Here is an 88,949-nt window from a genome sequence, read left to right as displayed (position 1 = left end):
GGCGGCGCCGCCGGCTCGACCGCCGCCTGCGGCGCGGTGGCCGGCACCGACAGGCCGAGCGGCACCTGCTGCGTCTGCTGGGCAACGGCGGCGGCCTGCGCCGGCTCCATCGGCATGGCGACCGAGGTCGGCTGGGCGACCGCCACGGCCGCGGCGGCCGTCATGCCGCCGAGCGCGGTCTGCGGCGGGCGCTGCGGCGTGACCAAACGGAGATGGCCCGGCGCATTGCGGCCCGAGGCGCCCTGCTGGGCGGAGACCTCGATCCCGGTCGCCACCACGGCGACGCGCACGCGGCCCATCATCTGGTCGTCGAAGGTGGAGCCGACGATGATGTTGGCCTCGGGGTCGACCTCGTTGCGGATGCGGTTGGCCGCCTCGTCGACCTCGAACAGGGTCAGGTCCGGCCCGCCGGTGATGTTGATCAGCACGCCCTTGGCGCCCTTGAGCGACACCTCGTCCAGCAGCGGGTTGGCGATGGCGGCTTCGGCCGCTTCCAGCGCCCGGCTCTGCCCTTCCGCCTCGCCGGTGCCCATCATCGCCTTGCCCATCTCACCCATCACGGTGCGGACATCGGCGAAGTCGAGATTGATCAGGCCGGGCATCACCATCAGGTCGGTGATGCCGCGCACCGCCGAGTAGAGGACGTTGTCCGCCATGCGGAAGGCTTCGGCGAAAGTCGTGCGCTCGGTCGCCACCCGGAACAGGTTCTGGTTCGGGATGATGACCAGGGTATCGACATATTGCTGCAGCTCCTCGATGCCCTGGTCGGCGGAGCGCATGCGCTTGGTGCCCTCGAAGTGGAAGGGCTTGGTCACCACGCCGACGGTCAGGATACCGAGATCGCGCGCCACCTTGGCGATCACCGGCCCGGCGCCGGTGCCGGTGCCGCCGCCCATGCCGGCGGTGACGAAGGCCATGTGGCAGCCCTGCAGGTGCTCCAGGATCTGGTCGTTCGCCTCCTCGGCGGCGAGGCGGCCGACATCCGGACGCGCGCCGGCGCCGAGGCCCTGGGTCACGCTGGCGCCGAGCTGGATGCGGCGCTCGGTCAGCGAGTGGGTCAGCGCCTGTGCATCGGTATTGGCAACGATGAACTCCACGCCCTCAAGCGAGGAGTTGATCATGTTGTTGACCGCGTTGCCGCCGGCCCCGCCGACGCCGATCACTGCGATCCGCGGCTTCAGTTCCCGCGCCATCGGCACGCTCAAATTGATCCCCATGGCATCGTCCTCCGACAAGCCGGTACATATCCCCAGACGTTCGTCACCGCGTCGTTGCCGCGGCCGCATCGGTCGCCCATGCCGATGCACTTCACAAGTTCGCCTTCAGCCAGCGGCCGAGCCGCTTGAGCCCGAGCCCCGACTTCTCCGCCGACGCCGCCGTCTCGCGCGGTCCCTGCTCGCGCATCAGCTTGGCGTACGACAGGAGTCCGGCGCAGGTGGCGAAAGCGGGACCGCCGGTCGCCTCCGCGAGGCCCGCGACCCGGATCGGCCGCGCGATGCGCGCTTGCCGATCGAGCACCCGCTGGGCCAGCTCGCGAACGCCCTGCAACTGACTCGCTCCGCCGCATAGCACGATTCGCCTGCCCGCGAGCCGATCGAATTGCGATGCCCTGAGTTTGTCGCGCACCAGCTCTAAAGTTTCCTCGATGCGCGGCCGGATGATGCCGACCAGCAGCGAGCGCGGCATGTGGTTCGCGCTCTCCTCCTCGTTCTCACCGACCTGTGGCACGTCGATCATCTCCGCCTCGTCGGCCGTGCTCGGCATGGCATTGCCGTAGAGCGTCTTCAGTCGCTCGGCATCGGTCAGCGAGGTGCCGAGCCCGCGCGCCACGTCCCGCGTCACATGCGCACCGCCGATCGGCACGTGGTCGGTATGCACGAGATTGCCGTCGTAGAAGATGCCGATGGAGGTGGAGCCGCCGCCCATGTCGATCAGGGTGACGCCGAGATCCATCTCGTCTTCCACCAGCGCGGCCAGCCCGTCGGCATAAGGGGCCGCGACCACGCCGGCGACCCGAAGGTGGCCGCGCTCCACGCAGGCCGCGAGGTTGCGCAAGGCCGCGCTCGACACCGTCACCACATGCATGTTGACGCCGAGCCGGTCGGCGAACAGCCCGCGCGGATCGCGGATCGAGGGCGTGCCGTCGATCGTGTAGCCCACCGGCAGGGCATGGATGACACGCCGTTCGCCCGGCTCGTCGCGGTGCCGGCCCTGCTCCAGCACGCGCCGCACATCCGGCTCGCTGACCTCGTGGCCACCGATCGAGACTTCGACCCCTACGGTGTGCGAATGCGGCTGGCCGCCGGAAATCGAGACGTAGACCTCCTCGACGGTGGTCTCCGCCATGCGCTCGGCGGCGTCGACGGCGGCGCGGACCGACTGCTCCACCCCTTCCATGTCCACGACGGCCCCGGCGCGCATGCCGCGGCTGACCTGATGCCCGATGCCCACGACGCGCATCACCTGGCCCTCGATGCGAGCGATGAAGCAGACGACTTTCGTCGTCCCGACATCCAGCCCCGCGATCAGACCGTGCCTGCCCGCCGCCATCGCGTCCTCACGCGTTCTTGCCGCCAGCCTTGCGCGGCGGAGCGGGCGCGGCCGGAGGTTGGGGCACCGAATCGGACAACATCTTCACCACCAGCTTCTCGGGCAAACGCAGATCGACTGCAACGATTGCCTTGCTGAGCAATCCCTTCTCGCGGTCGAGCGTGGCGAGATGGCGCCAGGCGAAGTCGGCGCCTTCCTCCGGCAGCATGACGATGACGCCGTTGTCGAAGGCGAGATCCCAGCGGCGCCCGCGCACGCGCACGGCGTCCTTGACGCGGGCGAACAGCTGCGGCTCCACCGCCAGCAGGTCGAACAGCTCGCCGGCCTTGTCGGCCGCGCCGGGGCCGACGACACGCTTCAGATGCTGATAGGCGCTGATGTCGGGGCCGCGCAGCAGCTTGCCTTCGCGGTCGATCAGCAAGGTCTGGCCGTCGATCTGCCAACGCGCGGCCGGCACCCGCTCGGAGAGTTCGATCAGCACCGTATCGGGCAGCATGCGCCGCACCGCCGCGGCGCGAACCCACGAGATCCGCTCGATCTTCGCCCTTGCCTCGTCGACATCGAAGAACAGGATCGGATCGCCGCGCCCCACGCCGATGGCGGCGAGCAGCTCGTCGCGCGGCGTCGATTCCCGGCCGACCACATTGACATGGGCGATAGCGAAGCCGGCAGTTACCGTTGCCTGACGGGCCGAGCGGCCCATCTCGGCCGCGAGGTCGGCGGCCCATCCGCTAAGCCAGGCGACGGCTCCGGTCCCGATCAGCAGCACCGCGCCCGCGGCGCCCGCGATCAACGAGGGACGGCGATACCAGGTGCGCTGGGCGCCGCGCCGGCCATCGCGCCGCTTGAGCCGGATCAGCGGCTCGCGCCGGGCCGGCGGGTTGGGCGCCGGGCGCGCCTCGCGATCCGCGGTCAGCGGTCGCATCCGGCGTCCTCCAGCATCCATTCGACCAGCTCGCCGAAGCTGATTCCATGATAGGCGGCGATCTCGGGCACCAACGACAGCGGCGTCATGCCGGGCTGGGTGTTGACTTCCAGCACGTAGAAGCGCGCCCGCGTGCCGGTGTCGTCGTAGCGCAGGTCGGTGCGCGAGACGCCGCGGCAGCCGAGCGCCCGATGCGCCGCCAGCGCGAGCCGCAGCGCCTCCTGATAGTCCTCCGCCGGCAGCGGCGCCGGCATCAGATGATCGGCACGGCCTTCGGTGTACTTGGCCTCGTAATCGTAGAAGCGGCCCTTGGGCCGGATCTCGACCGCGCCGAGCGCGCGCTCGCCCATCACGGCGACGTGGACTTCGCGGCCCGGAATGTAGCGTTCGATCAGCACTTCCGCTCCGAGGCCGGCGAGATCCGCGGCGGGATCGAAATTGTCGCCCTGGAAGACCAGGCGCACGCCGACCGAGGAACCTTCGTTGATCGGCTTCACCACATAGGGGCGCGGCATCGGGTCGCCTGAGGTGAGCTTGTCGCGGCGCACCACCATGCCGTCGGCGACGGGCAGGCCAGCCTCGACGAAGAGCCGGCGCGCGGTCGGCTTGTGCATGCCGAGCGCGGAAGCGAGCACGCCCGAATGGGTATAGGGAATGCGCAGGATCTCCAGCATGCCCTGTACCGTGCCGTCCTCGCCCCAGCGGCCGTGCAGCGCGTTGAAGCAGATGGTGGGCGCCTCCTTGCGCAGCCGTTCGCAGAGATCGGCGCCGACATCGATGCCGAAAGCGTCGTGGCCGCGCGCGTGCAATGCTTCGAGCACCGCGCGACCGGTCACCAGCGACACCTCGCGCTCGGCCGACAGCCCTCCCATCAGAACGGCGATGCGACGCGTCACATTCGCCCTCCCGGAAGACCGATGCGACGGATCTCCCATTCCAGCTCGACGCCCGACATCTCCCTGACACGGCGGCGGACCTCTTCGCCGAGCGCCTCGATATCGGACGCGGTAGCGGTGCCCTCGTTGATCAGGAAATTGCAGTGCAGCTCCGAGATGCGCGCGCCGCCTATGGCAAGGCCACGGCAGCCGGCGGCATCGATCAGCTCCCAGGCCTTGCGGCCCTTGGCCTGCGGGTCGGTCGGATTGGCGAAGGTGGAGCCGCCGGTGCGGCTTCGCACCGGCTGGGTCGCCTCGCGCGCCTGGGTGATCTCGGCGATCTTGCCGGCGATGGCCGCCCGGTCGCCGGGTTCGCCCACCAGGACCGCGCGGGTGACCAGCGAATCCGGCGGCAGCTCGGAATGGCGATAGCTGAGGCCGAGCTCGGCCGCGGTCAGGATCAGGCGGTTGCCGGCACGATCGACGACTTCCGCCTCGCGCAGCACATCCTTGATCTCGCGGCCATAGGCGCCCGCGTTCATGCGAACCGCCCCGCCGATCGTGCCCGGCACGCCGCGCAGGAATTCGAGGCCCGCGATCCCCGCCTGCTGGCAGGTGAGGGCGACATTCACGTCGAGCGTGGCGCCGCCGACATGGATCTCGTGGCCGCGGATCTCGATATCCGCATGCGCCCGGCCGAGCCGCACCACCACGCCCCGCACGCCGCCATCGCGCACCAGCAGGTTGGAGCCGACCCCGACCGGGGTGACCGCGATCTCCGGCGGGCAGTGCCGGAGAAACTGCGCGAGGTCTTCGGTATCCGCCGGGCGGAACATCACCTCCGCAGGCCCGCCGACGCGGAACCAGGTGATGCCGGAGAGCAGCGTCTCCGCCGTGATCCGGCCCCGTACGGCCGGCAATCTGTCGATCAAGGTCACCGGAAGAATCTCGGCCGCATTCATGCCCGCCCCCCCTTGGTAGCCGGATGCCGCCTTTTGGCAAGCTGCTCCGGCAGGGCATGCGCCCAATTGGTGATCGAGCCGGCGCCCAGGCAGACGACGAGGTCGCCCGGCTGCGCCAGCCCGTCGATGAGCTCCGGCAGCGCTTCCGCCGAGGCCAGCGCATCGACATGCCGGTGGCCGCGGGCCTGCAGGCCTTCGACCAGCGCATCGCGATCGATGCCCTCGATCGGCGTCTCGCCGGCCGCGTAGACATCGGCGACGATTACCGTATCGGCGAGGTTGAAGCAGGTGCAGAAACCTTCGAACAGGTCGCGCAGGCGGGTGTAGCGATGCGGCTGCACGACAGCGATGACGCGGCCCGAATAGGCCTGGCGCGCCGCCGCGAGCACCGCCTGGATCTCGACCGGGTGATGGCCGTAATCGTCGATCACCACGATGCCGTCGCATTCGCCGGTCTTGGTGAAGCGCCGCTTCACGCCCTTGAAGGCGGCGAGTCCGCGCCGGATGGTCGGCGCGTCGAAGCCCATCTCGCGCGCGACCAGCACCGCCGCCAGCGCATTCTGCACGTTGTGCTTGCCCGGCATCGGCAGGCGGAGATCGGCGAGCTCCCGCTCGGTCCCGTGCATGCGGTCGCTCAGCGCGACGTCGAAACGCGAATCGCCCTCGGCGAAGCGGATGTTGGTGGCGCGGACATCGGCCTGCGGGGTGAAGCCGTAGGTCAGCACGCGGCGGTCGGCGACCCGGCCGATCAGCGCCTGCACTTCCGGATGGTCGATGCAAAGCGCGGCGAAGCCGTAGAACGGGATGTTCTGCACGAAGGCGCGGTAGGCGTCGCGGGCGGCGTCGAACGTGCCGTAGAAGTCGAGATGCTCGGGGTCGATGTTGGTGACCACCGCGATGGTCGCCGGCAGCTTGATGAAGGTGCCGTCGCTCTCGTCGGCCTCGACCACCATCCACTCGCCGGCGCCGAGCCGCGCGTTGGTGCCGTAGGCATTGATGATGCCACCGTTGATGACGGTCGGATCGACGCCCGCCGTTTCCAGCATGGTGGCGATCAGGGTGGTCGTCGTGGTCTTGCCGTGCGTGCCGCCGATGGCAACGGCCCAGCGCAGGCGCATCAGCTCGGCCAGCATCTCGGCCCGCCGCACCACCGGCAGCAACCGGGCGCGCGCGGCGCGGATCTCCGGATTGTCGGCCTTCACCGCCGAGGAATAGACCACCACCTGCGCGCTCTCGACATTCTCGGCCGCGTGGCCTTCGAACACCTTGATGCCGAGGCCCTGCAGCCGCTTGGCGGTCGGGTTGATCGACTGGTCGGAGCCCTGCACCTGGTAGCCCAGATTGTGCATCACCTCGGCGATGCCGCTCATGCCGATGCCGCCGATGCCGACGAAGTGGATGACGCCGATATCGAGCGGGATCTGCCTCATGCCGCCCTCCTGAGGTCGCCGGCATCGCCGTTGCGCCCGGCCATCGCCTCGATCAGGTCGGCGAGACGCTCCGCCGCGTCGGGCCGGCCGGCACCGCGCGCGGCGGCGGCCATCCGGGCCAGCCGGTCCGGATCGCCGAGCAGCCGGGTCAGCAGCGCCGCCAGGCTTTGCGGCGTCAAGGTCACCTGCTGGGCAATCTCCGCCGCGCCGATGCGGGCCAGCGCCTCGGCATTGGCGGTCTGGTGGTCGTCGGTGGCATGCGGATAGGGCACCAGGATCGCGGGCCGCCCGGCGACGGCAAGCTCGGCCACCGTCGAGGCGCCGGAGCGCATCAGGCAGAGATGCGCCAGGCCAAGCTGCTCCGGCATGTCGTCGATGAACGGCGCCAGCCGCGGCGCCAGCCCGATGGCGGCATAGGCCGCCCGGGCCGCTTCCAGATCCTCGGCGCGGCATTGCTGCACGATCTCCAGCCGCGCGCGCAAGGCACTGTCCAGAAGGGCGATTGCGGCCGGCACCAGTTCGCCGAAGACGCGCGCGCCCTGGCTGCCGCCGGTGACCAGCAGCCGCAGCGGACCCTCGCCCTGCGGCCGCATGAACGGGCGGTCGCGCACCGGAACGATGGCCGGCCGCACCGGGTTGCCGACAAGATCCACCAGGCTGCTTTCGGCGACGCCGCGGGTCGGCTGCAACGACAGCGCGATGCGGCTGACCCGGCCGGCGACCAGGCGATTGACCCGGCCGAGCACGGCGTTCTGTTCGTGGATCAGGCTCGGCAGGCCGAGCTGCACCGCGGCCAGCATGGTGGGCAGCGCGGGATAGCCGCCGAAGCCCGCCACCACGGCCGTGCCGAGACGCTTCAGATGTCCGCGGGCGCCGATCGCGCCGGCCGCGATCTCGCCGAACACGACGATGCGGCCGAGCGGCCCGCGCCCCGACGGCGTGCCGGACCGCACCTGCACCACCTCGGCGCCGGCGAAGCGGTCGGCATAGGCGCCGCCGCGCGTATCGGTGAACAGCACCACCTTGCGCCCGCGCTGCATCAGCACGCGCCCCGTCGCCTCCGCCGGGAACAGGTGGCCGCCGGTGCCGCCGGCCGCGATGACGATCGGGCCGGCCATCACTCGGCTTCCCCCACTCTGGGCCGCCGTCGCGTCAATGCGAGCAGCATGCCCATGCCGAGCGCGAGTGCCAGCAACGACGAACCGCCATAGGAGATGAACGGCAAAGTCATGCCCTTGGTCGGCATCAGGCGCAGGTTGACGCCCATGTTGATCACCGCCTGCAGGCCGAACTGGGTGATCAACCCGGTGCCCGCCAGCATGACGAAGAGGTTGCTTTCGGCCAGCACGCGGCCGAGGCCGCGGAACACGATAAAGGCGAACAACGCCAGGATCAGCAGGCAGGCGGCGAAGCCGTATTCCTCGCCGGCCACCGCGAAGACGAAATCGGTATGGGCATCGGGCAGGATCGACTTCACCGCGCCGTCGCCCGGCCCGCGCCCGAACAGACCGCCGGCCTGGAACGCCTCCATGGCGCGCTCGATCTGATAATTGTCGCCGCCACCCGAGGGATCGAGGAAACGGTCGACCCGGCTCGCCACATGCGGCAGCAGCGAATAGGCGGCAGCGCCGCCCAGCACCGCGAGGCAGAGGGCGGCGCCGACCAGCAGCATCGGCAGGCCGGCGATGAAGAGCTGCGCGCCGAAGACGGCGGTCACCACCACGGCCATGCCGACATCCGGCTGCAGGAACAGCACGCCGATGATCGCGGTCCAGATCAGGGCGGCGATCGGATAGCCGAGCCAGAAGGCGCCGCGCCGCGCCTCGGCCAGCAGCCAGCCGGCCACCACGGCAAAGCATGGCTTGACGAATTCCGACGGCTGGATGCTGAGCCCGAGCATGTAGAGCCAGCGATGCGCGCCCTTGATCTCCTGGCCGGAGAACAGCGTCATCACCATGAGCACGAAGGCGGCGGCGAGGCCCGCCAGCGCGAGGCGACGTATCCCGGCGAGCGGCGCGAGCGACACCGCGAAGACGACCACCAGCGCCGGCAACAGGAAGACCAGCTGGCGGCGGAAGAAGTGGAACTGGTCCTGGTTCAGCCGGGTGGCGACCGGGGGACTGGCGGCGAGCGTCAGCACGAAGCCCACCACGATCAGCATCATGAGCGCGAACAGGGTGACGCGGTCGATGGTCCACCACCAGCGGCCGACCAGGCTGCGATCGGTGCGCGGCAGCCACATCACGCGGCCCTCCCGGCAATCCGATGGACCAGGGCGCGGAAGGCCTCACCGCGGGCCTCGAAATCGGCGAACTGATCGTAGGAGGCGCAGGCCGGCGACAGCAGCACGACCGGCTTGGCGCCGGCCCGGGCAGCCTGCTCCGCCGCGACCCGCGCCGCCGCGACCGCACGGTCCAAGCTGCCCGAGACTTCGTGCTCGACCCTGCCCTGCAAGGTCGCGGTGAATTCGGCTGCCGCCTCGCCGATCAGGAAGGCATGGGCGACATGCGGGAACAGGTCGGCCAGCGGCTCGATCCCGCCGGCTTTCGGCTTGCCGCCGGCAATCCAGAAGATCCGGTCGAACGCCGCCAGCGCCTTGGCGGCGGCGTCGGCATTGGTCGCCTTCGAATCGTTGATGTAGTCGACGCCGTTCACCGTCGCGATGCGCTCCAGCCGATGCGCGAGGCCCGGGAAGGTGGCCAGGCCGTGCGCGATGGCAGCCTCGTCGAGGCCGAGCGCGAGGGCCGCGGCGATGGCGGCGGCGGCGTTCTGGTGATTGTGCCGGCCGATCAGCGCCGGCGCCTGCTTCAGATCGATCGCGGCAACAGGCCGGCCGTCGATCGCAACTTTGCCGTCGAGGATCGAGATGCCGCGGTCGAGCGGCCGTTCGACCGAGATGGGCACCACGCGCGACCGGCCCGCCGCGTCGAGCTCCGCGGCGATCTTCCGCCCCCAATCATCGTCGACGCCGATCACCGCCGTGCCCTTCACGCGGTCGAAGATGCGGCGCTTCACCGCCACATAGCCCGCCATGTCGCCATGCCGGTCGAGATGGTCGGGAGTGATGTTGAGCAGGATGGCGACGTCGCAGGCGAGCGACGGCGTGAGATCGATCTGGAACGATGAGAGCTCGACGACATAGATGCCACCGGCATCCAGCGGGTCGAGATCCAGAACCGGCGCACCGATATTGCCGCCGACCTGCACCCGGCGCCCGGCGGCGGCCAGCACATGGCCGATCAGCGCTGTCGTGGTGGACTTGCCGTTGGTGCCGGTGACGCCGACCAGCGCGGCGCCTAGCGCCTCGCGCAGCAGCAGCTCGATATCGCCGATCACCTCGACATGCGCCGCGGCGGCGCGCTGCACCACCGGGTGCGGCGCCGGATGGGTGAGCGGAATGCCGGGGCTGAGCACCACCGCTGCGAGGCGCTGCCAGTCGGCCGTCATCGGATCGATCGGGGCAAGGCCGACGGAATTGCGCCTGGCCGCCGAATCGTCCCAGGCCGCGACCTTGGCGCCGCCGGCCTCGAGTGCACGTGCCGCCGCCAGACCGCTGCGCGCGAGGCCGACCACGGCAACCTCGCGTCCGCGGAAGGCGGTGATCGGAATCATCGCCGTCACCGGAGCTTCAAGGTGGCGAGGCCGGCCAGCGCCAGGATCACGGCGATGATCCAGAACCGGATCACCACCGTCGGCTCGGCCCAGCCCTTCTGCTCGTAATGGTGATGCAGCGGCGCCATCTTGAACACCCGCTTGCCGGTCAGCTTGAACGAGGCGACCTGGACGATGACCGACACCGTCTCCAGCACGAACAGCCCGCCGATGATCGCCAGCACGATCTCGTGCTTTGTCATCACGCTGACGGCGCCGAGGGCACCGCCGATCGACAGCGAACCGGTATCGCCCATGAAGACCATGGCGGGGGGCGCGTTGAACCACAGGAATCCCAGCCCCGCGCCGACCATCGCACCACAAAATATCGCCAATTCCCCCGTCCCGGCCACAAAATGGATCTGCAAGTAGTTGGCGAAGACTATATTACCCACAAGATATGCGATCAAAGCAAAACTGGCCGAAGCGATCATCACCGGCACGATGGCAAGGCCGTCGAGCCCGTCGGTGAGGTTCACGGCGTTGGATGCGCCGACGATGACGAAGACGCCGATGACGACGAAGAACACGCCCATGTCGAGCAGCACGTCCTTGAAGAACGGCACCGTGAGCGAGCTGCCGAGCGGGCTCTTCGTCACCATCTGGAAGGCGATGACCGCGATGGCGGCGATCAGCGCCTCGACGACGAGCTTCAATTTCCCCGGCACGCCGCGGACGTTGTAGCGAGTCACTTTCAGGAAATCGTCGGCAAAGCCGATCAGACCAAATCCGATGGTGACGAACAGCACGATCCAGACATAGCGGTTGGTCAGGTCGGCCCAGAGCAGCGTCGCCACTGACACGCCGAGCAGGATGAGGACACCGCCCATGGTCGGCGTGCCCTTCTTGGTCACGAGGTGCGATTGCGGCCCGTCGGAGCGGATCGGCTGCCCCTTGCCCTGCTTCACCCGGAGCCAGTCGATCAGCCAGGGGCCGAACAGGAAGCTGACCAGCAGCGCGGTCACGACCGCCGCGCCGGTGCGGAAGGTGATGTAGCGGAACAGGTTGAAGAAACCGATTTCCTCGGTCAGCGGATAGAGCAGGTGATACAGCATGGCGGGGTCAGGCGACGCGGCCGCGGCGGGCGGCCGCGGGGCGCGAGAGGATGGGCGGCGGGAGCTTCGCGGCCGAGTGTGGCGGAAGCGCGGCGGGCTGGGCGTTCATGGCGGCGGTGTCGCCGCCGGCCGGGCCAGCAGCGCCTCGATGATCGGGCCCATGCGGCTGCCCAGCGATCCCTTGACCAGGACCACGTCGCCCGCCTGCAGCTCCGCTTTCAATGGCCCGATCAGTTCGGCGGAGGTCGCATGGTGCAGGTGGCGGCACCTCGCCGGCAGGGCATCGAACAGATGGCGCATCAGAGGGCCGGCGGCATAGACGAGGTCGACCGAGGCGGCGGCGACGTCCGGCGCGAGGCCCGCATGCAGATCCGGCCCCCGCTCACCCAGCTCGCGCATGTCGCCGAGCACGGCGATGCGCCGCCCCCGGCCCTGCGGCCTGGCAGCGCCGAGCACGGCGAGGGCCGCGCGCATCGATGCGGGATTGGCGTTGTAGCTGTCGTCGATCAGCTCGGCGCTGCCGCCGCGCACCGCGATCCGGTGCCGCTCACCCCGCCCTTTCGGCGCCGCCATTTCGGCGAGCGCGAGCGCGGCGAGCCCGAGATCGGCGCCCACCGCCCGCACGGCCAGCAGCACCGCCAGACTGTTCATCGCCCAGTGTTCGCCCGCAGCGCCGATCTTGTAGCAGACCGGATCGCCCGCGATGGTCGCCTTGATGCAGGAGCCGCCGGGATGGCCGACGAGCTTTTCGAGCCTGGCCGTCGCGTCGGGGTGCCGGCCGAAGCTTTCGATGTGATCGACGCCCGACATGAAGGCGCAATCGATCAGCCGGGCGAAGTGCGGACTGTCGCGGTTCAGGATGGCGAGCCCGCCCGGCTCGATGCCGCCGAAAATCTCCGCCTTGGCATCGGCGATCTCGACCACCGAATTGAAGAATTCGAGATGCGCCGCCTCGATCGTGGTGATGATGGCGACATGCGGCCGTGCCAGCCGGCTGAGCGGGCCGATCTCGCCGGCATGGTTCATGCCGATCTCGATCACCGCGTAGACGGTGTCGAGCGGCATGCGCGCCAGCGTCAGCGGCACGCCCCATTGGTTGTTGTAGCTGCCGACGGCGGAATGCGTGATGTTCTGCCTGCCGAGGACGAGGCGCAGCATCTCCTTGGTGGAGGTCTTGCCGACGCTGCCGGTCACCCCGATGAAGCGCGCGCCGGAGCGCTGACGCGCCGCGGCGCCGAGAGCATTCAGCGCCGCCATGGTGTCGCCGGCGACCAGAAGCGGAAATCCCGCCGGCAGGCCTTCCGGGACGCGACGGACGATGGCGGCCGCGGCGCCCGCACGGGCGGCGGCGGCGACGAAGTCGTGGCCGTCGCGCTCGCCTTCGATGGCGACGAAGAGATCGCCCTCCTCCAGGGACCGGCTGTCGATCGAAACTCCGGTCGCCGCCCAGACGGCAGTCGAATCGCCGCCGGTGGCGGCATCGGCGTCGGCCGAGGTCCAGAGAACGCCGCGCCCGCTCACAGTGCCGCCACTGCCGCGCGCACTTCGGCGGCGTCGTCGAACGGGCGGATTTCGGCGCCGACGATCTGACCTTGCTCGTGCCCCTTGCCCGCCACCACCAGCAGATCGTCGGGTTGCAGCCCGGCGGCGGCGACACGAATTGCCTCGCGCCGGTCGCCGATCTCGGTCGCATCGGGACAGCCGGCCATCACCTCCGCCCGGATCGCGGCCGGCACCTCGGTACGGGGATTGTCATCGGTGACGATGACCCGGTCGGCAAGCCGCCTGGCGATATCGCCCATCATCGGCCGCTTGGCGCGGTCGCGGTCGCCGCCGCAGCCGAACACGATATGCAGCCGCCCGGCGACATGCGGGCGGAGCGCGGTGAGCACCGCCTCCAGCGCGTCGGGCTTGTGCGCATAATCGACGAAGACCGGCGCGCCGTTCGGATGCGCGGCAACTTTCTGCAGACGCCCCGGCACGCCCTCGAGCCCGGCGACCACCGCGAGAGCCGCGTCGACGGGCGTCCCGGTGGCCACGACGAGGCCGAGCGCCGCCATCACGTTGCCGGCCTGGAACGTGCCGTAGAGCGCGAGCGGCACGGTGTGCCGGTGTCCAAAGATTTCTGCGGTGACCTGCTGCCCCGACGGCGTCGCAGCCGCATCGATGATGCGCAGATCGAGGCCGCCGCGGCCATAGGTGAAGACCCGCAGCGAGCGGCGGTCGCAGACCGCGCGGACTTCCGCGAAGACCGGCGTGTCCGCGTTCAGCACTGCCGCGCCGTCGGCCGGCAGCAAGGCGTCGAACAGGCGCAGCTTGGCGGCGAGATAGTCCTGCGGCGTCGGATGGTAGTCGCCGTGATCGATGCCGAAGGTGGTGAAGGCCGCGGCGGCGATGCGGACGCCGTCGAGCCGCGCCTGGTCAAGACCGTGGCTCGATGCCTCGATGGCCAGGTGGTCGATGCCCGATCCGGCGAGGCGGTCGAGCGCCTGATGCAGCACGATCGGATCGGGCGTGGTGTGGTCGAGCTTCTCGGTGGCGGCTGTAGTGCGCACGCCGAGCGTGCCTAGGGAAGCAGCGGGGCGGCCGGTCGCCTGCCACAGCTGTCGGGTGAAGTCGGCGACCGAGGTCTTGCCGCTGGTGCCGGTGACGGCGGCGATGGTGCGCGGCTGGCGCGCATAGAACCGCGCGGCGATCAGGGCGATCTGGCGCCGGGGATTGGCGTCGGCGATCCAGGCCGTATCCGGACAGGGCTTCACGTCGCTGCGGGCCAGCACCGCCACGGCGCCGGCCCCGACGGCCTGCTTGATGAAAGTGGCCCCGTCGACACGCGTCCCCGGCAGAGCCGCAAACAGATAGCCCGGCCGCACCGTGCGGCTGTCGGTGGCGATTCCGGCAATCTCCGGATCGCTGCCGCCTGGGGGCTTGCCGCCGATCAGCTCAGAAAGACGCAACCTTGCGCTCCTGTGAGGCCGGGACCGGGGGTGGCAACATCAGCGCCTCGCGCACGCCGGGAGCGTCCGACGCCACGGGCACCACGCCCAGAATCGGCGCGATGCGCGGGATGATCTTCCCGACCGTCGGCGCCGCGTTCCAGCCCGCCGTGGCGAAACCGTGGGTCTCCTTGGTGCCCTTCGGCTCGTCAAGGATGGCAATCACCACATAGCGCGGGTCATGCATCGGGAAAGCCGAGACGAAGGACGTCAGCAGCGACTTGCGCTTGTAGCCGCCGGCCCCCGCCTTCTCTGCCGTCCCGGTCTTGCCCCCGACCATGTAGCCCTGGGCATCGGCCCGGGTGCCGGTGCCCTCGGCTACGACGAGGCGCATCAGGCGGCGCATGATGTCGGAGGTGCGCGGCTTCAGCACGCGCTGGACCGGCACCGGCTCGCCCGCCTCGCGGCGGAGCAGCGTGGCCGGCATCAGCAGGCCGCCGTTCACGACGGCGGCAATGCCGCTCGCCGTCTGCAGCGGGCTGACCGAAATGCCATGGCCGTAGGCGATGGTCATGGTCTCGATCGTGCCCCAGCGCCTGGGATAGAGCGGCGCGCCGATCTCGGGCAGCTCGATCGCCGCCCGCCGCAACATGCCCATGCGGTCCATGAAGGCGCGCTGGCCGGCCGGCCCGACATCGACCGCCATCTTCGCGGCCCCGATATTCGACGAGTACTGATAGATCTCCGCGGTCGAGAGCCAGCGGTTCTTCGGGTGGTCGTCCGAGATGGTGAAGCGCGAGATCTTGATCGGGTGGCTGGCGTCGTAGCCGCCGTTCAGCCCGACGGTGCCGGCGTCGAGCGCCATCGCCAGCGCGAAGGTCTTGAAGGTCGAGCCCATCTCGTAGACGCCGAGCGTCATCCGGTTGAAGCGGGAATCGGCGGGCGCCGTGCCGCGCTCGAGCGGCTCGAAATCCGGCAGCGAGACCAGCGCGGCCACTTCGCCCGTACGCACGTCGAGCACGATGCCGGCCCCGCCGATCGCGGAATAGGTCTTCATCGCCTGGGCGATCTCGTCGCGCAGCGCATGCTGCACGCGAATGTCGATCGACAGCCGGACCGGTTCCTGCATCCGCGCCGGATCGCGCAGGCGCTGGTCCAGGGCCTGCTCGGCCCCGGCGATGCCCTTCCCGTCGATATCCGTGTAGCCGACGGCGTGGACGGCGAGCGAGCCTTGCGGATAAACCCGCTTCTCCTCGGGATGGAAGCTCAGGCCCGGGATGCCGAGCCGGTTGACGGCCTGCTGTTCGGCCGGAGCGAGGTTGCGCCGGACATAGACGAAGCCCTTGTCGCTGCGCAGCTCCTCTTCGAGCCTGGCGCGATTGAGCTCGGGAAACAGGCGCGCGAGCTTGGTCGCCGCCTCGCGCGGATCCATTAGCTTGCGCGGATCGGCGGCAAGGGCGACGCTGCGCAGATTGACGGCGAGCAGAACGCCGTTGCGGTCGACGATCGGCGCCCGTTTGACCGCGGGCAGCTGTTCGACCGCCGCCGAAAGCCCCGCCGTCCGGGTCGGGCTCGATTCGATGCCGCCGCGGAACAGCATGAGATCCGCGAGCCGCCCGGCAAGCGCCAGGAAGCAGAGACCAAACACCGCGGCGGCGATCACCACGCGATTGCGGCCGGTCTCCACCGCATGCTTGACCGCGCCGTCGAGCTGCACGAACGGTTCCGCCGCGCGAAGATCCGCCGGCGTGCACGGACGCGCCCGCGAGCGCGGCTTACGGAACAGCACCTTCATCGCGGATCTCCATGCAGGGCGACCGAACGCGATGTCCGGTCCCGCTCCACCGTCGGCACGGCGATGTTCGGAACGGCTGGAACAGGAGCGGACTCCGGCGCCGGCTTGGCCAGCGGCAGCGGCGGCGCATTGGGATCGGGCACCACGATCACGCCCCATCCATCGGCCATGGCGCCGACGGGGCGCGCCGGAAGGTCCTCGATGCGCTGCAGGCGGTGCAGCGGCGTCGCCTCGAGCTGCAAGTGGCGCGCCGCGCTGGCCTGCAGGCGATCGGGGCGCGAGAGATAGCTCCACTCGGCCTGCAGGAAGTCGATCGCCTCCCGCTCGCGGAGCAGCGCGCGGTTGTAGGCAATCAGCTCGTCCTCCAGGCGCTTCACCTCGTAGGCGAGGTGGTACATGCCGAAGGCGACGCAGCCGAAGAACAGGATGCCGACGAGAGGCACGACGCGCTTCATGCCGCCGTCTCCATCGCGGGTGCGTCGGTGCGTTCCGCAACGCGGAGCTTGGCCGAGCGGGCGCGCGGGTTGCCGGCAATCTCCGCCTCGGTCGGCGTCACCACGCCGCGCCGGGGCAGCACGAAGCTTGCCCGGCGGCCCTGATCCGCCGGGACCGGGGCGTGGCGCGAGGGGCGCGCGGCGCGCCCCGTGCGCTCCTCCAGGAAGCGCTTCACGATCCGATCCTCGAGCGAATGGAAGCTCACGACGGCAAGGCGGCCGGCCGGACGCAGGACGCGCTCGGCTGCGCGCAGGCCGCGAGCGAGCTCGCCGAGCTCGTCGTTCACGTGGATGCGCAATGCCTGGAAGGTGCGCGTCGCGGGATGGATGCCGGGCGTGCGATGCGCGGCGGAGGCCACGATCTGGGCCAGCTGCAGCGTGCGGGTGATCGGCGTCTCGCGGCGCGCCGCTACGATGGCGCGCGCCACCTGGCGGGCCCGCCGCTCCTCGCCGAGCCGGAACAGAATGTCGGCCAGCGCCGCCTCCGGCATCCCGTTCACCACGTCGGCGGCCGTCGGCCCATCCGAGCCCATGCGCATGTCGAGCGGGCCGTCGGCACGGAAGGAGAAGCCGCGCGCCGCCTCGTCGAGCTGCATCGAGGAAACGCCGATATCAAGCGTGACACCGTCGGCGCCATCGATGCCGCGCTCGGCGAGCAAGCGGTCCATGTCGCCAAATCGCCCCTCGATGACGATCAGCCGGTCGCCCAGCTCGGCCGCCAGCGCCTGCGCGCGCGCCACCGCGGCGGGGTCGCGATCGACGGCGCAGACCCGGCATGCGGCCGCGCCCAACAGGGCCCGGGTATAGCCGCCGGCGCCGAACGTGCCGTCGACGATGATGGCGCCGTCACGCGGCGCCAGCGCCGCGACCACTTCCGCCAGGAGAACCGGAAGATGGGGCGCCGTCATGCGGCACCTGCCGGGCGCCGACGCGTCTGCTGGCGGTTGCGGGCCTCCGCCTGACGCGCCTCGAACAGGGACGGATTCCAGATGGCGAAGCTGTCGCCGCGGCCGACAAAGGCGGCCATGTCGCCAAGCTGCGCGTGGGCAATCAGGGGATCCGGAAGGACAACTCTCCCCTCCCCGTCCCAGTTCAGCGGCAGGATGGCCGCGGCCGTCGTATCCAAGTAATCATCCTGCTCGTCGGAATCATACTCCATTTCTCGTATGCGCTTCATCATAGAGTCGACGTAATCCTCACCGAATGCATCCACACATGGGTAACGCACGGATTTATAGGCAAAGAGCCGACTGGAGCCACGCCGAGTCAAGATCGCGCGGAATTCGGCCGGGACGGAGATCCGCCCTTTCTTGTCGATCCGATTGGTGAAGGTCGACAGAAAATATTCCACGTCAGGCCCCAATCCGGCAGACCGCCGCTGGGCACAATCAGGGCGCGACCGGATGGATATGGGATATCATGGGCTATGATGGGGGTCAATGGTCTAAAACAGAAAAACCACCTAAATGTCCTGAAAAAAGAGCGCTTTGACGCATTGGCGCGCCATGTCGGAGTGTCCAGCCCCCAGTCGTTTGGCCGACCTGCCAAGACCTAGTGTCTCCTGCTCTACAGGTTGATTTTTGTTCTACTTATGTTCACGGCGTACTTGCCCGCCGGGCGGACGAGGGTTAGCCTTCCGTAAATCCCGCAAGGCACCCGGAGGATACCCTCATGATGCGCAAGGTCCTGATCGGCGTCGGCATCGTGGTCGTCGTCCTGATCGCCGTGGTGATTGCGGTCCCCTATCTGGTGCCCGCGGAAGCCATCAAGGATCGGGTCGTTGCCGAGGTTAAGTCGGCAACAGGCCGCGACCTCGTGATCAAAGGACCCGTCAAGGTTACCGTCATTCCGGCCCTCGCCGTCGACGTGCAGGACGTCGCCTTTTCCAACGCCCCCGGCGCCAAGCACAAGGAAATGGCGACGCTGAAATCGCTCCAGGTCGAGCTGAAATGGCTGCCGTTGATCGGCATGCGCGCCGAGGTCGACCGCTTCGTCCTGGTCGACCCGGTCATTCATCTGGAAGTCGACCGGCAAGGCAAGGGCAATTGGGAGTTCGGCACCGCCAAAGCAGCCGCCTCCGCGCCCGCCGCGAGCTCCGGCGGGGGAGCTACTGTCAGCGAGATCAATCTCGGCGATGTGCGACTGGTGAACGGCCTCTTTACCTATGACGACGCGCAGAGCGGCGCGAGCTACAAGATCGAAAAGGCCAACCTTCGGGTCGATCTGCCCAGCCTCGATGCCAAGTTCGCCGCCAAGGGCGACCTCGTCTACAACAGCAAGAAGATCGATATCGCCATCGATGCCGGCAAGCTGCGCGACCTGATGGAAGGCCGGCTGACGCCGGTGAACCTCGCGATCGGCGGCGATCCGCTGAAGCTCGCCTTCAAAGGGCAGGCGGCGACCGGCAAGCAGCTCAAGGTCGACGGGGATGTCGACCTCGCAGTCCCGTCGGTCAAGGAACTGGCGGCCTGGGCCGGATCGCCGATCGAGGCACGCGAGAAGACCATGGGTCCGCTCTCGATCAAGGGCAAGGTCGGCGTCGCCGGCCCGCGCTACAGCTTCACCAACGCGCAGATCGCGCTGGACGAGATCAAGTCGACCGGCGAAGTCTCGGTCGACACCACCGGCGCCCGCCCCTCGCTCAAGGGCAAGCTCGACATCGCGGCTCTGGACGTCAATCCGTATCTGCCGCCCGAGGCACCGCCGGCGAAAGACCAGCAGGCGGGCCCGACCGAATGGAGCAGCGATCCGATCGACGTCGCGCCGTTGAAGGCGGCCGACGCGCAGTTCGACCTCTCGGTCGGCTCGCTCAAGGTACGGAAGATCGAAGTCGGCAAGAGTGTGATCGCCGCGCTGCTGCGCAACGGCCGGCTGCAGGTCGACCTCAAGGAGATGGCGCTTTATGACGGCAAGGGCCAGGGCCGCGTGGTGCTGGACGGCTCCGGCCCCGTGCCCGCTATCGAGCAATCGTTCGACCTGCAGGGCATTCAGGTCGGTCCGCTGCTCAAAGCGGCCACCGACAGCGAACGCCTTACCGGCAAGGGCGCGCTCGACTACGCCGTGAACGGCCGCGGCAAGTCGCAGAAGGAAATCGTCTCGAGCCTGGCGGGTCAGGGCAAGATCGATTTCCGCGACGGCGCCATCAAGGGCTTCGACCTGGCGGAGATCGTGCAGGCGGCCCGCGACGTGAAAAGCGCGGTGACCGGCGGCCTGACGGGCTCGACGAAGCAAACCGACTTCTCGGAGCTCACCGGCACGTTCAAGATCGTCAACGGCATCGTCAGCAACGACGATCTGCAGATGAAATCGCCGCTGCTGCGCGTCACCGGCAAGGGCACGGTCGAGATGCCGCCGAAGACGGTGAACTATCGCCTGGAGCCGAAGCTCGCCGCGACCACCAAGGGCCAGGGCGGCAAGGAGGATGCAACCGGGATTACCGTGCCGGTGATCGTCACCGGGCCATGGCACAATATCAGCTATCGGCCCGATCTCGGCGCCATGCTGAAGGATGCCGCGACCGGCAAGGCGATGGATGCGCTGAAGGGTGCCGTACCGATTCCGGGCGGCACTTCGGACGGCACCACCACGCCGAGCGCACCCAGCCTGCCCAATCCGCTGAAGGGCATTCTCGGCAAATGAGCGCCGGCGCGGGCCAGGAGCAGGAGGTCGATAGCGGTCGATGACGGAAACGCGCGGCGACGCCGCGACCGGCCTCTGGGTCGCCACGCCGTGCTACGGCAACATGGTGACGCATCACTACTTGAAATCGGTGCTGGCGCTGCAGAAGGCGTGCTTCGAGCGCAACCTGCCGCTCTGGGTCGACACGCTCGGCAACGAGAGCCTGATCACCCGCGCCCGCAATACGCTGGTTTCCACTTTTCTCGACCGACCGCAATACAGCCACTTTCTGTTCATCGACAGCGACATCGCCTTCGATCCGGAGCAGGTGTTCCGGATGCTCGATAGCGGGCATGAAGTCGTCGGCGGCGTCTATCCGATCAAATGGCTGGACTGGCAGCGCATCGGCGGCGCGATCCGATCCGGGCATCCGGAACCGGAGCCGGTCTCGCTGCACTACGCCGTCGAATTCGATGGCCAGGAAATCAAGGGGAAGGATGGCTTCGCGAAAGCACGCTATGTGGCGACCGGCTTCCTGATGCTGCGCCGGTCGGCGCTGGAGCGCATGCGCGAGCGCTATCCCGAGCTCAAGATCAACGTGCCGCATGTCGCCGGCCTGCCGCGCTCCGACAACCACTACGCCTTCTTCGACACCATGGTGGATCCGGAAACCCGCAACTATCTGAGCGAGGATTATGCCTTCTGCCGCCGCTGGCAGGCCGCCGGCGGCGAGATCTGGGTCGATCTGCGCAGCAAGCTCACCCATGTCGGGTCGAACGCCTTCCGCGGCGACCTCACCCAGGTGCTGCAGCGGCGGTGAGCCTCGCCTGGCGGCCGATGCGCGCCGCGGACCTGCCGGCGGTCAGCGTATTGGCTGATCGCATCCACGCCGCGCATCCGGAAGCGCCGGCGGTGTTCGCCGAGCGGCTGCGCCTGTTTCCGCAGGGCTGTCTCGCTCTGACGGATGATTCGACGCTGGTCGGCTACGCCATCGCACATCCCGGCCGGCTCGGCGCGCCGCCCCCGTTGAACACCCTGCTGGAAGAGCTGCCCGGGCGCGCCGATTGCCTGTACCTGCACGACATCGCCCTGGCGCCATCCGTGGCTGGTCGAGGACACGGCTCCAGCCTGGTCGCCCGCATGGTCGAGCTCGCGATCGATATGCGCCTGCCCTGTCTTGCGCTGGTGGCAGTGGGCGGATCGGCGCCCTTCTGGAAGCGCCTTGGCTTCCGGGCTGCCGGCGACGCCACGCCCGGCGCCAAGCTGGCGAGCTATGGCGCCGACGCCGCCTATATGGTCCGCGACGTCGGACCGATGAAAGTGCCAGACGGCCTGTAAGCCGGGTTCTGTGCCCGGCTCGCGCCGGGTGATGACCATTCCTCTGGGACGCCCGTTACCGGACGCCTCGCGCGACCGACCCGGACGGCTCGGCCGGATGAGCCTGCCGGCGTTGCCGCCGGCGCGCCGCCCCTATTTGGTCTTGCTCCCGGTGGGGTTTGCCGTGCCGGTCCCGTTGCCGGTCCCGCGGTGCGCTCTTACCGCACCGTTTCACCCTTGCCCGCGGCCCAGGCACGAGGCCTGGAAGCGCGGGCGGTCTGTTCTCTGTGGCACTGTCCCTGGGGTCGCCCCCGCCGGGCGTTACCCGGCACCGTCCATCCGTGGAGCCCGGACTTTCCTCGCGCACCGCCGGGCAAGCCCGTAGCACGCGCGGTCATCCAGCCGTCTGGCCTGCGCCAGATAGGTGGCTGCCCGCGCCGCGTCAAGCTGCGGCGATCTCAGCCAGGTGGAAGGCGAGCCCCTGGGTCTCGGCATCGGCGATGCCGTCCACTCGACGCGGACGGAAGTGTCGCTGCAGGGCGGTCACGGCCGCTTCCGTCAGCGGGTCGAACAGGCCGGTGCCTTCGACCCAATAGCCGACGGTGTCGAGCGCGATCTGCAGATCGAGCACCGCGGGTCCGCGCTGACCGGCCATCACCGCCGGCACGTCGGATGGTGGCACGAAATCAGGGCGCGGCCACAGGCCGAGCCCGGCCCGGGCAAGCCTCGCCCAGTCGAACAACTCGCCGGGATCCTGCTTGCGCGTCGGCGCCACGTCGGAATGGCCGAGCACGCGCCTCGGCGGAATCGCTTGCCGCGACACGATATCCAGCGCCAGCGCTTCGAGAGCCGCCATCTGCGCCTCGGGAAACGGCCGATAGCCCCATTCGTGGCCCGGATTGACCAGCTCTATGCCGATCGAGCGGGCGTTGATGTCCTCGGCCCCCTGCCAGCGCGCCTTGCCGGCATGCCAGGCACGTCGATCCTCCGGCACCAGGCGATGGATCGTGCCATCCTCGTCGATCAGGTAGTGGGCGCTGACCTCTGCCGCCGGATCGCACAGACGGGCGAGCGCCGCCGCCGCGCTCTGCATGCCGGTGTAGTGCAGCAGCAGAATATCGATGGGGACGCCGGGCAGCCTGGCGTCGCAATTGGGGGACGGCGACTCGCGCACCGGAATCATCGCCTGAACTCTAATGGCGCGTAACCTTGGTGACCAAATCTCTCCGGGCCGGATGGCTTGTCGGTTATTCTAACGTTAAAGAAATCTCAGCATGTTGCGCCACTTGAGGCGCCGGGCGCGGAGACGGGTATCGAATGCGCAGAGTAGCTATCGTCGGAGCGGGTTATATCTCCGCCATCCATGCAGATGCGCTTGCTGCCCTTCCCGGCGTGGAACTGAGCGCGGTGGTCGATCGGAACCGACCGGCGGCGGAACGGCTCGCGAAACGGCATCGCGTGGCCAACATCTTCAGCGATGTGCAGGAGCTGATCGACAGCCGGGTCGCGCAATCGGCGCACGTCGCCGTCCCGCCCCCTCTCCACCGCGCCGTCGCCGAGCCTTTGTTGCAGGCGGGGATCGATGTCCTGCTCGAGAAGCCGATGGCCGCGCATGGTTCGGACGCGGAAGCGCTGGCCGCCCTCCCCACACCCGGCCGCCTGGGCGTGAATCAGAATTTCGTCTGCCATCCGGCCTTTCTGAAGCTCATGGCGGCAGTGCCGAAGATCGGCCGCATCGAGCACGTCCACGTCCTGTACAACGTGCCGTTGCGCCAGCTGGTGGCCCGGCAGTTCGGTCACTGGATGTTCGCCGAGCCGAAGAACATTCTTCTGGAACAGGCGGTGCACCCGCTTTCGCAGGTTCTGGCCTTGCTCGGCGACGCCTTGGACGTGTCGGCAACGGCGGGAAGGCCGCTGCCCATCAATGAACAGCATTCGTTCTATCCGGTCTGGCACGTCTCGCTTCGGTGCGAGAAGGCGAGCGCCGATCTGCAATTCGCCGTCGGGCGCGACTTCCCCTGCTGGCAAGTCAGCGTCGTCGGCACCGATGGCGTGGTATGCGCGGACATCCTCAACAATCGGACCGTCGCGCAGCTGAGAAGCCGCTATCCGGACTTCACCGATGTGGCAATCGGCGGAATCTCGATGGCGACGCAATTCGCCACGCAGGGCGCTGGCAGCATTGCCCGCTACGCCGGTTCGCTCCTCAAGCTGTTGCCGCGCAACGATCCGTTCTTCCTGAGCATGAAGAACTCGATCGCAGCTTTCCATTTCCCCGGAAGCTCCGTGCCTTCGCTCGACGGCAGGTTCGGGGCGAAGCTCGTAACCCTGTGCGAGAAGATTGCCGCCGATGTGGGCGCTCCGAGCGGCGCCCCGGCGACCGCCACCGCCACTCAAGCTGCCCGTCCGGAGACGGCAAGCGACGTCGCCATTCTGGGCGGGACCGGATTCATCGGCACGCATCTGGTCCGCGCCCTGCTCCGGGAAGGCAAGCGCCTTTCCATCCTGGCGCGCGGCATCGACGCCCTGCCGTCGGAGTTTCGCGATTCCAGGGTGCAGATGGTGCGCGGCGACGTGCATGATCCGGAGGCGGTGGCCCGCTGCATCGGCTCGGCGCGGCATGTCGTCAACCTGGCGCAAGGTGCCGCCGGAGCGACCGATAGCGAAATCATCGAAAGCATGGTCACGGGCGCCCGGCTGGTCGCGGAAGCTTGCGTCGCTCGCGGCGTGGACCGGCTGGTTCACTTCAGCACCATTGCCGCCCTCTATCTCGGCGATGCGGGCGCCGCCGTTACCGCCGAGACCCCGACCGACCCGAAATTGCCCCAGCGGGCGGTCTACGCTCGCGGCAAGGCGCTCGCCGAGCGCGCCGCCATGGAGGTTGCACGGGGATCTTCGCTCGCCGTCGTCATCCTGCGCCCCGGCGTCGTCGTCGGAGACGGCGGGCTTCCGTTCCATTCCGGCGTCGGCTTCTTCAACAACGAACAGCATTTCATGGGCTGGGACGACGGACGCCATCCGTTGCCCTTCGTCCTGGTCGAAGACGTGGCGCGCGCAACGGTTCAGGCGCTCACGGCACCCGAAGCCGCCGGCAAGACGCTGAATCTGATCGGCGATGTTCGATTGACCGCGCGCGAATACGTTCGCCTGCTCGGGAACGCGATGGAACGCCCGCTGCAATTCCACGGCAATGCCCCTTGGAAGCTGACGGTGCTGGAGGCGGCAAAGTGGGCTTTGAAGCGAGCGGCCGGACGGGGCGATGCCGTGCGACCAACCCATTGGGACATCAAGTCGCGCGGCCTGTCGGCCCAGTTCGATACCAGCCAGGAGAAACGGATCCTCGGGTGGAAGCCCGTCGCGGATCACGGCGCGTTCGTTGCCGCTGCCATCAAGCCTTTCGCGCCGAAGGCGTAGTCAATTGCCAGCTGTTCGGCTGCTCCATGTCTTCTCCACATTGGCGATCGGCGGCCCGCAGCGGCGCTTCGCGCAGATCGCCAACGCATTGGGACGAAAATATCACCACCTGCTGATCGCCATGGACAGCGACTATGCGGCGCTGTCGCTGCTGGCGCCGGAAGTGCCGTTCGAGACGATCGATCTCATGGCGGGGCGCAGAAAGTCCGCCGGGAACATCCCGGCCTTTCGACGCGCCCTCGCCGATCTCAAGCCCGAAGCACTGATCACCTATAATTGGGGCGCCATCGAGTGGGCGATGGCGAACCGGTTCCGCCCGCTCTCGCGCCATATCCACATCGAGGATGGATTCGGCCCGGAAGAGGTCGACCGCCAGATATGGCGCCGAGTCATGTTTCGGCGCCTGGCCTTGGGCGGTTCGCACACGACCGTCGTGCTGCCCTCCCTGACGCTCTACAAGATCGCGACCGATCGTTGGAAGCTCCCGGCCACCAAGCTGCTGCTGGTGCCCAACGGCGTCGACGTCGAGCGCTTCGCCGGGGCAGACCGTGCCCTTGCGGCCGAGCGGATCGGCAAGCGCGCCGGCGAGCGCCTGATCGGGACAGTGGCGCGATTGCGGCCGGAGAAGAATGTAGGCCGTCTGGTCGAGGCCTTCGCCGGGCTAGCCGCGCGGCGGCCCGATTGCCGGCTGCTTATCGTGGGGGACGGGCCGCAACGCGAGGCGATCGAAGCCCTCGCACATGACCGCGGCGTGGCCGGGCGCACAATTTTCGTCGGCCCCACGCCAGCGCCCGAGGACTACCTCGCCGCGATGGACGTCTTCGCGGTGTCGTCGGATACCGAACAGATGCCGCTCGGCGTGCTGGAGGCGATGGCCGCGGGTCTACCGGTGGCGTCGGTGGACGTCGGCGACATCGCCCAGATGGTGGATCAGTCGAACCGGCCGTTCATCGTCGCCGCGGGCGATGCTTCGGCGCTGGGGCAGGCCATCGAGGCGCTCATCGTCGAACCCGAGCTCGGACAGCGTATCGGCGCCGCGAACCTCGATCGTGCACGGTCAGTCTATACGCTGCAGGCGATGACCTCGATCTACGACCAGATCTATGCCGGCGGGCCGGCGTAGCCGGGCGGCGCTGTTTGCCAGGGTTATTTGCCGCCGGCCGGCGCAATCTTCTCCAGCGCATTGACGTCCTGAGCGATGTCAGGCTGCGCGACCAGGTCGAGAACCACCAGGGTCGTATAGATCGCTCCGAACACGCCCGCCCATCCGATCAAGGCGGCAAGGACGAAGAAAAGTAACGTCCGCCGCCACGAATACATCCGCCGCGGCGTCTCCGGACCGCGATCGAGTAGGGTCATCGCCTCAATCCCCCGCCCCCGTCGCCCGTTCCCCCCGGCCCGGGCGTATTCGACTTCACTCTCGACGACCGAACGCATCGCGCTGCGCGTCTTTCGCCCGACACCGGACGTTGTCTCGCTACCGGTAACCATAGACGCCGACGTGCAAAGCCCATACCACCTACATATCCAATTGAATCTCCAGCGCCTTTACTAGACCGTCGCCAATTGTCAAAAGTCGGTTGTAAGAATTTCTGACAACTGTTCGCAACGGCCAATCGAAGATTGCACCGCCTTTTGCGGGCCCGGTCAGCGCACACCTTCCGGCACCAGCACCACCCGAATAGTCTGCAGCAAGATCAGTACGTCGAGGAACAGACTGAAATTCTTGGTGTAGTAGAGGTCGTAGGAGAGCTTCTCCTTGGCGTCCGCGATCGAGGCGCCGTAGGGATAGTTGACCTGGGCCCAGCCGGTGATACCCGGCTTCATGCGGTGCCGCTCGCTGTAATAGGGCACGTGCTGGATCAGTGATTCCACGAAAAACGGCCGCTCCGGACGCGGGCCGATGAAGCTCATGTCACCGCGCAGGACGCAGAACACTTGCGGCAGCTCGTCGATCCGCGTCTTGCGGATGAAGGTGCCGATGCGCGTCACTCGATTGTCGCTGAGGGCGGCCCATTGCGGGCCGTCGCGCTCGGCATCGACCCGCATGCTGCGGAACTTGAAGAGTGTGAACGGCTCGCCGTTCAGCCCGGTCCTGACCTGGCGATAGAAGACCGGCCCCCGACTGTCGAGGCGGATGAGCACCGCCGCCATCAGCATGACGGGCAGCGCAAAGGCGAGCACCGCCGCGCTCACCAGGATGTCGAAACTGCGCTTGGCGGCATGGTGAAACGCGCCACTCGCGAAGCCATCCGAGTAAATGAACCAGCTCGGACTCAGCGCATCGAGGTCGATACGTCGCGCCTCCCGCTCGTAGAAGTCGAGATAGTCGGTAATCATGATGCCCGACAGCTTGGCGTCCAGCAGCTCTGCCGTCGGAAGGCCGCGACGGTCGTCCGTCGCCACCACCAGTTCGTCGATGCCCGTCTCGTCCACCAGGGTGCGCAGCGGCTTGTTGTGCTGCGCGAGTGGGGTCAGCGTGTTCACCGCCTCGGTCAGCACCGGCTCGTCGACGACGGGCAGGAATGTGATGCGGGCGAACGCGCGGTTTTCGGCCTTTTGCATGAACGACTGGATGCGCTCGGCCTTCTGGCCGGTTCCCAGCACGAGAATCCGGCGCTTCAGGACTTCGAGATCGACGACTCGAAGGAACAGGTACCGCCCGAGAGTCGTGAGGAGGAACGCCGTGCCGACATAGAGCACGACGAAGCGGAATTGCACCGCGAGCGGAAACTCCACGCTGCCGATCTTCGAGCGCAGATAGAAATATGCGCCGAGAATGAAGAAAACCGCCGATGCGGTGAGCAGGCTCGCCAGGCCGTGCCGGATGAAGCCGCGCAACGGGTCGGCGATCGCTTCCTTGCCGTAGAGGCCGAGCGCATAGCTGAAGACAAAGGTAAGGACCGGGGGGAGGAATTGCAGGATCAGCGGATGCTGCGCGACCTCCGGATAGCCCGTCCTCAGATACGACGTCGTCAGGATGACGGCGACGATCAGCAGAATCAGCTCGAACAGCGCAAGCCGAAACGACGCGACATGGATATTGTGCTTGAAGATCCGCATCGTCAGACAGCTCTATGCCCGTCGCTGATCGCGGCGAGCCCGGCCTATCCCCCTCGTTTCGCGGCGCTCAGTTGGCGAGCTTCCGGCGCAGCGCCTCGGCGTCGGCCCGTTCGTCGAACGACGCGTTCGCGGCAAGCACCTCGTCCAGAATGCGCCGTGCCTCGTCCTTGCGCCCGGCACCCGCCAACGCCGCCGCAAGGTGATAGCGGACCGGTGCCGGCGCGTTCGGAATCGACGCAGCCTTCTGCAGCGGCTCGATCGCCTTGGCCGGCTCGTTCCGGAGCACGAGCAGCCAGCCATAGGTGTCGAGAACCTCCGCCGCATTCGGCGCCAGCTCCGCCGCGCGCGCCGCCAGCGTCACCGCCCTGGCGCCGTCGCGTTCCCGCAATGACCAGGCCAGGTTGTTCAGCGCCAGCACGTTGTTCGGTGCCGCGGCGAGCACCGCCTCATACTGGGTGATCGCCGCCGGCTCGTTCTTGGCCTGCAGATGCATACCGGCGAGCGCGAGGCGCACGGCCTGGTCGCCGGCATTATCCTTCAGCCAGCCTTCCAGCAGATTGCGCGCCTCCGCCCCCTTCTTGTCGGCGTTCAGCGCCTCGGCCTCGCGAATGAGGATGGCGTTCGAAGGCTTCTCCGTGCGGATCTGCCGGAACACGGCAACAGCCTCGCCGTACTTCTTCGCCTGCACATAGCTTTCGCCGAGCAGCACGGGTGCCACCGCCGAGCTCGGCGCGTTCTCCTTCAGCTCCTTAGCCGCCGCAATCGCGGCATCCGCCCCGCCCTCGCGCGCCGCCAGTCGCACATAGTCCTGCTGCGCGGGCGCGAAGGCAGGGTCGACGCGTGCCGCCTGAAGCAGCGCCTGCTTGGCGCCCGCCACATCGTCGTTCAACAGCAGCGCGCCGGCGAGGCGCTGCAGAGCGGCGCCCGATTGGGGCAATTGCGCGACAATCTGCCGATAGGTCCCGATGGCCGAGGCCTTGTCGCCAACCGCCGACTGCGCCCGGCCCAGCGCATCGAGCGCCTGCGGCGTGCCACCGGTCATCGTCGCGGTCTCACGGGCCACAACCAGCGCCCGCTCGCCCTCCTTCTTGGCCAGGTAGGCATCGACCAGCTTGAGGCGGACGTTCACCGTCTTGGCGTCGGCACGCCGTGCCTTGTCGAGCGTCGCAATGGCGTCGTCCAGCTTGCCGCCGGATGCCTGCAGCTCCGCCATGTCCAGGATGGCCCGCTCGTTGCCCGGATCCGCTTCCAGGACCTTGGCGATCTGCCCGACGGCCTTGTCGCGGTCGCCTTCGGCAACGTAAACCCGGGCCAGCGCGAACCGGGCCGCATGGAATTTCGGATCCTTCTTCAGCGCCGCCTCGAATGCCTGGCGGCCGCCGGCCAGGTCGCGCTTGGCAACCAGGACGGCGCCTTCGTAGTAGTCTGGCAGCGGCGCATCCGGCGTGCGCTTGCGCAGATCGGCCACCTCTGCCATCGCCTTGTCGTAAGCGCCGCCGCGGATATGCGCGGCCAGCAGAGCCGAGGTCGCACGAACCGCGCCCGGGTTCTTGTCGACTACGCCCTCCAGCGCCTCGATCGCCTCATCGGTTTGGCCAGTGCGCAGCTTGCCGAGGGCAAGCTGGGTCTGCAGGCCTGCGTCCTCCGGATCTTGCTCCGTCGCACGCTCGAAATAGGCGACCGCGTCGTTGGACTTGCCGAGCCGTTCCGAAGCGGTGCCGAGCAGTCCCAGCAACCGCGGATCGTTCGGTGCTGTCTTCAGGGCCGGCTCGAGCATGGCCAGCGCCTTGGTCGCGTCGCCCTTGCGCAGATAGATCGAGCCCAGGATCTTTCGCGCGGCGACGTTCGATGGAATCTTGTTCACGTAGCTGCGCAAACGCCCTTCGGCAACGTCGAGCTGGCCCTTTGAATAGGAGGTCACGCCGCTGAGGAACAATGCCGGCGGGTAGTTGTCGATGAATTCCGGCGACAGGCCCTGCAAGATCTGCTGCGCGCCATCGAGGTTGTTGGCCCTGGCCGCCAGAAGAGCCTTGAAGTACGTGGCCAGCGGCTGGTCCTTGACCTTGCCCAGCACGGCGTTCACATCGGCCGTCGCGCGGTCGTCCTTGCCCTGGCGGATGTAGAGGGGAATGCGTGCCAGACGCGCCGGCACTTCGAGCCGCGGCGACGCTGCCGCCTGATCGGCGAACGGCAAGGCTTCGTCGAACTTGCCCGCATCGCGCAGCAGCTCGGCCTTGGCGAGTGCCGCTTCCGGGCTCTTCGGATCGATTGCCAGCGCCTTGTCGATCTCGGCGCCTGCCCGCTCGATGCCCTGCGTCCGGCGCAGTACAAGCGCGTAGCCGAGATGTGCGCGCACGGTCGGCTGAAGCTTCAGAGATTCGTCGAATGCCTGGATTGCCTGATCGGTGCGGCCGGTCGCCGCCAGGGCATGGCCGCGCAGAGCGAGCACCTGCGCATCGATGTCCTTCGGGCGCCCTTTGGGCTCCAGGCGCGCGATCACGTCGTCGTACCGGCGCAGCTGCAGCATGGCTTCGCCGTAGGGCACTATCGCCGACGCGTCGTCAGGCGCCTTTTCGACAAAGATGCCGAGCTCCTTCTCGGCGCTCAGCAGGTCGCCGACGGCAAGCTGCGCCATGCCGAGCGCCCGGCGCGCCTCGAGGTTGTTGCCGTCGGCTCGAACGGCGTTCTTCAGCTGGATGATCGCCGAGCGAAAATCGCCCTTCTCGATCTGCTTGCGCCCTTCGCTCAGGTACTTGTCGGATTCGGCGCGATCGGCCCAGGCCGGCGCACCGGCCAGTGCGCAGCCGACAACGAGGGCACGAAGCGAGATGAGAATCGCGGAGCGTTCGAGCTTCATGGTGTGCCTCCTCGTATGCCGCCGAGACCATGTTTCCAAGGCCCGGACGGCCTTTCTGGTCAGATTTTCACGTCGAGGGTCTTTATCAGATAGTAGAGTGTGGGCCGTGTGACGCCCAGCACTTTGGCCGCCTTCGATATGTTGCCCTGGGCATGCATCAGCGCGCGCTGGATGGTTAACCGGTCCGTCCGGTCGCGCGCCTCTTTGAGATCCAGCACCTCTTCCTGGTCCGATGCCGGCGCCGCGAGGTCAAGATCGGCAGCCGTGATCAGCTTGCCCTCGCACATGATCACCGCGCGCTTCATCCGGTTTTCCAGCTCGCGCACGTTGCCGGGCCAAGGGTGGCTGCCGATAGCGGTGATCGCATCGGGCGCGAAGCCTCGGACGGCCCGCTTATAGGCTCGATTGAAGCCGCCGAGAAAGAAATTGGCGAGCAACAGCGGATCGCCGGGCCGGGCGCGTAGCGGCGGCATATCGACGCGTACCTCGTTGAGGCGGTAGTAGAGGTCCTCCCGGAACCTGCCGGTACCGATCATCGTCGCCAAGTCCTGGTTGGTGGCCGACACGATCCGCACATCGACGGGAATGGGTTGGCGGCCGCCTATCCTCTCGACCCGCCGCTCCTGCAGGAAGCGCAGCAGCTTCGCCTGCAGCGACAGCGGCAGGTCGCCGATCTCGTCGAGGAACAGCGTCCCGGTATTCGCGACCTCCACTTTGCCGGGCGTGGTCTTGACAGCGCCGGTGAACGAACCCTTCTCGTAGCCGAACAGCTCGCTCTCGAGCAGCGTTTCCGGGATCGATGCGCAGTTGATCGCAACGAAGGGCTTGCCGCGCCGGTTGCCGAGATCGTGAATGCCGCGGGCGATCAGCTCCTTGCCGGTGCCGCTTTCGCCGATGATGAGCACGTTGACGTCGGTATTGGCGAAGCGCTCGACCGAACGGCATACCCGCAGCACATCGGGATCCGCCGTGACCAACCCCGCCAACGGAGAATCCGCCTTCTGGTGCAGCGAGCGGTTCTCGGCCTCGAGATCGTACAGATGGATGGCGCGCCGGATGATCAGCCCCAGCACGTCGATATCGACCGGCTTGCCGTAGAAATCATAGGCGCCGATGCTGATTGCCTTTACCGCGTTGGCGCGCTCCTCGTTGCCGCTCGCCACGATGACCTTGGTGGCGGGCGCGTGGGCCAGAATTTCCTGCAGGAGGGCGAGGCCCTCGGTCGCCCCGTTCTCGTCGGGCGGCAGGCCCAGGTCGAGCACGGCGACCGGAAAGCCCTCGTCGCGCCCCTTCACCATTTCCATCGCCGCGGCACGGCTGCCGGCGACCGACACGTCGAACTCGTCGCCCAGCGCCCAGGTCATCTGGCGCTGCAGGCCGACATCATCCTCGACGAGAAGCAACGGGCGACGTTCCGTCATTGCCTGGACACCACCTTATGCCGGAACGACGCGGGGCGCGACGGCGAGCGGCAGCGCAATCCGCATCGTGGTGCCGTGGCCCTCGGCGCTGTCGACCTCGAGCGCACCGCCGAGCTGGCGCACGGTTTCTCGCGCCTGGTAGGCGCCAATGCCGAACCCCGATCCCTTCGTCGATCGAAACGGACGAAACAACTCATTGCGAACGAACTCCGCATCCATGCCAGGCCCTTGGTCGGTGACCTCGATCAACCCTCGGCCGCCCTTGTCCGATACCGTGATCGTCACCACGCCGCCGGCCGGCGTCGCCTCAATGGCGTTCTGGACTAACTGTTCCAAAACATTGGTTAATTTCTCCGTACTGGGCAGCTGGACCGGAACGCTGTCCGCCCGGGCGGAGACGACGATGCGATGCTCGCCGGCAGACCAGCCGCCGGTGAAGTCGCGGACAAGCCGTACCAGATCTTCATGCCGGACGGGCGCCTTGTTCTCGGCCTTCATCTCGGCTTTGGCCAGACGCTTCGCGCTCAACTGTTCGAGAAGCGCCCGCATCTTGTCGACCGAATTGCGCAATGTCGCGGACAGATCGGCTCTGAAGGCCGGGTCGTCGCCGAACTTTTCCATGTTGCGAACGAGAAGCGACAGCTGTCCGGTCAGGTTCTTGATGTCGTGGATCACGAACGCGAAGCGCTTGTTGAACTCCTCCAGCTGGCGTGCCTCCATCAGCGCCCGATAGGTCATTTCCTCGGCGATGTAGCCGGCAATCTGGCCGCCGATCAGCCGGAACAGCTGATAATCCTCCTCACCCAGGTCGCGCGGCACCCGCGGGCGCGACAAGGCCAGAATACCGATCAGACGGTCTCGATGCGTCAGCGGCACGATCAGCCAGAGATCGGGGACCGCCGATCGCCAGCCGGCCAGCGCATCCGCCCCGGTCAGTTCACCCAATGTCGCCGGGTCGGCCAGATTGAGGACCGCCGGCTGCGATTCGAGCGCGGCGACGACCGGATCGCTCTCCGGCAGCACGGTGACACCGGTCCGGAAATGCCAGCCGGCCGAATATGAAAGCCCGCCGTGATCGGCGCTCCTGAGCCACAGGCTGCCGGCATGGCTGTCCAGCAGCTCCGCCGCGGCTTTGACCACCCGCGCATGCAGGTCGACCACCTCGTTGTCGGACGCGATCGTGTTGGTCAGCCGGCTCCACTCCATCCGGTAGTCGTAGCGATAGCTGAAGAAATTCTGGCTGATGAACAGCTTGATCGCCGATCGCACGGTGCGGGACAGGAGCGCCAGCACCAGCCCGATCAGCGCCAGCGCCACCACGACAAGCGACAGCGCTGTCGCCGCCTGGCCGCCGATCGTCCGCACATAGGTACCCACCAGCGCGGTCACGATCAGATAGGCGCCGCTGGCGATCAGCGTCGCCGAATAGAACACCACGCCGCGCGAGGCGTGAATGTTGACGGCGATGACGGGGTTGCGAATGGCGCTGACCAGGATCAACGGGATCAACGCCGTGGTCACGATGCCGCGCGCGGCGACGAAAGCGTCGTTTTCCTGGCGGAACAGGAACACGACCGAGTGCACGACGAAGTCGAGGATGAACAGCGCGAGCAGCGCGACCAGGAGATATTTGAGGGCCCAAAGCTGGCTCTGCGACAGATTGCGCAGCACGTTCTCGATCGTCATCAGGCCGATCACGGCCAGGCCGATGGCCAGCAGATAGCCGGCAGCGGCGACGATCTCGCCGTTGGGCGCGGCCGCCAAGGCTGCCTGAGCCGCGAGGAGCGCCACGGCCGCCACGCCCAAATATCGCCAGAGCGCCGGCGTCCGTCCGATGAAGCTGCTGGCCACGGCGATCAGCAATGCGATCCAGCCGAACGAACGCGCCGCTTCGGCGATGCGGGCGGCGTCCTCCGCCACCGCGCCCCCGCTGGCATCGGCGAACGCCGCGAGGCCGGCCCAGGCTGCCGTCGTCAAGGCGGCAAGGGACAACGCCCGCGGGCCGCTCCCCTGGCCGCCGCGCCAGAAGACCAGCACGGCCGTCAGCAGATAGGCGACAGCGGCAACCGCGTGAACCCAGCCGACCAGCGACATGCCCGCCTCTCGCTCAGCGAGCTCGAAGAGAAAGCCGCCACATCAGCGTGCCTCCCGCGCATAGTGGCGCGCCAGCCATGCGCCCGCCGCATCACGGTGAAGCTTGTTGGCAGAGTTCGCCATGACCTGCGCCTGTTCGAAACAGGTCACCTCGGCACCGTCGAGGCGATCGACCAGTTGCTCGATGAACCGGGGAAACACGTCGCAGAACTCTTGGAAGTCGACGAACTCGTCGCGAAGCTGGTCGTGCAGCTCCATCAATGCCGAGAGACGGGCGGGCCAGCCCATGGGGGCGAGCAGGCCATAGCACCGATCGACCAGTTCCGAGGCGAGGTTGTCTGCCGGCACGCTCGTCAACCCCGATCCGTGGGGAATTGCACGCGATCGATAGTAGAGATCAGGCGCTCGCCGGCGCAAGCCGCACCCATATCCGTCACCGCACTACGCCCGCGCCCCTGTGTTGCGCAGGAATCCCTCGAACATCCACAGATTCCATAGCAGGGCCGCATGGTCGCGCCGGCCGGCGGCATGATCCTCCAGGCGACGCGCGATCTCGGTCATGTCGAACAAGCCGGAACCGCCGAGCGCCGGGCCGAGCAACGCGGCGCGGATGCGCTCGCGCAGCGGCCCCCGGAACCAGCGCGCCAGGGGCGTCGAGAAGCCCTGCTTCGGTCGATACAGAAGATCGTCCGGCACCTTCGGCTCCAGCGCCCGCTTCAGAATGAACTTGCGTTCCTGGCCATTGAGCTTGAGCCCCGACGGCAGGCTGGCCGCCCATTCCACAAAGGTGTGGTCGAGCATTGGTACGCGAACCTCGAGTGAAACCGCCATGCTGGCACGATCCACCTTCACCAGCATGCGCCCGGAAAGCCATGTCTTCAGGTCGGCGTATTGCACCGCAGCAAGCGGGTCGTCGGTGCCGGCGGCGGCGATATGGCCGGCCAGCACCTCGACCGCTCGATGGCGCTGCAGATCCGCCTTGAGGCGCGAGGAGAAGATGGCGGCGCGCTCGGGATCGGTCGTCTCCGACACGCTGATCATGTAGGCCTCGACCGGGTCGGAGGCGAGCTCCTGGAACGTGGTCTTGGCGCGCAGGAAGCGCGGCGCCCAGTCGAGCTTGGGGTAGACCGCCCCCAGCATGCCGAACAGGCCGCGGCGGATGCCGTCGGGGACGCTGGCGCGGATCTGCTGCTCGCGCACATGCCAGAGATACCGCCGATAGCCGGCGAACACCTCGTCGCCGCCGTCTCCCGACAGCGCGACCGTCACCTTCTTCCGTGCCAGTTCGCACACCTTAAGCGTCGGCAAGGCCGAGCTGTCGCCGAACGGCTCGTCGTAGATCTGGGCCAGGCGGTCGATCGGGCCGATCGCGTCGGCATCCACCGTCTCCACGACGTGATTCGTCCGGTACCGCTCAGCGATTTTTGCCGCGTAGCCCGATTCGTCAAAATCCGGCTGCTGGAACGCGATGCAGAATGTGTTGACCGGCACGGGCGAGAGCTCCGCCATCATCGCGACGATGGCGCTGGAATCGACGCCGCCGGACAGAAACGCGCCGAGCGGCACATCCGAGATCATGCGCATGCGGACCGATGCGCTCAAACGTTCGATCAGTTCGTGGCGCAGATCGGCCTCCGTGCCGGCCGGCCCCTGGGTGAAGCGAACGTCCCAGTAGCGCTTCGGACGCACCGTCTCCTGGCCCTGCTCCAATGTGATGCTGTGTCCGGGCTCGAGCTTGAACACGCCGCGCAGGATGGTCAGCGGCTCCGGCACGTAGCCATAGGCGAAGTACTGCTCGACCGCGCGCGGCTCGATCCGCCGCTCCAGGCCGGGCAGGGTCAGCAGCGCCTTCAACTCGGAGGCGAAGGCGAACATGCCGTCCGGCAGAACCGTCCAATAGAGCGGCTTCTCGCCCAGCCGGTCGCGGGCCAGGAACAGGCGACGCTTCGCCCGGTCCCAGATCGCGAAGGCGAACATCCCGTTGAAGCGCTCGACGCAGGCCTCGCCCCATTCCTCCCAGGCATGCACCACCACTTCCGTATCGCAGACGGTCCGGAAGCCGTGTCCTTTGGCCTGCAGCTCGGGCGTCAGCGACTGGAAGTTGTAGATCTGACCGTTGTAGACGACACCGACCGAACCGTCCTCGTTGTAGAGCGGCTGGTTGCCGCCGGACAGGTCGATGATGGCGAGACGGCGCATCGCGAGGCCCACGCCCGGTTCCAGGTGAAAGCCGTCCGAATCCGGCCCGCGATGCAGGATGGCGTCGTTCATGCGCTCGAGCATCGCGCGGTCGATTGCCCGCTGACCGCGCAGATCGAACAATCCGACAATACCGCACATGCTCCGATACCTTCCGTCAGCGCCCGGCCGCCGCCGCCGCGGCCGCGGCCGCGGCCATGCCGGCCAGCGCCGTCCGCAAGCTGTCAAGCTTGCCGCCGAAGTTTGACAAGAGTTGCTCCGCCTGGCCCACGCTCGGCCGCGCCTCGGTGGTCAGCACGAGCACCGCCGCATCCCGCCGGCCGCCGAGCAACTCGCCCTTGAGCTGCTCGATCTTGGCCTGCAGCAGGCTGGCGGTGAACCGGCCATTGACCCAGTAGAGCGCCCAGACCAGGCGCTCGCCGCCGCGACCGACCAGCCGCTCCGTCGCCACTTTCACTTTCTCGCCGCCGATGTCGATCGTGGCGGTGCCGCTGCCGGCCCGGCGCCAGGCACTTTCCTCCGCCAGCCCGATCAGGCTGCGGGGCAGCTTGCGCGTGGAGGATTGCCGCGCGAAGTAGCCGACGAACACATCCACCTCTCCGCCCGCGGCCGTATAGCGCTTGGCCACCTCGGCATGCGGGCGGCCGAATTCCGGCCGAAAATCGGTCGTCGGCGCCGCGTCGGCCCAGCCCGCGATGTCGGGCAGCGCGATCTGCGCCACCGTTATCGCCTCGGCGTCCCGATCGCCCCAGGCGAGATATGCCGGCGCCAGGGCGGCGATCACGATCGCGGCGGCGGCGGTGACGGCAAACCGGCGCGGCGCGGCGCGGCGATCCGACCGACCCGGCGGTGCCGGCGGCGTGAAATCCTCCCGGAAGCGCACCCCGACGACGGTCAGCAGCAGGGTAACGGCGGCGAAGAAACCCCAGCCATAGACGATGTGGTCGGCGTCGACCGCGGCCTGGTCGTCGATCAGCTGCGCCAGGACAATCAGGCCATAGGCGCGGAACCCGTTGGCGATTACCGGCACGACGATCGAGGCCGCGACGAAAACCAGCCGCTTGCGCCAGGAGCCGTACATCAAGCCTGCGAACAGCACGCCGTAGGCGACCGAGGCGACCAGAAAGCGAAGGCCGGCGCAGGCTTCGGCGACGACGAAGGTGCCGGCGGGCACCTCGATGATGATGCCGTCGGAATAGACCGGCACGCCGGTCAGCTTCAGCATGCCGACGGCGAAGGCGGCGGTGAAATCCTGCAGCGGGCGTACCAGAAAATCGCCGCTCGGTATCAGGAACAGCGCGTAGAGCAGCGGGAACATGGCGGCGCGATAGGCGCGCAGCCCCAGGATCGCCAGCAATGCCACCTGCGCCATGCCCATCAGCGCGAATTGCTGCGCCTCCAGCACGCTGACGAAGCGGGCGAGCAGCCACGCCATGGCGAACGGCAGGATGGCGATCAGCGCCAGAGGAAATGGCGACGGCTCGACCTTGCGCAGGACGTCGCGCCGCTCCCAGGCCAGGTAGGCGCAGATCGGCAGGATCAGGAAACAGTGGTTATAGGTCTTGGAGCCCGACCAGACATCGACAGCACGGATCACCGCTTCGGCGTCGAGTGCGAAGATCGCCGCCACGGCCAGCAGCCCGGCGCCGCCGGCCATCAACCATTGCGACCGGGACGCCGGAGTCTGCACGTCGTTCGGCGGGGCCGGAGCCGGCCGATGCCGAGGACGTTCAAGGTCTGGCAGGGGAGCGGTCATCCCTGCTCCATTAGCAACTGGACGATTTACGGGTGGTCAACGCCGCGTGAGCGCGAGCCGCCCGGGCCTCAGCGGCCGGATTCAGCGGCCGCCTGCTTATCCGTCTCGCCGCCCGCGTCGCCGAGCGGCTGCGGCGCAGTCGTGCCGCCGCTCGCCTTGTTGCGAATCTCGTCCAGCCGGCGCTGGCGGCTGATCGAGCGGATCTGGGCGTAGTAGTCGAGCGAGGTGCGCTCCAACGCATCGAGTGTGTCCAACACCTGGTGGCGCTGGTCGATGGCGTTCGCACCGGTGCGGACGAGCGCCCACTCGCCCGCATTCTTCTCGTGCAAGAACCAGTTCACCGGCTCGACGAAATATTCGATCCCCAGGCCGATCGCGTCGCGCGGATTCGAGGGGCCGATTACCGGGATCATCAGGTAGGGACCCGACTCGGCGCCCCAGACGGCGAAGGTCTGGCCGACATCCTCGGCGTGGTAGTCGAGGCCGAAGATGTTGCCGGCCACGTCGGCCAAGCCGCCGATGCCGATCGTGGTGTTGATCAGGAAGCGGGCGACGGTGACGCCGGCGCGGTCGACCTCGCCCTGCAGCATGTCGTTCGCGAAGGTATAGGGCGAGCGCAGGTTGTTAAGGAAGTTGGTCACCACCTCGCGCGTCGGATCCGGGACGACTTCGCGATAGGTCCAGGCGACCGGCCGCAGGATAAGACGGTCGAGATACAGGTTGATCTCGAACACCGCCCGGTTGGCCGGCTCCAGGGGATCGTTGATCTCGTTGTACTCGGCCAATTCCTCCGGGTCCGTCGGGGCGGTCGCGCAGCCCGCGAAGGTAAGGAGGAGGGCCGCAGTCAGCCCTGCGGCACGCAGATTCAGCCGGCTTGTGTTTTTCATCGCAACTGCTCGGCAACCTCTCCGCGCCGGCTGATTTCCCCCGACCGACCGGGGAAGCCATGGCGTTATACAAGCGTGCTGCCCAACAGTAAACAAAGCGTCGCTCCCCTTCCCGATGCCGGCTACGCTGAAGGCGTATATCAACGGTGAAGTGGAGTAACTAGCTATGCCCAGGCTCGATGCCGAAGTGCGCTTGTCCTTGATGCGCGCGGTCGATTCGGTGGTGGACGACGTAATCGACTTGACGGCCGAGCTGGTAAAATTTCCCTCGACTCGTGGCGCAGAACACACAGCCCAGGATTTCATGGCGGCGGAGATGCGCCGCCGCGGCCTCAGCGTCGACCGCTGGCGGATCGATATCGACGAGATACGCCACCTGCCGGGCTTCTCGCCGGTCCACGTCTCCTACGAAAACGCCATTAACGTTGTCGGATCCTTGCGGGCGGAGCGGCCGAACGGCCGGTCGCTGATCATGAACGGGCATATCGACGTGGTGCCGACCGGCCCGGTGGACATGTGGACCAGCCCCCCCTTCCAGCCGCGCCGCGACGGCAAATGGCTGTACGGCCGCGGTTCGGGCGACATGAAGGCCGGCCTCGCCGCCATGCTGGGCGTTCTTGATGCGTTCCAGAAGGCCGGTTATCGGCCGGCGGCCGACCTGCACCTGCAATCGGTCATCGAGGAGGAGTGCACGGGCAACGGCGCGCTGGCCTGCGTCGCCCGCGGCTACCGCGCCGACGCGGCACTGATCCCGGAACCGGTCTCCGATGGCTTCATCCGGGCCCAGGTCGGGGTGCTCTGGTTCCAGGTGCATGTCCGGGGCCTGCCGGTGCACGTCTCCCGCGCCGGCACCGGTGCCAACGCGATCGAGGCGTCGTTCTCGCTGATGCAGGCGCTGCACAAGGTCGAGGAGCGCTGGAACGCCGACAAGCACCAGCATGAGCATTTCGGCCATCTCGACCATCCGATCAATCTGAGCGTCGGCAAGATCCAGGGCGGCGACTGGGCCTCCAGCGTGCCGGCCTGGTGCGTGTTCGACGTCCGTGTCGCCATCTATCCCGGCCAGGACATCCAGCAGGCCAAGCAGGAAATCGAGCAGGCGATCCGGGATGCTGCCCGCGACAACCGCTTCCTGGCCAACAACCCGCCCGAGGTGGTGTTCCATGGCTTCGAGGCGGAAGGCTATGTGCTGACCGGCGGCGAGGAAGCGGAAGCGACCTTGGCCGGCGCCCATGCCGCCGCCTTCGACGGTGCCGCCCTGAAGGGCATCACCTCGACCGGCACCACTGACGCCCGCTTCTTCGGGCTGTATGCCGGCATCCCCGGCCTTGTCTACGGGCCGAAGGCCGAATCAGTGCACGGCTTCGATGAGCGGGTCGATCTCGAATCGCTGCGCCGCACCACCCAGGCCATGGCCCTGTTCACCGCGGAATGGTGCGGGCTGGAGCGGCTCTAGCGGCGCTCGCCGCGCAGCGATTTCACCGTCTCCGCCAGCGCCGGCAACTCGATCAGCGCCGGCGCGACGGCCGGCCCGACCACGAGGCCGACCCGCCGGCGCAGCTCGCGCAGCGCGCGGCGGGCCAGCCCACCGGGTGCGCGGGAGAAGACGCTGTCCCACAGGCCAGACAGGCCCATCGGGATCACCGGCACCGGCGTCTCTTCCAGGATGCGCTTGAGGCCGGGGCGAAACTCGTTCATTTCGCCGTCCCTCGTCAGCATGCCCTCCGGAAAGATGCAGACGAGCTCGCCGCGGCGCAGATACTCGGCGACCTTGGCGAAGGCCGCCTCGTAGATCTCCGGCGCTTCCTTGCGCGACGCCACCGGCACCGCACCCGCCGTGCGGAAAATGAAGCCCAGCACCGGGATGCTGAAGATCTGGTGGTCCATCACGAAGCGGATCGGCCGCCGCACCGAGCCCGCCAGCACCAGCGCGTCGACGAAACTCACATGGTTGGCGACGACGACGGCCGGCCCCTCTTCCGGTATCTGCTCCAGCCCGCGCTTCTCCACCCGATAGACGGCGCTGACCAGCAGCCAGACCAGGAACCGCATCAGGAATTCGGGGACCAGCGAGTAGATGTAGAGCGCGACGGCGATGTTGATGCCGGCGAAGATCAGGAACATCTGCGGCACGGTGAATTCGGCCGGGCCGAGCAGGAAGACCGAGAGCGCCGCCGACAGCACCATGAACAGCGCGTTCTGGATGTTGTTGGCCGCGATGACCCGGCCGCGCTTGTCCGGCTCGGTCCGGGTCTGGATGATCGCGTAGAGCGGCACGATGTAGAAGCCAGCGAACAGGCCGATCAGGAACAGATCCGCCAGCACGCGCCAGCTCATCGGATCGGCAACGAAGGCGATCCAGTCGCGCAGTTCGCCCCCGCTCCAGGCCGCATGATCGGCCATGAACAGATCGATCCCGAAGATCGAGAGCCCGACCGAGCCGAACGGCACCAGGCCCAGCTCGACGCTCTTGCCGGAGAGCTTCTCGCACAGCGCGGAGCCGACGCCGATGCCGACCGAGAAGCAGACCAGCAGGACGGTGACCACCGTCTCGGAGCCGCCGAGAATCTCCCGGGCATAGACCGGGAAATGCGACAGATAGGCGGCGCCGAAGGCCCAGAACCATGAAATTCCGAGGATCGAGAGATGGACCGCGCGGACTTCGCTCGCCATCTCCATGCCGCGGAAGGTGGTGCGCAGCACGTTCCAGTCGATCTTGAGCTGAGGCGCGGCGGCCGGCGCCGCCGGCATCGCCAGGCTGGAAAGGAAGCCTGCCACCGCTATGGCGACGACGGCGACGCTGATCCAGAGCACATGGCCGGTGGTGAGCGCCAGCAGGCCGCCGCCGATGGTGCCGATCAGGATGGCGAGGAAGGTGCCGCTCTCGACCAGGCCGTTGCCGCCGATCAGCTCTTCCTCCCGCAGCACCTGCGGCAGAAGGCTGTACTTCACCGGCCCGAAGAAGGCCGATTGCGCCCCGAGCAGGAACAGGATGCCGATGAGAAAGGCCGGGCTGCCGAGCCAAAGGCCGATCGGCACCAGCGCCATGATCACGATCTCGCCCGCCTTGATCAGCCGGATCAGGCGCGCCTTCTCGTATTTCTCGGCGATCTGGCCGGCGGTGGCCGAGAACAGGAAGAACGGCAGGATGAACAGCGCCGCGGCGACGTTCAGCATGGTCTCGGCGCTGCCGCTGGCCGCCCCGAAGGCGATCAGCATCACCAGCGCGTTCTTGTAGATGTTGTCGTTCAGCGCGCCGGTGAACTGGACCAGGAAGTAAGGCAGGAAGCGCCGCTGCCCCAGCAGCGCGAATTGGCTTTGCTCGCTCACTTCCCTGCCCCCTCAGCCCCAGGCCGTCATTGAGTTTGCCGGCCGGATGCGCCAGAACGCTGCCTGAACCCCAAGAATAGCGTGGTCCGAGGAGTTTGCGATGAGCGGTAAGGTCCGGCCCCGGCGCAGCGTGCTTTACATGCCGGGCGCCAATGCCCGCGCGATGGAGAAGGCCAAGACCCTGCCGGCCGACGGCGTGATCCTCGACCTTGAGGACGCGGTGGCGCCGGATGCCAAGGCGACCGCCCGCGCCCAGGTCGTCGCCGCGGTCAAGGGCGGCGGCTATGGCCCGCGCGAGATCATCATCCGGGCCAATGGGCTCGACACGCCCTGGGGTGCCGACGACATCGCCGCCGCCTGCACGGTGGCGCCGGACGCCATCTTGATTCCGAAGGTCGAGAGCGCGGTACAGGTCAACGCGGCCATTGCCTTGATGGAGAAGCACGGCGCGCCCGCCGCCACGACGCTCTGGTGCATGATGGAGACGCCGCGCGGCATCCTGCGCGCCGAGGAAGTCGCCGCGGCGAACAAGCGCGTCGGCTGCCTGGTGATGGGCACGTCGGACCTGACCAAGGATCTGCGCGCGCGGCACACGCCGGACCGCCAGCCGATGCTGCCGTCGCTGCAGCACTGCCTGCTGGTCGCCCGCGCCTATGGGCTTCCCATTCTCGACGGCGTGCATCTCGATCTCGACGATGAGGCGGGCCTCGTCGCCGCCTGCGAGCAGGGCCTGGCGCTCGGCTTCGACGGCAAGACCCTGATCCACCCCAAGCAGGTGGAGCCCTGCAACAAGGTGTTCGCACCGAGCGAGGCCGAGGTGGCGCAGGCGCGCAAGATCGTGGTCGCCTTCAAGGCGGCGGAGGCCGAGGGCAAGGGCGTCGTGCTGGTCGACGGCAAGCTGGTCGAGAACCTGCATGTGGAGATGGCGCAGCACACCGTCGCGCTGGCCGAGGCGATCGCCGCCGCCGAGGTCAAGGCGGCATGAGCAAGGCGGCCTCGAACAAAGCGATTACGGGCAACTTCTTCGAGGACTTCCGCCTCAGCCAGGAAGTGCGGCACGCGACACCGCGCACCGTCACCGCGGGCGACGTCGCGCTCTATACCGGCCTCTATGGCGGCCGCTTCGCGCTGCAATCCTCCGATGCCTTCGCGAAGTCGGTCGGGCTCCCGGGCGCGCCGGTGGACGACCTGCTGGTCTTCCATATCGTGTTCGGCAAGACGGTGCCAGATGTCTCGCTCAACGCCGTCGCCAATCTCGGCTATGCCGAAGCGCGCTTCATCGCGCCGGTCTATCCGGGCGACACGCTCGCCGCCACATCGACGGTGATCGGACTCAAGGAGAACTCCAACAAGCAGACCGGCGTCGTCTATGTACGCACCACCGGCACCAACCAGCGCGGCGAAACCGTCCTGGACTACGTGCGCTGGGTGATGGTGAGAAAGCGCGACGCGGCGGCCGCCATTGCCGCCGAGGAGGTGCCGAAGCTCGCCGCGCGAGTCGCGCCGGAAGATTTCGCCGTGCCGCCGAGCCTCGATCTCGCCGCGCAGGACGACCGGCTCGCCGGCTCAAGCTACCGCTTCGAGGATTATGCGGTCGGCGAGAAGATCGACCATGTCGACGGCATGACGGTCGAGGAGGCCGAGCACATGCTGGCGACGCGGCTCTATCAGAACACCGCGCGCGTCCATTTCAACCAGTTCGTCGAGGGCAAGGGCCGGTTCGGCCGCCGCCTCGTCTATGGCGGGCATATCATCAGCCTGGCGCGCGGCCTGAGCTTCAACGGTCTCGCCAACGCGCCGAGGATCCTGGCCATCAATGGCGGCCGGCACGCCAATCCGGTCTTCGCCGGCAACACCATCCACGCCTGGTCGGAAGTGCTGGAGACGGCGGCGCTATCGGCGCGGCACGGCGCGATCCGTCTGCGCACCCTGGCGACCAAGGACCGCGCCTGCGCCGATTTCCCCGGCCCCGACGCTGCCGGGAAGTATCCCGACGACGTGGTGCTCGACCTCGACTACTGGGTGCTGATACCGCGCTGGGTCTAGGCGATCAGCAACAGCGCGCCGCAGGCCGCAATCGCGCCGCCGCCGAGGCGCAGCGCCAGGGGCGAGCGGCCGGCGACGAGCAGGCCGAGCATCAGACCGAGGCTATGCAACAACGCGGTGGCCAGCACGAAGCCCAAGCTATAGGCGAGGCCCGACACCGCTTCCGGCATCTCGGTGCCATGGGCATGGCCGTGGAACAGCGCGAACAGCGCGACGATGGCAGCCGGCGCCCAGAGCGGGGGCTGCGGGGCGGCGGCGACCAGCAGGCCGAGCACCAAGACCGAGCCGACGATCCCGAGCTCGACCAACGGCAAGCCGAAGCCGGCCACGCCGATGACGCCGCCCAGCGCCATCACGCCGACGAAGGCCGCCGGCACCAGCCAGCGCGCCCGCCCGCCGATCCGCGCGCCCCAGAGGCCGACCGCGATCATCGCCAGCAGGTGATCGAGGCCAAGCAACGGATGCGCGAAGCCTTGCGCGAAACCTTCCGTCGCGCCATGGCCGGTATGGGCGGCGGCGGCCCCGGCCGAAGCCAGCACGAACAAAGTGGCGAGCAGGCACTTCCTCATTGCGATCCCCTCAAGCGGCGTTGCGGGCGGGATCGAGCCCGCCCTGTTTCTCGATGAAGGCGGCGATCTCGGCGACGCCCTTGTTTTCCTTCAGGTTGGTGAACAGGAAGGGCCTCTGGCCCCGCATCTTGCGCGCGTCGCGGTCCATCACTTCGAGCGAGGCGCCGACCAGCGGCGCCAGGTCGATCTTGTTGATCACCAGCAGGTCGGACCGGGTGATGCCCGGCCCGCCCTTGCGCGGGATCTTGTCACCGGCGGAGACGTCGATGACGTAGACGGTGAGATCGGCGAGTTCGGGGCTGAACGTGGCCGCCAGGTTGTCGCCGCCCGATTCGACGAAGATCAGTTCGAGATCCTCGAAGCGCCGGCGCAGCTCCGCCACCGCCGCGAGGTTGATCGAGGCATCCTCGCGGATCGCCGTGTGCGGGCAGCCGCCGGTCTCCACGCCCATGATGCGCTCGGGCGAGAGCGCGCCGGAGCGGGTCAGGAATTCGGCATCTTCCTTGGTGTAGATGTCGTTGGTGACGACGGCGAGCCGCCACTTGTCGCGCATGTGCTTGCACAGGCGATCGACCAGCGCCGTCTTGCCGGAGCCGACCGGCCCGCCGATGCCCACCCTGAGTGGTCCATGTGTGCTCATGAGCGGAACAACCTCGTGTATTGGGTCTCATGCCGCATGCTGGTCCAATCCACCATCGGCGCGGCGCTGCCCGCTTCCTCGATCGGCGTGGCGAGCGCCACCGCCACCGTCTCGCGCACCACGGGCTCGAGCGCGGCCAGTGCCCGCTGGCCATCGGTCTGGCCGAGCGGCACCAGCCGCACGCCGGCCGAGACCAGGTTGGCGGCGAAAGCGTGCAGGTAGCCGGTCAGCGCCGGCTCCAGCGGCACGCGCCCCGCGGCGGCGAGCGCGACGGCGATGGCAAGCGGAACCTCCTCGCCGAGCCGCCCGGCAGCCGCATCCAGTTGCGGATCGGGCCAAGCGGTGCGGGTGATGGTGAGGAACGACATGCCCTGCTGCCGGCTCTCCAGCGCCGTCTCGGCGCTGCCGCGCAGCGCCCGGCCAAGTTCCGTGAGTTCGGCGAGGCGCGCGCCGTCGCCCGCCGCGCGGTAGCTCTCGGCGAAGAGTACGGAATCCAGAAGGCCGGCACCGTGGCGCAGTATCCACCCGATCCAGTCGGCCAGGGTCGCACGGTCGCGTACCAGCCCTTCCTCCACGGCGTATTCGATGCCGTGGCTGTAGGTATAGGCACCGATCGGATAGGCAGGCGACGTCCAGGCCAGCAGCCGATAGAGCGCGCCGGCGTCCCACCCCGCCGCGTCAGTGCTTGTGGTCATGATCGTGGTCGTGGTCGTGGTGATGATCGTGGCCGTGGTGATGGCCGTGGGCGTGCGGATGCCGGTGATCGTGGTTCTGCTGGCCGTAGGCGCCGCCTTCCGGCTGGAACGGCTCGCGCACGCGGCGCACATCGGCGCCGAGGCCCTTCAGCATGTCGACGATGACGTGATCGTCGCGCAGCAGGATGCGCCCCTCGGCGATGGCGACCGGCAGGTGCCGGTTGCCAAGATGCCATGCGAGGCGGGCGAGCAAACCGGGCGCGGTCGCCGTCGCCTCGATCAGGTCTTCGGCCGCGGCCTTGACCAGGACATGGCCGCCGCCTTCCAGCACGAGGCCGTCCCCTTCATGCAGCAAGGTCGTCTCGGCGAGGTCGAGCAGCAGGTCGAGCCCGCCTTCCGCTGTGAAGCGCTTGCGGCGGCGATAGCGATCCTCGAAGTCGAGCGTCAGGCGGTCGAGCGCGGAACCCGCGTCCCAGGCGCCCTGTTTCACGACGGATGTGGCGCGGCGCATGGTCAGAACAGGAAATAGCGCTGCGCCATCGGCAGCACCTTGGCCGGCTCACAGGTCAGGATCTGGCCGTCCGCCCGCACCTCGTAGGTCTCCGGATCGATCTGCATCACCGGGGTCGCGCCGTTGTGAATCATGCTCGTCTTGGCGATCCCGCCGCGCACGTTCTCGACCGCGAGACAGGGCCGCGTGACGCCGATCTTGGCCGGAATGCTGTTGTCGATTCCGGCTTGGCTCAGGAACAGCACCGAGCTTTCGAGCAGGTTGCGCCCGAAGGCACCGAACATCGGCCGGTAATGCATCGGCTGCGGCGTCGGGATCGAGGCATTGGGATCGCCCATCGGTGCCGCCGCGATCGAGCCCGACTTCAGCACCATGTCCGGCTTCACGCCGAAGAAGGCCGGCGACCAGACCACCAGATCGGCCAGCTTGCCGACTTCGACCGAGCCGACATGGCGCGAGATGCCCTGCGAGATCGCCGGGTTGATCGTGTACTTGGCGACATAGCGCTTGGCGCGGAAATTGTCGCTGTCGCCGCTCTCTTCCGGCAGACGGCCGCGCTGCTGCTTCATCTTGTCGGCGGTCTGCCAGGTGCGGATGATCACCTCGCCGACGCGGCCCATCGCCTGGCTGTCGGACGACATCATCGAGATGGCGCCGAGATCGTGCAGGATGTCCTCCGCCGCGATGGTCTCGCGCCGGATCCGGCTCTCGGCGAAGGCGACGTCCTCCGGGATCTTCGCATCCAGGTGATGGCAGACCATCAGCATGTCGAGATGCTCGTCCGCGGTGTTCACCGTGTAGGGCATGGTCGGATTGGTGGAGGACGGCAGCACGTTCGGAAGCCCGACCACCTTCAGGATGTCGGGCGCATGCCCGCCGCCGGCGCCTTCGGTGTGGAAGGCCTGGATGGTGCGGCCCTTCATCGCCGCGATCGTGGTCTCCACGAAGCCCGACTCGTTCAAGGTGTCGGTGTGGATCGCCACCTGCACGTCGTACTGGTCGGCGACGGCGAGGCAGGTGTCGATCGCCTTCGGCGTGGTGCCCCAATCCTCGTGCAGCTTGAGGCCGCAGGCGCCGGCCTCGATCTGCTCCGCCAGCGCCTCCGGCCGCGCCGCATTGCCTTTGCCCAGGAAGCCGAGGTTCATCGGGAAGGCCTCGGCCGCCTGCAGCATGCGCGCGATGTGCCAGGGCCCCGGCGTGCAGGTGGTGGCGCTGGTGCCGGCCGCAGGCCCGGTGCCGCCGCCCACCATGGTGGTGACGCCGGACATCAGCGCCTCTTCGATCTGCTGCGGGCAGATGAAGTGGATATGCACGTCGATGCCGCCGGCGGTGATGATCTTGTTCTCGCCGGCAATCGCCTCGGTGCCGGGACCGATGATGATATCGACACCCGGCTGCGTGTCCGGGTTGCCGGCCTTGCCGATGCCGGCGATGCGGCCGTCCTTGATGCCGATATCGGCCTTGACGATGCCCCAATGGTCGAGGATCAGCGCGTTGGTGATCACGGTGTCGACGGCGCCGCCGGCGCGCGTGACCTGGCTCTGCCCCATACCGTCGCGGATCACCTTGCCGCCGCCGAACTTCACCTCGTCGCCGTAGACCGTGCGGTCGGCCTCGACTTCGATGATCAGGTTGGTGTCGGCGAGGCGGACCTTGTCGCCCACCGTCGGCCCGTACATGCCGGCATAGGCGGCGCGGGAAATGCGTGTCGCCATCAGAGCGCCCCCTCGACCTTGCCATTGAAGCCGTGCACCACGCGCTTGCCGGCATAGGCGACGAGCTGCACCGTGCGGGTCTGGCCCGGCTCGAACCGCACCGCGGTCCCGGCGGGAATGTCGAGCCGCATGCCGCGCGCCTTGGCGCGGTCGAATTTCAACGCCTCGTTGGTCTCGAAGAAATGATAGTGGCTGCCGACCTGGATCGGCCGGTCGCCGCTATTGGCGATTTCAAGCGTCACGGTCGGCCGGCCGGCATTCAGCTCGATCTCGCCCACCTTGGTGAAAACCTCTCCCGGGATCACGGCTTCGCTCCCCTGATTCAGCGGATCGGATGGTGCACGGTGACGAGCTTGGTGCCGTCGGGAAAGGTCGCCTCGACCTGGATCTCGTGGATCATCTCGGCGATGCCTTCCATGACCTGGGCGCGGCTCAGCACGGTGGCCCCGTCGCGCATCAGCTCCGCCACGCTGCGCCCGTCGCGCGCGCCTTCGACGACGAAATCGGTGATCAGCGCCACCGCCTCGGGGTGGTTCAACTTGACCCCGCGTCCCAGGCGCTTGCGCGCCACTTCCGCCGCCATGGCGATCAGCAGCTTGTCCTTCTCGCGCGGCGTCAGATTCATCCCCGTTTGCCCCCTGCTCCCGGCTGCGCCCGATTACCAGTCAGCTGCATCAACTATGCCATATCCGCGGCATGCGCGGCGGCAAACCGGCCGCTGCCTGCCGCAGGCAAGACCAGATCTGCGCGTAGTCGGATCTGAGCTCGGCGGTGGTCCGGGCCTGCAGCCGAACCAGCAACACGCCGCCGACCACCGTCGCCCCCGCTCGCGTCTTGCAGGCCTCCAAGGCGGCACGGGTGACGGCCAGGAGCGATGACGCCTCCGGTCCGATATGCAGGATGGTGCCGAAGGCGCGGGCCGCCCCGAAGCCGGCCGGATGCGCCAGCACCCGCCGCGGCGCGTCGATCCGCAAGCGGTCGGCCCAGGCGAGCTCGCCGTCGCGCCGCGCTTCCCAGCGATCGAACAAGGAACCCTTGTCGTAGCTTTCGCCATGCGCCGCACGGCCGAAGCTCAGGATGTCGCCGGCCAGCAGCCTGCCGCCCTGAGCGACATCGATGCGGACGCGGCGGCGCAGCCGCGAGGCCTCGAACAGAATGGTCTCCTGCGGCACCCATTCGAGCCAGGCACCCGCCGCAACGCCCAGCTCGACATCGATTTCCGTTGGCGCATCGATCGCGCGGTAGATTTTCTCGGCCGCCTGCGGCGTCACCACCTGACGCGCATCCGGCCCGCATTGCGCGCGCATGCGGATGCGATCGCCGCCAGCGAGGCCGCCCGAGGTGGTGAGCAGTATCGTCTGGGCAGCATCATCCGGCTCGCCGCGCGGAAACAGCGCACGGCACGGATCGCTCTGGAACAGATGCGCGAGTCGCGTCGTCGCACCATCGGCGGCATAGCCAAGTTCGAGAGTGCCGTCGGCGCGTTGCAGCCGCACGCCCGTCATCGCTCTGCCCATGCGCCTTCGCAGTCGCAATAATTCCTAACGCAGCGCAGCAATGCTGCCGATGCGGGCAGTGGCATGAGGCAGGCGCCTATGCCGTGACCAAGCGCGAACAACATGCGGGTTCGCGACTCGTCTTCCTGCCGCTCGAAGGATTCCGGCACGGCCATTGCTTAGTCATCCGGGCGACGCGAAGCGGCGCCATCATGAGACGCGCGCCAGACTCGCGGCTCGCTGGTGTGCTGGAAGGAGAACCGGCCATGTCGGCCATCCTGCGACGTGCGGACACCTATCGCGCCTTCGAGATCAGGCCGAACGACGGCAACTACTTCGCCTGCATCGTCGACCCGGTGGCCGACGGCAGCTACGGCATCGACTTCACCGCCATCGTGGAGATCTATCGGCCGGGCGGACGCACGCCGCCGAACACCCATGCCAGGGCGCAGGAGCTGTTCTTCGTCCTCAAAGGCAAGGGCAAGGCGATGTGCGACGGCGAGATGCGCCTGATCGAGCCGGGCGATGCCATCGTCGTGCAGCCCGGCACCGAACACGTGATCGAGAATATCGGCCCGGGCAAGCTCTACACGCTCACCGTGATGGTGCCGAACGAGGAATTCGCCGAGCGCATCCATCGCGGCACCGAGATCTCGCTCGAGCAGGACGACCTGAACGTCCTCCGGCGATTGCCGCTTCGGCGCTAGGGCCCGCGACCGGCACCTGCGCGCTTGCGCCGCAGCGCCGGCCGAACCGATCGTCACAAGTCGGCCATGTTCCGGCGGCAGGGTGCGACCGGGGGCATCGTGAAGCTCATGTTGGGAGAGAGCCGTATCATGCCAGCCGTCATCCGCCGCGCCGAAAGCTATCGCGCCTTCAAGGTCCGACCCGAGGCTGAGAACTACTTCGCCTGCCTCGTCGACCCGGCCGCACCGTCGCGCAACGGTGTCGAATTCGCCGCCATGGTCGAGATCTTCCCGCATCGCGGCGCGGTCCAGTCCGGGCTCGATGCCGAAGGACAGGAGCTGTTGTTCGTCCTCAAGGGCAAGGGCAAGGCCCGTTGCGGCGGCGAGATGCGCCTGATCGAGCCCGGCGACACCATCATGATGTCGGCCGGCGCCGATCGCCTGATCGAGAATCTCGGCCCCGGCAAGCTTTACGCCTTCACGGTGGCCGCCTCGCGCGAGCCGCTGGCGCGCATGGCCCGCGACGGCGTCGAAGTGCAGCTCGACGACGAGGATCTCGGCGTCCTGCGGCGCCTGCCGCTGCGGCGCTGAGGCGATCGTCGGCATCATGAGGCCATCGACATCGCGCTGCGAAGCGAAGCGCTGACCTGCCGGCACATCGCCGCGTAGTCGGACGATGTACGGAAGGCTTCGTCACGCGGCTGGGCGGTGTCGATCCGCAACTCGTCGACCACGCGGCCCGGGCGCGCCGCCATTACCAGGATGCGGTTCGAGAGGTAGACCGATTCGAACACGCTGTGGGTGACGAAGACGATGGTCAGGCGTTCACGCGACCAAAGCGCCAGCAGATCGTCGTTCAGTCTGAAGCGGGTGATCTCGTCGAGTGCCGCGAACGGCTCGTCCATCAGCAGCAGCCGCGGCCGCGTCACCAGGGCGCGCGCGATCGAGACCCGCATCTTCATGCCGCCGGACAGCTCACGCGGATAGGCGCTTTCGAATCCTTTCAGGCCCACCAGTCCGATCGCCTCCTCCACGCGCCGTTCGGCCTCGGCACGCGAGACCGCCTGGAAGCGCAACGGCAATCGCACATTGCCCGCCACGCTGGTCCAGGGCATGAGGGTCGGCTCCTGGAACACGAAGCCGAGCTCGCCGGATGCGGGCGGGTGGCGGTCGGCCCAGCGCACGCTGCCTTCGCTCGCCGCCGCCAGGCCGGCGAGAATGCGCAGCGCCGTGCTCTTGCCGCAGCCCGACGGACCGAGCAGGCTCACGAACTCGCCGTCCCGGACGTCGAAGCTGAGGCCGCGCAACGCCAGGACGCCGTTCGGGAACCCCTTGCCGATGCCGGTCAGGCTGACGACCGTCTCTGCCGACACCGCTATCCCCCGCCGCCGTCGCGCCGGATCAGCGCAGCCAGCCGCGCAGCCGTTGCGCGGCCTCCGCCATGTCCTCGGTGGCGCCGGCAAAGGAAAAGCGGACGAAGCGATGGCCTTCGGCCGGATCGAAATCGATGCCCGGCGTCGCCGCGACACCGATCTCCGCCAGCATCCGGCGGCAGAAGGCCGGCGCGTCGTTGGTGTACCGCGACACGTCGGCATAGAGGTAGAAGGCGCCGTCGGCCGGGGCCAATTGGTCGAGCCCTGCGCGCGGCAGCTCCTCCAGCAGCAAGGAGCGGTTGCGCGCATAGCGCGCCACATTGGCATCGAGCTCCTCGTACGCCCCAAGCGCGCCAAGGCCCGCCAACTGCGAGATCGCCGGCGGAGAGATGAACAGGTTCTGCGCGAGGCATTCGATCGAGCGCATCAGCTCGGGCGGCACCACCATCCAGCCGAGCCGCCATCCGGTCATCGAGAAGTATTTCGAGAAGCTGTTGATGACGATGGCGCGATCGGTCAGCGACAGTATCGTCTCCGCGCGCCTGCCATAGGTGATGCCATGATAGATCTCGTCGACGATCAGCCAGGCATCGCGGCTCTCGCAGGCAGCGGCGAGCGAGGCGAGCGCCGCGGCGTCCAGCATGGTGCCGGTCGGGTTGGCCGGGCTCGCGACCAGAAGGCCGTCGATCGGCCCGGCCTGGTCGAGCAGCCCGGCATGGGCATGGAAGCCGCATTCGGCGCGCGCAGGCAGCGGCACGATCTCCGCACCGACGGCGCGCAGAATGTTGCGGTAGGCAGGATAGCCCGGCTCGGCCAGCGCCACCCGCGCGCCGACATCGAAGGCCGCCAGGAAGGCCAACAGAAAGGCACCGGACGACCCCGTCGTCACCACGATGCGCTCGGCCGGCACGTCGATGCCGTAATAGGTCCGGTAGTGGCCGGCTATGCCCGCCCGCAGCTCCGGAATGCCGAGCGCCTCGGTATAGCCGAGCGTGTCGCGGCCGAGCGCCGCGGCGACGGCTTCCCGCGCCTTGCGCGGCGCGGCCGTCGAAGGCTGCCCGACCTCCATATGCAGCACGTCGCCGCCGGCGAGCTGCCGGTCGTTCGCCGCCTTCATCACCTCCATGACGTAGAAAGGATCGATGCGGCCGCGCGCCGAAGGCTTCGGCATCAGAAGCCCCCGCCGGCACCGAGGCCGAAGCCGCGCGGATCGGCGCGAAAGCCGCAGGATTGCGGCACCCGCGGCAAGGCCTCCGTGCAGTGCAACAGGTTGACCTGGCCGATCGCCTGCATCATCACCTGGTCGATTCCGCGCGCATGCGCATCGGCCACCATCTCGCGCGACGTGCCGTTCTCGAACAGCATGATGGACCCCGGCCCGGCCCAGAACACGCGCGGGCTGGCCAGTGCTTCCGGCGCGCGGCGCTGCGCGGGAACGATCTGCGCGATCGTCTCGAAGGCGGCGGCCGGCGCCAGCGCCCCGCCGGTGGCGACAGCCCCGAGGAAGACCTGCTTGATGTTCGGGCTGGCGCCGATGATCGGCAGCAGCAGCTGCTGCTGATCGATACCATCCTTCGGCGCGGCGGCGAGCATGATGCCCGTCGCCTTGCCGTAGCGCTGCGCACCGAAAGGCGGCCCCATGGTGAAGCCGCAGGCGACCACCATCCCATCGCGATCGGCGACCACAATGCCCGCGGTGTTGTCGGACCCGATCGGCGGGCTCGCCCCGAAACGGCGATTCGCCTTGCCGATCGCATCGAGGAAGTGCGAGCGGTCGACGCTCGCGCGGCGCCACAATCCCGGCTCGCGCACGAGATCGGTCCACAAGTCGCGGAACACCTCGCCCGCGACGTTGTTGGCGACCAGCAGCTGCGAGTTGTCGTATTCGATGGTGATCGGGGCCGACCATACGGGCGCCATTGCCCGCAAGTCCTGCTCATCCACCTGCCCGCCGGCGCCTGCGATGTCTTCCAGCAGCAGCCTCGCGAGCTGGCCGCGATGCAGCTCCTGCGGCCCGGTGGTACGCAGTCGGCCGATGGTGGCGCCGAGCGCCGGATTGCGGAAGGTCTGGCCTTCCTGCAGCACATCGCCGCCTGGCGCGCCGTAGATCGACGCGGCCGTGTCCAGCAGGCCAAGGGAAGTCGCGCGTACCGCCGTCGCCGCGGCGCGCGACATCGGATGCCCGAAACGCGCGAGCTGCTCGCCCGGCACCAGCACGTTGGCCCAGCGCAGCCGGCCATAGCGGGCGTGCAGGGCATACATCGCAGGTACCGCGGCGGGCACGCCGATCGTCCCACCCCGCGCCGCCTTGCGCACCGGAAAATCCAGCATCTCGCTCTTCGCCGGATCGGGCCGATGCACGAGGCAGATGCCGCCGCCGCCCGGCGAGGCTGCTGCCGGATAGGTCGCCGTCATGGCGAAGAAGGCTGCTACCGCGCCGTCGGCCGCGTTGCCGCCCTGCTCCAGGACGTCCCGCGCGACCGTCGCGGCACGGGGCTCCTCGGCGGCGGCGCCGCCGAAGAAGGGCCCCGCCGGCGCCGCATCCTGCGCGCAGGCGGCGAGCAGCATCAGAACCGACCAAAGCGCAATGATCGCGGAGCCATTAGATTGACGGCGCGGCACCGTATTCCTACCTTACGTTGACGGGGGCCGGAGGTGTGAAGCTGGTGACCAAACTCTTCCTGCGGCCGCGGGTCGGAGCTGCCCTCATCGCGGCGGCCGTGGCGCTGGCCCCAGCAGGCGAGGCCAGTGCGCAGGCGAGGTCGCTCTCCCTCATCCGCGATGCGGAGACGGAGCATATCATCCGGGTTCTGGCCACGCCAGTGTGGCAGGCGGCCGGCCTGGATCCGAACGCGGTGGCGATTCACATCGTCAACGATTCCTCGCTGAACGCCTTCGTCGCCGGCGGCCAGCACATCTTCATCCACACCGGTCTGCTGGAGCGCGTGGCGACACCGCGGCAGCTGATCGGCGTGATCGCGCACGAAACCGGCCATATCGCCGGCGGTCATCTTGCGCGCGGCGAGGAGGCGGTCCGCGACGCGATGGCGACCGCGTTGTTGTCGATCCTGCTCGGCGCCGCCGCGGTGGTGGCCGGCGGCGGCAATGCGGGAGCGGCGGTGATGAGCGGCGGGCAACAGCTCGCCGAGCGGTCGCTTCTGCAATTCTCGCGCACGCAGGAATCCCAGGCCGACCAGGCCGCCGTGGGCTATCTCGATCAGGTCGGCCTCTCTTCGCGCGGGCTGGTCGAGTTCCTCAAGGTCCTCGGCGACCAGGAGGCTCTGCTGATCTCCCGTCAGGACCCCTACGTGCGGACCCACCCGATTTCGCGCGAGCGGATCGACGCGCTGTCGACGCGGGTGAATGCATCGCCCTTTGCCGAAAAGCCGGCCTCGGCCAATCAGACCGCAATGCTGCGCCGGGTGCAGGGGAAGCTGATCGGCTTCCTGCAGCCGCTCGGCACCACGCTGCAACGCTATCCGGAAAGCGACGCCTCGGCCGCCGGACGCTACGCCCGTGCCATCGCCTGGTACCGTGTCCCTCAGCTCGATCGTGCCCTGCCGTTGATGGATTCGCTGATCGCCGAGGCGCCGAAGGACCCCTACTACCTCGAGATGAAGGCGCAGATGCTGTTCGAGAATGGCCGCGCGCGCGAGGCGATTCCGCTGCTCGAGCGCGCCGTCGAGATCGCGCCGCACGAGCCCCTGCTCCGCTACGCGCTCGGACAGGCGCAGATCAGTACCGAGGACGACACGCTGGTGAAGCCGGCGATCGGCAATCTTGAGGTCGCCGTGCGGGACGACCCCAGCAACGCCTCGGTCTGGTACCAGCTCGCCATCGCCTATGGCCGCGACGGCAATCTCGGCATGGCGCATCTCGCCTCCGCCGAACGGGCGATCCGTCTCGGCCGTTATCTCGATGCGCGCCAGCAGGCCGAGCGTGCCCGCCAGAAGCTGCCGCCCGGCTCGGCCGCCGCGCTGCGCGCCGACGACATCCTGGCCGCCGCCGAGCGCGGCCAGCAATCGCAGCGCCGCTGAGCGACAAGGCAAGTCGACGGGGGAGGACATGACCGAACGGTTCGTGCTGGCGATCGACCAGGGAACCACATCGAGCCGCGCCATGCTGTTCGACGCCGCCGGCGAACCCCGCGGCCTGCATCAGATCGAGCTGCCGCAGATCTATCCGGCCCCGGGCTGGGTCGAGCACGATCCCGAGCGCATCTGGAACGATACCCTCGCCTGCTGCCGTGCGCTGGTGGACAAAGCCGGCCGCGGCGCCATCCTCGCCATCGGCATCACCAACCAGCGCGAGACGGTGGTGCTGTGGGACCGCGCCACCGGCGCACCGGTCGGCAATGCCATCGTGTGGCAGGACCGGCGCACCGCGGCCCTCTGCGAGACCTTGCGTGCCGAGGGGCTGGCGCCGCTCGTTGCTGAGCGCACCGGTCTGGTGATCGATCCCTACTTCTCCGGCACCAAGCTCGCCTGGCTGCTCGACAACGTGCCGGCCGCGCGCGACCGCGCCGCGCGCGGCGAACTCGCCTTCGGCACCATCGACAGCTTCCTGCTGTGGCGCCTGACCGGCGGTCGCGTGCATGCGACGGATGCCACCAACGCGGCCCGGACCATGCTGTTCGACATCAGGCACCAGCGATGGGACGACGAGCTGCTGCGCCGCCTGAACATTCCCCGCTCGGTCCTGCCGGAAGTGCGCGACAGTGTCGGCGAGTTCGGGACGACGTCTGCGGAGCTGTTCGGCGCGGCCATCCCGATCACCGGCATCGCCGGCGACCAGCAGGCCGCGACCTTCGGCCAGGCAGCCTTCGAGCCAGGCGCCATCAAGAGCACCTACGGGACCGGCTGCTTCGTTCTGCTGAACACCGGCGACCGTCTGGTGCCGTCGCGGAGCGGCTTGCTCAGCACCATCGGCTGGCGCCTGAAGGGCCGGCCGACCTATGCGCTGGAAGGTTCGATCTTCGTCGCCGGCGCGGCGGTGCAGTGGCTCAGGGACGGCCTTGGCATCATCCGCAGCGCCGACGAGACGGAGACGCTGGCGCGCAGCGTCCCGGATACCGGCGGCGTCTATCTGGTGCCGGCCTTCGTCGGCCTCGGAGCGCCCTGGTGGGACGCCGAGGCACGTGCGGCCCTGGTCGGCCTGACCCGGGATACGGGGCGGCCACAGATCGCCCGCGCCGCGCTGGAATCGGTTGCCTATCAGACCCGCGACCTGTTCGCCGCCATGGCAGCCGACGGCGCGCCGGCGCCCACTTCGCTGAAGGTGGATGGCGGCCTCGTCCGCAACGACTGGGCCATGCAGTTCCTGGCCGACATCCTGGAGCTGCCGGTCGATCGCCCGGCGGTCACCGAAACCACGGCCTTGGGCGCGGCACGGCTCGCCGGATGGGGCGCCGGCTTCTATCCCTCGATCGACGCGATGTCGCAGCAATGGCGGCTCGACCGCCGGTTCGTCCCCGCCATGCGAGGCGCCGATCGCGACCGCTTGTGCGCCGGCTGGCGCGACGCGGTCGAGCGCGCGCTGTCGCCGGCGCGCCGCGCGGCGCTCAGGAACTGAAAGCGCTTACGGATTGACCAGCAGGCAGGACCCGCTCTCGGCACGGATGCGGTCACAGAGGTCACGCGCCTGCGCTTCCGCAAGCGCTGGCGTCAGCAGGCGATAGACGATGTCGCCGCTGGCCATTTGATACTGCTCGGACGTCACCGCGACACCGTCGAGTTGGCTCTGAAACCGCCGCGCCACGCGGCGCGCCTCGGAGACCCCGCCCGCTTCGGTCAGCACCGTGCCGAGCTGCAGCCGCAAACCGCCGGGCACACCCGGCGCCGCTGCCGTTTCCGCGGCATGGCCCGGCGCCGGTGCCGGAGAAATCGGCTGCATCGAAGCCGCAACGATGGCGGATGGCGGCGCGGCCATCGAAATGGCGCCGATATCGGCCAGGAAGGTGAGCGCCTGCCGGGCGCGCCCATTGCCCTGAGCCGCCGCGGCGCTGAACAGCCCCTTTGCCGCGTCATAGTTCTGTGTCACGCCGTCGCCGTTGGCGTAGAGCGTACCCAGCTGATACTGCGCTTCCGGATCGCCCGACTTCGCGAGCGGCGACAGCTCGCGCACCGCCGTCGCGAAGTCGCGTTGCTGGATGGCCTTCAGCGCGTCGGCCAGATCCGCCAGCGCGGGAGCGGGCGTCAGCAACATGGCCGCGGCGATGACTGTACGCGAAAAAGTGGGCACGGGATTGCGACCCCGAATCGCAGGCTTCGTTAACGCACAATAATCGGAAGCGCTGAAAAGTACGCTAACTTGCGATCGGTACACGTTGTTCGATCGTGCTCAACAATTGTTCAAGATCTCGCGCGTCGAAATCAGGACGATCGACCAGTCGCGCCACGGTCCGGCGTACGTCGCTTGGCAGCAGCGCTGCCTGTTCGATCTCGGCGGCCAGGATTTCCATGATCTGGACGCAGGTCGCCAGCATTCCCGCGGGCATGCCCGCCTTACGGAACAGGTTGGGGAACTGCTTCGGGTCCATGAGCTGGCGCCGGGTCACGTCGATCGGCTGGCCGCCCTTGATCGCCAGCGCAGTCTCGAAGAAGTCGAGCTGGCCGAGGCAGAGCGCGCGCAGAATCAGGGTCGGCGTCAGCTTGCCCTCGCGGTGGAAGCGGCGCACGGAATCGACCACCTCGTCGAGCTGGTTGAGCGGCGCGATGAAGGTGAGGACGGAGCCCTCGCCGCCCTGGCGCACCGCGGCATTGACCATTTCCGCCGAGATGCGGTGCCGCGCCACCAGTTCCTGCTTCAGGCTCTCGCTGACCAGCCCGACCAGCCGGCCGGCGACCCCGACCGGCAGTTTGGGCCGGCGCACCACGGCGGCGCCGATATCGGCATCGCGGCCGAAGCGATCCAGCACGTTGCCGAAGGCGTTCTCGCGAATATCGGCACCCTCGTTGCCGACCAGGCGCAGCACAGCCGCGCGGTCGCCCTCGCGCGCCAAGGATTCGGACAGCATGGAAGAAACGCGGGCGCGGCCCGCGATCGCGACCTGCTTCGCCGGCACCTTGCCGCGGACGATGGCGACCAGGTCTTCGTCGGTCAGTACCTGCGAATAGCCGAGGATCGGGATGGAAACGCTTTCCACGTCCCGCGCCAGCGTCATGGCGACGTCGCGCGGCAGGAGCTGGCTGTGCTTGAGGTGCTCGGCGAGCGCCTCGCGCACGCTGACCTCCACCGCCTTGGTCATCAGCCGCAGGATGTCGTCGGCGATGACGCGCTCGCGGTGGCTGAGCCGGCCGCTGGCATGCAGCGTCGCCACGCTTTCCGCCACGCGGGTGCTGTCCCGCGCCTCGGGGCTGTTCAGGAAGTCCAGGAGATAGTGGTCGAGCGACTTTTCCATATCAGACTGTCCGATCCGGGCTGAAATGCCCGGCTGATGCTGGGAATTCATCATCGGCCGCAGTTAAGGATCGGTTAGGTTCCGGGCCGCTTATCCCCTATGGGGTAGCCGGCGAGCCCGGCCGGACCCGCAATCGGCAGCAGCCATCCCGCCCCGGCGCCCAAGTTTCCGATGTAAAGGTAAATCCCGCCGTCTCGAACATGCCGTTGTCGATCTTGCCGGCGATCCGGCACAGCCGGGCCACCGTATCCGGCGGCAGGCCGGCTTCGACCCAGGTCTCCTTCAGCGGGCAGCGATGAAAGTCGATGTCCAGGTGGCCTGCATCGCAACGTACAACCTCCGGCTGAAACATGCGCCCTTGATCGGCGATGGTACCCAGGAAGGCGTCGCGCAGGCCCGGCATGTCCCCCGGCGCATGCGCCGCCAGCACGCCGGAGACTTCGGCGCCCCGCGCGCGGATCCCGGCCGACAGCAGGGCCTCGGCCTGATCGGACCCCAGCGCCGCCGCAAGCGAGCGATAGATCGACCAGTAGAGCATCGCCCGGTTGGCGAATGCCGCCCGCAAGTCGCGCCGCAATGTCTCCTCCGACATCTTCCCTCCTCCCTCGACCTGATCGCCCCATCGTGGCGCCGGCCACGCGGTTCAGCTAGTCTCCGCCGAACTCGTTCGCCACGGAAAGCCATGCGATGAAATTCTTTGTCGATACTGCCGATACCAAGGAGATCGCCGATCTGGCAGCGACCGGCCTGCTCGACGGCGTCACCACCAACCCGTCGCTGATCGCCAAGTCGGGCCGCAATTTCATCGAGGTGGTGAAGGAGATCTGCTCGCTGGTCGACGGGCCGGTGAGCGCGGAGGTGACGGCGATCGACTACGACAACATGGTGACCGAGGGGCGCAAGCTCGCCGAGATCGCCCCCAATGTCTGCGTCAAGCTGCCGCTGACCATGCCGGGCCTCAAGGCCTGCAAGACCTTGCGCCAGGCCGGCATCGGCGTGAACGTCACGCTCTGCTTCTCCGCCGCCCAGGCGTTGCTCGCCGCCAAGGCGGGCGCGTCCTTCATCTCGCCTTTCGTCGGCCGGCTCGACGATATCGGCCAGGATGGCATGGAGCTGATCGCCGACATCGTCGAGATCTACGGCCAGTATCCGCAATTCGAGACCGAGGTGCTGGTTGCCTCGATCCGCCACCCGGTCCACGTGGTGCAGGCGGCCAAGCTCGGCGCCGATGTCGCGACCCTGCCGCCGGACGTGCTGCGCAAGCTCGTGCACCATCCGCTCACCGACAAGGGGCTCGCCGCCTTCCTCGAAGACTGGAAGAAGACCGGCCAGTCGATCCTCGGGCGTTGAGGCAGGGCAGATGACCGCGCGTGAAGGCAAGGAGAAGGCGGCGGTCGCGCGGACGCCGACCGACGACGAGATCGAGGCCTTCCTGCAGCGACGGCCCGAGGTGCTGCGCGACAATCCGGCGCTTCTCGCCCGCCTCCAGCCGCCGGATCGCCACGAGGGCGACGCCAAGGTCGCCGATCTGCAGCGCCATATGCTCGATCGCCTGGGCGGCGAGGTGCGGCGGCTCCGCGATACGCAAGGCGCGCTGCTGGCGGCGAGCCGCAACAACCTCGCGACCCAGGGCCAGATCCACCAGGCGGTGATGGCCGCGCTGGAGGCGCCGGGGCGCGAGCATTTCCTGCACACGCTGACTCAGGACTTGCCGCAGATCCTCGATCTCGATGCCGTCGCCTTGGCGGTGGAGGCGCGCGCGCCCGGACCGAAATGGGTGCAGGGCAGCGACATCCGCCTGCTGTCGCGCGGCGGGGTCGAGCGCATGCTGGGTTCCGGCCGCGACATTCTGCTGCGCACCGAGACCGAGCGCGCCCAGGCGCTGTTCGGCCCGGCCGCCGACCTCGTTCGGTCCGACGCGCTGGTGCGGCTCGATCTCGGTCCCGACCATCCGCCGGCGCTGCTTGCTTTCGGCTCGCGCGCGCCGGGCCGGTTTCATCCGGGCCAGGGCACCGAATTGCTGCGCTTCCTCTGCCGCGTCGTCGAGCGGCTGCTGCGCCTGTGGCTCGCACGCTGATCGATCCCGGCCGCTCGGCTGCCGCGCCGCTGGCGGCGGCGGCGCGGGATTGGATCGGCTGGCTGGAAGGCGAGAAGCGTGCCGCGCGGCACACTCTGCTCGCCTATGCCCGCGACCTCGCGGCCTTCGTCGATTTCCTTGGCCTGCATCTCGGCGGCGCCCCGGATCTCGACGATCTGCAAGCCGTCGGCATCGCCGATCTGCGCGCCTATCTCGCCCACCGCCGCGCCGACGGGCTTTCGGCTGCGAGTGCGGCCCGCGCGCTCTCGGCTGTGCGCGGCTTCGTGCGCTGGCTGGAGCGCAACGGACGGCTGCGCAACGCCGCCTTCGCCGCCCTGCGCGGCCCCAAGCGCCGCGCGCCGCTGCCGCGGCCGGTGCAGCCGGAAAGCGCGCTGGCGCTGGTGGACCAGGCGGCCGAAGCCGAGGAAGCCTGGATCGGCCTCCGCGACGCGGCCGTGCTGTCGCTGCTCTACGGCGCCGGGCTTCGCATCGGCGAGGCGCTCGGCCTTGCTGCGGACCAGGCACCGAAAGGCGATACGCTCCGCGTCCGCGGCAAAGGCGGCAAGGAACGCGTGGTGCCGGTCCTGCCGGCGATCCGCGACGCGGTGGCCGCCTATATCGCCGCCTGCCCGCATCGGCCGGCCGGCAAGCAGCCGCTCTTCGTCGGTGCGCGCGGGAAGCCGCTCGACCCCGCCATCATCCAGAAGCGGGTACGCGACCTGCGCCGCGGCCTCGGCCTGCCGGAAAGCGCGACGCCGCACGCGTTGCGCCACAGCTTCGCTACGCATTTGCTCGCAGCGGGCGGCGACCTCCGCGTGATCCAGGAACTGCTCGGCCATGCCTCGCTTTCCACCACGCAGCGCTATACCGAGGTCGAGGCGGCACGCCTGATCGAGGCACACGCAAAGGCCCATCCACGCGCGAAGGCAGCGGCATGAGACGAGCGTTGATCTTCCTGGCCACAGCGCTGTTCGCGATACCGGCGTTGGCCAACGACTTTCGCCACGGCATCTCGGTGTTCGGCGACCTGAAGTATCCGGCCGATTTCAAACATCTCGACTACGTCAATCCGAGCGCGCCGAAAGGCGGCACCTATTCCGAATGGGGCATCCGCCCGTTCGACAATCTCAATCCCTTTATTCTCAAGGGCGTGCAGCCGCTGAAGGTGAGCGACAGCTTCGGCATCGGCTACACCTTCGCCACCCTGATGGCGGCGGTGGAGGACGAGCCGGATTCGCTTTACGGCTATGTCGCCGAGGCGGTGCAGCGCGATCCGGCGAATCGCTTCGTCCGCTTCCGTCTGCGCGAGGCGGCGCAGTTTCACGACGGCACCCCGATCCGCGCGGAAGACGTGGCCTTTACGTTCAATCTGCTGATCAGCAAAGGCCATCCGCAGTATCGGATTCAGATGCGTGGGGTCGCCGCCGCCGTGGTCGAGAGCCCGCGCATTATCCGTTTCGACTTCAATGCCGATGCCACGCGCGACCTGCCGGTGCAGGTGGCCGGCCTGCCGGTGCTATCGAAGGCCGAGATGGCAACGCGCAGTTTCGAGGAGACGACGTTGGCGCCGCTCCTGGGTTCCGGCCCCTACAAGGTGGAACGCGCCGATAGCGGGCGCAGCATCGTTTATCGCCGGGTCGAGAACTGGTGGGGCGCCGATTTGCCGGTTATGCGAGGACGATGGAACTTCGAATTCGCGCGCACCGAGATCTTCCGCGACCGCGATATCGCGCTCGAAGCGTTTTTCGCCGGCGCCTACGATTTCCGCGAGGAGTTCACCGCGCGAAGCTGGACCACCGGCTACGACAAGCCACCCGTAAACGACGGCCGCATTCAGCGGATGACCCTGCCCGACAACACGCCGTCGGGTTACCAGGCGTTCTTCCTCAACCTGCGCCGGGCCAAATTCCAGGACGCGAGGGTGCGCGAAGCTATCGGCCTCGCCTTCGATTTCGAGTGGACCAACAAGAATCTGTTCAATCGCCTCTACAACCGGACCTCCAGCATCTTCCAGAATTCTGAACTGGCCGCGACCGGCGAGCCCTCGCCGGCCGAGCTTGCTCTGCTCGATCCGTTGCGGGAACAGATCCCGGCGCAAGTGTTCGGTCCGGCCTACATCCCGCCAAAGACGGATGGCAGCGGGAACAACCGCGACAATCTGCGCAAGGCCCAGGCGTTGCTGCTGGCCGCCGGCTACCGTTCGAAGGACGGCAGGTTGGTGCATGGGCAAAGCGGCGAACAGCTCGCGATCGAATATCTGTCATGGGAGCCGACCATGGAGCGGATCGTGCAGCCGATCCTCCGCAACCTGGAGCGGCTCGGTATCAAGGCATCGATCCGCCATGTCGATCCTTCGCAGTACGAGCTGCGCATGCGCAGCTTCGATTACGACGTGACGACGCGGCGCACGGCATCGCCGCTGACACCCGGTATCGAGCTTCGCAACTACTGGAGTTCGAGTTCGGCCGGCATAGAGGGCAGCCTCAACCTCGCCGGCATCCGGAATCCCGCTATCGACGCCCTGGTGGAAGCGGCGCTCGCCGCCAAGGACAGGCCGAGCCTAATCGCCGCCGCCCGAGCGCTCGACCGGGTCGTGATGTGGAGTCATTTCGCCATTCCGCAATGGTACAAGGCGGCACATCACGTCGCGTTCTGGGACAAGTTCGGCCGTCCGCCGGCGCCGCCGAAATACGGCATGGCCGTGGTCGATACCTGGTGGATAGACCCTGCCAAGGAAGCTGCGCTGGCTAGTCGATCGCGATGACGTCGGCGACAAGCGGATCGCAGTAGAGCTTCTCGACCAGCGCCGCCCGTCGCTCCAGGGTGGCGCGTTGGTTGATATAGCCCTTGTCGGTGATCTCGTTGCCGTCGATCGACGGCGGCTCGGCCATCAGCAGCAGCCGCGCGATGCGGGTCGACGAGCCTGGATTGGCCTGGTTGTAGGCCGCGAGCCCACGCTTCAGGTGATCGCGCACCGCGGTGGCCGCGAGCACCGTCTCGACCGGCGCGTCCGCGGCGAGCCCTGCGACTGAGCGGCACGCCGCGATATTCGGCCAGGCAAGCAGCGCGACAACGCCGCGATCGTGCCCGCAGACCACCGCGTCCTGCAGCAGCGGGCTTGCCGCCGCCAGCGCGGCGACCCGCACGGCACCCACATTCACCCAGGTGCCGGTGGCAAGCTTGAAATCCTCGGTGACGCGGCCGTCGAACACGATGCCCTTGGCAGGATCGTCCGGATCGGCGAAGCGCCCGGCATCGCCCATCCTGTAGAAGCCCTCCTCGTCGAAGGACGTCTCGGTCAGGTCCGGCCGGCGGAAATAGCCCGGAAACACGCTCGGGCCTTTGACGCGCAGTTCGAGCTTGCCGCCGCTCGGCACCATCTTCACCGCCACGCCCGGCACCGGCAGGCCGATGACACCGGCGCGGTCGATCGGGAAATGCGCCGAGGTGGCGAGCGGCGCCGTCTCGGTCGAGCCCCAGCAAGACGTCATCGGCACTTTGCGGCCGACCGCCTTCAGCGACACGGCTTCGAGCCGCGCCCAGAGATCCGCCGGCAACGCCGCGCCGGCATACATGATGATGCGCAGTCGCCGGAAGAAGCCTTCGGCCAGCCCGGCATCGCTCTCGAGGAAAGGCAGCAGCGCACCGAATCCGGCCGGCACGTTGAAATAGACCGTCGGCGAGACCTCGCGGAGATTGGCCGCCGTGCGTTCGATCAGGCCCGGGGCCGGCCGGCCCTCGTCGATCCAGAACTCGCCGCCATGGCGCAGCACCAGATTGAAATTGTAGTTGCCCCCGAACGTGTGATGCCAGGGCAGCCAGTCGAGCAGCACCGGCGGCGCCTCGTCGAGGAAGGGCCAGCAATGCAGGAGCTGCTGCTGGTTGACCATCAGCATGCGCTGGGTGTTCACCACGCCCTTCGGCATGCCGGTGGAGCCCGACGTAAACAGGATCTTGGCGATGCTGTCGGGTCCGACCCTCGCTTCCGCCGCGGCGACTTCCGGCCCCGGCGCGGTTTCGGCAAGCGCCCCGAATGGCGTGGCGGCGATGCCGGCCGGCGGCGCGCCACTCGTGACCACCTCGACGCCTTCCAGATCGAGTGCCGCCAGCGCGGAGGCGAAGGGCGGACCGTCGGCGACATAGATCAAGCCCGGACGGATCAGATCGACGATAGCGACCACCTTGGCATGGTCGCGGCTCATCAGCGAATAGGCCGGCGAGACCGGCACGAAGGGCACGCCGATCCGCTGGCAGGCGAGCTTGAGCAGCGCGAGGTCGACCGCATTGGCGGACAGCGACAGCACAGGCCGCTCCGGCCCCAATCCGCGCGCCAGCAGGGCCGCCGCAATCCGGGCGCTCTGCCGGGCGGCCTCGCCATAGGTCAGCTTGCGCCAGGCGCCGCCGACCCGCTCGGCGAGGAACAGGCGCTGCGGCGCCTCGCGCGCCCAATGGGCGAGCAGGCTCCCCACCGTCGGCGGATGCTCAGCCAGCGGTTCCGGCGAGGTCAGCACCAGGCTGCCATCGGGCCGCCGCTCGACCTCGATCCGCGGCGCGAGCAGGCGAAGCGGCACGCTCATCGCACTCTCCCTCAGATCACGATCACGTCGGGCGCCGGCGGATCGGCATAGAGCCGCGTGACCAGCGCAGCGCGCCGATCCAGGGTCGCCCGCTGATTGACGTAGCCCTTGTCGGTGATCTCGTTGCCGTCGATCGAGGGCGGCTCCGCCATCAGGATGACGCGCGCGATCCGCTGCGCCGAGCCGGTCGCCTGCGCGTTGTGGCGCGCGATGCCTTCCTTCACCCTGGCGCGCAGCGCCGGCAAGGCGACGATGTCGCTCGCCGGCAGATCCGCGGCGCGTCCGAAGGCGGCCCGGCAGGCGGCGAGATTGGGCCAGGCGAGCAGGCCGATATAGTCGCGGTCCTGGCCGGTGATGACCGCGTCCTGCACCAGCGGCGTCACCGCATCGATCGCGGCCAGCCGCAAGGTGCCTACATGCACGAAGGTGCCGCTGGTCAGCTTGAAATCCTCCACCACGCGGCCGGCGAAGCGCAGCCCCTCCTCCGGCCGGTCCGGATCGACGAAACGGCCGGCATCGCCGATCTTGTAGAAGCCCTCTTCGTCGAAGGCGGCGGCGGTCAGGTCGGGCCGTTTGTGATAGCCCGGGAAGACGATCGGCCCGCGCAGCCGCAGCTCGAAGCGGTCGCCGACCGGGATCATCTTCAGCTCCACGCCCGGAAACGGCAGGCCGATGATGCCGGAGCCCTCCACATACCAGTTGAGCGACGTCGCCGTCGGTGCCGTCTCGGTCGAGCCCCAGCCGGTGACGAAGGCGAGGCGCTCACCGATGGTGCGCACGGCGAGATCCTGCATCTTCTGCCAGACCTCCTGCGGCAGGCTGGCACCGCCATAGGCGAGCAGCTTCACCTTCTGGAAGAAGCGCCGGCACAGCTCCGGATCCTGTTCCAGCTTGGACGCCAGCATGGCGAAGCCGATCGGCGCGCTGCCGAACGAGGTCGGCGAGACCTCGTAGAGATTGGCGATCGTCTCCTCGAACTGCCCGGGGATCGGCCGCCCCGCGTCGATGTGATAGGTGCCGCCGAGGCGCAGCACGTTGTGGATGCCGTAATTGCCGGCCATGGTGTGGTTCCACGGCATCCAGTCGAGCACCACCGGCGGCTCGTCGGGATCGCCCTCGATGGAATGGCTCGCCATCTGCATGTTGGCGCAGAGCATGCGCTGGGTGTTGATCACCGCCTTCGGCATGCCGGTCGAGCCGGAAGTGAAGAGATACTTGGCCACCGTGTCCGGCCCGGTCGCCTCATAGGCGCGGTCGACATCCGGCCCTGCATTGGTGGCGAGCAGCTCCTGAAGGGATGTCGCCGGCAGGTCGCTCGCCGGATCGGCGCCGACCACCACCTCGACGCCGGCGAGATCGAGCGCCCGCAGCGCACGTTCGAACTGCCGCCCGTTCTGCACGAAGACCAGCTTCGGCTCGACCAGGTCGAACACGTATCTCAGCTTCGCATGGTCCTGGCTGACCAGCGAATAGGCGACCGAGACCGGCGCCACTGGCACGCCCACGGTCATGCCGGCGAAGGTCAGCACGGCATGGTCGATCGAGTTGCCGCTCAGGATCATCAACGGCTTGGTCTGGCCGAGACCGCGATTGAGCAGAGCCTGGGCGGCGCGGTCGACCATCTCGCGGAATTCGCCATAGCTGACCCGGCGCCAGGACCGGTCGGCCCGCCGCTCGGCGAGGAACACGCGGTCCGGCGCCTCGGCCGACCAGCGGCGCAGATAGGCGACGATATTGCGCTCGAAGGGCCCAAGCGGTCGCGGGTTGCGCAGCACGATGGTGCCGTCCGCGCGGCGTTCCGCCGCCACCGCGCGCGGGGTAAATTTGACGGCCCGGAACGGCGGCCTGGTTACCGCGGCGGTGTCGTTCATACCGGTATTCCTCCCGACTGGCGCCGGCAACATAGGAAGGCTGGCCCGGCGGCGCAAAGCCGCGATATTGTCGCCGCGAAGGGAGCGAAACGCCGATGCCAGTCCTCGACCATATCCTGTGGGGCGACGACGATCTCGACCGGGGGATCGCGGAGTTCGAAAGGCTCACCGGCATCCGGCCGGCCAAGGCCGGGCGCCATCCCGGCTACGGCACCTGGAACGCGCTCGCTTCGCTGGGCGACGGCGTCTACATCGAGGTCATCTCGCCCGATCCGGAACAGCCGGGCGCCGATTCCGGCCGGCTGCGCCAGATCCGCTCGCTCAGGGCGCCGGGCCTGATGACCTTCGCCATGCGTTCGAGCGACCTCGACGGGCTTGGCGCCCGTGCCCGCGCCGCCGGCTATCAGGCCGGTCCGGTGATCGACCGGTCGCGCCGCACGCCGGAGGGCGCCACGGTGCGCTGGCGCTCGCTCTTCATCGAAGGCCATCCGTTCGACCGCTGGCTGCCCTTCGGCATCGACTGGCTCGACACGCCGCATCCCTCCACGCACATGCCGGCCGGCCTGACCTTGCGATCCTTCACCCTGACCCATCCGCAGGCAGCCGCCCTCACCGCCGCCAACCGCGCGCTCGGCTTCGAGCTGCCGGCGGTCGAGCAAGGCCCGCCGGGCTTCCGCGCGACCATCGCCACGCCGAAGGGCGTGGTCGATCTCGTCGGCTGAGGCGGCAACCCGGCGACACTCAACGGACAGGACACCGCCAGCATGGAAGCCGTCTCGGTCGAATTGCCCCAAGGCAGGGTCGAAGGCCAATGCGCACCGGCTTTCCGGCCGGTGCTCGACGCCTTCGTGGCGAATTTCCGCAAGCGCGACGAAGTCGGCGCCTCGGTCTGCGTGGTGCGCGGCGGCGAGACCCTGGTCGACTTGTGGGGCGGCCTGGCGCGGCCGAAGCAGAACCTGCCCTGGACGCGCGACACCGTCTCCATCGTCTATTCCTGCACCAAGGGCGCGACGGCTCTGTGCGCGCACATCCTGCGCTCGCAAGGCAAGCTCGACATCGACGCGCCGGTGGCCGAGCTCTGGCCCGAATTCGCCGCCGCCGGCAAGGCAAGCGCGACGACCCGGATGATGCTGGACCACTCCGTTGGCGTGCCGGTGTTCAACGATCCGGTGAAGCCAGGCGGCCTCTATGACTGGAACTATGCAACCGGACAACTCGCCGCGCAGTCGCCGAGCTGGGCGCCCGGCGCGCGCAACGGCTATCACGGCCTCACCTTCGGCTGGACGGTCGGCGAGATGGTGCGCCGCGCCTCCGGCCGCTCGCTCGGCACCTTCTTCCAGGACGCTGTGGCCAAGCCGCTCGGCCTCGACTTCTGGATCGGACTGCCGGAAGCGATCGAACCGCGGGTCGCACCGATGCTCCCGTTCATCCCCGCCCCCGAGGCCCCGAAGCGACGCTTCATGCGGGCGGTAACGGAGCAGCCGGACTCGCTCGCCGCCCTGTTCCTGCTCAATACCGGCGGCTTCACGCAAGGCGGAGTCAACACGCGGGAAGGCCATGCGGCGGAGATCGGCGCCGCCAACGGCATCACCAATGCCCGCGGCCTTGCCGGCATGTACGCCCCGCTCGGGGCCGGCGGCGGCGAGCTCGTCGATGCGGCGACGCTCGCCGGCATGGGCGAGGTCTCGATGGCCACGCACGAGGACGCGACGCTGCTCATCCCGACCCGCTTCGCCCTTGGCTTCATGGTGTCGATGGACAACCGCCGCCGCGTGCCCGACGCCAATGCCAGCGTCATCCTGGGCCGGCGTGCCTTCGGCCATGTCGGCGCCGGCGGCAGCATCGGCTTCTGCGATCCGGAATGCGGCCTCGGCTTCGGCTACACCATGAACCGGATGGGCGAAGGCCTGCTGCTCAACGACCGCGGACAGGCGCTGGTCGACGCCACCTATCGCTGCCTCGGTTATCGGGACGACGCGGCGGGTCATTGGCGGAAGTGACGGCTCACATGCCGAGATAGGCCTGCCGGACACCTTCATGGTCCAGCAGTTCCTGGCCGGTGCCGCTCAGCACGATGCGGCCGTTCTCCAGCACATAGGCGCGGCCAGCGAGCTTCAGCGAGACGGCGACGTTCTGCTCGACCAGGATCACCGTGATGCCGTCGCGGTTGAGCTGCTCGATGATGCCGAACACTTCCTGCACGATCGCCGGAGCGAGGCCGAGCGAGGGCTCGTCGAACATGATCAGCTCGGGCTCGCCCATCAGGCAGCGGCCGATCGCCAGCATCTGCTGCTCGCCGCCCGACATGGTGCCGGCATGCTGGCCGCGCCGCTCGGCGAGGCGCGGGAACAGCGCATAGACGCGGTCGCGGTTGCGCGCCCTGGTCGCGCGCCCGCGCGGCAGGAATCCGCCGACATCGAGATTCTCCTCGACCGTCAGGCCGGCGAAGATCTGCCTCCCTTCCGCCACCTGGCCGATGCCGAGATCGGCGACCCTGTGGCTGGGCCAGCCGGCGATGTCCTGCCCCTTGAACAGGATGCGGCCGCGGCGCGGCTTCTCGATGCCGTGAATGGTCCGGATCAGCGACGACTTGCCGGCGCCGTTGGCGCCGATGATGGCGACGATCTCGCCGGCGCCGACATCCAGCGCCACATCCTCCAGCGCGGCGGCGTCGCCGTAAAACAGGTCCAGATCGCGGACCTCCAGGATCGGGGCCGCGCTCATACCGCCGCCCCGCCGAGATAGCTCGTCAGCACGGCCGGGTCGCGCACCACCGCCTCCGGCTTGCCCTCGGCGATCTTCTCGCCGTGATGCAGCACCATCACCCGGTCCGACAGGGCCATGACGGCCCGCATCACGTGCTCGATCAGCACGATGGTGAGGCCGGCCTCCGCACGCAGCCGCTGCAGGATAACGACCATCCGGTCGGTCTCGGTCGGGCGCAGACCCGCCATCACCTCGTCGAGCAGGATCAGCTTCGGCCCGGTGGCCAGCGCGCGCGCGACTTCGAGGCGCTTGCGGTCCGGCAGGGTCAGGTTGGACGCGTGCATGTGCCGCCTGTGGCCGAGCTCGAGCAGGTCGAGACAGTCGGCTGCCGCCAGCCTGGCCGCGGCCACCTCGCGATGCGCGTGCAAGGCGCCGACGGTGACGTTCTCCAGCACCGTCAGCTCGGCGAAGGGCTGCACGATCTGAAAGGTGCGGCCGATGCCGGCATCGCACACCTTGTCGGGCCGGAAGCCGGTAATGTCCCGCCCGTCGAACTGCACCTGGCCCCGGTCGGGCCGGAACGCGCCCGCGATCATGTTGAACAGCGTGGTCTTGCCGGCGCCGTTCGGCCCGATGATGCCGAAGATCTCCTTCGCCTCCACGGCAAAGGAGACGTCGCTCACCGCCCGCAGCCCGCGGAAGCTCTTGGCCACGCCCTCGACCTGCAGCAGCGGCGCCATGTCAGGACCGCTCCGACGGCGGCTTGACCAGGCCGAGCCGGTCGCAGATCCAGGGCCAAATCCCGCGCGGCCGGAGCAGCACGATGGCGGCGACGGCGATACCCCAAAACAGCGGCTTCACGCCGTCGACTTTCACATGCCTGCCGATGGCACCGCTCGTCTGCAGCCATTCGACGCCGGCGGTGAACAGCTCGCCGAGCGGCGTCAGGACGAAGGCGCCGAAGATCGGGCCGAACAGGGTGCCGACACCGCCGACGATCGGCGCCAGGGTCAGTTCGATCGAGCGCTCGATGCCGAACACCTGCTCCGGGAACAGGTTGTTGTAGAAGAAGGCGTAGAACACGCCGCCCACCGCCGCCATGCCAGCGGAGATCATCGCGGCGTACATCCGGTAGCGGAAGACATCGACGCCAAGCGCCTGCGCCGCCGCCGGATTGTCGCGGATCGCCCGCCAGTAATAGCCGGTGCGCCCGGTCAGCAGCCAGCGGCAGAGCGCCAGGGCCGCCAGCGCCAGGGCCAGGATCAGGTAATAGAACATCTCCGGCGAGCCGCGCAGGTTGAGCAGGTCGAAGCCGTGCCGGCTCGCGGCCGAGACCGGCAGGAAAAGCCCTTCGGTTCCGCCGAGGAACTTCGCGTGATCGACCATGATGCGGGTGAACTCGGCGAACGCGATGGTCAGCAGCGCGAAATAGACACCGCCGATGGCGAAGCGGAAGCCGAGATAGCCGATCAGCGCCCCCGCCGCGACGGCGATGGCGACGCCGGCCAGCACGCCGAGCAGCGGCGGCACGCCGTGGATCGCGAACAGATAGGCCGAGGCATAGGCGCCGATGCCGACGAACAGCGCATGCCCGATGGAGAGCAGGCCGGCGATGCCGAGCATTAGGTTCCAGGCCTGGCCGAGGAAGGCGAGGTAAAGCACGATCGTGGCGACGGTCGCGATATAGCTGGAGACCAGGCTCGGCAGCGCGACGAGCAGCACCACGAAGCCGGCCAGCGCCGCGAGGCCGCGGCCGGTCAGGTCGCCGAGCAGCCGGGTGTAGAGCGACATCAGTGCGGCGCCTTGCCGAGCAGGCCCTGCGGCCGGAGCAGCAGCACGACGATCAGCAGCGCGAAGCTGAACGCCGTCTTCAGCGAGGGCTGGATCACCACGGCGGCCATAGCCTCCGCCACGCCGATCAGCACGCCCCCAAGCAACGCGCCGAACAGGCTACCCATGCCGCCGATGATCACCACGATGAAGGCAAGCAATGTGTAGCCCGGCGCGAGATAGGGATGCACATCGACCAGCAGCAGGATGATGCAGCCCGCGGCGCCGATGCAGGCCGAGCCGATACCGAAGGTGAGCGCGTAGAGCCGGCCGACATTCAGGCCCACCACCTGGGCACCGAGATAGTTGTCGGCGCAGGCGCGAATGGCGCGGCCGACGGTCGCGTATTTGAAGAAGGCGAGCAGAAGGCCGGCGACCAGCACCGCCGCGATGGCGGCATAGAGCCGCGTCTTGTCGATCACCAGCAGGCCGACCGCGAAGGAATCGAGCGCGTAGTCGAGCTGGACGCCCTGCGGATCGGGCCCGAACACGATCAGGCAGCCACTGACCATTGCGATGGCGATTGCCGCCAGCAGCAGGAACTGCATGTGGTCGGCGAGATGCGCGACGCGCCGGATCACCAGGCTCTGCAGCAGATAGCCGAACACGAACAGCAGTGCGGCGACCAATGGGACCGACAGCAGCGGGTCGAGGCCCAGCCAGCGGAACAGCACCAGCGCGGCGAACATGCCGATCACCAGCAATTCGCCATGAGCGAAGTTGACGATGCGGATGACACCGAAAATAACCGAGAGGCCGAGCGCGCTCAGACCATAGACCATGCCGGTGAGAATGCCCGCGACCAGCGCGTTGGCCAGTGTCTCGACGTCCAAGTGCCCCCCGACCTATTCACGGCACCGCCGACCGCGGACCGGACCCGGCCCGCGGTCGACAACATATATCAGGCGCGCTTGCTCCAGGGCGTCATCGGCCATACCGGCTTGGTCTCGGCCGCCTCGGCCGGGAAGATCGCGAGATTCTTGCCGCCGCGATTCTGCACGGCGGAGCAGCGCGTCTTCGGGTTCTGGTGCTTCTCGTCGAACTTGACGCCAGGGCCGACCGTCACGTTGTCCTTGATGTCGGTCTTCTCCAGCGCGGCGATCAACTTCGCCGCGTCGGTCGCGCCGGCACGCTTGTAGGCATCGGCGATGATCAGCATCGCCTCGAAGGTATGGGCGTGGTTGGTGTTGACCGTCAGTCCGGCATGCGCCTTCTGCATCGCCGCCACCAGCGCCTTGCTCATCGGCTTGTTCGGGTCGTACCAGGGCACCAGGCTGACCACGTCGTCGCCGTGCTTGCCAAGCGCCTGCATGTACTGGCCCTCGTACCAGCCGGGGCCGGAGGAGATGATGCCCATCGGCTCCCAGCGCTGCTTGATCATCTCGCGCGTCATCAGGATGGCGTCGTTGAGCCGGCTGATGAACCACACCGCCTCGGCATTGGTGCCCTTGCCCTTGCGCACCTCGGCCGAGAGGTCGCGCGCCGCCGGGTCGTAGGAGATCCGCTCGACGATCTTGTAGGGCATGTCGAACTTGTCGATCAGCTTGGTAATGGCGTCCGCCTGCGAGGTGCCGAAGGTATCGTTGACATGCATCAGCACCACGGTCTTCGGCGCCTTGCCGGTGGCCGCGTACATCTCCTTCTGCAGCAGGAAGGCGTCGGTCGCGATCATCGGGCCGGTCGGGAAGTTGCGGAACACCGTCTTGAAGCCCTGCTCGGTCAGCGACGGCACGGCGGCGATGTTGACGACGAAGGGAATGCCCTTCTGCTCGCAGACCTGGGCAGCCGCCAGGGTCTGGCCGGAATCGAAACAGCCGGTCAGCACGTGGATGCCCTGGTCGATCAGCTTCTCCGCCTGGGCGCGGGCGATCTGGGGATTGGTCTCGGTGTCGCCGAGCACCAGTTCCATGTCGCCGAAGCCCTTGGACTTGAGCAGCGCGGGCGCGAGATCGGCGGCGCGCTGGCAATCGATGCCGATCTGCGCCTGCAGGCCGGATTTCGGCAGCAGCACGCCGACCTTAAGCTTGCTTCCCTGAGCCCGACCGATATTGAACGGCGCCGCCCCGGCTACCAGGGCGGCAACACCGCCCGCAAGCACCGCCCGACGCCGCGGACGCGAAGTCGCGAGTTCCATTCGAGTGTCTCCCCTGAACAAGGTTGCCTGCCTCGACCAGCGCTCTTGGAACGCGGCAACCCAATTGTTGCTGACCATAACAAAATACGATCCGGCCGCAAGTGGCGTAAGCCTCGCCGCGCGTAAGCGTCATGCTAGCTTGCGCGCCCGTTACCTTGCCACGCTTCCCCCGCATGCAGGCCATTCTGTCGATTTCGCTGCCGTTTTTCGGCCTGGTGTTCTGCGGCTTCGCGGCACGGCGGACCAACCTGCTGCCGGAGCCCGCCGTGGTCGGGCTCAACGCCTTCGTGTTCTGGTTCGCCCTGCCGGCGCTCCTGTTCTACAAGCTCGCGACCACGCCGACGGTCGGCAGTTTCGACTTCCGGCTGCTGCTCGCCTATTCCGGCGCCGGGCTCGCCTGCTACCTGCTGGCCGCGCTGGCAGGGCGCGTCTTCTTCGGCGCCCGGCTCGGCGAATGCGGCATCCAGGGCATGGCCGCCGCCTATCCCAATGTCGGCTATATGGGCCTGCCGCTGGTGATCCAGATCTGGGGCGACGCGGCGCTCGCCCCGGCGATCATGATCCTGATCACCGACACGCTGCTGCTGTTCACGCTGACCACCCTGCTGCTCGAAGCCGATACCGGCAAGCCGACCACGCTGTTCGCGACCTTGACGCGCGTAGTGCGTGGGCTCGCGCGCAATCCCCTCCTGATCGCGGCGCTGCTGGGGCTCGCCTGGTGGCTGCTCGCTCTGCCGCTGCCGCTGCCGGTCGCCAGCCTGCTCGGCCTGCTCGCCAACGCGGCGGCGCCCTGTGCGCTATTCGCCCTCGGCGCCACCCTGGTCGGCCAGCCGGTCAGCGGCGACAAGGCAGAGGTCGGCACCCTCGTCTTCCTCAAGCTGGTAATGCATCCAGCGCTCGCCGGCCTGTTCGCGCTCGGCCTGCAGCTCGACCCTTTCCTCACCTGCCTTGCAGTGGTGGAGGCAAGCCTGCCCTCGGCCGCCAATGTCTTCGTGCTGGCGACCGTCTACGGCCGGCGGCCGCGGCGGGCATCCACCGTGGTGCTCGCTTCGACCGCGATCGGCGTGGTGACGGTGTCGATCGCGGTGGCCATCGCCGCCGGCGATCTCGATCTGTTGGCGGTTTTTAGCCCTACCAGCGGCGGGTAAAGGCCCGCGGCGCTGCGACATAGGCGAGCAGGGCAATGCCCGCGGCGGCCAGGGCATAGGGACCGGCGGCATCGATCATCGCACGCTTGGCCTGCAAGGTCGGGGCGACGCCCAGGATGACCAGTGCCACCATCGCACCGAGGAGCAACCCCAGCGCCATCACGGCCGGCATCGAATGCTTGGTCATGACCGCCTCTCGTATCGTCATGACGCGACGCTATAGCCGGGGTCGGCGACAGCGCTGTGACGCACGTCAATATATGCCGTTTCGGCCAGGTCGAAAATATGGATTGACAATCGGCGGCTAGACGATCGCGCGCCGATTCGGCGGGGTCTGGCGGCAGAGATCGGCCAGCGCCGCCAAGGCGGCGCGCAGGGCCACGCGATCCGCCGCACCGGCGAGCGAGATGCGAACCGATTCGGGCGCGAATTCCGGCAGCACCGCGAACCGGCTGGCCGGCACGACGATGATGCCGCGCGATTCCGCCGCGGCGGCGAAGGCGGCAGCGGTCCAAGGCTCCGGCGGGCTCAGCAGAACATGCATGCTGCCCGGATCGCCGCGCATGTCGAGCCCCGCAAGCGCCTCCGCGGCCAGCTGCTGCCGCGCCTCCAGCTCGCGGCGCTGCGCCTGCACCAGCCGGTCGGCGGTGCCGTCGGCGATCCAGCGGGCGACGATCTCGGCGTTCAGCCCCGATGGCCCGAGCGAGCGCGCATGCACCGCCCCGGCGAGCCGCGGCACCATCTGCGCCGGCGCCACGATCCAGCCGATCCTGAGGCCGGGGACGAAGCATTTCGACGCGCTGCCGATATAGATCGTGCGCTCCGGTGCCATGGTGGCGAGGGCGACGGGGCGATGCGCGGGCAAGGTGCCATAGACGTCATCCTCGATCAGGATCAGATCCTCGCGCCGGGCCGCCTCGGCGATCGCCTGCCGGCGGGCCAGGCTCATGGTCGCGTTGGTCGGGTTCTGCAGGGTCGGCTGCAGCATGACCATGCGGGCGCCGCTGCGCCGCGCGGCCGCCTCCAGCGCCTCGGGCACCATGCCTTCGGCATCCATCTCGACCGGCTCGATGGCCCGGTCGCTGAGCCGCGCCATGTCGATCCAGACGCTGTAGGTCAGCCGCTCCATCAGCACCGGCCGGTCGTTGCGGCCGAACAGGGTCAGCGCGATGCCGAGCGCCTGCTGCGCGCCGGCGGTGATGATCACATCATCCGGCCGGGCCGACAGGCCGACCTGGGAGAGCCAGCCCGCGATCGTCGCCCGGTGCGCCGCATGGCCGCCGATCGGCGGATAGCCGACCAGGCAGTCGATATCGCGCGCGGTGACGCCGGACAGCCGCCCGACCAGCGCCTGGCGGGTCTCTGCCGTGGCCAGCGCGTTGTGCGACAGGTCGATCGGATCGCCGGGCTGGCGCGTGCCGGCGAGCGGCGCCGTGTTGGGCCGGCGCGCATAGGTGCCGCGCCCCACTTCGCCGGAGAGATAGCCGAGCCGCTCCGCCTCCATATAGCCGCGGCTGACGGTCCCCACCGTCACCCCCAGTTTCCAGGCCAGCTCGCGCTGTGGCGGCAGGCGTACGCCGGTCGGCAGCGCGCCGGTTTCGATCGCATCGACGATGGCGTCGGCCAGCGCGCGGTAGACCGGTCCGATACGGCTAGACAGGTCAGGCAGCCAAATTGTCATGGTGACAATTCCTAGATTGACACCATTCAATCGTCAAGGCATTTCTGCCAATCGGAGCATTTGCTCCGCCATAGGAGTCAACAATGTGGGAAAGGATCGATACAATCGCGCGGCTTCCGGCCATGGACCGGGCCGCCATGCTGGGCGTGCGGCTGTGGGAGGATCTGAAATCCCTGGCCGTGCTCGTGGTGGGCTGGCAGGCGCGTGCGCGTGAGCGCAATCACCTCGCCCGCCTCGACGACCGCATGCTGCGCGATGTCGGCCTCTCCCGCGCGGATACCGAGCGGGAATGGCGCAAGCCGTTCTGGTACCCGTGATGCGCGCGCCGATCTTCCAGATCGACGCCTTCACGGCGGAGCGCTTTCGCGGCAATCCGGCAGCGGTCATGCCGCTGCCGGATTTCCCGGACGACGAGACGATGCGCGCCATCGCGGCCGAAAACAATCTCGCCGAGACCGCCTTTCTGGTCGCCGACGGGGAAGCGTGGAAGCTCCGCTGGTTCACGCCGGAAGTCGAGGTGCCGCTCTGCGGCCATGCGACCCTGGCCAGTGCCTGGGTGGTGTTCAACCGTCTGAAACCGGGCAGCGATCGCGTCGATTTCGACACCAGGAGCGGCCGGCTCACCGTCACGCGGGACGGCGACTGGCTCACGATGGACTTCCCGGTGCGATCATTCGCGCCGGTCGCGACGCCCCCTGCCCTGACCGCCGCGCTCGGCCGGGCGCCGGCCCAGGTGTTGGACGGCCACAACTATCTCGCCGTGTTCGATACGGCGGCGGATGTGCGCGGCTTGACGCCGGACTATCGCGCGCTCGCCGAGCTCGACCGCATGGGCGTCGTCGTCACCGGTCCCGGCGACCAGGGCTATGACTGCGTCAGCCGCTATTTCGCACCCAAAGCCGGCATCGACGAGGATCCGGTGACCGGCTCGGCGCATTGCGCCATCGCGCCCTACTGGTCGGCCCGCACCGGCAAGCGCGAGATCCGCGCCTTCCAGGCCTCGCGCCGCGGCGGCGAGATTCTTTGCCGGATGAACGGCGACAGGGTGGACCTGAAGGGAAAATGCGCCTTCTATATGGAGGGCCATGTCGAAATCTGATCCGATTGCCATCCAGCCGGCGACGTCGCCGGACCAGCTCGCCGCCACCCGGGATTTGTTCCGGGCCTATGCCGACAGTCTCGGCTTCAGCCTAGATTTCGAAGATTTCGCTGCCGAGCTCGACTCGCTCCCCGGCATCTACGCGCCACCGAAAGGCGCCCTGCTCCTGGCTCTCAAGGATGGAAATGCGATCGGCTGCGTTGCGATGCGCCAGCTCGACGAGCAGACCGGCGAAATGAAGCGGCTGTACCTGACCCAGGAAGCCCGCGGCGCCGGCGTCGGCCGCAAGCTCTGCGAAGCCCTGATCGCCGCCGCGAAGCGCGCCGGCTACACCCGCATGCGGCTCGACACCGTGCCGGGCAAGATGGATTCGGCGATCACGCTCTACCGCGCGCTCGGCTTCCGCACCATTCCACCCTACAACCAGAGCCCGATCCCCGGGATCATCCACATGGAGCTGAGCTTGGGCTAATCTCGTCGCATAGACGGGAGGAGCTCATGGCACATCGGATTGCGGTCATCGCCGGCGACGGCATCGGTCACGAAGTGGTGCCGGAAGGCATCAAGGCGCTGGAAGCCGCAGGGCGGAAATTCGGCATCAAGTTCGAGTTCAAGGAGCTCGACTGGTCCTGCGAGCGCTACCGCAAGACCGGCCGCATGATGCCGGAGGACGGGCTCCAGCAGATCGCCGACATGGATGCCGTGTTCCTCGGCGCCGTGGGCCATCCCGACGTGGCGGATCATGTCTCGCTCTGGGGCCTGCTGATCCCGATGCGCCGGCAGTTCGAGCAATACGTCAACAAGCGCCCCGTCCGCCTGCTGCCCGGCATGACCTCGCCGCTGCGCGACCGTGGGCCGGCCGATATCGACATGATCATCATCCGCGAGAATTGCGAGGGCGAGTATTCCGAGATCGGCGGCCGGCTCTATGGCGGCACCGATGCCGAGATGGCGATGCAGCAGACGGTGTTCACCCGCCGCGGCGTCGACCGGATCATCCGCCACGCCTTCGAGCTCGCCCGCAAGCGCAAGCGCAAGCACGTCACCTCGGCCACAAAGTCGAACGGCATCATCCACACGATGCCGTACTGGGACGAGCGCTTCAAAGCGATCGCCGCCGAGTATCCGGACGTGAAGACGGCGCAGTTCCACATCGACATCCTGTGCGCGCATTTCGTCGCGCATCCGGACTGGTTCGACGTCGTGGTCGGCTCCAACCTGTTCGGCGACATCCTGTCTGACCTCGGGCCGGCCGTCGCCGGCTCGATCGGCATCGCGCCCTCCGCCAACCTCAACCCGGAGCGCAAGCTGCCCTCGATGTTCGAGCCGGTGCACGGCTCGGCGCCCGACATCGCCGGTCGCTACATCGCCAACCCGATCGGACAGATCTGGTCCGGCGCCATGATGCTGGAGCATCTCGGCCATCCGGAAGCCGCGCGCGCCGTCGAGGCGGCGATCGAGCGCGTGGTCAAGGAAGGCCGCGTGCTGACCCGCGATATGGGCGGCCAGGCCGGCACGCGCGAGCTCGGCCAGGCCATCGCCGAGGCGATCTAGCGGGCCGTCTTCGACAGATAGTACCGATGCAGCCGGCGGAGATGGCTTTCCATCTCCGCCACCGCCGCACCCGCATCCCGCGCCTCCATATGCCGCATGAAGCGCTGTCGCGACGGCAGCACATAGCGGTTCTCGTGCGGGCCGATGGCGCGGATGAAGTGCTGCATGATGTCGGTAATCGCGTCCATCATGATCGCCATGATGGGATTGCGCGTCGCGCGGGCGATCAGGCGATGAAATTCGAGGTGGATTTCCGCCCGCGTGAAGAAATCCGCACCGGCGTCGCGGGCGGCGGCGATGTTGGCACGCATCGCGGCGAGGTCCGCCGGCGTCGCCCGTTCGCAGGCCGCGCGCACGGCGATGCTCTCGATCCAGACCCGTGCCTCGGTCAGGTGATCCGGCCCGATGGCGCCGAGATGGTACATGTCGCGCAGGCCGGCGATCACAGCGCTGCCGGTTTCCTCCGCCACGAAGGCGCCGCCGGCGGCCCCCTTCTTCAGCTTCAGCAGGCCGGCATTCTCCAGTGAGCGCAAAGCCTCGCGCAGCGTGTTGCGCGACACGCCGAGCTGTTCCGACAGCGCCCGCTCCGACGGCAGGCGGTCGCCCGGGCGCAGGCGCCCGAGCGCAAGCTCGCCGCGGATCTGGCCCGCGATCTCCTCGAAGGCGCGCGCCGTCCTGATCGGGCGGAAGTCCGCGGCGGCGCTCACGCGACGTTGCTCTCCGACACCGCGAGCTCGGACAGCCGGCCGCCGCCGATCCGGTCGAGATAGGCGGAGTTTTCCCCGGCACCGGAGACATAACGTTCCAGGTAGGCGCCGAAACCCTCCGGCTTGGCGCTGGCCTCCACGTATTCCCTGAGATGCGCCTCGTCGGCGCGGTAGATGGCGGCGCTGGCGGTCGGGTGCGCGCCGAACGGCGCCTCCACCACGGCGTCCACCAGCGCATAGGGCAGCTTGGTCAGATGGTTCGAACGGCGGATGGTCTCGGGCGAGACGATGCGGTCGACCGAGACGACGACGCGGCGCGAGGCCTGGGCCAGCATCACATCGAAGAACGGCGCACCGAGGAACTGCACGTTGCCGAACTCGTCGGCCTGCTGCGCATGCAGCAAGCAGACATCCGGCCGGATCGGCTGCACCGCGAGCAGGCGCCGCTCGCCCGGCGCCGTCGGCAGCGGCCGGTAATGTGCCGGATTCACCTTCGGCAGGTCGGTGGCAAGATCCGGGATCGGCATCCAGGGCAGGTCGCAGATGGCGGCGCGCAGGCCCCCGGCATAGCCCGGCCCGTCCATTTCATGCACCTGGATGCTGCCCCGTTCCGCGGCGCGGCGGAAATGCGGCGCGAGGCCATGCTGCTCGAAGCTGATGAAGACACAGACCGTGCTGCGCGCCCGTCCGGCGCCGATCAGCAGGTCGGGCGCGATGGAGCCGGGCGAGGGCACGAGATCGAGGTCCTTGGCCCCTTGCCGGACCAGCGCTCGCACCAGCGCCATCGGCTGGGAATGAAAGATCCAACCGCCGAGACCGACCGCAGCGCCATCCTTCACATCGGCGACGGCATCCTCGAGCGAGACAAGCTTGGAAGTGCGCGCCATGGTCATGCCCCGAGCAAGTGCCGCGCGATGACGATGCGCTGGATCTGATTGGTGCCCTCGAAGATCTGGTTGATCTTGGCGTCGCGCATCATGCGCTCCACCGGATAGTCCTTCATGTAACCGGCGCCGCCGAAAATCTGCACCGCGTCGGTCGTCACCTTCATCGCCATGTCGCTGGCGAAGCATTTCGCCATCGACGACAGCTCGGCAAGGCGGGCGAAATCCCCCTGGTCGACCCGGTTGCAGCATTCGTAGACCAGTGCCCGCGCCGCCTCGACTTGCATCGCCATGTCGGCCAGCATCCATTGCAGGCCCTGGAACTCGGCGATCGCGCGGCCGAATTGCTTGCGGCTCTTGGCGTAGTCGATCGCCGCGTCGAGCGCGCCCTGGGCCAAGCCGACCGAGGCGGCGCCGACCGTCGGCCGGTTCATGTCGAGGATACGCATGCAGGCGATGAAGCCCCTGCCCTCCTCGCCGATCAGATTCTCCGCCGGCACGCGCATGTCCTCGAAGAACAGCTCGACATTGGGCACGCCGTTCAGGCCCATCTTCCTCTCGTTCTTGCCGATGCGGAAACCGGGCGTCTTCGTGTCGACCAGGAAACAGCTGATCCCCTGGAAGCCCTTGGCATCGCTGGTGCGCGCGAAGACCAGCACCCAATGAGCGATATTGCCCCAGGTAATGTAGCACTTCTGCCCGTTGATCACGTAGCTGCCGCCGTCGCGCTTGGCGCGCGTGCGCATGGAGGCGACGTCGGAACCGCTCTCGGGCTCGGTGATCGCCACCGCCGTCAAGGTCCTGCCCTTGGCGGCGAGCGGCAGCCAGCGCCGCTTCTGCTCTTCGGTGCCGAAATGCAGCAGCGGCAGGATCAGCGCGATCGAGTTCTGCCCGGCCAGCAGCGCGCAGGCCTCGGAAACACGCGAGATCTCCTCACGGGCGATGCAGACCGAGGTGAGGTCGCCGCCCGGCCCGCCATATTCCTCCGGCACCCAGAGCTGCAGCAGGCCCATATCGCCGAAGATCGGCACCAGCTCCATCGGGCAGCGGTCGGTCGCGTCGATCTCCGCCGCAATCGGGCGGATCTCCTTCTCCACCATGCGGCGGATCTGCTCGCGCAGCGCCAGATGGGTCTCGGTGAAATGGTAGGGCATGCGTCTCCCCCGCGCTTTTCTCATGGAAACTTGCGGCGCAGCACGCCGCCGGCATCGACACGATCGCGCAAGGTCGCGAGCTCGATCGCGGTGGGCGGCGTCGTCGGCGGCGGCGCTCCTTCGACCACGAGATCGAATCCGGTCTGGTCGCGCGCCTGCTCCAAGGTGACGCCGGGATTGAGCGAGCGGAGGCGCATCGCCCGGCTGCCGGGCGCGAAATCGAACACGCCGAGCGGCGTCACGATGAGCTTCGGCCCGCCCGGCGGCAGGCCGGCCTGCTCGCGGCTGTCGCCGCCGTCGAGAAAACCCGGGCCGCAGACGAAATCGACCTTCGGCACCAGCGCGCCCCGGTCGTGCCGCGTCAGCACGACATAGAACCGCTTGGACAGCGCGGTCAGCGCCGAGATGCCGACCGTCCCGGGGCCGCGCAGCTTGGGCCTCGCATGATCGCCGACCACCACGGTGTTGATGTTGCCGAAGCGGTCGACCTGCAGCGCCGACAGGATGGCAAAGTCGAAGAAATGCACCTGCCAGTCGATGAAATCGATCATGTCCGGCAGGTCGATCCAGGCCTCCGCCGTCTCGATGTTCTCCGGGTCGGCAGTGGAGAGCAGGCGGCCGCGATCCGGATTGGCCATGCCGCCGGGACCGGAGACCCACCAGAGATTCGGCGCGTGCAGCCGGCGCGCCAGGTTGCAGGCGGCGAGCTGGATGTCGGAATTGGTGCCGATGATGGCGCGCTCGCCATCGCCGAGATCGCGGGCGAGCTGGACTGCGAGGAACTCTCCCGTCGCGCAGGCCGGTTCGGCGCCCATCCATCCCTCCCCTTTATCAATGGTTCAACCATTGTGGAGAAGCCGGAGGGTGTCAAGTGCGCGCCGGGCCTGGGACCGGCCCGATCCGGGGAAGGCGCGTGCTACCCGCCGAGGCCGCCCGCGTGTCGCGGGATGGTCACGTCGCGATGGATCCACACGCTCATCATCAGGCCGATGCCGAACATCAGGGTCAGCATTGCGGTGCCGCCGTAGGAGATCAGCGGCATCGGCACGCCGACCACGGGGACGAGGCCGGTGACCATGGCAGTGTTGATGAAGACATAGAGGAAGATCAGCCCGTTGATGCCGCCGGCCAGGATACGGCCGAACTGGCTCCGCGAGCGCAGCGAGATTGCGTGCCCATAGGCGAACAGCAGCAGGAACAGGCCGAGCAGCACCAGCGCGCCGAGCAGGCCGGTCTCCTCCGCCCAGCTGGTGAAGGCGAAGTCGGTCTGCTTCTCCGGCAGGAAGTTCAGATGGCTCTGCGTCCCCTGCAGGAAGCCCTTGCCCAGAATGCCGCCGGAGCCGAGGGCGATCTTCGATTGCAGGATGTGATAACCGGCGCCCAGCGGGTCCGCGTCGGGATCGAGGAAGGTCAGCACGCGCTGGCGCTGGTAGTCGTGCATCAGCCCCCAGGCGACCGGGACCACCGCGGCGGCGCCGACAATCGCGACGGCGAACTTCCACAGCTTGACGCCGGAAAGCAGGAAGACGATGCCGCCGCCTGCCATCAGCAGCATGGCGGTGCCGAGATCGGGCTGCTTCATGACGAGGCCGACCGGCAGCACGATCATGGCGATTGGTATCATCAGCCAGCGGATCTTCCAGATCTCGTCCAGCGCCCGGCCGTGGAAGAACCGGGCCAGCGCCAATATCAAACCGATCTTCATGATCTCGGAGGGCTGGATGGTGATCGGCCCGAGATCGATCCAGCGCCGCGCGCCCATGCCGACCACGCCGAGGATCGGCACCAGGACCAGCAGCGCGAATCCGAGCGCATAGATCGGGTAGGCCCAGCGCAACCAGGTCCGCAGATCGATCATGGCGACCGCGGTGGCGAGGCCGAGCCCGACCAGGAAGCGCAGCGCATGGCGGTCGGCCCAGGGATCGAAGCTGCCGCCGGCGGCGGAATAGAGCACCGCGCAGCCGATGCCGGCGATCATGCAGAGCAGCAGCAGCAGGCCGAAATTCATCTCGCCCAGCTTGCGGATGAAGGACAGATCGACCCGGCTGCCGAGTGCCACGCGCAGCATATCAGGCGCCTCCCGGGCGGCGGTCGACCACCTGGTCGCGGCCGGGTCGACCGGCCGGGTCCAGGCGCTGGCATTCGCGCAGCACGTCGCTGGCGATCGGCGCGGCCACCTTGGAGCCGCCGCCGCCATGCTCCACCACGACGCAGCAGGCATAGCGGGGCTTCTCGACCGGCGCGAAGCAGACGAACAGCGCGTGGTCGCGGTGCTCCCAGGGAATGTCCTCTTCCTTGCGGAGGCCGGTCAGGCGCTCCTGCTTGGTGATGCGGCGTACTTGCGAGGTGCCGGTCTTGCCCGCGATCTGCCAACCCGGCTCCTTGATCTGCACGGCACGCGCGGTGCCGCGGCCGCCGCTGGTGACCAGCCGCATGCCCTCGACCGCCTGCGCCAACGCCTTGGCCGAGACGCCGATCGAGGCGAAGCCGCGCTGCGCCGCGGTGCGCAGGTCGCCGCCGGAATCGGTCTCGCCGTTCGGCCGCACAACCCGCGGCACCACGGCATAGCCGCCATTGGCCATGCGGGCCGTCATGACGGCGAGCTGCAGCGGCGTGGCGTTGACATAGCCCTGGCCGATGCCGACCGAGAGGGTTTCGCCGTCGTACCAGGGCTCGCCCCGCGCCGCCTTCTTCCAGGCGCGGCTCGGCACGATGCCTGCCTTCTCGTTCGGCAGATCGATGCCGGTCGGCTTGCCCAGTCCGAAGCGGTGCGACATGTCGGCGATGCGGTCGATGCCGATGCGGCGCGACACTTCGTAGAAGAACACGTCGCAGCTCTGCTCCAGCGCGGACAGGCAGTTCATGCCGCCATGGCCGCCTTTCTTCCAGCAGTGGAAGGTGTTGTTGCCGAACTGCATGTGGCCCGGGCAATAGACGTGGAAATCGGGCGTCACGACGCCGGCCTCGATGCCCGCCATCGCCACGATCATCTTGAAGGTGGAGCCGGGCGGATAGGTGCCCGAGACCGGCTTGTTGATCAGCGGCTTGTGCTTGTCGTTATTGAGCCGGCGCCAATGCGACGGCGTGATTCCGACATTGAACACGTTCGGATCGAAGCCCGGGCCGGAGACCAGGCTCAGCACGTCGCCGGAATGCACGTCCATCACCACGACGGAGGCGCTTTCGGTGCCGACCCGCTCGGTCGCATATTTCTGCAGCGCCGCGTCGATGGTCAGCACGACATCGGCGCCGGGCTGGCCTTCCTTGCGGTTCAGCTCGCGCACGATGCGCCCGAAGGCGTTGATCTCGACCTGGCTCGAGCCGGCCTTGCCGCGAAGCGCCAGGTCGTGGATGCGCTCGACGCCGTTGCGGCCGACGCGGAAGCCCGGCAGCGCCAGCATGGGGTCGCCGGTCAGGTCCTTTTCCGATACGGCGCCGACATAACCGACGACATGCGCGAACATGTCGCCGAACGGATAGTCGCGGATCTCGCCGACATCGAGCTGGATGCCCGGCAGGTCCGGGCTCTGCAGGTTGACGGCCGCGAACTCGTCCCAGGTTAGGTTCTCGGCGACCAGGACCGGCAGGAACCTGCGCTGTCGCTCGACATCGCGCCGGATGCGGGCGCGGGTGCCGTCGTCGATCGCAATGATCTGGGCCAGGCGGTCCAGCGTGGCACCCAGATTGCGCGTCTGCTCCGGCACCACCAGCACGCGGTAATTCTGCCGGTTGCCGGCGAGCTCCACGCCGAAGCGGTCGAGAACGCGCCCGCGCGGCGGCGACAGCAGGCGCAGGTTGATCCGATTGTCCTCGGCCAGCGTCGCGTATTGCTCGGACTGCACCACCTGCAGCCAGTACATGCGGCCGGCCAGAAGCCCGAAGGCGCCAGCCTGCAGGCCGCCCAGCAGCATGGTGCGCCGGTTGAGCAGCCGCTGGCGATCGTCCTCCCGACGGTCCATCGCGCGCGCCCTCTAGCCGAAGGCCCAGAGCCGCTGCTCCACCCGGCCGAGCAGCCAGGAAAGCGGCGGATAGACGGCGATGGTGATCACCGCCCGCATCAGCATCGGCACGAGGTCCAGCAGCTGCAGCGTGTAGATGCAGGTGAGCAGCCAGCCGACCAGGCCGGCGCCGAACGCGATGAGGGCGAACAGCAACCAGGCGATCGGGAACGACGTGGTCAGGAACCAGCGCCGCTGCGAGGCGCAGACGCCCTGCAGCAGGATAAAGACGAGGCCGGTCAGGCCGAGCGGCGCGCCGCTCGCCAGGTCATGCAGCACGCCGATCAGGAAGGCGAGCCAGGCCGGCATGATCTCCGGCCGGAACGCCGCCCAATGGAACACGCCGATCATGGTGAGCGAGGGAGCGACCGGCGGCAGGCCTGGAATGCCGAGCGGCGTCATCTCGATCAGCACCAGCACCGCGGTGAGGACCGCGGGCGTCGCGTCGCGCAGGAGCTCGGAAGGACGAACCGCCATCGGGACGATCATTGCACCGACAGCGGAATGCCCGACGGCCCGGGAAGCCTGGCAAAGCCGTGACGTGCGATGCTGACCACTTCGACCCGGTCGAACGGCACGAAGGGCTGCACCCGCACGATGCCGTCGGTGATCGAGGCAACCACGCCGACCGGGATGCCGGCCGGCACGCCGCCGCCATGGCCCGAGGTGATGATGCGGTCGCCCGGCGAGAGCTGCGCCGAAGACGGCAGGTATTCCAGCCGCGGCATGTCGGTATTGTCACCGGCCAGGATGGCGCGCGTGCGCGTCTGTTCCAGCATCACCGGGATGCGCGAGTTGAGGTCGGTTACCAGCAGCACGCGGGCGGAGCGCTGGCCAACTTCCATCACCCGGCCGGCCAGGCCTTCCGCGGCCACCGCGGCCTGGCCCTTCTCCACGCCGTCGCGGGCGCCGGCATTGAGCAGCATGGTGCGGAAAAAGGTGGAGGCGCTCTCGCCCACCACGCTCGCCGAGACAAAGGTCGTCACCGGCTCGCCGGTGACATGCAGCAGGTTGCGCAGGCGCGCATTCTCCCGCTCGTAGCGCGAAGCGGCCTCGCGCCAGGCGAGGAGCCTCGCGTTCTCGTCGCGCAGCCGCGCGTTCTCCGACCGCAGATAGAGGATGTCGTTGACGCCCCGCACCATGTCCTGCACGGCGTCGACCGGCTGGCGGATCACGTTCAGCACCGGCGCCAGCGCGTCCATCGCCACGGTCCGCGCACGCTCGATCAGGGCAACCTCGGCCTTGCCCAGCATCAGCAGCATGAACGCCATGAGAACGAGGAGCAGATAGGCGAATCGATGCAGCAGCACCCGGATCGGCACTGCGTAACGCATAACGCGGCTTTGACGAGGCGCCATCACCGGCGGGCCCCTAGCCCCTAGAAATCATTAACCATATGGATTGTACAGCACATGTCTTAAAGTTTTCATCTCTTCCAAGGCACGTCCGGTGCCCAGCGCGACGCAGCTCAAGGGCTCGTCGGCCACTGTGACCGGCAGCCCAGTCGCATTGCGGATCACGAAATCCAGGTTCGACAGCAGCGCCCCGCCGCCGGTCAGCACGATGCCCTTGTCGACGATGTCGGCGGCGAGCTCCGGCGCCGTATGCTCCAGCGCCACCTTCACCGCCTCGACGATGGCGCCGACCGGCTCGGCCAGCGCTTCGGCGATCTGGCGCTGGCTGATCACCAGTTCCTTCGGCACGCCGTTCATCAGGTCGCGGCCCTTGATCTCCATAGTCGGGCCGTTGCCGTCGTCCGGCGGATAGGCGGAC

The 88,949-nt window shown here is 68.2% G+C and carries 81 protein-coding genes, 1 other RNA gene and 1 pseudogene (1 of these 83 only partly in view); 23 read left to right on the top strand and 60 right to left on the bottom strand.

All coding sequences use genetic code 11. The features are described from left to right. The 16 genes from ftsZ to DT074_RS04355 all read right to left on the bottom strand — a co-directional run. Window positions 1–1,217, bottom strand: a 1,217-nt coding sequence (gene ftsZ / locus DT074_RS04430) for a cell division protein FtsZ (RefSeq protein WP_119418599.1), incomplete at its 3' end; no start/stop codon positions are given. Between the two features lie 91 nt (window positions 1,218–1,308). Further along, complete coding sequence (ftsA, locus tag DT074_RS04425; RefSeq protein WP_119418598.1) at window positions 1,309–2,550, bottom strand: cell division protein FtsA; 1,242 nt, start codon at window positions 2,548–2,550, stop codon at window positions 1,309–1,311. Between the two features lie 7 nt (window positions 2,551–2,557). Then, a complete protein-coding gene (locus DT074_RS04420) occupies window positions 2,558–3,475 on the bottom strand; it encodes a cell division protein FtsQ/DivIB (RefSeq protein WP_162914617.1) in 918 nt (305 codons plus the stop codon). Continuing rightward, window positions 3,463–4,371, bottom strand: coding sequence for a D-alanine--D-alanine ligase (locus DT074_RS04415; RefSeq protein ID WP_119418596.1), 909 nt, complete (start codon window positions 4,369–4,371; stop codon window positions 3,463–3,465). Before DT074_RS04415 ends, DT074_RS04420 begins: the two co-directional genes overlap by 13 nt. Continuing rightward, window positions 4,368–5,312 carry a UDP-N-acetylmuramate dehydrogenase gene (gene murB, locus DT074_RS04410; RefSeq protein ID WP_119418595.1) on the bottom strand — a complete coding sequence of 315 codons (945 nt, stop codon included), beginning with the start codon at window positions 5,310–5,312 and terminating at the stop codon, window positions 4,368–4,370. Before murB ends, DT074_RS04415 begins: the two co-directional genes overlap by 4 nt. Continuing rightward, on the bottom strand, window positions 5,309–6,742 hold the full coding sequence (gene murC, locus DT074_RS04405; protein ID WP_119418594.1) for a UDP-N-acetylmuramate--L-alanine ligase: 1,434 nt from the start codon (window positions 6,740–6,742) through the stop codon (window positions 5,309–5,311). The genes murB and murC overlap by 4 nt, the downstream gene beginning before the upstream one ends. Continuing rightward, window positions 6,739–7,899 (bottom strand): undecaprenyldiphospho-muramoylpentapeptide beta-N-acetylglucosaminyltransferase, encoded by a 1,161-nt coding sequence (gene murG, locus DT074_RS04400; protein WP_438503663.1) that lies wholly within the window; start codon window positions 7,897–7,899, stop codon window positions 6,739–6,741. The genes murC and murG overlap by 4 nt, the downstream gene beginning before the upstream one ends. Continuing rightward, window positions 7,860–8,984 (bottom strand): FtsW/RodA/SpoVE family cell cycle protein, encoded by a 1,125-nt coding sequence (locus DT074_RS04395; protein WP_119418592.1) that lies wholly within the window; start codon window positions 8,982–8,984, stop codon window positions 7,860–7,862. Before DT074_RS04395 ends, murG begins: the two co-directional genes overlap by 40 nt. Continuing rightward, the gene (gene murD / locus DT074_RS04390) at window positions 8,984–10,354 is read right to left on the bottom strand and encodes a UDP-N-acetylmuramoyl-L-alanine--D-glutamate ligase (protein ID WP_119418612.1); all 1,371 of its coding nucleotides are present in this window, start codon (window positions 10,352–10,354) and stop codon (window positions 8,984–8,986) included. Before murD ends, DT074_RS04395 begins: the two co-directional genes overlap by 1 nt. 5 nt (window positions 10,355–10,359) lie before the next feature. After that, window positions 10,360–11,445, bottom strand: coding sequence for a phospho-N-acetylmuramoyl-pentapeptide-transferase (mraY, locus tag DT074_RS04385; RefSeq protein WP_438503662.1), 1,086 nt, complete (start codon window positions 11,443–11,445; stop codon window positions 10,360–10,362). Between the two features lie 108 nt (window positions 11,446–11,553). Further along, a complete protein-coding gene (locus DT074_RS04380) occupies window positions 11,554–12,969 on the bottom strand; it encodes a UDP-N-acetylmuramoylalanyl-D-glutamyl-2,6-diaminopimelate--D-alanyl-D-alanine ligase (RefSeq protein WP_119418590.1) in 1,416 nt (471 codons plus the stop codon). After that, complete coding sequence (locus tag DT074_RS04375; RefSeq protein WP_368744417.1) at window positions 12,966–14,402, bottom strand: UDP-N-acetylmuramoyl-L-alanyl-D-glutamate--2,6-diaminopimelate ligase; 1,437 nt, start codon at window positions 14,400–14,402, stop codon at window positions 12,966–12,968. Before DT074_RS04375 ends, DT074_RS04380 begins: the two co-directional genes overlap by 4 nt. Next, window positions 14,389–16,176 carry a peptidoglycan D,D-transpeptidase FtsI family protein gene (locus tag DT074_RS04370; protein ID WP_119418589.1) on the bottom strand — a complete coding sequence of 596 codons (1,788 nt, stop codon included), beginning with the start codon at window positions 16,174–16,176 and terminating at the stop codon, window positions 14,389–14,391. The genes DT074_RS04375 and DT074_RS04370 overlap by 14 nt, the downstream gene beginning before the upstream one ends. Beyond that, window positions 16,173–16,631 (bottom strand): cell division protein FtsL, encoded by a 459-nt coding sequence (ftsL, locus tag DT074_RS27905; RefSeq protein WP_162914615.1) that lies wholly within the window; start codon window positions 16,629–16,631, stop codon window positions 16,173–16,175. Before ftsL ends, DT074_RS04370 begins: the two co-directional genes overlap by 4 nt. Beyond that, window positions 16,628–17,578 (bottom strand): 16S rRNA (cytosine(1402)-N(4))-methyltransferase RsmH, encoded by a 951-nt coding sequence (gene rsmH / locus DT074_RS04360; RefSeq protein ID WP_119418587.1) that lies wholly within the window; start codon window positions 17,576–17,578, stop codon window positions 16,628–16,630. Before rsmH ends, ftsL begins: the two co-directional genes overlap by 4 nt. Continuing rightward, on the bottom strand, window positions 17,575–18,021 hold the full coding sequence (locus tag DT074_RS04355; protein ID WP_119418586.1) for a division/cell wall cluster transcriptional repressor MraZ: 447 nt from the start codon (window positions 18,019–18,021) through the stop codon (window positions 17,575–17,577). Before DT074_RS04355 ends, rsmH begins: the two co-directional genes overlap by 4 nt. Before the next feature lie 320 nt (window positions 18,022–18,341). Between DT074_RS04355 and DT074_RS04350 the strand changes: the two genes are divergently transcribed. The 3 genes and pseudogenes from DT074_RS04350 to DT074_RS04340 form a co-directional block, all read left to right on the top strand. Then, window positions 18,342–20,309 (top strand): AsmA family protein, encoded by a 1,968-nt coding sequence (locus DT074_RS04350; RefSeq protein ID WP_368744416.1) that lies wholly within the window; start codon window positions 18,342–18,344, stop codon window positions 20,307–20,309. Window positions 20,310–20,349: 40 nt separating this feature from the next. After that, window positions 20,350–21,108, top strand: a complete 759-nt coding sequence (locus DT074_RS04345) for a hypothetical protein (RefSeq protein ID WP_119418585.1) — start codon at window positions 20,350–20,352, stop codon at window positions 21,106–21,108. Between the two features lie 17 nt (window positions 21,109–21,125). Continuing rightward, window positions 21,126–21,506: pseudogene (locus DT074_RS04340) on the top strand (GNAT family N-acetyltransferase); the annotation flags it as partial. Between the two features lie 101 nt (window positions 21,507–21,607). Here DT074_RS04340 and rnpB read toward each other — a convergent pair. Then, window positions 21,608–22,015: RNase P RNA component class A (gene rnpB, locus DT074_RS04335), an RNA gene on the bottom strand. A gap of 32 nt (window positions 22,016–22,047) precedes the next feature. Beyond that, window positions 22,048–22,788: an N-acetylmuramoyl-L-alanine amidase gene (locus DT074_RS04330; RefSeq protein ID WP_119418584.1), complete on the bottom strand. Its 741-nt coding sequence runs from the start codon at window positions 22,786–22,788 to the stop codon at window positions 22,048–22,050. 134 nt (window positions 22,789–22,922) lie between these two features. Here DT074_RS04330 and DT074_RS04325 point away from each other — a divergent pair, with 134 nt between their 5' ends. Both DT074_RS04325 and DT074_RS04320 read left to right on the top strand, forming a co-directional pair. Then, complete coding sequence (locus DT074_RS04325; RefSeq protein WP_119418583.1) at window positions 22,923–25,019, top strand: NAD-dependent epimerase/dehydratase family protein; 2,097 nt, start codon at window positions 22,923–22,925, stop codon at window positions 25,017–25,019. 40 nt (window positions 25,020–25,059) lie between these two features. Further along, on the top strand, window positions 25,060–26,142 hold the full coding sequence (locus DT074_RS04320) for a glycosyltransferase family 4 protein (protein WP_162914614.1): 1,083 nt from the start codon (window positions 25,060–25,062) through the stop codon (window positions 26,140–26,142). Between the two features lie 23 nt (window positions 26,143–26,165). Here the strand turns inward: DT074_RS04320 and DT074_RS04315 are convergent, their stop codons facing one another. The 9 genes from DT074_RS04315 to DT074_RS04275 form a co-directional block, all read right to left on the bottom strand. Further along, window positions 26,166–26,378: a hypothetical protein gene (locus DT074_RS04315; RefSeq protein WP_162914613.1), complete on the bottom strand. Its 213-nt coding sequence runs from the start codon at window positions 26,376–26,378 to the stop codon at window positions 26,166–26,168. Between the two features lie 288 nt (window positions 26,379–26,666). Beyond that, a complete protein-coding gene (locus DT074_RS04310; RefSeq protein ID WP_368744415.1) occupies window positions 26,667–28,082 on the bottom strand; it encodes a TIGR03013 family XrtA/PEP-CTERM system glycosyltransferase in 1,416 nt (471 codons plus the stop codon). Between the two features lie 67 nt (window positions 28,083–28,149). Further along, window positions 28,150–30,939 (bottom strand): XrtA/PEP-CTERM system TPR-repeat protein PrsT, encoded by a 2,790-nt coding sequence (prsT, locus tag DT074_RS04305; protein WP_119418580.1) that lies wholly within the window; start codon window positions 30,937–30,939, stop codon window positions 28,150–28,152. Between the two features lie 59 nt (window positions 30,940–30,998). Then, window positions 30,999–32,360, bottom strand: coding sequence for a PEP-CTERM-box response regulator transcription factor (prsR, locus tag DT074_RS04300; protein WP_119418579.1), 1,362 nt, complete (start codon window positions 32,358–32,360; stop codon window positions 30,999–31,001). A 15-nt stretch (window positions 32,361–32,375) separates the two neighbouring features. Next, window positions 32,376–34,454, bottom strand: a complete 2,079-nt coding sequence (gene prsK / locus DT074_RS04295; protein ID WP_119418578.1) for an XrtA/PEP-CTERM system histidine kinase PrsK — start codon at window positions 34,452–34,454, stop codon at window positions 32,376–32,378. Between the two features lie 42 nt (window positions 34,455–34,496). Beyond that, the gene (locus DT074_RS04290; RefSeq protein WP_119418577.1) at window positions 34,497–34,811 is read right to left on the bottom strand and encodes a hypothetical protein; all 315 of its coding nucleotides are present in this window, start codon (window positions 34,809–34,811) and stop codon (window positions 34,497–34,499) included. An 84-nt stretch (window positions 34,812–34,895) separates the two neighbouring features. Then, window positions 34,896–36,794, bottom strand: a complete 1,899-nt coding sequence (locus DT074_RS04285) for an XrtA/PEP-CTERM system amidotransferase (RefSeq protein WP_119418576.1) — start codon at window positions 36,792–36,794, stop codon at window positions 34,896–34,898. Window positions 36,795–36,810: 16 nt separating this feature from the next. Beyond that, on the bottom strand, window positions 36,811–38,310 hold the full coding sequence (gene xrtA, locus DT074_RS04280) for an exosortase A (RefSeq protein ID WP_162914612.1): 1,500 nt from the start codon (window positions 38,308–38,310) through the stop codon (window positions 36,811–36,813). 167 nt (window positions 38,311–38,477) lie between these two features. Next, complete coding sequence (locus DT074_RS04275) at window positions 38,478–39,194, bottom strand: MlaA family lipoprotein (protein WP_162914611.1); 717 nt, start codon at window positions 39,192–39,194, stop codon at window positions 38,478–38,480. A gap of 268 nt (window positions 39,195–39,462) precedes the next feature. Between DT074_RS04275 and DT074_RS04270 the strand changes: the two genes are divergently transcribed. Continuing rightward, complete coding sequence (locus DT074_RS04270; protein ID WP_119418573.1) at window positions 39,463–40,752, top strand: ArgE/DapE family deacylase; 1,290 nt, start codon at window positions 39,463–39,465, stop codon at window positions 40,750–40,752. On the opposite strand, the gene DT074_RS04265 is transcribed toward DT074_RS04270, so the two are convergent. Next, window positions 40,749–42,626, bottom strand: a complete 1,878-nt coding sequence (locus DT074_RS04265; RefSeq protein ID WP_119418572.1) for an MFS transporter — start codon at window positions 42,624–42,626, stop codon at window positions 40,749–40,751. The two genes, DT074_RS04270 and DT074_RS04265, sit on opposite strands and share 4 nt — an antisense overlap. 100 nt (window positions 42,627–42,726) lie before the next feature. On the opposite strand from DT074_RS04265, the gene DT074_RS04260 reads away from it, so the two are divergent. Both DT074_RS04260 and DT074_RS04255 read left to right on the top strand, forming a co-directional pair. After that, a complete protein-coding gene (locus DT074_RS04260; protein WP_119418571.1) occupies window positions 42,727–43,611 on the top strand; it encodes an HpcH/HpaI aldolase/citrate lyase family protein in 885 nt (294 codons plus the stop codon). Next, a complete protein-coding gene (locus DT074_RS04255) occupies window positions 43,608–44,672 on the top strand; it encodes a MaoC family dehydratase (protein WP_119418570.1) in 1,065 nt (354 codons plus the stop codon). The genes DT074_RS04260 and DT074_RS04255 overlap by 4 nt, the downstream gene beginning before the upstream one ends. Here the strand turns inward: DT074_RS04255 and DT074_RS04250 are convergent. The 8 genes from DT074_RS04250 to DT074_RS04215 are packed head-to-tail and all read right to left on the bottom strand — an operon-like array spanning window position 44,669 to window position 50,298. After that, on the bottom strand, window positions 44,669–45,241 hold the full coding sequence (locus DT074_RS04250) for a HupE/UreJ family protein (RefSeq protein ID WP_119418569.1): 573 nt from the start codon (window positions 45,239–45,241) through the stop codon (window positions 44,669–44,671). The two genes, DT074_RS04255 and DT074_RS04250, sit on opposite strands and share 4 nt — an antisense overlap. A 10-nt stretch (window positions 45,242–45,251) precedes the next feature. After that, window positions 45,252–45,881, bottom strand: coding sequence for an urease accessory protein UreG (ureG, locus tag DT074_RS04245; RefSeq protein WP_119418568.1), 630 nt, complete (start codon window positions 45,879–45,881; stop codon window positions 45,252–45,254). Next, window positions 45,878–46,576, bottom strand: coding sequence for an urease accessory protein UreF (locus DT074_RS04240; protein ID WP_119418567.1), 699 nt, complete (start codon window positions 46,574–46,576; stop codon window positions 45,878–45,880). Before DT074_RS04240 ends, ureG begins: the two co-directional genes overlap by 4 nt. Further along, window positions 46,560–47,087, bottom strand: coding sequence for an urease accessory protein UreE (ureE, locus tag DT074_RS04235; RefSeq protein WP_119418566.1), 528 nt, complete (start codon window positions 47,085–47,087; stop codon window positions 46,560–46,562). The genes DT074_RS04240 and ureE overlap by 17 nt, the downstream gene beginning before the upstream one ends. 2 nt (window positions 47,088–47,089) lie before the next feature. After that, on the bottom strand, window positions 47,090–48,802 hold the full coding sequence (gene ureC / locus DT074_RS04230; protein WP_119418565.1) for an urease subunit alpha: 1,713 nt from the start codon (window positions 48,800–48,802) through the stop codon (window positions 47,090–47,092). Next, window positions 48,802–49,107, bottom strand: coding sequence for an urease subunit beta (locus DT074_RS04225; RefSeq protein WP_119418564.1), 306 nt, complete (start codon window positions 49,105–49,107; stop codon window positions 48,802–48,804). The genes ureC and DT074_RS04225 overlap by 1 nt, the downstream gene beginning before the upstream one ends. Window positions 49,108–49,124: 17 nt before the next feature. Further along, window positions 49,125–49,427 (bottom strand): urease subunit gamma, encoded by a 303-nt coding sequence (locus DT074_RS04220; RefSeq protein ID WP_119418563.1) that lies wholly within the window; start codon window positions 49,425–49,427, stop codon window positions 49,125–49,127. 49 nt (window positions 49,428–49,476) lie between these two features. After that, on the bottom strand, window positions 49,477–50,298 hold the full coding sequence (locus DT074_RS04215; RefSeq protein WP_162914610.1) for an urease accessory protein UreD: 822 nt from the start codon (window positions 50,296–50,298) through the stop codon (window positions 49,477–49,479). Between the two features lie 266 nt (window positions 50,299–50,564). Between DT074_RS04215 and DT074_RS04210 the strand changes: the two genes are divergently transcribed. Both DT074_RS04210 and DT074_RS04205 read left to right on the top strand, forming a co-directional pair. After that, window positions 50,565–51,005, top strand: coding sequence for a cupin domain-containing protein (locus DT074_RS04210; protein WP_119418561.1), 441 nt, complete (start codon window positions 50,565–50,567; stop codon window positions 51,003–51,005). A gap of 129 nt (window positions 51,006–51,134) precedes the next feature. Next, window positions 51,135–51,575, top strand: a complete 441-nt coding sequence (locus DT074_RS04205; RefSeq protein ID WP_162914609.1) for a cupin domain-containing protein — start codon at window positions 51,135–51,137, stop codon at window positions 51,573–51,575. 14 nt (window positions 51,576–51,589) lie between these two features. Here the strand turns inward: DT074_RS04205 and DT074_RS04200 are convergent, their stop codons facing one another. The 3 genes from DT074_RS04200 to DT074_RS04190 are packed head-to-tail and all read right to left on the bottom strand — an operon-like array spanning window position 51,590 to window position 54,925. Then, entirely contained in the window at window positions 51,590–52,357 is a 768-nt protein-coding gene (locus DT074_RS04200) for an ABC transporter ATP-binding protein (RefSeq protein ID WP_368744414.1), read from the bottom strand. 28 nt (window positions 52,358–52,385) lie between these two features. Further along, window positions 52,386–53,528, bottom strand: coding sequence for a pyridoxal phosphate-dependent aminotransferase (locus tag DT074_RS04195; RefSeq protein ID WP_119418559.1), 1,143 nt, complete (start codon window positions 53,526–53,528; stop codon window positions 52,386–52,388). Further along, on the bottom strand, window positions 53,528–54,925 hold the full coding sequence (locus tag DT074_RS04190; protein WP_119418558.1) for a gamma-glutamyltransferase: 1,398 nt from the start codon (window positions 54,923–54,925) through the stop codon (window positions 53,528–53,530). The genes DT074_RS04195 and DT074_RS04190 overlap by 1 nt, the downstream gene beginning before the upstream one ends. 98 nt (window positions 54,926–55,023) lie before the next feature. Between DT074_RS04190 and DT074_RS04185 the strand changes: the two genes are divergently transcribed. Beyond that, complete coding sequence (locus tag DT074_RS04185; RefSeq protein WP_162914608.1) at window positions 55,024–56,394, top strand: M48 family metalloprotease; 1,371 nt, start codon at window positions 55,024–55,026, stop codon at window positions 56,392–56,394. Between the two features lie 28 nt (window positions 56,395–56,422). Further along, entirely contained in the window at window positions 56,423–57,928 is a 1,506-nt protein-coding gene (gene glpK / locus DT074_RS04180) for a glycerol kinase GlpK (protein WP_119418556.1), read from the top strand. 6 nt (window positions 57,929–57,934) lie between these two features. Here glpK and DT074_RS04175 read toward each other — a convergent pair whose 3' ends face one another. The 3 genes from DT074_RS04175 to DT074_RS04165 form a co-directional block, all read right to left on the bottom strand. After that, a complete protein-coding gene (locus DT074_RS04175; protein WP_162914607.1) occupies window positions 57,935–58,681 on the bottom strand; it encodes a tetratricopeptide repeat protein in 747 nt (248 codons plus the stop codon). Beyond that, the gene (locus DT074_RS04170) at window positions 58,662–59,756 is read right to left on the bottom strand and encodes a DUF2336 domain-containing protein (protein WP_162914606.1); all 1,095 of its coding nucleotides are present in this window, start codon (window positions 59,754–59,756) and stop codon (window positions 58,662–58,664) included. Before DT074_RS04170 ends, DT074_RS04175 begins: the two co-directional genes overlap by 20 nt. A 97-nt stretch (window positions 59,757–59,853) precedes the next feature. Beyond that, entirely contained in the window at window positions 59,854–60,348 is a 495-nt protein-coding gene (locus DT074_RS04165; RefSeq protein ID WP_119418553.1) for an L-2-amino-thiazoline-4-carboxylic acid hydrolase, read from the bottom strand. 95 nt (window positions 60,349–60,443) lie between these two features. Here DT074_RS04165 and fsa point away from each other — a divergent pair, with 95 nt between their 5' ends. From fsa to DT074_RS04145, 4 genes are read left to right on the top strand one after another with little or no spacing between them, the layout of a single operon-like run. Next, a complete protein-coding gene (fsa, locus tag DT074_RS04160) occupies window positions 60,444–61,106 on the top strand; it encodes a fructose-6-phosphate aldolase (RefSeq protein ID WP_119418552.1) in 663 nt (220 codons plus the stop codon). Between the two features lie 10 nt (window positions 61,107–61,116). Beyond that, window positions 61,117–61,833: a DUF484 family protein gene (locus tag DT074_RS04155; RefSeq protein WP_162914605.1), complete on the top strand. Its 717-nt coding sequence runs from the start codon at window positions 61,117–61,119 to the stop codon at window positions 61,831–61,833. Then, a complete protein-coding gene (locus tag DT074_RS04150; protein ID WP_119418550.1) occupies window positions 61,818–62,771 on the top strand; it encodes a tyrosine recombinase XerC in 954 nt (317 codons plus the stop codon). The genes DT074_RS04155 and DT074_RS04150 overlap by 16 nt, the downstream gene beginning before the upstream one ends. Further along, complete coding sequence (locus tag DT074_RS04145) at window positions 62,768–64,597, top strand: extracellular solute-binding protein (RefSeq protein ID WP_119418549.1); 1,830 nt, start codon at window positions 62,768–62,770, stop codon at window positions 64,595–64,597. The genes DT074_RS04150 and DT074_RS04145 overlap by 4 nt, the downstream gene beginning before the upstream one ends. Here DT074_RS04145 and DT074_RS04140 read toward each other — a convergent pair. Both DT074_RS04140 and DT074_RS04135 read right to left on the bottom strand, forming a co-directional pair. Beyond that, window positions 64,581–66,410 carry a feruloyl-CoA synthase gene (locus tag DT074_RS04140; RefSeq protein ID WP_119418548.1) on the bottom strand — a complete coding sequence of 610 codons (1,830 nt, stop codon included), beginning with the start codon at window positions 66,408–66,410 and terminating at the stop codon, window positions 64,581–64,583. The genes DT074_RS04145 and DT074_RS04140 overlap by 17 nt on opposite strands. A gap of 11 nt (window positions 66,411–66,421) precedes the next feature. Next, complete coding sequence (locus DT074_RS04135; protein WP_119418547.1) at window positions 66,422–68,281, bottom strand: AMP-binding protein; 1,860 nt, start codon at window positions 68,279–68,281, stop codon at window positions 66,422–66,424. 95 nt (window positions 68,282–68,376) lie between these two features. On the opposite strand from DT074_RS04135, the gene DT074_RS04130 reads away from it, so the two are divergent. Together DT074_RS04130 and DT074_RS04125 are read left to right on the top strand one after the other, a co-directional pair. Continuing rightward, window positions 68,377–69,003, top strand: a complete 627-nt coding sequence (locus tag DT074_RS04130; protein WP_119418546.1) for a VOC family protein — start codon at window positions 68,377–68,379, stop codon at window positions 69,001–69,003. A gap of 42 nt (window positions 69,004–69,045) precedes the next feature. Beyond that, on the top strand, window positions 69,046–70,281 hold the full coding sequence (locus tag DT074_RS04125; RefSeq protein WP_119418545.1) for a serine hydrolase domain-containing protein: 1,236 nt from the start codon (window positions 69,046–69,048) through the stop codon (window positions 70,279–70,281). 4 nt (window positions 70,282–70,285) lie between these two features. Here DT074_RS04125 and DT074_RS04120 read toward each other — a convergent pair whose 3' ends face one another. The 5 genes from DT074_RS04120 to DT074_RS04100 all read right to left on the bottom strand — a co-directional run bounded on the left by DT074_RS04120 (window position 70,286) and on the right by DT074_RS04100 (window position 74,951). After that, window positions 70,286–71,005: an ABC transporter ATP-binding protein gene (locus DT074_RS04120; protein WP_162914604.1), complete on the bottom strand. Its 720-nt coding sequence runs from the start codon at window positions 71,003–71,005 to the stop codon at window positions 70,286–70,288. Next, the gene (locus DT074_RS04115; RefSeq protein WP_119418544.1) at window positions 71,002–71,727 is read right to left on the bottom strand and encodes an ABC transporter ATP-binding protein; all 726 of its coding nucleotides are present in this window, start codon (window positions 71,725–71,727) and stop codon (window positions 71,002–71,004) included. The genes DT074_RS04120 and DT074_RS04115 overlap by 4 nt, the downstream gene beginning before the upstream one ends. A 1-nt stretch (window position 71,728) precedes the next feature. Continuing rightward, window positions 71,729–72,778, bottom strand: a complete 1,050-nt coding sequence (locus DT074_RS04110; protein WP_119418543.1) for a branched-chain amino acid ABC transporter permease — start codon at window positions 72,776–72,778, stop codon at window positions 71,729–71,731. Then, a complete protein-coding gene (locus tag DT074_RS04105; protein ID WP_119418542.1) occupies window positions 72,778–73,650 on the bottom strand; it encodes a branched-chain amino acid ABC transporter permease in 873 nt (290 codons plus the stop codon). The genes DT074_RS04110 and DT074_RS04105 overlap by 1 nt, the downstream gene beginning before the upstream one ends. Window positions 73,651–73,718: 68 nt before the next feature. Continuing rightward, the gene (locus tag DT074_RS04100) at window positions 73,719–74,951 is read right to left on the bottom strand and encodes an ABC transporter substrate-binding protein (protein WP_119418541.1); all 1,233 of its coding nucleotides are present in this window, start codon (window positions 74,949–74,951) and stop codon (window positions 73,719–73,721) included. 173 nt (window positions 74,952–75,124) lie between these two features. Between DT074_RS04100 and DT074_RS04095 the strand changes: the two genes are divergently transcribed. Then, entirely contained in the window at window positions 75,125–76,099 is a 975-nt protein-coding gene (locus DT074_RS04095; RefSeq protein WP_162914603.1) for an AEC family transporter, read from the top strand. On the opposite strand, the gene DT074_RS04090 is transcribed toward DT074_RS04095, so the two are convergent. After that, complete coding sequence (locus DT074_RS04090) at window positions 76,083–76,286, bottom strand: hypothetical protein (RefSeq protein ID WP_119418539.1); 204 nt, start codon at window positions 76,284–76,286, stop codon at window positions 76,083–76,085. The two genes, DT074_RS04095 and DT074_RS04090, sit on opposite strands and share 17 nt — an antisense overlap. Window positions 76,287–76,403: 117 nt before the next feature. Further along, the gene (locus DT074_RS04085; RefSeq protein ID WP_119418538.1) at window positions 76,404–77,780 is read right to left on the bottom strand and encodes an aminotransferase-like domain-containing protein; all 1,377 of its coding nucleotides are present in this window, start codon (window positions 77,778–77,780) and stop codon (window positions 76,404–76,406) included. Window positions 77,781–77,863: 83 nt separating this feature from the next. Here DT074_RS04085 and DT074_RS04080 point away from each other — a divergent pair, with 83 nt between their 5' ends. From DT074_RS04080 to DT074_RS04065, 4 genes are read left to right on the top strand one after another with little or no spacing between them, the layout of a single operon-like run. Continuing rightward, the gene (locus tag DT074_RS04080) at window positions 77,864–78,097 is read left to right on the top strand and encodes a DUF1127 domain-containing protein (RefSeq protein ID WP_368744413.1); all 234 of its coding nucleotides are present in this window, start codon (window positions 77,864–77,866) and stop codon (window positions 78,095–78,097) included. Further along, window positions 78,097–78,879 carry a PhzF family phenazine biosynthesis protein gene (locus tag DT074_RS04075; RefSeq protein ID WP_119418537.1) on the top strand — a complete coding sequence of 261 codons (783 nt, stop codon included), beginning with the start codon at window positions 78,097–78,099 and terminating at the stop codon, window positions 78,877–78,879. Before DT074_RS04080 ends, DT074_RS04075 begins: the two co-directional genes overlap by 1 nt. Then, the gene (locus tag DT074_RS04070; RefSeq protein WP_119418536.1) at window positions 78,866–79,351 is read left to right on the top strand and encodes a GNAT family N-acetyltransferase; all 486 of its coding nucleotides are present in this window, start codon (window positions 78,866–78,868) and stop codon (window positions 79,349–79,351) included. The genes DT074_RS04075 and DT074_RS04070 overlap by 14 nt, the downstream gene beginning before the upstream one ends. Before the next feature lie 26 nt (window positions 79,352–79,377). Further along, a complete protein-coding gene (locus DT074_RS04065; protein WP_119418535.1) occupies window positions 79,378–80,433 on the top strand; it encodes a tartrate dehydrogenase in 1,056 nt (351 codons plus the stop codon). On the opposite strand, the gene DT074_RS04060 is transcribed toward DT074_RS04065, so the two are convergent. The 9 genes from DT074_RS04060 to DT074_RS04020 all read right to left on the bottom strand — a co-directional run. Then, a complete protein-coding gene (locus tag DT074_RS04060) occupies window positions 80,430–81,140 on the bottom strand; it encodes a FadR/GntR family transcriptional regulator (protein ID WP_119418534.1) in 711 nt (236 codons plus the stop codon). The two genes, DT074_RS04065 and DT074_RS04060, sit on opposite strands and share 4 nt — an antisense overlap. Further along, complete coding sequence (locus DT074_RS04055) at window positions 81,137–82,027, bottom strand: CoA transferase subunit A (RefSeq protein ID WP_119418605.1); 891 nt, start codon at window positions 82,025–82,027, stop codon at window positions 81,137–81,139. The genes DT074_RS04060 and DT074_RS04055 overlap by 4 nt, the downstream gene beginning before the upstream one ends. A gap of 2 nt (window positions 82,028–82,029) precedes the next feature. After that, complete coding sequence (locus tag DT074_RS04050) at window positions 82,030–83,178, bottom strand: acyl-CoA dehydrogenase family protein (protein WP_119418533.1); 1,149 nt, start codon at window positions 83,176–83,178, stop codon at window positions 82,030–82,032. Window positions 83,179–83,198: 20 nt separating this feature from the next. Further along, on the bottom strand, window positions 83,199–83,993 hold the full coding sequence (locus DT074_RS04045; protein WP_119418532.1) for a CoA-transferase subunit beta: 795 nt from the start codon (window positions 83,991–83,993) through the stop codon (window positions 83,199–83,201). Between the two features lie 101 nt (window positions 83,994–84,094). Next, the gene (gene rodA, locus DT074_RS04040; protein ID WP_119418531.1) at window positions 84,095–85,246 is read right to left on the bottom strand and encodes a rod shape-determining protein RodA; all 1,152 of its coding nucleotides are present in this window, start codon (window positions 85,244–85,246) and stop codon (window positions 84,095–84,097) included. A 1-nt stretch (window position 85,247) separates the two neighbouring features. Further along, entirely contained in the window at window positions 85,248–87,137 is a 1,890-nt protein-coding gene (gene mrdA, locus DT074_RS04035; protein ID WP_119418530.1) for a penicillin-binding protein 2, read from the bottom strand. 12 nt (window positions 87,138–87,149) lie between these two features. Beyond that, entirely contained in the window at window positions 87,150–87,653 is a 504-nt protein-coding gene (mreD, locus tag DT074_RS04030; protein WP_162914602.1) for a rod shape-determining protein MreD, read from the bottom strand. Between the two features lie 8 nt (window positions 87,654–87,661). Further along, window positions 87,662–88,510: a rod shape-determining protein MreC gene (gene mreC, locus DT074_RS04025; RefSeq protein WP_368744411.1), complete on the bottom strand. Its 849-nt coding sequence runs from the start codon at window positions 88,508–88,510 to the stop codon at window positions 87,662–87,664. 54 nt (window positions 88,511–88,564) lie between these two features. Next, on the bottom strand, window positions 88,565–88,949 hold the 3' portion of the coding sequence (locus DT074_RS04020) for a rod shape-determining protein (RefSeq protein ID WP_119418527.1). The gene runs 659 nt beyond the window's last position; 385 of the gene's 1,044 nt are visible here — the last part of the coding sequence; the start codon falls outside the window, past its right edge — the gene reads right to left on this strand; the stop codon is at window positions 88,565–88,567.

This window comes from Desertibaculum subflavum (assembly GCA_003576705.1).
GTDB classification, from domain to species: domain Bacteria; phylum Pseudomonadota; class Alphaproteobacteria; order Ferrovibrionales; family Ferrovibrionaceae; genus Desertibaculum; species Desertibaculum subflavum.
This window is presented reverse-complemented; position numbering and strand designations above follow the sequence as displayed.

Coding starts and splice junctions, on each gene's coding strand:
- ftsA (WP_119418598.1), bottom strand. CDS start 2,550: ATGGCGGCGGGCAGGCACGGTCTGATCGCGGGGCTGGATGTCGGGACG.
- DT074_RS04420 (WP_162914617.1), bottom strand. CDS start 3,475: ATGCGACCGCTGACCGCGGATCGCGAGGCGCGCCCGGCGCCCAACCCG.
- murB (WP_119418595.1), bottom strand. CDS start 5,312: ATGAATGCGGCCGAGATTCTTCCGGTGACCTTGATCGACAGATTGCCG.
- murC (WP_119418594.1), bottom strand. CDS start 6,742: ATGAGGCAGATCCCGCTCGATATCGGCGTCATCCACTTCGTCGGCATC.
- DT074_RS04395 (WP_119418592.1), bottom strand. CDS start 8,984: ATGTGGCTGCCGCGCACCGATCGCAGCCTGGTCGGCCGCTGGTGGTGG.
- murD (WP_119418612.1), bottom strand. CDS start 10,354: ATGATTCCGATCACCGCCTTCCGCGGACGCGAGGTTGCCGTGGTCGGC.
- DT074_RS04370 (WP_119418589.1), bottom strand. CDS start 16,176: ATGAAGGTGCTGTTCCGTAAGCCGCGCTCGCGGGCGCGTCCGTGCACG.
- ftsL (WP_162914615.1), bottom strand. CDS start 16,631: ATGAAGCGCGTCGTGCCTCTCGTCGGCATCCTGTTCTTCGGCTGCGTC.
- rsmH (WP_119418587.1), bottom strand. CDS start 17,578: ATGACGGCGCCCCATCTTCCGGTTCTCCTGGCGGAAGTGGTCGCGGCG.
- DT074_RS04350 (WP_368744416.1), top strand. CDS start 18,342: ATGATGCGCAAGGTCCTGATCGGCGTCGGCATCGTGGTCGTCGTCCTG.
- DT074_RS04345 (WP_119418585.1), top strand. CDS start 20,350: ATGACGGAAACGCGCGGCGACGCCGCGACCGGCCTCTGGGTCGCCACG.
- DT074_RS04330 (WP_119418584.1), bottom strand. CDS start 22,788: ATGATTCCGGTGCGCGAGTCGCCGTCCCCCAATTGCGACGCCAGGCTG.
- DT074_RS04325 (WP_119418583.1), top strand. CDS start 22,923: ATGCGCAGAGTAGCTATCGTCGGAGCGGGTTATATCTCCGCCATCCAT.
- DT074_RS04315 (WP_162914613.1), bottom strand. CDS start 26,378: ATGACCCTACTCGATCGCGGTCCGGAGACGCCGCGGCGGATGTATTCG.
- DT074_RS04310 (WP_368744415.1), bottom strand. CDS start 28,082: ATGCGGATCTTCAAGCACAATATCCATGTCGCGTCGTTTCGGCTTGCG.
- prsT (WP_119418580.1), bottom strand. CDS start 30,939: ATGAAGCTCGAACGCTCCGCGATTCTCATCTCGCTTCGTGCCCTCGTT.
- prsR (WP_119418579.1), bottom strand. CDS start 32,360: ATGACGGAACGTCGCCCGTTGCTTCTCGTCGAGGATGATGTCGGCCTG.
- prsK (WP_119418578.1), bottom strand. CDS start 34,454: ATGTCGCTGGTCGGCTGGGTTCACGCGGTTGCCGCTGTCGCCTATCTG.
- DT074_RS04285 (WP_119418576.1), bottom strand. CDS start 36,794: ATGTGCGGTATTGTCGGATTGTTCGATCTGCGCGGTCAGCGGGCAATC.
- xrtA (WP_162914612.1), bottom strand. CDS start 38,310: ATGGCCGGCGGCGCCGGGCTGCTGGCCGTGGCGGCGATCTTCGCACTC.
- DT074_RS04270 (WP_119418573.1), top strand. CDS start 39,463: ATGCCCAGGCTCGATGCCGAAGTGCGCTTGTCCTTGATGCGCGCGGTC.
- DT074_RS04260 (WP_119418571.1), top strand. CDS start 42,727: ATGAGCGGTAAGGTCCGGCCCCGGCGCAGCGTGCTTTACATGCCGGGC.
- DT074_RS04255 (WP_119418570.1), top strand. CDS start 43,608: ATGAGCAAGGCGGCCTCGAACAAAGCGATTACGGGCAACTTCTTCGAG.
- DT074_RS04250 (WP_119418569.1), bottom strand. CDS start 45,241: ATGAGGAAGTGCCTGCTCGCCACTTTGTTCGTGCTGGCTTCGGCCGGG.
- ureG (WP_119418568.1), bottom strand. CDS start 45,881: ATGAGCACACATGGACCACTCAGGGTGGGCATCGGCGGGCCGGTCGGC.
- DT074_RS04240 (WP_119418567.1), bottom strand. CDS start 46,576: ATGACCACAAGCACTGACGCGGCGGGGTGGGACGCCGGCGCGCTCTAT.
- ureE (WP_119418566.1), bottom strand. CDS start 47,087: ATGCGCCGCGCCACATCCGTCGTGAAACAGGGCGCCTGGGACGCGGGT.
- ureC (WP_119418565.1), bottom strand. CDS start 48,802: ATGGCGACACGCATTTCCCGCGCCGCCTATGCCGGCATGTACGGGCCG.
- DT074_RS04220 (WP_119418563.1), bottom strand. CDS start 49,427: ATGAATCTGACGCCGCGCGAGAAGGACAAGCTGCTGATCGCCATGGCG.
- DT074_RS04210 (WP_119418561.1), top strand. CDS start 50,565: ATGTCGGCCATCCTGCGACGTGCGGACACCTATCGCGCCTTCGAGATC.
- DT074_RS04205 (WP_162914609.1), top strand. CDS start 51,135: ATGCCAGCCGTCATCCGCCGCGCCGAAAGCTATCGCGCCTTCAAGGTC.
- DT074_RS04195 (WP_119418559.1), bottom strand. CDS start 53,528: ATGCCGAAGCCTTCGGCGCGCGGCCGCATCGATCCTTTCTACGTCATG.
- DT074_RS04190 (WP_119418558.1), bottom strand. CDS start 54,925: ATGCTGCTCGCCGCCTGCGCGCAGGATGCGGCGCCGGCGGGGCCCTTC.
- glpK (WP_119418556.1), top strand. CDS start 56,423: ATGACCGAACGGTTCGTGCTGGCGATCGACCAGGGAACCACATCGAGC.
- DT074_RS04170 (WP_162914606.1), bottom strand. CDS start 59,756: ATGGAAAAGTCGCTCGACCACTATCTCCTGGACTTCCTGAACAGCCCC.
- DT074_RS04165 (WP_119418553.1), bottom strand. CDS start 60,348: ATGTCGGAGGAGACATTGCGGCGCGACTTGCGGGCGGCATTCGCCAAC.
- fsa (WP_119418552.1), top strand. CDS start 60,444: ATGAAATTCTTTGTCGATACTGCCGATACCAAGGAGATCGCCGATCTG.
- DT074_RS04155 (WP_162914605.1), top strand. CDS start 61,117: ATGACCGCGCGTGAAGGCAAGGAGAAGGCGGCGGTCGCGCGGACGCCG.
- DT074_RS04145 (WP_119418549.1), top strand. CDS start 62,768: ATGAGACGAGCGTTGATCTTCCTGGCCACAGCGCTGTTCGCGATACCG.
- DT074_RS04140 (WP_119418548.1), bottom strand. CDS start 66,410: ATGAGCGTGCCGCTTCGCCTGCTCGCGCCGCGGATCGAGGTCGAGCGG.
- DT074_RS04135 (WP_119418547.1), bottom strand. CDS start 68,281: ATGAACGACACCGCCGCGGTAACCAGGCCGCCGTTCCGGGCCGTCAAA.
- DT074_RS04130 (WP_119418546.1), top strand. CDS start 68,377: ATGCCAGTCCTCGACCATATCCTGTGGGGCGACGACGATCTCGACCGG.
- DT074_RS04125 (WP_119418545.1), top strand. CDS start 69,046: ATGGAAGCCGTCTCGGTCGAATTGCCCCAAGGCAGGGTCGAAGGCCAA.
- DT074_RS04120 (WP_162914604.1), bottom strand. CDS start 71,005: ATGAGCGCGGCCCCGATCCTGGAGGTCCGCGATCTGGACCTGTTTTAC.
- DT074_RS04115 (WP_119418544.1), bottom strand. CDS start 71,727: ATGGCGCCGCTGCTGCAGGTCGAGGGCGTGGCCAAGAGCTTCCGCGGG.
- DT074_RS04110 (WP_119418543.1), bottom strand. CDS start 72,778: ATGTCGCTCTACACCCGGCTGCTCGGCGACCTGACCGGCCGCGGCCTC.
- DT074_RS04100 (WP_119418541.1), bottom strand. CDS start 74,951: ATGGAACTCGCGACTTCGCGTCCGCGGCGTCGGGCGGTGCTTGCGGGC.
- DT074_RS04095 (WP_162914603.1), top strand. CDS start 75,125: ATGCAGGCCATTCTGTCGATTTCGCTGCCGTTTTTCGGCCTGGTGTTC.
- DT074_RS04090 (WP_119418539.1), bottom strand. CDS start 76,286: ATGACCAAGCATTCGATGCCGGCCGTGATGGCGCTGGGGTTGCTCCTC.
- DT074_RS04085 (WP_119418538.1), bottom strand. CDS start 77,780: ATGACAATTTGGCTGCCTGACCTGTCTAGCCGTATCGGACCGGTCTAC.
- DT074_RS04080 (WP_368744413.1), top strand. CDS start 77,864: ATGTGGGAAAGGATCGATACAATCGCGCGGCTTCCGGCCATGGACCGG.
- DT074_RS04075 (WP_119418537.1), top strand. CDS start 78,097: ATGCGCGCGCCGATCTTCCAGATCGACGCCTTCACGGCGGAGCGCTTT.
- DT074_RS04070 (WP_119418536.1), top strand. CDS start 78,866: ATGTCGAAATCTGATCCGATTGCCATCCAGCCGGCGACGTCGCCGGAC.
- DT074_RS04065 (WP_119418535.1), top strand. CDS start 79,378: ATGGCACATCGGATTGCGGTCATCGCCGGCGACGGCATCGGTCACGAA.
- DT074_RS04055 (WP_119418605.1), bottom strand. CDS start 82,027: ATGGCGCGCACTTCCAAGCTTGTCTCGCTCGAGGATGCCGTCGCCGAT.
- DT074_RS04050 (WP_119418533.1), bottom strand. CDS start 83,178: ATGCCCTACCATTTCACCGAGACCCATCTGGCGCTGCGCGAGCAGATC.
- DT074_RS04045 (WP_119418532.1), bottom strand. CDS start 83,993: ATGGGCGCCGAACCGGCCTGCGCGACGGGAGAGTTCCTCGCAGTCCAG.
- rodA (WP_119418531.1), bottom strand. CDS start 85,246: ATGCTGCGCGTGGCACTCGGCAGCCGGGTCGATCTGTCCTTCATCCGC.
- mrdA (WP_119418530.1), bottom strand. CDS start 87,137: ATGGACCGTCGGGAGGACGATCGCCAGCGGCTGCTCAACCGGCGCACC.
- mreD (WP_162914602.1), bottom strand. CDS start 87,653: ATGGCGGTTCGTCCTTCCGAGCTCCTGCGCGACGCGACGCCCGCGGTC.
- mreC (WP_368744411.1), bottom strand. CDS start 88,510: ATGCGTTACGCAGTGCCGATCCGGGTGCTGCTGCATCGATTCGCCTAT.